The organism is Rhizobium esperanzae, from assembly GCF_002204185.1.
Lineage (GTDB): Bacteria > Pseudomonadota > Alphaproteobacteria > Rhizobiales > Rhizobiaceae > Rhizobium > Rhizobium esperanzae.
Genome location: NZ_MXPU01000010.1, coordinates 1 through 111155 on the forward strand (window position 1 = coordinate 1; position 111155 = coordinate 111155).

Below are 111155 nucleotides of genomic sequence, written 5' to 3' on the forward strand. Positions count from 1 at the left end.
GTGCGCGAGGAACTGCTGACCTCAGTGCCGGGTGTCGGGCCGACAACGGCGCGCACGCTACTGGCCGAACTGCCCGAACTCGGCAGCCTCGATCGGCGCCAGATTGCTTCGCTGGCAGGGCTTGCCCCCTGGACGCGGCAATCGGGCAAATGGAAGGGCAAGAGCTTCATCGGCGGCGGCCGCGGCAAGGTGCGGGCCGTGCTGTTCATGGCCGCCCTCGTCGCCAGCCGCTACAATCCCGACCTCAAGGCCTTCCGCGACCGCCTGGTCGCGCAAGGCAAGCCCAAGATCGTCGCAATCGTCGCCACCATGCGCAAGCTGCTCACCATCCTCAATGCCATCATCAGGGACGGACGACCATGGCAAAACGCTTGACAAACAAGACAGTCGCTCTCCCCGCGCGCGGGGAGAAGGTGCCGGCAGGCGGATGAGGGGCTGGCCAGGCGGATACGCGAGAAATGATGTCGGATAAGAAAACTGGTGCTGCCGAGTGGGATTGAACCACCGACCTCACCCTTACCAAGGGTGTGCTCTACCACTGAGCTACGGCAGCAGGACCAGATCCGCGTGGAGCCGGGCGGCTCAATTGCGGGAACGGGGCGGCTATTGCCACAGCTTGACGACAAGCGCAAGCCGCAAAATCCAACTTCGCGTGGATAGAGGTGCAAGGGACTTTTGGATCGGCGCGAATTCGGCTAATTCTATATGCATGAACGACAAGACCGAAACCGGCCAGAAGAGCCGTAAAGAGGCGATCGAGGCACAGGCGAAACTGCGCCGCGAGCGCGCCGCCGAAAAGCTCAGGGAAAATCTCTCGAGACGCAAACAGCAGGTGCGCGCCCGCCGTTCCGGCCAGGCCGACGAAACAAACGGGCTGCCCGCCGCAAAAATGGACGAATCGTAATGTTCCGTCCCGGACGAATTGAAGCCTCTTCGTAAATCCCCTAAAGACCTCACTCCCTTTCAAGGCAGAACTTTCAGGAAGTAAGCGCACATGGATCGTATCAGAATTGTCGGCGGTAATGAGCTGAATGGCATCATTCCGATTTCCGGCGCCAAGAATGCCGCACTGCCGCTGATGATCGCCTCGCTTCTGACCAGCGATACGCTGACGCTGGAAAACGTGCCGCATCTGGCCGATGTCGAGCTTCTGATGCGCATTCTCGGCAATCATGGCGTCGATGTCGCCGTCAACGGCCGCCGCGAGCGCCAGGAGGATTCCTACGCCCGCACGATCCATTTCACCTGCCGCACCATCGTCGATACCACCGCTTCTTATGAACTGGTCTCGAAGATGCGCGCCTCCTTCTGGGTCATTGGACCGCTCTTGGCGCGCGAAGGCCATTGCCGCGTGTCACTGCCGGGCGGCTGCGCCATCGGCACGCGCCCGGTCGATCTCTTCATCGATGGCCTGACGGCGCTTGGCGCGACCATGGAGATCGACGCAGGCTACATCAACGCCAGGGCGCCCGACGGCGGTCTGATCGGCGCGCGCTACACCTTCCCGAAGGTTTCGGTCGGCGCCACCCATGTGTTGATGATGGCGGCAACGCTTGCCCGCGGCACGACGGTTATCGGCAATGCCGCCCGCGAACCCGAAGTCGTCGATCTCGCCAACTGCCTGAACGCCATGGGCGCAAAGATATCAGGCGCCGGCACCTCGACCATCACCATCGAAGGCGTCACCTCGCTCTCGGGCGCCCGTCATCGCGTCCTGCCGGACCGCATCGAGACCGGTACCTACGCCATGGCCGTCGCCATGGCCGGCGGTGACGTCGTGCTCGAAAATACCGATGTGGCGCTGCTCGAGACCGCGCTGGAAACCCTGCGCCGGGCCGGCGCCGACATCTCCGCGACCAATAACGGCATGCGCGTCAGGCGCAACGGCGCCGGCATCAAGCCGGTCGATATCGTCACCGATCCCTTCCCGGGTTTCCCCACCGATCTGCAGGCGCAGTTCATGGCGCTGATGACCCGCTCCTCCGGCATCTCGCATGTCACCGAGACCATCTTCGAAAACCGCTTCATGCACGTGCAGGAGCTTGCCCGGCTCGGCGCCAGGATCACGCTCTCCGGCCAGACCGCGAAGATCGAAGGTGTCCAGCGCCTGCGCGGCGCGCCCGTCATGGCGACCGATTTGCGCGCCTCCGTCTCGCTCGTCATCGCCGGTCTCGCCGCCGAGGGTGAAACTACGGTCTCCCGCGTCTACCACCTCGACCGCGGCTTCGAGCGGCTCGAAGCGAAGCTGACCCGCTGCGGCGCCGTCGTCGAGCGCATCAGCGAGTAAGAGACACCTTCATTCCAGTTGCGTAATCGGTCGCAGCATCTTATTTCCCTTGTCTGACGCATCGCCATTCCGGCGATGCCTGTTAAATAGCAAGAGCATGATGTCGTCCGAAAACAGCTCGCGCTTTCGGCATCCTGCTCTAGGGATTGAGCCTGAATGACCGACCTGAAGCTTGTTGCGCTCGATGACGAAGACCTCGCGATCATTTCTGCGCATATGCAGGATAGCGTCTTCAAGGTCGGCGATATCGACTGGTCGCCGCGCGGCGCCCAGTTCGCGCTTGCCGCCAATCGCTTCGTCTGGGAGAGTGCCGCGCGCAAGCGCAGAGGTTTCGAGCGCCGCCGCGCCGCTCTGGTGTTCAAGCGCGTGCTCGCCGTCCGTTCGCTCGGCATCGATCGCGGCAAACGCGATGAGGTTCTGTCGCTGCTGGCACTGCGTTTCGAGAAAAAGGGCGACGGGCCGGACGGCACAATCGAGCTGGCGCTGTCGGGCACGGCCTCGATTGCGCTCGACGTCGAATGCATCGAGGTCCAGATGGCCGATATCGGTGGCGCATGGCAGGCGGCTTCCAAACCCCGCCACCCCTGAAGTTTGAACATCGCGGTTCGAGTTGAGAAGGAATATAGCTCTTGGCAATCTGGCTGGATCAGGCATCGGAAGGTTTCGAGCAGCATTTTGCCGCTTTTCTGACGACAAAGCGCGAAGTGTCCGAGGATGTGAACGCCGTCGCCCGCGCCATCATCGATGATGTCAGGGCGCGCGGCGACGTGGCGCTGGCCGAATATTCGCTGAAATTCGACGGCATCGATTTTGCTACCGTGCCGATGCGCGTGACGCCTGAGGAGATCGACGCCGCGATCGAGGCGGTGCCCGCCGAGGTGCTGGGGGCGCTGAAGCTCGCGGCATTGCGCATCGAGAGCCATCATCGCCGCCAGCTGCCGAAGGATGATATCTACGAGGACGACATGGGCGTCGGTCTCGGCTCGCGCTGGACGGCGATCGAGGCGGTCGGGCTCTATGTTCCGGGCGGCACCGCGAGTTATCCGAGCTCTGTTCTGATGAATGCCGTGCCGGCCAAGGTCGCCGGCGTCGACCGTATCGTCATCGCCGTTCCCGCGACCGGCGGCGCCGTCAATCCGGCGGTGCTCGCCGCCGCCAGGCTTGCCGGTGTGAGCGAGATCTACCGCGTCGGCGGCGCCCAGGCGATCGCCGCTCTCGCCTATGGCACCGAGACCATCGCCCCGGTCGCCAAGATCACCGGTCCCGGCAACGCCTATGTCGCCGCCGCCAAGCGCCATGTCTTCGGCACCGTCGGCATCGATATGATCGCCGGCCCCTCCGAAGTGCTGGTGATTGCCGATAAGGACAACAATCCTGATTGGATCGCCGCCGACCTTTTGGCGCAGGCCGAGCACGATGCCAGCGCCCAGGCGATCCTGATCACCGATAATGTCGAATTCGGCAAAGCGGTGGAGCAGGCGGTCGAACGCCAGCTGAAGACGCTGAACCGCGCCGAGACGGCAGCGGCAAGCTGGCGCGATTTCGGCGCCGTCATCCTCGTTGCCGATCTGAAGCAGGCCATTCCGCTCGCCAACCGCATCGCAGCCGAGCATGTCGAGCTCGCCCTCGCCGATCCCGACCGGCTGCTCGACGGCATCCGCAATGCCGGCGCGATCTTCATCGGCGCTCATACGCCCGAGGTCATCGGCGATTATGTCGGCGGTTCGAACCATGTGCTGCCGACGGCGCGTTCGGCGCGCTTCTCCTCCGGCCTGTCGGTGCTCGATTTCGTCAAGCGCACCTCGATCCTGCGCCTGGGGCCGGCTGAGTTGCGCACCCTCGGCCCGGCGGCGATCGCGCTGGCGGTCTCCGAAGGCCTCGATGGCCATGCGCGATCGGTCGCGATCCGCCTCAACCTCGAAAGCTGAGGGCATGGCGGCGGGCGATTTCCGGCTTTGCGACGTCGTCCTCGACGATACGATCGGCCGTTCGACACCCGATGTCGAGCATGAACGCGCCGTCGCCATCTTCGATCTCATTGAGGAGAACAGGTTCGAGCCGCTCGGCCATTCCGGTGGTCCTTACCGGCTGAACATCTCGCTGATGGATTCGAAGCTGGTGTTCGCCATCAAGACGGAAGAAGGCGGCGATGTCGCCACCCATATCCTGTCGCTCACCCCATTCCGACGAATCGTCAAGGATTACTTCATGATTTGCGAAAGCTATTACGAAGCGATCCGATCGGCCACGCCAAGCCGTATCGAGGCGATCGATATGGGCCGGCGCGGCATCCACAATGAAGGCTCGCAGACGCTGAAAGACAGGCTGGCCGGCAAGATCGAAGTGGATTTCGACACCGCCCGGCGCCTTTTCACGCTGGTCTGCGTGCTCTACTGGCGCGGATGACGGCGATGGAGCTCGCCGCCGACGTCGGGGACGCAAAAAGGCCAGGCGCCATCCTCTTCATGTGCGGCCTGAACGCCATCCGCTCGCCGATGGCCGAAGCGATCGCCCGTAGCATTCTGCCTGCCAATACCTATATAAGGTCCGCCGGCGTTCGCGCCGGCGAGCGCGATCCGTTCGTCGATGTCGTGCTCGACGAAATCGGGCTTTCTCTCGGGCGCCGCCAGCCGCAGACGCTTGATGAACTCGAAGACGATTATTTCGATCTGATCATCACGTTGTCGCCGCAGGCCCATCACGCCGCACTCGAGCTGACGCGGTCGAACGCGATCGACGTCGTCTACTGGCCGACCATGGATCCGACTGTTGTCAGCGGCACGCGCGAGCAGATACTGGACAGCTATCGCGAGGTGCGCGATCACCTGGCCGGCCTCATCGAGAGCCGGCTGCTCAAACGAAATGGCATTGCCGCGCAATCGGCATGAAAACAAATAAAGGAAAGCCTGATCAACAAGGTTCACAAACCTGCGTTGATTGTGTAGTTTCCGCCCAAATTTTAAAGGCGCGCGTTGCGCTGCCTCTGCAACCCACAGGAAGAAAACCACTATATGCCGAAAGAAGAAGTCCTCGAATTCCCGGGAATCGTCACCGAACTTCTGCCGAATGCGACGTTTCGCGTGAAGCTTGAAAACGAACACGAGATCATCGCCCATACCGCCGGCCGCATGCGCAAGAACCGCATCCGCGTTCTCGCGGGCGACAAGGTGCTTGTGGAAATGACGCCCTACGATCTGACCAAGGGCCGCATCACCTATCGTTTCAAGTAAGTCTGCCCGCTCCCGTCTGCCGATGGTCGAGGTTTCATGGCGCTGAAATACAAGCTCATTCTGGCCTCGGGCTCGCCCCGCCGCGTCGACCTGCTCAACCAGGCCGGCATCGAGCCTTCGCGCCTGATGCCGATGGATATCGACGAGACGCCGAAGAAGTCGGAGCATCCGCGTTCGCTCGCCCGAAGGCTGTCGGCCGAGAAGGCCGAGGCAGCGCTTGCCGCCATCAAGGGCGATATCACCTGGAAGGGGAGCTATATCCTCTCCGCCGATACGGTGGTCGCCGTCGGTCGGCGCATTCTCGGCAAGGCTGAATTCGCCGACGAGGCGCTGAGTTCGCTGCATCTCCTGTCGGGACGCAACCATCTCGTCTATACCGGCATCTGCCTGGTGACGCCGGACCGCAAGATCCGCCAGAAGATCGTCGAGACCAAGGTACGCTTCAAGCGCCTCTCCGGCTTCGAGATCGAGAACTATCTGGCGTCGGGCCAGTGGCGCGGCAAGGCGGGCGCCTACGGCATCCAGGGCCTCGCCGGCACCTTCGTGCAGAAGATGGTGGGCTCCTACACCAATGTCGTCGGCCTGCCGCTTTATGAAACCATTTTGCTTCTGACCGGCGAAGGCTTCGATGTGCATAGCCGGTGGCCAGAGGGCTGAGCCCGACGGTCGACGCCATAGGACGAACCGATCATGCCCGAAGACAAGAAAGCCGCCGCCAAGGTCGAACCGCTGCGCAAGACGCGTCCTTGCCCGGAATGCGGCAAGCCGTCGAATCGCGAACATTATCCCTTCTGCTCCAACCGCTGCCGCGAGGTCGACCTCTCGCGCTGGCTGACCGGCTCCTATGCCATTCCGGTGGCCGATGACGAGACAAAGGCCGATTATCCCGACGAGGAAAATTAATCCTTCGCCGCGATTTCCTGGCTGCCGCGCGCGAGAATTCGACCCGCGAAGCTCTTATTTTTCCTCATGAATCGGCAAAATCGAGAAGACCGTCAAAAAAGAGTCATTTGACGCTTGCCATGGGCGAACAAGATGCTATAACCCCGCTCGCTTCCGGGGCGAACCAAGGCCCCGCGGTTCTTTTCATCAAGAACACCGTAGAGAAGCGGGTTGGCCCAGGTAGCTCAGTTGGTAGAGCAGCGGATTGAAAATCCGCGTGTCGGTGGTTCGATTCCGCCCCTGGGCACCATCACGATAATCAGCATTGATATTGTTTGATTTTTCTAGCCTAAGTGTCCTGATATTATGCATGAACGAAAATCTCCGGACACATTTGTTCACGCGGCATGCCGAATTTAGCTCTCGCCTTCGCCCTTCGAAACCAGCTCGATCGCACTTTCGCAAGCGGCCTCTGATTGGCGGCTTTCGGCTCTGGAGATTGCATTGCCGCGCGGGCCGCAGACCCTTCGGGCTGGACGCCAAGACCTACTGCGACAAGACCGCTCCAATCTATTGGTGTGCATAAGGGAATGAATTGCGCCCCGAGGGATGCGCCGATCAGGACGCTGCTTGCTGGCCCTGACCAGCCCCTCAATTGTGAAATGCGAGCGGGGCTTCCGGCAATCCCTCCACGAACATGTTTCCACAAACGACAAACGTCCGCCCGCAGGCGTTTGTCGAGGTTATCGGATGTCCGCTGCTCATCACGCGACCTCCATCGCTCTCTGGAATATGACCGGCTGCTGGTCGCGCGGAATGCGGTGTTGGCCGCGCGCCATCGGGTGTTTGGGGAAGCCGTCTTTTGTCAGGCCAAGGCAGACGATGTCGACGAGCTGCTGGCGGGCGCGGTGCTTGAACCACGTGTCACGGCTGAGGTAATCGCCACCATTGCCCCATGCTGCCAGCACCGGCGTGTTCTGGTGACGGGCAATGATAAGGGCGCGATCGATGAAGTTGTCGCAGCGCGGACCGATCGAGTCCTTAGCCTTCATCATTTCCTTCGGGGATGGCGAGCGCCAGGCGTGAAGGTTGACGATTAGGATGCCGCCATAGCCCCAGAGCTTGGCAAACCAGATGAGCACGAGCACCGTCCGGTCATTGCGTCGGTGATCGGCGTCGGAGGGGTTGAGCATGCAGACGACGAGGATGGGCTTGCCCGCATCCCAAACGCGGCGCAGCTCGTCACGGTAGAAGGTGCAGTCGGAGATGGCAGCGCTCATCCGCATCTCGGTTTTGAAGAGATCGAGGCTCATCGGCGCTGCTTCCCGGTGATGACGAAGACGGCGCCGCTCTGTATGTTCGGCTGGACCGGATCGCCGCGCCCGATGCGGGTGAAGATCGCCTCGAGCTCGCCCTCGGCGGTATCCGCAGCTGAGCGATACTGAAGCACCGACTTGTACAACGCGCTTAGTATCTATCTGACAGCGATCGCCCCGTAACTACGCCGCGGGGCAATCGGTTGAATAGTCTCAGGAGCGGCTTTTCGACCTTCTCGTGAATGCGCCAGCAGAACAGCAGGGAGACCGCGACACCGATCGCGATGATGATATCGGGCGGCAAGGGATAGAATATCCACAGCGTCAGCAGTGCCGAAATCGGGACGGTGTGAAAGAGATAGAGCGTGTAGGAGGCCTCTCCGAGGTAAGCCCAGACGCTCTTTCCGGCATTGATCTGCATCGTGCCGAAAACGATCAATCCGGCAGGAATGCCATAAACTGCCACGCGCTGCAAAGCATCCTGACCGATCAGGAAGTCCAGCGTATCGCCGTGGGGTGCCATGCCGAGCGAGCCGGCGGCGAGAATTGCGATTGCGCCAACCGGTATGCCCCATCTCGCGCCTTTGACTGCCGGCGCGTACACCAAGGCGACACCTATCATGAATTCGAGGATGATGGGGTTGCCGAGGAACTGGAAAACCGGCGCTGTCGATCGGAACGTCAGCGACGCCGCGAAGATCCCGAGGATCGCCGGCAAGTAACGCCGGTCGAGGAGGACAAGCGTCGCCGCCCCATAGAAGAGCATTTCGAAACAGAGCGTCCATGCGGCAGGCAGGACGGGCGCTGTCATCTGATCGAACGCTGGCCACAGGGTAAGCGTCGCGATTGTCTCCCGCCAGCCGAAGCCGGATTTTGCGGCGATGAATGCTGCCGGGATAGATGCGAGATAGTACATCGGGAGGATGCGACGAATTCGTTTCCACGCGAATTGCTGCCATGTCAGTCCGCGCGCTGTCCGGGTGATGATGACCCCGGAAATGACGAAGAAAATATCGACGCCGGCGGTGCCCGCAACCTGGATCATCGGCGGGAAAATCCCGCTTGATCCGGTGGCTTGGTAGGCCGTCAGCGCCGCATGCAGGTAGACGACCATCAATGCGGCGATGAAACGCAGTACCTGTAGCGACCAGATCATGATTGTCCGTCAACCCCTCGATCACCAAGCCTAGCGAGAACAGAGCATTCACAAGCCGTCACGCAGTGGTCGTGGCGCGTTTGCCACGCATGGGCAGAAACGGAACCACCCGGGGGACGCGCTCGGCATATGATCGGTAGTCTGGAAATGCCGCCCGGAGAACCGTCTCTTCGTTCATCATCCGGCGAAGTTGCAGGCACCAATGCACGATTCCGAGAAATACCGTCCACGGAGAAAAGCTGAACAGGATCATCCCGATAACGAATATCTCCTCGGTCAGGTAGAGCGGGTGGCGGACAATGGAATATGGCCCCGTTGTGACCAGAGCTCTAGCACCCGGTGCTATGCTGAAACTGCGGCCGAGGATCGCAAGCATATATGCCGATGAAAGGCAGCCAATGATCATCAAAACCGTTGCGGTAAGACGCACAGTATCTGGCAATACCATTGGCGGCGGCAGGAAGGCGATTAGCAGGAAGAGGAAGGTGCCTGCCATCGCCGTCAGGTATGGTTCAACGCCGCGCGCAGACCGCACTTGGGGCATTCTCGTTAGGGTCACGACACACATCATGCCGATAAATAAGATCGCAGCGATCTCAGCTATTAGGAATACGACGCCCCTGGACGGATAGTCGCCGGTCGTCATCATCCGTGCGATCTTCGTCCACACACCTAGTATTGAGTAGGAGCAGATTCCAATACGGCCGATAATGTCTGCAATAATCAAGTGTCGATTGCTCATTGGTACCCCCGGCGTTGTTTGAACGCATCTTCGCACGGTTGCGAGAAATGGCAATCGCAACTGATTAAATCGGTAAATACCAACTATTGGGGATGTGACTTACACCGGCGTCCGTCAATGCAAGAACACGCGATGCTCCAGCAGCCGATCAATGCAGGCCCGGATCCGGATGCCTCGGATGATTTCGGCGTGAGTAGAAAGGCACGCGAGGGCGGCCAGGATGATCAACGCGGTTCCGAGGAGCGCGGTAGGCAACGGCAGTGACCAGTCGACATAACCGGGGAGTGACGTCCCACTGCGACCTGCTTCAGCTGTGCTTGCAGCCGCATTGGCAAGCACCAACCCGATCAGCGCAATATGAGCATGAACGAAGCGTGCCCTAAGAAACCGTTTCGGATGAAAAGAAAGATAGACGCCGAAAATCGCCATCGATGCAAACGCCCCGAGAAGCTCCCACGCCCCCATTCCCGCCACGCTAAGTAACATAAGGGGTAGGCGCAACACCGGCAGCAAAGTCAGGTAAAGCGCCCAAGCAAACGGGCGTGATGGATACGTCGCCAGCAGTAGCATGCTGGCGGCAAATACTGCGCCGATGGCATAGACCAAAGCAGGTCCGAGACGAACAACAGTCAGAACCAAGACACGCATTCGCTTTTCTCCTTCGGCAGGCATCGTGGTTCTGGGCAGAATATTCGCAGTTGCTTGAGCAGGGCTTACCGCTCGATCGGCGCCCGCATGAATGACTCCGGCTGCGGAGATTTGCAATCTTCTACAAAAGTTATCCACCTTAACGAGGCGATTTCATGAACATCGACGACACGCCGCTGCGGCTGTTGCCGTCCGCCGCGTTAGGAACCTCATCGCGGCTTAACCTCAGCCACGCGGGCACCCTAGCATTTCACATAAAGCGTGTAGGTCCGGACAGGGCGGCCGAGGCTATCTGTGCCGTTCTTGAAAAACATTCGCCGGCGCGCTCACGGGCACGCATCTACTCGATACTCGCCAAAACCTCGGAGATAACCGAGAACTTCGTGGCCTGCCAGCGTCTGTAGTCGAGCACGAGCTTCGCCGAAATCCAGCAATCCCCACTCATTTGGGTAGCCTCCCATCCCAGCAGTCCTTGATTTTGCGCGGCCGCCAGCAATCTGCTGGCATGACTGCGGGAAATGACATATTCGGCCGCGGTCAATCGTGCCGAGACATCGCCCACCCAGGTGCGTTCACCTACGACCGGTGCCAGTGGCACACGCGACATGAGGTCGTGCAATATATTGCTTCCGGATTCGGACCTTACGAACAGCGTAATGCTTTCGGGCGGGTTATACCAATCCGGATGGTTAAACAGCCGACGTGCAATACGCGGCTGAGCGCGATACAGAATTGTCTCATCCGCCTCCGACCACCGACAGCGATCTCCCGCGTCCATGCCGTCGAGCGAACGAAGGTGCCCTTCGAACCATTGCCGGATCAAGGTTTCAGCATAGGCGCTCGCCTGTAACGGCTTGGCGCGCCGATCCGTCGTCTCCACCGGCTCGAATAATTTGTAATACGCCATCTCCTTCATATGTGCGACGACGGTGTTGTGGCTGGCGATGTGGTTCTCGACCAGAAATTTTGCGAGGTTGGAAGCGGTCACCGGTGGACAGGACGGGTTGAGTTTCCGCTCAAAATGCAATGCCAACGCCGCCTGGCTGAGCAGCCACTTCTGCAGATCGGCAACATAACGCACTATTCTCGGCGCTCTGCGATGGATTGCCAGTAGCTCGGAGGCGGATTCACGCAGAGCTGCGGCAAAAGCGGCGTCCGTCATGAGATCTTCAACACTGTAGCTACGGCATCTATTCTGCAGTGAGGCTGAACGTAAAGGTATCGACATTTAAAACCGAAGTGTAAGCGATGCTGGTTCGGGATAATAAAAATAGCGAATAGACAAATGTCACTGCTAGGCCAGCGACTGGCCGACTTTATCGAAAATTTGCGTACAATTCGAGCAGGCTTTTGTTGCAGATGCTTGCTCCAAAAGCTTTGACTGGAGGTCTCTTTCGGCCGAAACAAAGGGCGCTGTCGGCCGGGTTCTTCATGGAGAACTGCAGCCCCGCTCTCTCAGGATCGGCGATTGAATGTTGCGAGCATCGCCGCGCCGACCAGACCGGACAGCAGAGACCCAAGCAGGATGCCCATCTTCACATGGTCCTGGACGTCGGGATCGTTGAATGCAAGCAGCCCGATGAAAAGGCTCATCGTGAAGCCAATGCCGCAGAGGGCGGCCACACCGGTCATCTGCCCCCAGCTCGCCTTGGCTGGAAGGTCGGCGAGACCGATTTTGACGAGCAGGAAGACCGTGCTGAGAACGCCGACCAGTTTTCCAAGCAAAAGTCCTGCCGCCACGCCGAGGGTCAATGGCTCGGTCAGCGTGGCAGCCGAGACGCCGGAGAAGGAGACGCCGGCATTGGCAAAGCCGAAGATCGGAACGACGATGAATGCGACGGGCTTCTGTAGGATGTGCTCGAGATGGTGCAACGGCGACTGCTCGTGGCTTGCCTCGCGCGTTCCCGGCGTTGCCTTCAACGGAATCGTCAGTGCGAGAAGAACGCCGGCCAATGTCGCGTGGATTCCGGATGCGAAGACGAGCACCCAGAGCACGGCGCCGAGCAGCAGATACGGCCACAGCTTCAGAATCCTGGCCCGGTTCATGCCATAGAGCGCGGCGAGCACCGCCGCAGCCGCTGCGAGCGCCAGCACGTTGAGATCGCTCGTGTAGAACAGCGCAATGATCACGACGGCCCCCAGGTCATCGATGATCGCCAGTGCCGCCAGGAAGATCTTCAACGAGGCAGGCACGCGCGGGCCGAACAGGGAGATGACGCCCAGGGCGAATGCGATGTCCGTCGCCGTCGGGATCGCCCAGCCACGCAGGGCGGCCGGGTTTTCCCGGTTGAACAGGATGTAGAAGAGGGCGGGGAAGAGCATGCCTCCCAGTGCCGCCGCACCCGGCAGAATGCGGCGACTCCAGCTGGAGAGCTGGCCGTCCAGCATTTCGCGCTTGATCTCGAGCCCGACGAGAAGAAAGAACAGCGCCATCAGCGCGTCATTGATCCAGTGCAGCAGGCTGAGCGGCCCTAGATAGATATGAAGAGCGTGGAAGTAACCCTCTGCAAGCGGTGAGTTCGCCGTCACGATTGCCGCCAAGGCGACTGCCATCAGCACCAGACCGCCTGACGCTTCGCTATCGAGGAACTGGCGAAGGGTGGATCGGATGAGACCTGGAGAGATAGGCTGCGACACCGGTCAGCGCTCCCTGTGTTTTGGAAGGTTGATCTTCAGTCTCCGTCGATTTCGGGAAAGCCCGTGGCGCACGCAGCACACGCCATCCCTGCAAGATAAAGGGGTCGCATCGCCATTTCCAGCGAAATCGGCAAAGAGGCGCAGGTCCGTTGGACCTGCCGCTCGCTTCGCTTCTCACTGGAACGCGTAGTCGGCGGGCACCATCTGGGTTTCGATGGCGAAGGTGACCTCATCCCCGAGCTCGGGAATTGCGAAGTCCAGCCCCCATTCGCTCCGCTTGATGCTGCCCCTCGCCGAGAAGCCGATTTTCGGGACGCCCATCATCGGGTGCTTGGCCATCGAGCCGTTGAAGGTGACATCGAGCGTTGCCGGATGCGTCTCGCCGCGAAAGGTCAGCAAGCCTTCGACGGTGCCGGTTTTCTCGCCCGTGATCTGGATGGCCCTGGAGACGAAGGTGATCGGCTTGGCGGCGAGGAACGTCTTGTCGCCGCCGATCTCGGCATCGAAGTCGACCTTCTCAGGCCAGGGATAGTCGGTGCGGACCGAAAGCGGATCGATCGTGACCGACAGGGCGGAGGTCTCCGGCCGTTCCGGCTTCCAGTCGAGCCGTGCGTCGACCCTGGTGAAGCGCGCGGTGTAATGCGACAGGCCGGAGTGGTTGAAGGACCAGTTGAAGCTCGAATGCGAGGGGTCGGTCTTGTAGGCCCCGCCGGGCGCCGGGTCGTCGGCAGCGGCGAGGGCGGTGGCCGCGCTCAGGGCAAGAGCGAGCAGAAATGCAGGGATGCGCAGCATGGATATGTCCTTGAGTCTGGAATGATGAGGCCGGCTCAGGCCGCCTTGTCGCGGGTGAGGGACTGGAGGCGCTTCCAGACTTTTGCCGGCTGAGGAATGTCGAGGTCGAACACGGTTTCGAACGTGTCGGCGAGATGATCCGCGCTGGTGATGCGCTGCTCGCTGAGGCTGTTTGCGGTTACGCGGCGCAGGCAGTCGTTCTGCAGCGCGACATAGCCGTCTGCCGTGTGTCGCAGGACGATGAGCGCATTGGTGAAGGGGGAGGCGGGATCCTGCATCAGCCAGCCATGGGTTGCGACCATGGCGGCCTCGTCGCTGTGGTCGGGCTTGAAATCGAAGCTCTTGGCAATGCCATGCATGTGATTGTTGAAACGCATCCAGCCGCCATCCGCCGGCATGATCGAGAAGTCGAAGCCGCGCTGGCTGATCGGCCCGACGGCAAGCGGCACCGGCTCGATGATGGCATCCGCCACGCCGACTTCGGCAAGATAGGAACGGTCGAGATCGACGCGCAGGGTGAGGTGATTGCCAATGGCGATGTCGCCGAGCTTTTCCCGCTGGACGCCGCCGCAAAGGCGGGTCACGCGAAAGCCGAGCGCCGTAAGCGCGGCGCCGAAGAGGCCGTTCATCTCGTAGCACCAGCCACCGCGCCGTCCCTCGACCATCTTGACGAAGGCCGCGGCCGGCGTGATCGCGGAGGGCCATCCCATGAAGGCATCGAGCGCTTCAAAGGTGAAGGTCATGAGATGGGCGCGGTGAAGCTGGGACAGGGTGTCGATACTGACACGCAGCGGCTGCTCGAGCCCGATCCGGGCCAGATAGGCATCGAGCTGCGTTGTTGTCAGGGTCATTGCGTTTTCGTTCGAAGGCACGTGTGTCATCCTTCGGTCTCCTTTCGATGGACCGTTGTCCGGGTTTCGGTTGTCTGTTTGGGTGGTTCAGGCGACTTTGCGGTCGCCCTCGGGCAGGAAGGTCAGGCCGAAGCCCCTGGCGACCGAGGCGATCTGCTCGGGCGTTTCGGGCCTGGAGAGCTCGACGATCGGAAAGAAGCTTTCGAATCCGCCCGGTGTCACGACGACCATGAGGTGGCCCTCCGTCTTTCCGACATTGCGGAAGCGGTGCGGCACGCCGCGCGGCAGCGCGATGCAGCCGCCTTCGGTCAGTTCGATATAGTCGCCGGCGCACCAGAAGCCGAAGCGGCCGGCAAGGACGCGGAAGAACTCGTCCTCGCGCTCGTGCACATGCAGAGGCGGTCCTTCGCCGGCCGGCACGAAGGCCTCGAACATGCCGAGAGAACCGCCGGTACTGGCGGCCATCATGCGAATGACATGCGTGCCGAATGCCATTGCCAGCGTCCCACACCCGGACGGCGAGACCGCAGCTTGGGTGAATGTCGTCATGTCGGGTCTCCTTTGCTTGAGTACACCCCACCGATTACTTTGCGCCCTCTCCCATGATAAGAGGGATAAACCGACATCATTGTATGGATAATTGCACTCATGAAAACGCTTGATCCGCTTGACGGGATTGCCGCATTTCTAACGGTTTCCACGCATCTGAGCTTCACGAAGGCGGCCGAGGAACTGAGCATGGCGCGGGCGACGGTCGGCGCCCAAGTCAGGCAACTCGAGGATCGCCTCGGCATCCGCCTCTTTCAAAGATCGACGCGCAAGGTCGCCCTGACGGAGGCCGGGGCCGCTTACAGGCAGGCGCTTTCGGGAATCCTGCCGCAGATAAGAGAGGCCGAACGGGCCGCAATCTCGTTTCAGAAGGAAGCTGTCGGGCGATTGCGGGTGTCGGCGCCCCCCGACCTCGGGCACTTCGTGATCGTGCCGGCAGTTTCGGAGTTCCTCAAACTCAACCCGGCTGTGTCAGTCGAACTCGACCTGTCACATCGGCCGGTGAACTTGGTCGAGGATGGCTTCGACCTTGCAATTCGAGGCCGCCTTGAGGTCGATATCAATCTCATCACCCGACAACTGGCGACATCGTCAATCGTGATTTCCGCTTCACCGGCCTATATTGCCGAACACGGGGTGCCAATGACGCCGCATGACCTCGTTCACCACGCCTGCCTCCACTTCGCCGAACTAAGATGGGGGCGGATTTGGCCGTTCAGCAGGGACGGTGAGGAGTTTCGCATTCCCATCGTGCCCCGCCTGGAGCTTAATCATAGTCTTGGTCTTCGCGACGCCGCCGTGCTGGGACTCGGCATAGTCCTTCTGCCCGACTTTGTCGTCGGGGAAGACCTCAGGCAGGGCCGGTTGGTCCGTCTTCTCCCCGATTGGGATATCAGCACGATACAGTTACAGGCAGTCTATCCGGCCAATCGCCATATCGCGGTAAAGGTCCGACGCTTCGTCTCGTTCCTGGCAGGCAAACTGCGACCATAGACGAAGTCCCAAATCGGATCGGAAAACGCGGGCGGCGAAGGTTTGATCGGGGCTGCGGCAGCAGGTGGACAGACGATCAAGGTCAGTCATGAGCCTTGTGCGCCGATTGGGCGCTGGAGGCGGAAGGGCCGCTGGTCCTTGAAGCCGTCGCAGGTGAATACCCATAAGCTGAGTGCGGCGAAATCCTCCAGTGGCGCCTGCGCCAACGAGCACCGCCACTCTCCTATGAACAAAACCGTACCGTCGTGCGAAGGCCGATCACCAATTCGTGTTCGCCATGCCTGTAACAAGCGGCATCGTCGGCTCGAAAGAGGGATTACGCGGCCGATGACCGGTACGCGGATCTTTGCAAGAGGAGACCATCCATGAACCGTTCCACTCTCACCCTCGCCCTCGCAGGCTCGCTCGCCACTGCGATTTCATCCGCTGCCTTCGCCGCGCCTCTGCCGGCGGAGAAAATGGTGGGCAACGAGAAATGCTATGGCATCGCCCTCAAGGGCCATAATGATTGTGCCGCCGGTGCCGGCACGACCTGCGCGGGGACATCGACGATGGATTATCAGGGGAACGCCTGGAAGGCCGTCCCCGCTGGCACCTGCACCAGCATGAATGTCAACGGGCACATGGGTAAGCTCGAGCCGACCAAAGGCTGACAACGAAAGCGGAGGTCCGATGCCCGGGCCTCCGTGCTTTTCTGCTAAACCGGGAGAACCGCGATGACCGCTTCAGCAACCCGACCCGTCTCCCTGCCTGCGCGGGCCGGCCTGGGCCTTAAAGCCGAGCACTACCAGACTATTCTGGCCGATCTGCCGGATGTCGGCTTCTTTGAGATCCATGCCGAGAACTACATGGGCGCAGGTGGGCCGCCGCATCGCTATCTCCAAGCCATCACGGAGCACTATCCGCTTTCGCTGCACGGCGTCGGTCTATCGATCGGCGCGGCGCGCGGGCTCGACAAGGCGCATCTGACGCGGCTTCGCAGCTTGCTCGACCGCTATCGGCCGCAGAGTTTTTCCGAACATCTGGCCTGGTCGACCCATGACACGGGATTTCTCAACGATTTGTTGCCGCTACCCTACACGGAAGAAACGCTGGCACGCGTCGTCGACCATGTCGATGAAACGCAACAGGCGCTCGGGCGGCAACTGCTGCTGGAAAACCCTTCCACCTATATGCTGTTCGCCGAGAGTACGATCGATGAAGTGGATTTTCTGGCGCTGATCGCGCAGCGGGCCGGCTGTGGCCTTCTGCTCGACGTCAACAATGTGATGGTCTCGGCGGTGAACCACCGGCTCGATGCCGCCACTTATATAGATCGTTTTCCGGTCGAGTTCGTCGGCGAGATTCACCTTGCGGGTTACGACGAAACCGTCGACCCCGCCGGCGATCGGCTGCTGATTGACGCGCATGCGACGGCCGTGAAGAGCGACGTGTTGGCGCTCTACAAACATACCCTCGCGCGCACCGGCTCACTTCCGACGCTGATCGAATGGGACAATAATGTTCCGGATTTCGCCACATTGTATTCAGAGGCCAAACGCGCGGATGCAATGCTCGCCGCCGAAACCTTTCGCCGCGGCGGGCGCCGGATCCGGGCGGCGTGACGATGGATTTCGCAGCCCGCCAAGCCGCCTTCGCCGATGCCTTGCTGCAGGCCGACCGGCCGGTTCCGGATGGCGTCATCAACGCACGCGGCAAGCCCGACGCGGCACGGTTTGCCGTATACCGCAACAACGTGTTCGTCGGGCTAACAAAGGCGCTGGCGCAACGCTTTCCGGTGACTGAGAGGCTCGTCGGCTCGGAGTTCTTTGCAGCCATGGCGCGGGCCTACGTCCAGGATCACAAGCCGGCCTCGCCGCTGATCATGGAATATGGCGACGATTTCCCCGACTTCGTCGCAGCTTTTGAGCCTGCAGGCACGCTTGTCTATCTGCCCGATGTCGCCCGGCTCGAGGCCGCCTGGACGGAGGCTTACCACGCCACCGACAGCGCGCCTCTCGATCTTGCGGCACTCGGAGCCGTAGCGCCCGAGATGCTTTCGGACTTGCGGCTCCTCCCACACCCCTCGGCACGCCTGATCCAGTCGAGTTTTCCGGTTGGTTCGATCTGGAGCGCACATCAAGAGGCGGTGGTTTCGCCGGTCTCCGACTGGGGTGGGCAAGCGGTCCTGGTCGTACGGCCGGAGATGTCGGTCAATGTTCATGTCCTGCCGCCGCGGGACGCCGTTTTTGCCGCCGCCTTGTTCAACGCCGCCACTCTCGGCGAGGCGGCAGAGGCGGCATTTGCGGCTGCCCCCGGATTCGATTTCGGAACGGCGCTGGTCGGCCTCGCCGGTCTCGGCGCGTTTAGAGCCTTTCAACAGTATAAAGGAAACTCCACATGAAAACCGAAGTGGCCCCTTCGCACGGCTTTGGCGCTGCCGCTGCCTCCCTCGTCACACGCGCGGAAGGCCTGCTCGCCTCCGTTCCCAGGTCGCTGCCGCTGCTGGCATTGCGTTTTGCGCTGGCTATTCCCTTCTTCAAGTCGGGGCTGACGAAATGGGACGGCTTCCTGACGCTTTCATCGGGCGCAAGATATCTTTTCGAGCAGGAGTTCAAGTTTCATATCTTCGGCAGCGCAGTCGCCTACCCCTTTCCTCTGACGATGGCGACGGCCGCCGGAATTGGAGAACTGGTTCTGCCAATTCTGCTGATCCTCGGCCTGGCCACACGCTTCGCTGCTCTCGGTCTGCTCCTGATGACGGCGATCATCCAGCTCACCATCCCGGAGGGCTGGGCCAATTTTCACCTGCCCTGGGCGGCAATGGCGCTGGCGTTGGTCGTGTTCGGCGGGGGCAAGATCGCGGTTGATCCGTTTGTTTTGCAGCGCCGCAAATGACGCGGCGGCGCTCGGCTGGCATGGGGGCCTGCGCCGGACGGGAAAGACGCTGGCGTAGAACCGTCCGTTGTCATGGCGTCAGCGGCGACCACCCGGAATGGGAACGGTCATGAGATGCTCCTGCACGAAAGTGCCGGCAGCCTGGTGCACGTCACCCGGAAGGGCTTTAGCCGGCCTCGTCGAGGGACCTTGCCGCTTCAAGCAGAAGCTGCTTCATTTTCTCGCGAACCGCCTGAGCGCTGATCGCGACGTCCGCATCTTGCAGGTCGCTGACAATCTTTCTGAAGACGTTCTCATCTCCTGACTCCAGCAACTCGGCGGAAATGACTTCGTCGAAATAGACGTCGAAGTCGGTTCGTCCGATGAGCTCGGCCGCCCAGCGTGCCAGCAGTCGGTCGCGCCTCGCCTTGATATGGAACGAACGCTCGAGCTTCACGATGTACTCTTTCTCGAGTGCTTCTTCACGCTCGTCGATGATGCCCATCATCGATCCTCCCGCTGAATGGCCGTCAGTTGTTTGAATGCGTCGCATTCGCTGCGCAAGCAATCATTCTTGCTTTGCAATCTGCCTGCACGAAGGCCTCTCGCACTATTTCACCACATAATTGGGTAAAGCAAAAAAGTTAGAGCGGTTCTGCGCTTCCACTCAAAACAGGAGGAGCGACCCCAGAGATAAAGCGAGTGCTGGGAACATGACGACGGTTCCGAGTTTTAGAAACGTCCAGGCGCCGATATGCAGGCCTTCGCGGCGCAGGGCAGACAGCCACAAGATCGTCGCCAGCGACCCCGTCACCGACAGATTGGGTCCGAGATCGACGCCGATCAGCACGGCGCCGGCGATCTTGTCGGAGACACCTGCGGCCTGCACCACGCTGCCGGCAAGCAGGCCGGCAGGAAGATTGTTCACGAGGTTGCAGATCACCCCGACGAGCAGGCCCGCCACGCCGATCGCCTGCGATTGCGAGGACGAGGCAAGGGCAGCCAGTTGATCGGAGAGAAGGTTCGTCAGCCCGGTATGATCGAGCGATTCCACGATGACGAACAGGCCGGCGACCAGCGGCAGAACGCTCCAGCTGATGCCCTTCATCGTCTCGGCCGGGCTTTGCCGCGTCAGCATCAGAACGATCGCGGTGGTGATCGTGCCGGCAACAAAGGTCGGCACGCCGAGATCGACATGCATGGCCGATGTCGCGATAAGAACAATGGCCGTCAGCAGGATTCCCCATCCCGCGAGGCGGGCGCTGCGGGAGAGGGGCGGTTGCTGCGTGTCGGCGGCAAGAGTGTCTTCTGCAAGGGCGCGGCGTTGCGTCCAGTAGAGGCAGAGGAACGTGGCGACGATCGAAATGATCGACGGCAGCATGAATGTCGATAGCCAGCGGGAGAGCGGCGGCATGTCTCCGCCGGCAAAGATCACCAGATTGGCCGGGTTGGAAATCGGCAGAACGAAGCTCGCAGCATTGGCGATGAAGGCGCAGATCAGCAGATAAGGCATCGGGTCTTTGACACGCGCCGTCCGACAGGCCGCATAGACGGCCGGCGTCAGCACCACGGCCGTCGCATCGTTGGAAAGAAAGACGGTGACAACCACGCCTACAAGATAGACCAGCACGAAAAGACGCCGCGGTGATCCTTTGGCCCAGGCTGTCGCTATGGCGGCGATCCAGTCGAACAGGCCTTCGCGCCGAGCAAGTTCGGAGAGCAGCATCATGCCGATCAGAAAGAGATAAACATCGCCGCCCTTGGCAACGCCCGCCAGGGCATCATGGGGTCCGACGAGGCGAAAGGCGAGCAGGAGCAGAGCGCCGAATATGGCCCAGATCGCTTCCGGCCACCGAAAGGGACGGACGACGACGCCCATCGCAGTGAGGCCGGCGATCCCCCAGGTCATGGCATGTTCGGTCATTCGGAATCGCGTTCGGTTGGTGCGCGGCAGAACAGCCGCTTTGGTTGTTGCGAGAGTGTTTTGCCGGTCAAATACATGTTTGCTCAGGCACTGACAAATCCGTTTAGCTTGGAAAACTGCAATTGCCGGAAACCAAGCTCGAAATCAGCCGATCGGCTGCACATCCGTAACGGAACAATCACAGCTGGATCTGGTTTAACTCACACCCGTATCCCCGGCGGAGGCGACGATGTGGGCAGTTCTGATTGGTGCCGCGCTCATAATCGGCGGCCTTCTTTTTCTCCTTCGGCCGGCGCTTCGTCGAAAGCCGAGTGATCCCCACCTGATGCCGCAGGGCGGCGCCACGCTCGAACCGCGGCGCCAAGGCCTGAGGTTCCTCAGCTTGGCGCGGAACTGGCCGGCGATGGTTGTCATCGCGGTCGGCGCAATTCTTCTGGTTTTCGGGAGCTATTGGTGACAGACGACGGTGTGAGCCAATCCGCACTGCATCTCCCCCAACAAGATTCCAGTTTGCCGCCAGTATATCGGAAGCTCACGCGGACGTCTTGAGAAGGCCGGCAGCCAAGGCGTCGAAGGCCTCGACAGCTCTTGGCAACACATCCTGCGGCCGGTCACTCGCCGCGATCCAGAGGGCGGCATTGAGCGCAGCGCCGTTGAGCAGCCGGGCGGCTGCTTCCGCGTCGACCGGCTTGAGGGCGCCCTGGACGATAAGGCGCTCGATTGTCTGCCTGGTTGCCTGAAGACAACTGCTCTGGCTCGGCCATTGTGAAGGATCACCCAGCACGGCAGGCCCATCGAGCAGGACGATGCGCTGGACCTCCGGATCGAGCGCCATTTCGATATAAGCCGCGCCCTCGGCGAGAAGGCCCTGCCAATCATCACCCGCGCGGGCGCCGATCTCCTTTGCACGCGACGCCATTTCCGTGTCGATCTGATCGACAACGGCCGCAAGCAGCCCGCGCTTGTCTCCGAAGTTGTGATAGAGCGCTCCCCGCGTCAGGCCGACTTCGGCAGTCAGTTCGTCCATCGAAGCGGCGGCATATCCTTTCTCGGCAAAGGCCTTTCGGGCAGCCGCGATTAGCTTCACACGATTTTCCTCCATCGTCTCGCTGCGCCTTCTTACCATCTCACCTCCAATTTCGCATACGGGCCGTATATGAGACTTGACATCCGGCCCGTGACGTAGTTCATATACGCGACGTATATCAAACGGCAGGGTGACCTGTGAAGCCCCTCCATCGCCTGCTGCTCATCCAATCACGATAGGAAGCGAGATCGACAATGACCCGACGCGAAGCAATCTTTCCGGCGAACAGACACGCCCTTTACGAGGACCATGGTTATTCGGCCGCCGTCCGAACCGGTGATCTTCTGTTCGTCTCCGGCCAGGTCGGCAGCCGTTCCGATGGAACACCTGAACCGGACTTCCAGCGCCAGGTCAGGCTGGCTTTCGAAAACCTCAAGGCGACGCTGGAGGCTGCAGGCTGTACCTTTGACGACATAGTGGATGTGACGACATTCCATACCGATCCGGAGAACCAGTTTGAAACGATCATGGCCGTCAAGCAGGAGATTTTCAACGAGCCGCCCTATCCGAATTGGACCGCGATCGGTGTGAACTGGCTGGCAGGCTTCGATTTCGAGATCAAGGTCATCGCCCGCATTCCGGCATGATCCCGCAGGGCTCCCGTTCGGTCTGCGTCTTGTCACCTACTGAGCGAAGAGCTCCGGGATGATCATGCGCGCGCGATCGCGCAGACTTGCCGCTTCTTGCTCGTCGATAAAGTGGTAAGGCCATCTCAGCCTGGTGGTGACCGGGCCCCAGTTGCCGATCGCGGCAAGCAGTTTGTCGAGCGCTGCATTTGAATAGCCGCGGTCACGGCGAAACGGGACGATGTGATCGTCCATGAAGGCGCAGATGCGGCTTTCGATATCAAGCGCTGCGTCCAGATCCCGATGCATCAGCTCTGTCCAGGCCTGGGCGCCGCGGGGATGAAGACAGGCAACATTCGAAAACGCCCCGGCAGCAACGCCCTGCTTTATGCCGGTTGCGAGATGGTGGCCGGGAATGAACAGCGAAAATTCGGAAAGATGCGCTCGTGCCTGCGCATACCAGGCGTCGTCGCCATCGGCGATCTTCATCCCGACCACTGACGGACAGGGGCCGCAAACCTCACGGAGCTCGGCTGGCGACAGGACACGTTTCGCATGCGGCGGATTATAAAGGATGAGCGGGGTTCCTTCCGCCGCCTCCGACGCGCGCTTCAGGAAGTCGGTGGCTTCGAGGTTGGTGAGCGGCCACCAGTCGGGGAAGATCACCTGGATCGCCAATGGCTTGTGAAAGGTTGCGCGGCGCAGCCGATCGAGCATGAGGATCGGATCGGGCTGGCAGGCGCCGATGACGAACGGCATTCTGGCCGCGCGGCAACGCGACGCCAGCACGTCCTGAATTCGCTCGTATTCCGCTTGCCGCTGATTGTGGAATTCTCCCGCGGTGCCATTCGAATAGATGCCGTCGACCTTGGCGGCGATCAGAATGTCGATTTCCTCGGCGAGATTTTGGAAATCGATGCTGTCGTCTTCGGCAATGGGGAGCAGCAGGCTAGCCCAGTTGCCCGCGATCGGGTGGCGGCGGGTGGTGGTCATCGCACGTCCCTCAGTTCAGGTCATCTCGGATACAGGCTTTGAAATGCCCAGGCTTCATTTCGCGCAGTTCCGGCACGGTCTCGCCGCAGGCGGGCAAGGCGTTCGGACAGCGCGTGCGAAAGACGCAACCGCACGGCGGATTGGCGGGGCTCGGAATATCGCCCTTGAGGATCTGGCGGTGGCGCGGCGCATCGGGATCGGGCGAAGGGATCGCCGAGAGCAGCGCCCGGGTGTAGGGATGCAGCGGCCAGGCATAAAGTGCAGCGCTTGGCGCGATTTCCATGATCCGGCCGAGATAGAGTACGATCACCCGGTCGCAGATATATTCGACCACGGCGAGATCGTGACTGATGAACAGCATGGTCAGCCCAAGACCCTGCTGCAGGTCACGCAGAAGATTGATCACCTGCGCCTGGATCGAGACATCGAGCGCGGAGACCGGCTCGTCGGCGACGATGAATTCCGGCGCGAGCGTCAGCGCCCGGGCGATGCCGATCCGCTGCCGCTGGCCGCCCGAGAACTCGTGGGCATAACGGTTAACGGCGTCCGTGGGAAGATCGACCTGCTCGAGCGCGGCGCGGGCGCGGTCCAATCGCTCTCTTGCCGTGCCGACGCTTTGAATCTTCAGTCCCTCGGTCAGAATTTCGCCGATTGTCATGCGGGGCGACAGGCTCGCGAACGGGTCCTGAAAAATATATTGCATCCGAGGCCGCAGGCGACGCATTGCCGATGAGGACAGGCTCGTGAGTTCGGTGCCGTCGAAGCGGACGCTTCCGGCGGAGGGTTCGACAAGCCGCAGCACTGATCGCCCGATCGTGGTCTTGCCGCTGCCGGATTCGCCGACCAGCCCGACCACCTCGCCCCTGCCGATATCGAAGGATATGGCCCGCAGGATGGTCAGCTTGGTTCCGCGGGACGTATAATCTTTCCCAAGGTCGCGGACGGAGAGAAGGGGCTCGCTCATCGGATCTCCTGCCAGCGAATGCAGCGGCTCTTGTGCCGCGAATTGACGTCGGCCAGCGGCGGCACAGCCACACGGCAGTCGTCAATGGCGAATTTGCAGCGGGGCTGGAAAGCGCAACCGGCGGGCATATTCATCAGGCTCGGTACGACGCCTGGAATGGCCGCCAGCCTTTCACCGGCCTGCTTCATCCGGCTTGCATCCCCGAGTTTGGGCATCGAGGCCAGCAGGCCGATCGTGTAGGGATGCCGCGGATTGCGGAAAACCTCGGCCACCGGCCCCGTCTCGACGATCCGTCCGGCATACATCACCGCTACCCGATGGGCGATTTCGGCGACGACGCCGAGATTATGGGTGACGAAGAGCATGGCCATGCCGCGCTCGCGCTGCAGCCTCTGCAGGAGGGCGAGGATTTGCGCCTGGATAGTGACGTCGAGCGCCGTCGTCGGCTCGTCGGCTATCAGCAGCGTCGGGTCGCAGGCAAGGGCCATGGCAATTGTGGCGCGCTGGCGCATGCCGCCGGAGAGCTCGTGCGGATATTGACCTGCACGGCGCCTGGCATCGGGAATGCCGACGCTGTCGAGAAGCGAGACGGCCGCATCCATGGCGGCTTTCCGGTTCGCCCCGCGATGAATGCGGATCGGCTCCGAGATCTGGTCGCCGATGGTGTAGACCGGGTTGAGGCTCGACATCGGTTCCTGGAAGACCATGCCGATATCATTGCCGCGAACAGCGCGCATGTCCTTTTCGGCGAGGTCGACGAGATTGCTGACGGTGCCATTCTTGCGCTTCAGATCAATACGGCCGGCGGCGATCGCACCGATATTGCGGGTCAGGAGCCGCATGACCGAAAGGCTGGTCACCGATTTGCCCGAGCCGGACTCGCCGACGAGCGCCAGCGTCTCGCCCGCCGCCACGCTGAGATCGATGCCGTCGACCGCCGTCACCTCACCCGAGCGGATGCGGAAGGCGGTCCGCAGCCCCTTGATATCGAGAATGGTGTCGGCGGTCTGTGGCATGGTGTCCATCAGGCAAGCAACCCGGTGGCGCGCAGGATTTCGTCGATCCTCGCCGTTTCGGCCTCGTTGAGAGCAGCGCGCGGGCGCGGCATCAGCGCCGTATCGATGATGCCGAGGCTCTTCATCGCCGCCTTGAAGGCGCCGATGCCGGCAGCGCCGCCGCTGACGCGGCCCGCCCCGACCCAGACGATTTCAAAGAGCCGGCAGAGCCGCTCCTGCTCCTTGCGGGCCGCGACCCAGTCGCCGCGCTGGGCGGCATTCCAGAGCCTGACGTAGCCATGCGGATCGACATTGGCGATGCCGGGCACCACGCCGTGGGCGCCCATCTGCAGCGCCGTGTCGACGACGATCTCTGAGCCGGTCATCAGGAAGACATCCTTGTTGCCGGCGAGATCGAGCAGCACATAGCGGAAATTGCCGTCATCGCCGCTCGAATCCTTGATGCCGATGATGGTTCCCTCCTTCGCCAGCGTCACGCTGGTCTGGCGCTGCAGTTTCACATGCACGCAGACGGGAATGTCATAGGCGATCAGCGGCACGTCGACCGCATCGCGGATATAGCGGAAGTGATCGATGGTCTCGGCCTGGCTGGTGACCGTGTAGAACGGCGCCGTCACGACAACCGCGTCGGCGCCGACCGATTTGGCGATCCTGGCATGGTTGATGACCCGGTCGGTGGTGGGATCGATGACCCCGACGATCAGCGGTACCCGGCCGTTGATGACCTTGGCCGAGTGCTCGATGATCTCTCGGCGGGTCTTTTCATCGTGGAAGATCACCTCGCTGGTCGAGCCGAGCACGAACAGGCCATGGCAGCCGGCCTCGATCAGGTTTTCCAGCACCCGCGTATAGGACGGGTAGTCGACGGTGTAATCCTTGTTCAACGGGGTTACGACGGGAGGAACGACACCCTTGAATCTGCTCATTTTCGCTTTCTTTCGATCGTCAGTTTAATTCGGCGCGAGGGTCGAAGGCATCGCGAAGACCATCGCCAATGAAGTTGATTGCCAGCACGGCAAGCACCAGAAAGCCGCCGGGAAACAGCCACTGCCAGGGATATTGTTCGAGCACGGCGGTGGAGCGGGCGGCATTCAGCATGTTGCCCCAGCTTGCCGCCGGCGGCGCAATGCCGAGTCCGAGGAAGGAAAGGCCGGCCTCGAGCAGGATGGCATTGGCGATCTGTAGCGTCGCGAAGACGACCAGGATGTCGATCGAGTTCGGCAGGCCATGGCGAAAGAGCAGGTGCGGCAGGCCCGCCCCCATGCCTCTAGCCGCCATCACAAAATCACGCTCGCGGAGTTCCAGCAGCCGCGAGCGCACCATGCGCGCCAGCAGCGGCCAGGAGAGCAGCGAGATGACAAAGACCGTCGGCCAGATGCCGGTGCCGGCGATCGAGGCGAGCACCAACAGGAAGATGACCGGCGGCAGCGTCATGACAAGATCGACGAAACGCATGGTGACCGCATCCGCAAAGCGGCCGGCAAGCGCCGAGACCGCCCCGACCAGGAAACCGATGATGGCGGAGATGACGGTCGAGGTAAGGGCCACCAAAAGCGAGATCCGTCCGCCGTCCATCACCCGGGCAAAGATGTCGCGGCCGACGCCGTCGGTGCCGAACCAGTGTGCGGATCCGGGCCGCGCATTCATCGCCAGAAGATCGATGTCGTTGGGTTTGAAGCTCCACCACAGCGGATAGGAAAGGATTGCCGCGATCACCAGCGCGATCATGCACAGGCCGGCAAAGGCGGCCCGGTTGAGCAGGAAGCGATGCAGGGAGCGCGCGATCGGGCCCGGACTGCGGGCGGGGCTTCGTGCCAGCATCACTCAGCCCACCTTGATCCGCGGATCGACCACCGCATAGGCGAGGTCGGTCAGGAGGTTGACGGCGATGACGCAGGCGCCGATCACCAGCGTCGAACCCATGATGAGAGGATAGTCGCGGCCTTCCACCGCATCGACCATCAGCAGGCCCATGCCGGGCCAGTTGAAGACGCTTTCAATGAAGATCGCCCCGCCGATTGCAAGGCCGATGGTCGAGCCGATCAGCGTGATGACGGGCAGCAGCGCATTGCGCAGGGCATGCTTGGTGATGACCCAGAATTCGAAGACGCCCTTGGCGCGCGCGGTGCGCACATAGTCCTGGTTCAGCACCTCGAGCATGGACGCGCGCATATAGCGCATGATCAGCGCCGTCTGCGCCACGGCCAGCAGGGTCGCCGGGAGGATGAGGTGGTGGAGGAGGTCGGCGACGGAAAACTCCCGGCCGGGCGTCAGCATGCCGCCGGAGGGCATCCAGCGGAAATAGACCGAAAACAGATAGAGGCCGACCAGCGCGCTTAAGAAGGGCGGGCTGGAAATGCCGGTGACCGCCAAGACCGACAAGGACAGGTCGGCGAGGGAGTTGCGGCGAACCGCGCTGACGATGCCGGTCGCGATGCCGGCGATGATCGCGATCGCGATCGCCGACCCCATCAGCAGAACCGTCGGGCCGACCCGTGACAGCACGAGGCCGAGCACCGGCTGGTCGGGCCGCTTGATCGAATAGCCGAGATTTCCCGTCAGCGCCTGCTGCAGCCAGGCGACATATTGCACCGGCAGCGGCTGGTCGAGGCCGAGCGTGACCCGCAGTTCCGCAAGATCCGACGCTGACATCGGCACGTTCGGGTCGATATAGGCGTCGATCGGATCGCCGGGGGTAAGGCGCAGCATGACGAAGATCAGCATGCTCAAGGCAAAGAGCATGGCCACTCCGATCAGCAGCCGCCGGAGACTGTATTGCAGCATGGAAAATCCGTTCCTGTGCGGGCGGACAGGTTCGTCGACCTGGCCGCGCCTGGCTCTATCAGGATGCGTGGCGCCCTATTCGGCGATCGCCCATTTTTCCGGATGCGCCTGGTAAGGGCCGCCGCCGGGAGCAGGCGTCCAGATGAAGTCCTTGAGCTTGGCGGAGGCGACGCCATAACGTTTCGCCACCCACAGCGGACCCCAGGGCAATTCCTTGTTCATCACCTTGCAGACCTCCTGGTAGCGGGCGGAGCGCTTGGCGGCATCCGTCTCGCTCAGCGCCGCGTCGAGCGCGGAGGTCAGCACCGGCATGCGCACGCGGGCGACGTTGGGGCCGGCCGGCGGGATCTGCTTCTCGTTGAGGCCGACATTGATGCTGCCCGGATCCGGGCCGTTCTGCAGGCCGGCGTAGACCATCTCAAACTGCGCGATGTCTGGCGTCGGGTTGAGCACGATGCTGTTATAGGTCGGCGTGTCGACGGCGCGCGGCGTGACGTTGATGCCGACCTGAGCCAGCATCGCCTGGACCGCGGCCATGACATTGGCGGCAAGCGGCGTCGTGTAATAGGTCAGAAGGGTGATCGGCTTGTCGCCATTGATCTGATCCCAGCCGGCTTCCTTCAGCAGCTGCCTGGCCTTTTCCGGATCATAGGCATAGGTCTCGATGCCCGCCGGCACCACCTGGTCGGCGATATAGGCGCAGTTTGCCGGTTTGGCGGCGCCGCCGTAAAGGCTCTGGATGATCGCGTCGCGATTGATCGCGTACATCACCGCCTGACGGACCCGGATATCCTTCCAGATCGGCGAGTCGTGGTTGAAGCCGAGATAGTTGACGACGAAGGAGTTGCCCTCGATGACGTGGAAATCCTTATTGTCGTTGAAGGCCTTAAGATCGTTGGAATCGACATAGGTGAACTGGATTTCGCCGGCGCGCAGTGCGGCGATCGCCGCCGCCGGATTGGCGAAATAGCGGTTGATGATCTTTTCCAAGGCCGGTTTGCCGCCCCGGTAGTCGGTATTGGCGGCAAGTTCGACATATTGATCGGTGACATATTTGCTGAACTTGAACGGTCCGGTGCCGATCGGCGCGGTCGACCACCAGCTGTTCTTGGCGAGCTGGTCTGCGGGGATCTGCGAAAGCGCGTGCTCCGGCAGCATCATCACCTTCGTCAGCGCGTCCATCAGGCTGGCCGACGGGGCCGACAGCTTGATGACCAGCGTCTTGTCGTCCTTGGCTTCGGCCGAGGAAACCGCGTTCAGGCGCGCCGCGAGAACCGAGCCGGTCTTGGCGTTCTTGGCAAGCTCGATGGTGAACGTCGCGTCCTTTGCGGTGAAGGGCTTGCCGTCATGCCATTTCGCGTCGGCGAGCTTGAACGTGTAGGTCGTCTGGTCGGGGCTGACCTCATAGGACGAGGCGAGTTGGCCGACGACCTTCTCGAGCTTCTCGTCATAGGTCACCAGCGGCTCGAAGTAGACGCTGAGCCAGGTGAAGCCGCCCGTCGCGGCGAGCGGGTTGAAATTGCCCTGGAAACCGCCGGGCCCGACATCGAAGCCGCCCGACAGCGTCGCTGCCCGCGCCGGGGCAGTGAAGGCAGGGATGGCGGTCGTCGCCATCATCGCAGCAAGCGCGATGGCGGATGATAATCTCAACAGTCCTTTCATTGTGCTCCTCCCACATTGGCACTTTTCTTATTGGCGGCGATCACCCGGGAAATGCCGTGGTAATGGCGGTCCAGGCGCTTCTGTGCTTCCGCGACGTCCCTTGCCTCGATGGCATCGACGATCGCCGCGTGATCCCTCCAGGTCGCGACGGGGTCGACATTGTCGAGGTTGACGAAATCGGACGCCTTGTAGAAGGCGAGCCAGAACACATCGATCAGCCGGGCAAGGGTCTCGTTGTTCTGGCAGCGGAACAGCAGGGTGTGAAAAAGCTGGTCTTCGTCAGCGAAGGATTGACCACGCTCGGCATGGACCCGCATGCGGTCCACGGTGGCGCGCAGCTCGGCGATATCGTCGCCGCCGATCATCTCGACCGTCTTGCCGATCAGGCCGACCTCCAGGGTCCGGCGGATCTCGATCACTTCCTCGATCTGGCGCAGGGCGCCGCCAAGGCCATAGGCGAGATTGTCGAGCAGCGGTTCGAATGAGAAAGCCTTGACGAAGATGCCGATGCCGCGGCGCGATTCCAGCACCCCCACGGATTCCAATGCCTTGATGCCTTCGCGCAGCGAATTGCGGCTGACGCCGAGCTGGTTCGCCAGGTCGGATTCGGCCGGAAGCGGCGTGCCGGGCTTTAATCCATTGTCGCTGATATAGGCGCGCAGGCTTTCCTGCACGGACACGTGGAGAAGAGGCGCGCGGGCGAGGGGCTTCATGGATTTCAGCGACATGCCATTCCCATTGGTCTGCAACGATGAGGATGGCTTAGACATATCCACTTGTAGGATATCCGTCAAATGGATTTCTTTGGGCACGCATATAGGACGCCTGGCTGGCATCGCGGCAGAAAAGGTGGATGCGTTTCGGCCAAGGCGCAGCCCGCGCTTCGGTCTGGACCGTGCGAGCGAAATCTAGGAATGGTGAAAGCCGAAGAAGCGCCCGGCGGCCGATCTGGTCAGTCGGGTTGCGGGGAAGAGGTCGTTTCCCCTTCCGAAAGTTCGCAGTCGAGCAGGATGGGATGGCCGACGCCGGGCGTCGGTTGCTTGTTCAACAGAACTGCGACGGCCGCTGCGGCAATCCTCTGAATCGGCTGCTTGACGGTGGTCAACCGCGGCGTCGTCATGCTCGACAGCGGAATGCCGTCGAAGCCGACGATGGAAAGGGCTGCGGGGATCGGGATTCCCAGATCGTGGGCCGCTCTCATGCAGCCGATCGCCTGCTGGTCCGAGCTTGCAAAGATGGCGGTCGGGCGTTCGCTGCGCGCCCGCGCCAGCAGATAGTTTCCGGCTGATCGGCCGCTTTCATAATCGAAAGCCGCCTCGGCGATCAGTTGCGAGGCCTGAATTTGCCCGTCGTCGTCGGATTGGCCCATCGCATCAAGGTAGCCCTTGAGGCGATCATTGGCCGGCACGGAATGCCTGGGGCCTGAAATGAAACCGATGCGGCGATGGCCGAGCTTAAGAAGATGTTCGACCCCGAGGCGCACGCCGCTGCGGTGATCGGAGGCGATGCCGGAATATCCCGGCATCAGGCGGTCGACGACGACGATCGGCAGGGCCTTCGGCAGCTTGAGCGTATGGAAATCATTGCTGGGCACGAGAATGATGCCGTCCACCTTCCGGCTTGTCAGTTGTCCGATGCGGTCGGCCTCCTTGGCCGCATCGTCAAACGACGTCATGACGATGATGTTGTAGCCATGACTTGCCGCCGCCTGTTCGGCGGACTGCACGAGTTCGGAGAAGAACGGATTGGTCAGATCCGGAATGACGATGCCGATCAGGCGGCTGACCTTGCTGCGCATGCTTCGCGCCGACGGGTCGGGCATATAGCCGAGGTCGTCGATGATGCGTCTGACGCGTGCCCTCAGCTCATCCGTCACCGAAGGGTGGTCGTTCAAGACCCGTGAGACAGTCCCGGTGGAAACGCCGGCAAGCTTGGCAACGTCTCGAATTCCGACCTTTGGCATAATGGAAGAACATGTCCCTTCATCTTCAGTTCGGGACCTCCGAGGGCACCCGATCGAGCCTTCAGCTAATGGTCTCCATCGCCTTCGTCAAACATGATGACATCTCCCATAGCATGGAGATGGGCCGCATTCAATGGAAACGGTTCATCGTCACAATCTGCAGAGAGCAGGGATTAATCACATTTTCCCCACTTACCTCCGGTTTCCAGCGCCTTGACAATCCATCGACGCGTTGTTACCCAAGTCTCGTTGGAAACGGTTCATCTACGAAGGCACTCAGGTGAGGATAGGCCCGGAACCGTTCGGAGGAGAGAAATGTCCCATTCTACTAAGCGTGATTCAGTCCTGATGAATGCGCCGCGCCGTGCGGCACTGAAGCTTGGCCTTGCCGGCACCCTGGTGCTCGCCTTGTCTTGCGGCGTGTCGCCCGCTTTTGCGGCCGGCAAGCCCAAGGTCGGCCTGATCATGAAGTCTCTGTCCAATGAGTTCTTCAAGCAGATGAAGGCCGGTGCCGATAAGTATGCGGCTGAGAACAAGGACAAGTTCGAGTTCAAGGCGGTCGGCATGAAGGACGAGCGCGATTTTGCCGCTCAGGTCGATGCCGTCGAGAACTTCGTGACGCAGAAATACGACATCATCGTCGTTGCCCCGGCCGATTCGAAGGCGATGGCAACGCCGCTTGCAAAGGCGGTCAAGGCGGGCGTCAAGGTCATCAACATCGATGTGCCGCTCGATGCCGATGCCAAGAAGGCCGCCGGTATCGACCTGGCATTCTTCGGCCCGGACAATCGCGAAGGCGCCAAGCTCGCCGGCGATGCGCTGGCCAAGGATCTGGGCCCTGGTGCGAAGGTTGTCATCCTCGAGGGCAATCCCGAGGCCGACAATGCCAAGGAACGCAAGGAAGGCTTCATGGACTCCGTCAAGTCGGGCAAGCTCGAGCTGCTCGACAGCAAGACCGCCCATTGGGAGACGGAAGAAGCCAACACCGTCATGACCAATTTCCTGACGAAGTATAAGGATATTCAGGGCGTGATGGCCGCCAACGACTCGATGGCGCTGGGCGTCGTCAAGGCGCTCGATGCAACCGGCAAGGCCGGCAAGATCAAGGTCGTCGGCTTCGACAACATCCCGCCGGTGCAGCCGCTGATCAAGGATGGTAAGATGCTTGCCACCGTCGAACAGTATGGCGCGCAGATGGCGGTCATGGGCATCGACTACGGTATGCGCGAACTTGCCGGCGAGAAATTCACCGGCTGGGTCAAGACCGACATCAAGCTCGTCACCGCCGGCGACCTCAAATAATCGGGTTGCCGATTTAAGGCCACAGGAAGCGCCGGCTGCCAAGCCGGCGCTGACCGCTGCCAGCCGATTTGCGTCTTGTGCGGAGGGTGGCCATCTCGAATTTCAACGGATCATGCACGAGGTGGACGTGTCAGACGCAGCAGACGACTACATCTTGAAGCTGGAGGGGATCGGCAAGCGTTTCCCGGGCGTCGTGGCGCTCAGAAATGTTTCCATGCGGATCGGCCGTGGCAAGGGCCACGTTCTCCTCGGCGAGAATGGCGCAGGCAAGTCGACCTTGATCAACCTGCTGGGCGGCGTCTTCAAGCCGGATGACGGGCAGATTTCTTTTGACGGCAAGCCTTATCATCCGGGCTCGCCGCTGGAAGCCTTCCAGGCGGGCATTCGCGTCATCCACCAGGAACTCCATCCCCTTTCCAATCTCACCGTCGCCGAAAACCTGCTTTTCGAGCATCTTCCGCGCCGATACGGCCTGGTGGACTACCGGAAAATGAACAGCCGCGCGGCTGAACTGCTGGCAGAAGTCGGCCTCGACGTGGCCCCGACGACGCTTGCCAGCCGCCTCAGCGTCGCGCAGCTGCAGCTGCTCGAAATCGCCAAGGCGCTCTGCTACGAAAGCAAGCTGCTCGTCCTCGATGAGCCGACGGCAACCCTGACCTCCAAGGAGGTCGACCGGCTGTTCGAGATCCTGAAGCGGCTGAAGGCGCGCGGCGTCACGACGCTTTATATCTCCCATCGGCTCGAGGAGATCTTCGAAGTCGGGGATGATGTCACGGTGCTGCGCGACGGCCAGCATGTCATCACGCGTCCGCTGGCCGGATTGGCCATCCCTGACATCGTCGAGCTGATGGTCGGGCGAACGCTCTCGGATCACGGCGTCTTTCGCAGTGACACCGCCGTGTTCGGCGAAGCGCTTGGCGTCTCCGGCCTGAAGGTGACACGCAACAGCCCGGAACTGTCCTTTTCCGTCGCCAAGGGCGAAATCGTCGGCATTGCCGGCCTTGTCGGCAGCGGCCGGACGGAAGCGGTGCGCGCCATATTCGGCGCCGACGCCAAAGCCAGCGGCGAAATCCGCGTCGACGGAAAGCCGGTTGCGATCAATTCGCCCAAAGACGCGGTTGCCGCCGGCCTGTGCCTGGCGACGGAAGACCGCAAGCTGCAGGGCCTGATGCTCGACATGAGCTGCGCGGAAAACGCCACGGTGACGGATCTCGGCAAGATCTCCCGCAAGGGGCTGATCAGCCGAAAGGCGGAGAACGGCCACGCCCAGCGTCTCGTGCGCGAGCTGCGCATCAAAACCCCGTCGATCCATCAGATGGTCAGGACGTTTTCGGGCGGCAACCAGCAAAAGGTCGTCATCGCCAAATGGCTGTTCCGCGGTCCCAAGGTGCTGATATTCGATGAGCCGACCCGCGGGATCGACGTCGGCGCCAAGGCGGAAATCTACGAGCTTCTGTGGAAATTTGCCGCCGAAGGAAAGGGCGTTCTGGTCGTATCCTCGGATCTGCCGGAGCTCATCGGCATCTGCCATCGCATCATCGTCCTGTCGGACGGCAAGATCGCCGGCGAAATAGCGCGGGATCAATTCGAAGAGAGCAGGATCCTCTCACTCGCTTACAAGGAGTACAGTCGTGTCCGGCAACATTGAAACCAAGATCGAAGCGAAAGAGACAGGCTTCTGGGACAAGCTCATCCGGATCTCGATGAAGGAGGCAGGCGTTGCCATCGCCCTCGTCCTGATCCTGATATTCTTCTCGGCAGCGGCGCCCTATTTCGCGACGCCGGAGAATTTCCTGAAGATCTTCGTGCAGATCGCCATCAACACGGTCCTCGCCTCGGGCATGACCTTCGTCATCCTGGTTGGCGGCATCGATCTCTCGGTCGGCTCGCTGCTGGCTCTTTGCACGGTCATCGGCGCGACGATCATGATCGACCCCAGGCTCTCGCCCTGGCAGGCGATCGTGCTCGCTTCGCTCGCCTCGATGGGCACCGGCGCGATCCTTGGCGCCATCAACGGCTGGGTCTGCGAAAAGTGGAAGCTGCCGTCCTTCATCGTCACGCTCGGAATGCTGAATGTCGCCAGCGGTCTCGCCCGCGTCGTCAGTGACAACTCCACCATCACCGGCCTGCCGCAGCCCTTTGTCGATTTCGGAAATCTGATCTTCTGGGGCATCTTCCCATCAATCTTTCTGATTGCGATCGTCGTCGTCCTCGTCGGCTGGTTTGTGCTGCGTTATACCGTGTTCGGGCGTTTTGTCTTCGCGATCGGCACCAATGAAGAGGCTGTGCGGCTGTCGGGACATGAGCCGAAACGCTACAAGATCGCGGTGTTCACCATCTCCGGCCTGACTGCCGGCATCGCGGCCATGGTCTATCTGCTCCGCCTCAATGTCGGCAGTCCGGTTGCGGGCATCGGCTATGAGTTGAATGCGATCGCCGCGGTCATCATCGGCGGAACCAGCCTCTCGGGCGGCAAGGGCTCGATCGTCGGAACGCTGGTCGGCGCCTGCATTCTGCAGGTGCTGTCGACGGGATTGCAGCTGCTGGGGGCCGACGACAACATCAAGCCGATCGTCATCGGCGCCGTCATCGTGCTTGCCGTTATCCTAGACAGCTATCGCGGCCGGTTGATGCGGATACTCGAAACGCGGTGACCGATCGCCAAGCGTGGGACTCTGAGGTCGCATGGCGGCGTGCAAAGTCGAGGCAGGCCGTCAAACTCCTGCCACATGCCCTGCATTAATTCGACGCGACTGCATATGTCTTATGATCGGAATTGATTTAAGGATAATGCTGCAGCAGCTCAAAGCCTAGCCGCACCCTTGGCGCATCTGAGAAGATGCGCGGCGCTGCGGTAACCGCGTCGATGGAGATCCGATGCCCGCAATCCTGCGAAAAAAAGTTCACGGCGCGTCCACCCGGGCTGAGGTCATCGACGGGGCAGAGGATATCGGCGTCGCCTATCAGGTGTTTTCCGATACGGTGGTCGAAGACGTCATCGTCAAGAACTCGCCTCGTGGCTTCAAGTTTCACAACGGCAACAACCTCGTCGTCAGGCGCTGCGAAACGGAGAATGTCAAGGGCGACGGCATCTACCTAACGAAAACGAAGAACGTTCTTCTGGAAAACAACCGTATGGGGGCGGCTCCGGGCGAGGGCGCGGACTGCTGCCAGTTCGCCTATCAGAACAGCGACGACAATATCAGTTCGGACGTCGTGATCCGCGGCAACCTCTTCCTGCAGTCGCCGACGAGCACCTCGAACAAGGGCGCCCTGGTCTGCGATAAAACCCGGAACTATCTCGTCGAGTACAATTTCATCGGCGGCAAGAATTTCTCCTTTTCATCGGTCGGCGACGATGCCGTGGTGCGCAGCAACATCATGCGCGACGGCAGGATGAACGACTATTCCTTCGGCTACGGCATCGGCGACAAGGCAGACCGTACCGGCCATCACGTCTATGACAATTGGATCGAGAACAACAATCGCGGCATCAGCCTGAGCGGCTTTTCCGACCAGGAGCGGGCCTTTCGCAAAGATATCGACATCCACGACAACGTCATCAACGGATGCGACATCGCCTTCTTCGCCAATCGGCCATGGTCGGGGAGCTTCCGGCGCAACATATTCATGCGATGCGGCCAGGACATGGTTCTGTCGGGAAAGGGCAAGGCCACCGCCGGCGAGATCGACGGCAATTACCACAATGACGGCAGCTTCTTGAACCTTGTGGCGCCGCCGCTCCGCTTCAATCCCGACGGCAAGGCCTCCGTCGCCTCGGGTGAATGGACATCCGAGCCCGATGAGATCGTCATCCAGTGGCGCGACAAGGGATTGGATATTCCTGACGCCAACCGCCCTTCCATTGCCGTCGAGCCCGGGATGGAACTGTCCTGTGTGCTGTTGGCCCGAAAGGGCCGCAATTGGATGCTGGCGATCGCCGAGACCGCTTATGACGAGTTCATGCCGCGCGCATGGCAGGAAAAGATGCTGCCGTGGCAGAAGCGGTATCTCTCGATCTGAATCAAGTACTGCCGGTATGCCAGGCCCGGAACCAAAGGCCGGTTTTGCCGTTGATCGCCATATCCACCGTGTCGGGAGGGAAGGGCCGCCATGGCACGCCAGACATTCTGGAAAGGCTATCTCAAGCTCTCGCTCGTCACCGCCTCCGTCTCGCTGACGCCGGCGACGACTGAAAGCAACAAGGTGCGATTCCACGTCCTCAATCGCCAGACGAAAAATCGCGTCGAAAGCCGCTATGTCGACAGCGTTACCCATAAACCGGTGGCTGACCGGGACCAGGTGAAGGGTTATCCGCGCGGCGAGGACGATTATGTTCTTCTCGAAGACGAGGAGATCGAGGAAGTCGGGCTCGAAAGCACCCGCACCATCGATATCGACAGCTTCGTCCCACGCGGCTCGATCGATTGGATCTGGTACGACAAGCCGCATTTCCTGGCGCCGGAGGACAAGGTCGGCGTGGAAGCCTTCTGCGTCATCCGCGAAGCGATGAAGGCAAACGACGTCGTCGGCATTGCCCGCCTGGTTCTCTATCGCCGCGAGCGCGCCGTGCTCCTGGAGCCGCAAGGCAAAGGCATCGTGCTCTGGACCCTGCGCTATGGCGACGAGGTGCGCGAACCCTCGGCCGAAATCGACGACAAGGCGGAGATCGACAGCAAGCTCCTGACGCTGATGAAGCGGCTGGTGAAGGAAGAGACGAAGGATTGGAGCCCGACCATGGTGCAGGATCCGATCCAGAAGCGCCTGAAATCGATGATCCGCGGCAAACAGAAGAGCCTGAAGAAGGCGGCGCCCGCCAAAAAACCCGCACCGGTAAAATCGACCGGCAACGTCATCAACATCATGGATGCGCTGAAGATGAGCCTGGCTTCGGGAAGCGGGCGGAAGTCGCGTTAGAGCAATTCCAGGAAGAATGCGAAGCGGTTTTCCCGGCAAAGCGAAGCGCTTTGCCGGGAATTGCGTAAATCCCAAAGGTCAGCGCGGGATGATTTTACGCTCTAACGCTTCTTCTTTTCCAACGGTTTGGCTGCAGCGAAAAATCCGTCCCAGGGATCTCGCGGCAGCGCGTCGAGCCGGGTCGGCGTATTGTCCACGGTGAAATAGGTCGGTCCGACGTCGACGGTGAGCTCGCTCCATTCCAGCGGCATCGAGACCGCCGCACCTGGCCGCGCCCGTGCCGAATAGGGCGCGACCGCCGTATTGCCGCGGCCGTTGCGGAGATAGTCGATGAAGATCCTCCCCGTGCGCTTGGCCTTCGTCGCCGTCGCCAGATAGCGGTCTGGACGGTCGGCGGACATGCTGTCGGCAAGCCATTTGGCGAAACCCTTCACCTCGGCCCAACCGGCCTTCGGCGTGAGCGGCGTCACCACATGCAGCCCCTTGCCGCCTGAGGTCTTGACGAAGGCGGCGAGGCCTTCGGCCTCCAGCCGCTCCTTCAATTCGTAAGCGGCGGCGATCACATCTGCCCACGCCACCTCATCGTCCGGATCGAGGTCCATGGTGATCATATCGGGCTTTTCCCAATTGTCGGTCGAAGCGCCCCAGGGATGGATTTCAAGCACGGCCGATTGCACCAGCGCCACGATACCGTCGAAATCGGTAATTCTGAGCAGCTTTTCCCCCTGCTTGTCCTTGGGATCGGTAATCTCCTCGATATGCGGATTCATGCCCTTCCAGGCATGTTTCTGGAAAAACCGCTGCCGGCCGTTGATCCCGTCCGGCAGGCGCAGGAGCGCCAGCGGCCGGTTGACGACATAAGGCGCCATGAAGCGCCAGACGTGGGCGTAATAATTGGCCAGCCCCTCCTTGGTAACGCCCTCGTCCGGCCAGTAGATGCGGTCCGGGTGGGTCAGCGTCACCGCTGATTTCGGCAGGGGAGGGGCCATGGTCTTTTCCGTCTCGCGCGTCACATCTTTCGCAGGCTTGTCTTCTCGCAGGCTGCGGAAGGCTGCATGGCGCAGATTGCCGTCAGCCGACCAGGCGCGGAACTCGACTTCGCCGACCAGCTGCGGCTTGACATAGATCAGCCCGCGCCGTTCCTCTGACGTCAGCTTGTCATCGAACGAGTTTTCGTTCTGCGTCAGACGCGACAATTTCTCGTAAAGCAGTTGAGCGGTTGCTGCCGTATATCCAGTGCCGACGCGCCCGACATGCTTGAGTTCGCCGCCTTGGTAATAGCCCATCGCCAGTGAGCCGATCGCATTCTTCATCGATGTCGACGGCACGTAGCCGCCGATGACGAATTCCTGCCGGTGCGAGCATTTCGATTTGGTCCAATCGCCTTTGCGTCCCGATCTGTATTTGCTGTCGCGCAGTTTGGAAATCACCCCTTCGAGGCTGAGCCGGCAGGCATGGTCGAGCACGAGTCCGCCGCTTTCGTTGAAATGCGCGCTGTAACGCAGCTTGTCGTTATCGTCCGGCAGCAGGCTTTCGAGCAGCTGCTTGCGATCGATGAGCGCCACATCGACGAGGTTGTAGCCGTCGAGGTGGAGAAGATCGAAGGCATAGAAGACGAAGCGATCGTTGCGGCCCTCGCTCAGATCGTGCTGAAGTGCCGAGAAGTCCGAGGCGCCGGTATCGCGCTCGACGACGATTTCGCCGTCGATCACCGCCGATTGCACCGGCAGGGCGGCAAAGGCCTCGACCACATCGCTGCCGAATTTCTCCGTCCAGTCGAGGCCGCTGCGGGTCAACATTCTCACCTTGCCGTTCTCGACTCTGACCTGCAGCCGGTAGCCGTCGAACTTGATTTCGTGGATCCAGCGGTCACCCGCCGGCGGCTTCGGTTTCAGCTTGGCAAGCACCGGTTCGATGAAGTCGGGCATTGCGCCCTTGCGCGCGCCTTTAGGCCATTGGCGTTCGCCGGATCCCGACGGCTTCGCCTTTTGTGCCGGCGTCTTGGCGGCAACCGCCTTGCCGTTTCCGGATCTGGACTTCCAGGTCGCATCGGGATTTTCCACCACCTCTTCAAGCTGCCGGCCTGTCTTGGCCGATTCCGGCCGTTCCTCGAGAATGTCGCCGTCATGGCGCGCCTCGGCATCGTCCCCCTTGATCAGCAGCCAGTTCTCGCGCGCCTCGCCGGGCCGGCCGTGCATGCGCACGAGGTGCCAGCGTCCCTTCAGCTTCTCGCCGTCGAGCTCGAATTCCAGATGACCTTTCCGATAGGCCTTGTGAGCGTCGCCGACCGGCGTCCAAGTGCCGCGGTCCCAGACGATGACGGTGCCGCCGCCATACTGCCCTTTCGGGATGATGCCTTCGAAATCGCCATAGGACAGCGGGTGGTCTTCGACATGAACGGCCAGGCGCTTGTCCTCCGGGTTGAGGCTCGGCCCTTTGGTCACCGCCCAGCTCTTCAGCACCCCATCCATTTCGAGCCGAAAATCATAATGCAGCCTTGTCGCATCATGCTTCTGGATGACGAAGCTGTTGCCGGTGCTGCGGCCCTTCTGCCCTCGCGGCTCCGGTGTGAGTTTGAAATTGCGCTTCGCCTGATAGGTCTCGAGAGCCATCTCAGCCTGCCTTCTTCCTTTGGCTGTCGCTGCGCGCCGGCGCCTTCTCCTTTGCCGGTGGCTTCGTCGCCGCCTTGCCGCTCATCTTGGCGCTTTGGCGCAGCGCTTCCATCAGATCGACCACCTTGCGCTCCGGCGCCGGTTTCTTCTTCGGCGGCGCCCGGCCCTCGATCTTTGCCTTCACCAATTCGACGACGGCGGCTTCGTAACGGTCCTCGTAGGCGCTCGGATCGAAGCTGCCGTGCTTGGTCTCGATGATATGCCCGGCGAGCTCGAGCATTTCCTTGTCGAATTTGATATCGAGAATCTCTTTGAAGACGGTGTCGGCCGAGCGCACCTCATAATCGAAGTTCAGCAGGGTCGCGATGATGTGAGTGTCATGCGGCCGGATCAGTAGCGTTCGGTTGCGCCGGAAAAGCACAGCTTCGGCCAGCGCCGCCACCTTGGCGTCGCGCATGCCCCGGACGATCAGAGACAGCGCTTCTTCATCATGCTCATCGACGGGTGCGAGATAATAGGGACGGTCGAAATAGAGCTTGTCGATATCGTCATAGGCAATGAAAGACTTGACGTTGAGCACCTTGTCGCTTTCCGGCATGATCTCGGCGATCTCGTCGCCTTCGATGACGATGTAATCGCCGTTATCCATCTGATAGCCCTTGACCTGGTCGTCGCGCTCCACCGGCTTGCCGGTCTCGCTGTCGACGAATTGCCGTTCGACGCGATGGCCGGTTTTGCGGTTGATGATGTTGAAGGAAACGCGGTCGGAGGAGGAAATGGCGGTGTAGAGCCCGACGGCGCAAGCAAGGTCGCCTACCTTCAGATGACCTTTCCAGCTTGCCCGCGCGGCCATGCCATCCTCCGTTGCAAATCAGAGCCGACTGCTGCTCTTGTCGGTTTCGAGCTCCTGGAACGCCCAGCCGCCGTCGGGTGCAGGATAGGCGAGCAACGCGTCGCCGTCGCCGATTTTCTGACGTGACGCAGCATCCTTGGCGTGGACAATCGCTTCCTCAGCCGTCGCATAGGTCTCCGACAGCGTATCGCCGAGCTTGTAAGCCCAACCATTGTCATGCGGCACGACCTGATAGGTGATATCGGCCATTTCGGATCTCCTCTTTTCACTTCGGCGGCGGAGCCGAAAACCGCGCACAGTTTTCGGTATCAAGCCCTAGTTCCGATTTGGTTTGCGCCTTTCATCGAGCGCGATGATCTTTTCCAGGGAGGCGATATCCTCGCTGGTGACGACGGGAACCGGATCGGCCGCGATCGCCTCCAGCACCTCCTGCGAGATGGCGCCGTTGCGGATCGCCCATTCCAGCGTCTCGCGCGTTTCCCGCTCGGCCTTGAGCTGTGCATAGAGAGCGACGATCAGCCGGTCGCGGGCGTCCATCCGCCGGCCCCGACGATCCATGCTGCGGACATGCGGCATCGCTCTGCACCTTTGTCACTGATTTCGTTCAGGTGTAGTCAACTGATGACGGATGGAAAGGTTCCGTTACCAGTCACTACAACGCCGTTGCGGGCCGCGGCGCAACTCGCTATCTCTGCGAAGGCTATTGTTAGAGGATTTTTCATGGCCGATCACAAGGCACGCCCCCGTCCGACCGGCGCTATCGCCACCCTCGGCCGCACCGGCTTTCCGCATGTCACGTCCACGACCAAGGGTGAGATCGATATCGTCACTGCGCCGTCGCAGCCGGGCTTCAGCCCGCTCGATCTGCTCTACGCCTCGCTTTCGGCCTGTCTCGTGCTCAGCGCCCGCATTGCAGCCAGTCAGATGGGCGTTCTCGACAGGATCAGCGAGATCACTGCCGACGTCACCGGCGAGAAGGCGGCGGAAGGGCTCTCACGTGTTGCGAAATTCAATATCGTCTTCTCGATCAAGGGCGATGTCGACGAAGAGACTCGCCGCAAGATCGTCGACGCCGCCGAAGACGAGATCTGCACGGTCAGCAACACCATCCGCGGCACTCCCGAATTCTCGACCGTAATATCGAAACAAGACTGATCTTCATAATTATTATAGACAATTATGGCCGGAGGATTGCACGAGTCATGTCCGGCTTCTATGCTCGGGCATCGAAGCAACGGTGTCGGCCATCATGCAGCCCAAGCCTCTGTCGATGTCCGACCAGCCCGTCGTCGCCATCATCGGCGGTGGCCTCTCCGGCGCGGGCGTCGCCTATCATCTCGCCCGTGCAGACGGTGGCGAGCGTCCCGTCAGCGTGGTCTTCGAGCCGCGGGCGGAACTCGGCCGTGGTCTTGCCTATGACACGGACGACCCGGCCCATCGCATCAATGTTCCCGCCGCCAAGATGAGCCTGCAGCCCGACGACCAAGGCCAATTCCAGGCCTGGATCGAGGCCCGCGATGCCCTCGCTTGCGACCCGCAGGCAAGACGGCCCGATGGCCTGCTCTTTCCCCGGCGCCGGCTGTTCGGCGATTATGTCGCCTCTCTTCTGAAGCCGCTGCTGGCAGACGGCAGCGTGCGTCATTGCCGCGCCGCCGTGACCCATGTCGAGCGCCGGGCCGGCCGCTGGTTGATCCGCGACGATAAAGGCGGCGTGTTGCTGGCCGATATCGTTGCGATCGCCACCAGCCATCCGCCGCCGGCGGCCCCCGGCCGGCTTGCGGCCCGGCTTGCCGCCCATCCCCGTTTCGTCGCGGACAGCACGAAACCAGCTGCGCTTGAGGTGATCCGTCCCCAGGACCGGGTGCTCGTCATCGGCAATGGCTTGACTGCCGCCGATGTCATTGCCTCGCTCGCTGAACGCGGGCATCGCGGTCCGGTGACGGCAATCTCGCGCCGCGGTCTGCGCTCGCGCGGGCATGCGCCGGTGCCGCAGCCGCTGTTCGGCGATTTCCTCGCCGATGCGGCCCATTCCGCCGTTTCGCTGCTGGCGGCAATCCGCGCCGCCATCAGCGCCGCGGAAGCGCAAGGCATAAGCTGGCATGGGGTGATTGATCAGGTGCGGGCGCAGGGACGCGATCTCTGGCAGGCGCTGCCGGTCGCCGAACGGCGCCGTCTCGTCCGCCATCTGCGTCCCTATTGGGATGTGCATCGTTTCCGCATCGCGCCGCAGGTGGAAGCCGCGCTCGACGCGGCGATTGCCGCCGGTCGCCTGGAAATCCTCGCCGGGTCGGTCGCCGATGCGCGCATTGAAGGCGAGCTTGTTCTTTGCTCCCTGCAGCCACGCCATCGGCGCCAGTCGCTGGAGCGGAGCTACGACGCTGTCGTCGTCACCACTGGGCCGGCGCATGGCGGTATTCTCGAAACTCAGCCCTGGCTCGCGGCGCTTGCTGCAAGCGACCACCTGTCGCTTGATCCGACAGGGCTCGGCCTCGCCTGCACCGAGCAGTCGGAGGCGATCGGCCCGTCGGGAAAGGCGGAGCCTTCGCTGTTGATCTCCGGTCCGCTGGCGCGCGGCACTTTCGGCGAACTGATGGGGTTGCCGCAGGTGACTGAGCATGCCTTCTTCGTTGCAGGCGAAATCGCCGCAAAGCTGCGATTGATCATGGAGAGCAGGCATCCGGTCTGAATTTTTGTCCCGATGTCGCTCTTCGACTGTCGCCGGCGGACGACTTCTGCTACGCACGCGCCAATCAACGGCCCGCCGCCAATGTTCGGGCAATCAAAAATATCGAGCCCATGTCGCAGACCGCTTCCACCCTCTCCGATGCCTCGCCTTCCAATCGTCTGGCCCTTGCGGCGCTCATTCTCGGCGGGGCGGCGATCGGCGGTTCGCCAATCTTCGTCCGGCTGTCCGAGACCGGGCCGATGGCCACCGCCTTCTGGCGTGTGGCGCTGGCGCTGATCCCGATCTTCATCGTCTCGCTCGTGAAGAAGGATTCGGGGCCGAAGCCGCAAAGCCTTTCCGATTATGGCTTGCTGGCTCTTCCGGGCCTCATGCTGGCGCTCGACCTCGGCGCCTGGCATCTTTCGCTCACCATGACCTCGGTGGCCAACGCGACGCTGCTTGCAAACCTCGCGCCTGTTTTCGTCACACTGATCGCCGTCCTGTTTTTTAAGGCGAGAACCAGCGGCGTTTTCCTGCTGGGGCTGGTCCTGGCACTCGCCGGTGTCGTTACCCTGAAAGGCGGACCGGCAGGGCTCGGCAATGGCGGCTTGAGCGGCGACGGCACCGCGATGATCGCCGCCTTCTTCTATGCCTGCTATATCCTTGCGATCGGCAGGTTGCGCAGCCGGTTCGATACGATCCGCATCATGCTGTGGAGCACGGCAGCGGCTGCCGCCTGCATCTTCCCGATCGCCTTTTTCTTCGAAGGGCAGATGCTGCCGGCGACCCTCTATGGCTGGTCGATCCTCTTCGGCCTCGCCTTTGTCAGCCATGCCGGCGGGCAGGTGGCGATCACCTATGCGCTGGCCTATCTGCCGCCCGCCTTTTCATCGCTGACGCTGCTGTTGCAGCCGGTCGTCGCCGCGATCCTCGCGTGGGCGCTGCTCGATGAGGCGATCGGGACGATGCAGGCGGTGGGCGCCAGCGTGGTGCTCGCCGGCATCATGGTTGCCCGAACGGCTCGCTCGTCGGCTTGACCGCTTGCTGCTCCAGCGGCGGTGGATCATCCCCCATTCTCTGGAGCAGCCACTTCTGGATGATCGGCACATCGGCGTCGCCGAGATCGTGGCCGCCGGGGATGACGTCGGAATCGACGGTGGCGCCCGAACTCTTCAGCCTGTCCTCCAGCTCGCTCGCATATTTGCCGTAGGCATCGGTCTTGCCGCTGATAACCAGCAGATCCGTGCCCTTCAGATCGGCATGCGGATAGTCGCTGAGCACAGGCATGGAGCGCAGCAGCACCGCCTTGTGAACGAGGTTCGGGTGCAGGTACAGCAGCGAGTTCAACAAGTTGGCCCCGTTGGAATAGCCGACATAGACGATCTTCTTGGGATCGAGGCCGTAGGATTTGACGGCGCCTTCGATGAAGGCCGCAAAGGCTTCGGCCTCCGTTTTGATGTCGTTCTGGTCGAAGGAGAAGGGGGTGATGCGCTTATACCAGCGCGGAAAACCCTCTTCCGTTGCACGGCCACGGACGCCGAGCAGGGTCGCGCGCGGCGCCGCCTTGTTGAGGAGCGGCATCAGCGTCGTCTCATTGCCGCCCGAGCCGTGCAGCAGCACGAAGACACTGCCGTCGGGATTGGGCGGCGTATAGAAGCGATGGACGAACGGCAGCTCACGGTAATTGATGCGCGGCTGGCCGGGCATTGAAAATTGCGGCAGAACCACCTTGAGGTCGTCGAGACTGGTGATCGCTCCCGGCGGCGCGAAGAGTTTGGTGCCGAGGGCCGCGTGCTCTTCGTCGACAGTCATGCCGGGCTTGTCGGTTGCAAGCTCCACCAGCGTTCCGCCGGGCTCGCGGGCATAGAGCGAGCGGAAATACTTGCGGTCGTGCATGTTGGTCGGCGATGCATCGGTCTTCTCCAGCGCCTCGGAAACTGAACGCAGCGCCTCCTCATCGGCGGCCCGGAATGCGACATGATCGACGGTGCCGGTTCCCGGCGCACCGGACCAGAAGCCGCGCGCATCGCGCACGTCGATGACATCGCCTGATTGCGAAACCAGCCTGTCGATCGTGCCGCGGTTGGCCTGGAAGCGGTAGCCGAAATGGCGCTCGAGGAAGCTGCGGCTCTCGGCCGGCTTTTCCGTCAGCATGGTTGCGCCGCGCACCCGCCGGACGGCATGCTCGACCGGGATCGAGGCGCCGTCCCAGATAGCGGGCGATGTGAGGTCCTTTGCGCCCGCGAGCTTGAGGATGATATTGTCGGGGTCTTTCAGCCTGAGGACAGGCTCGCCGAATTCATCCGCGGGTCCCTCCGAACGCAGGCCGAAGCTCATGGCGCGTGTCAGCCAATAGCCGATGCTCGCCGGATCGATCGCCAGCGAAATTTCGCTGATCTGGCTGTAGCCCGCCCGGCCGGACGCGCCATCTTCCCAGACGAGGAAGCTGACGAGCGAACCCGGCGTGCCTGCCGAATCGCCGTAGAAGAGATGGAGTTGAGTCGTATCCTCGTAGCCGGCCGTCTGCTTGACGAGGCGCATGCCGAGAAAGCCGGCGTAAAAATCCACGTTCGCCTGCACCTTTCGGGTGATGGCCGTAACGTGATGTATGCCTGATACCATCGAGAGCAGTCCTGATTGAAGCGTCGTCAGGAGCGCGAGTATGAGAGCTGCGAAAGTCATACCGTTGCCAATGACCACCGCTTAGTTTTGTTCCGCACAAAGCGCAAGCGAATCGCCGCGCTGCAGCAGTTCCAAATGATCGACATCTTCGAGCGCCTCTTCCAGTTGCTGTAGGGTCGGCGGCTTGACCATATAGGCGCGCGCGCCGAGATTTCTGGCTCGCTGCATGTCGGTCTCATCGCTTGAGGTGCTGAGAATGCAGACGGGAATCCGTTTCAGACGGGCATCGGCCGACAGCGCGTTCAGCACCTCGAAACCGTCCATGATCGGCATGTTGATGTCGAGCAGCATCAGGTCGATCTGCGGCACGTCGGCGATGCCGGCGCGCTCTTCGAGCAGCCGCATCGCCTCGCGCCCGTTGGTGGCGACATGCAGGTTGAAGGTCACCTTCTCCCGCCGCATCAGCTTGATCTTCAGAATCTGGATGTCGGCGGGGCTGTCTTCAACCAGCAGCACTTCGGCAAGCCTGCCGGGACCTTCGGCCGGCTGCTCTGCCGGCTTCAGGCTGGGCGGAACGGCTGATGCGGCGGGCGGCGCGGGCCGTGCCTCGGCGAGCGGCATCTCGATGATGAAGGTGGCGCCGGGCCCCTTCTCCGGTTCGCACCAGATCGAGCCGCCATGCAACTGCGCGATGCGGCGGCAGATCGCAAGGCCAAGCCCGGTGCCCTCGATGCCGCGGCCGACGAGCCGTTTGAACGGCTGGAAGATCAGCTCGCGGTGCTGGGGATCGATGCCCGGTCCGTTGTCACGTACCGTCAGGCGGCAGCTATCCCCTCGCGCTTCGCCCGAGATCTGCACCTCCGGAACCTTTTGATCGCAATAGCGGATGGCATTCGACACCAGGTTCTGCAGAAGCTGGGCGAGCAACGTCGCATCGCCCATCACCTCCGGCAGCGGCCCGCGGATGATGACGGCCCCGCGGCTCTCCATCTGCTGGCGCAGATTGTCTTCCACCTGGTTGAGCACATCGGACAGCGAGACCGGCGTCAGCTGCGGCCCGCCATAGGCTTCGAGCTTGGTGAAGTTCGAGACCTTGACGATCAGGTCTTCCATATGGTCGGCGGCGCTCAAGACATAATCGAGCAGCTCGCGGTCTTCGGCCGGAAGCACTGCAGAGCCGTGCAGGATACGGCTGAAAGACTTGATCGTCCTCAGCGGCTCCTTCAGATCATGCGCCATGGCGCGTGTGAAGATCTCAAGCGATTGCCGCTTCTGCTCCAGCTGGCCTTCCAGCATGCCATGCATGATAGCGTTCTGGATGCAGCGATGCAGCGTTTCGGGTGAAAGCGAATCCTTGGTGAGATAGTCGCGCGCGCCGCTCTTCATCACCTCGACGGCGACGGTTTCGCTGCCCTGGCCCGTTAGCATGATGACATTGGCGGCGGGATCGTCCTCCAATATATCGGCAAGAACGCCGAGCCCGTCGCGCCCCGGTAGCGAATAGTCGAGCAGGATGCAGTTCGGCCGTTTCCGGCTGTTCAGTGCAAGGCCCTCTTCACCCGTCTCGGCCTCGAGGACGGTATAGGCCGTGCTGGAGACGCGGCCCAGGATGCGGCGATAGACCTCGCGGTCGTCGATGTTGTCGTCGATGATGAGAATGCAGCAGTCTTCCGCCAAACCGTCAGTCCTCGAGCGGCAGGATCGCGATTTCGAACCAGTATTCCTTCAGCCGCTGGATCGCGGCGAAGAGCCCGTCGAGATCGACCGGCTTCTGCACATAGGTGTTGGCGCCGAGCGCGTAGCAGCCTTCGATGTCGCGTTCGTCGTCTGAGGTCGTCAGGATCACCACCGGGATCTTCCGCCAGCCGTCGTTCGACTTGATCGCCTCCAGGGTCTTGCGGCCGTCGAGGCCAGGCATGTTGAGATCGAGCAGGATCAGCCCCGGTTTCGGCACCATTACGCCGAGCATGTCGAGCGCTTCCTGGCCCGAGGCCGCCCATCGGATCGAGTTGCGCAGATTGGTGCGCTTGAAGGCGCGCATCGTCGCTTCGAAATCGTCTTCACTGTCTTCGACGATCAAAATCGGTTGCGTGTCACGCTGCTGCATTCTGCCCCTCGCGCTTTCTTCCCAGGGTGAAATAGAACGTGGTGCCGACGCCGACTTCGGACTCCAGCCAGATATCGCCGTTGTGCCGCGCGATGATCTTGCGGACGAAGGTCAGGCCTGCTCCCGTCCCGTCGTCGGAATCCTGCGACTTTTCGAGCCGTTTGAAAATGCGGAAAATATCCTCATGGAATTCCTGGGGTATCCCCTTGCCGTTATCCCTAACGAAAAACACGTTGCGGGCAACCGTGCCGTCCTTGCCGACGAACCGTTCGAGATAGCCGACGGAAATCAGCGGCGTCGGCTTGTCGTTGTATTTGATCGCATTGGTGATGAGATTGCGGAACACCTCGGTCAGCCGCGGCGCGTCGCAGACCACCTCCGGCAGCCTGCCGTCGGTGACGACCCTGGCATGCCGCTCTTCAAGAAGCAGCTCCATCGTCGCGACGACATCTTTGACGATCAGACCGATATCGGTGCGTTTGACTGCCAGCTGCTGCCGCCCGAGCCGGGAGAAGTAAAGCAGGTCGTTGACGAGCTTCTCCATCCGCTGGCTGAGACGCACGAGCCGGTTCAGCCGGCGCACGCCGTCCACGTCGAGCTTGTCCTCATAATCCTCGAGGAGGAAACGCGAGTGGTTGTGCAGGCCGCGCAGCGGCTCCTTCAGATCATGCGAGGCAATATAGGCGAATTCGTCTAGGTCATGGTTGCTGCGCTCGAGCTCCGCCGTATAGGCCTCGAGCTGGGCAAGCGTCGTTTTCATCCGTTCTTCCTGCCGCACGCGCTCGCTGATATCGCGTACGATGCCGACGAAGGTCTTGGTCTCGCCGCTGACAACAACGCTGATGGACACTTCGATCGGGAAGACGATGCCGTTCTTGCGCCGGCCGGAGACCATCCGCGTCGTGCCGATGATACGCTCCTCGCCGGTCTGCCGGTAGTGGGAGAGATAGCCGTCATGCTCGGAATGATAAGGCTCGGGCATCAGCATCTTGATGTTCCGGCCGATCGTTTCCTGCGGAGCGTAGCCGAACATGCTCTCGGCCGCCGGATTGAAACTCTTGATCGTTCCGCGCCCGTCGATGACGATGACGGCGTCGGGCGTGCTGCGCACCAGCGCGCCGAAACGGATGCGTTCGGCTTCCAGATTGTGGTTGTTGCGCAGGAAATAGTAAACCAGGATCGCGATGAGCCAGAGCGTGGCGGCGGTGATCGTGCGGTTGGCGATCTCCTGCCAGAACGACGCCTCGTCGTGCCTGACGGCGAAGAAGCCGAGCATCAGCAGCACGGTGCAGGTAAAGGCGAAGAACAGCGGCGCATTCCTGTTGCCGAACCAGAGGGCCGTCAGCACCAGCGGCACGTAGAGAATGCCGTTGGCAAGGCCGAGCGGCGTATAGAGATCGACGAGAAGGGCGGTAAAGCAGACCGCCGCCGGGATCCAGAGCGGGATCTGTGCACGGTTTGCCGGCTGCATCCACCAGGAGCGGGCAACAAGGCCGCAGCCGAAGACCACCATGCCGATCGCCGTATGCAGCGCCATCGCCGCATAAGGTCCCCAGCGATAGCCCTGTTCGGCATCGGTGACATAGCCGGCGAGCGCGATCATGCCGAGCGTGATGACGACGTAGCTCGTCAGCTCCTGCACCACCTGGCTCTTCGACGTTTCCAGGTGGAGGGAGAGCAGCAGCGAAAGGTTGGCGATCAGGAAGATCAGCGCCGTGTTGGGGCCCATGCCGCCGCCGATCTCAGCGATAAAGTCGGGCCGAACGAGCAGCTGCGAGATCAGCAGGTCGATATTGTGGAAATGCCGCCCGAACGTGGCGATTTCCACGAGCCGGGCGGCCGCGATCGCCGCCGCCAGCCCCGCCATGACCGTCGCCGCTATGCGAGAGCGGCGGCCGGCCAGCATTGAGGAGGCAAGCCCTACGCCGGAAAGCACGAAGCCAAGCGCGGTGTTGAAGGCCATCGACGGAAAGCCGGGGATCAGCGAAATAACGATCGCGATCTGCAACAGCCAGCCGGCCAAGGTGCTGACACCGAGAAGCAACAGCAGGCAGCCGACCGCAATCGCGAAGGCACGGTAGCGCCATCGCCTCCGCTGGTCCTGCAGGTCCACGTTGCCCTTATCCTGCACCCGTGTATCCTCTCCCGGTTCGCGCGGCCATTTTTTCCGAAATCGAGGAATACTCAATAGCCAGCGAACGCCGCCACCGCGCTTTTTCCGAAATGATTTTTCGATCGAACAGATCGAATTTTGATGAAATCGCGATATCGTGACGTTGAAGGACAACGAGGTTCATTCGAACAATATCCAAATCACGGTGCCGGATGCCTACGATAGTTTACGTCGACGACAGCAGGGATGATCTCTTTTATCTCGACTATATCCGCAAGAAGCAGCAGATAGAGGTCGATCTATTCTGTTTTTCGACGGCCGAGACGGCGCTGGAGGCGCTGAAGCAGCGCGTGGCGGAAGGCTGGGCTCCGCCGGAGCTGCTGGTCGCCGATCTCTACATGCCCCTCGACAGCGGCGTTGGCCTGGTAAGCAGCCTGCGCGGGGATGATCGTTTCAGAACCATGCGTCTCGCCATCTGCAGCGGATCGGATGCCGACGAGGATCGCGCGCGGGCGTTCGAAGCCGGTGCCGATCTTTACCTCGAGAAGCCGCTTGACCTCGCCGCGATCCTGCTCAATCTTGAAGTGTAGGAAACGGCGGAAACCGAATGGTGCGTTTCCAGGCGTTCGTCCGGGCGAAGTGACAAACCGCAATTGACAAGGCCGGGTGTGCATTTCAAGATGCAACCGAAGCGAAAAGAACGGAACGAATAATAAGCGCTGAGAGAACCGATTGACCCGTGTTCGCCGCCACGAACTTCCAGCCAACCCCTTAGCTGAATGGGCCTATCGGCTCTCTCGCGCTTACGTCTGGCACTGCCTTCTCGCATTCATGGATGTTGAACGCGCGAAGATTTACGATACCCAGGTAAGAACTACTGCCCCTCAGTATATCTGCCCGTGCATCACCTGTAGTTGAGGCATTTGATGATATCCGCCTTGTATACCGAAAGTCCCCGTTTCGATATCTCTCATCAACTGTCTCGCAATTTTTGTAGCTGTTCGCGTTTAAGACGTATATCCCAAGATTTGGGGATCGGGGCCATGGCGGGAGGAGAGGAAGAGTGGGAATGAACAATGCCGCGGCAACTCCTTTTCATGCCGGACCGGAGCTGAGCCGGGCGATCAACCGCACCGATTTTTTCCGTCTGCTGAAAGCGGCGGCGCAGCATTACCACTTCGATAATTTCGCGCTTGCCCGCATTTCCGAGGCTTCGACTCCGTTCGGCGAGCGCGATATCGTCATCACCAATGTCGCCGAGCGACGGATCGGCCTTTTCATTGCGACGTTGAGGGAGGCGCTCGGGACCGTTCGGGCAAAGAGCGCCCAGTTTTTGGCGACGCCCGTCCATGGCAGGAGCGCGCAGCCGGATACCTATCCCTCCGATCGGCATTTCAACGAGTTCCGCAGCGGCGTCTTCCTCTTCATTCCGCTGTTCACACCCGAAGGGCGGCGATATTGCCTCGTGCTGAGCGGTGAGCGTGAAGAGCCGGATCAGGGTGAGATCGCCGACATGCTTCTGGATGCCATGCGCATTTTCGACAAGCTCTACGAGGAAATCCTGACGCCTGAGATGTCCGGGCGGTTGACCCAGCGCGAATCGGAAATCGTCAAATGGACCAGCGAAGGCAAGACCTCGGCCGAAATCGCCATCATTCTCGGTCTATCGGAACATACGGTCAATTCGCATATCACCGCGGCCGCGCGTAAGCTCGACGCCGTGAACCGCGTCCACATGGTGGCAATCGCCCTGAGGAATGGTTTGGTTTCGTGAAAATTGGCTTCGGGACTGGGGAAAATGAAATGATCACCAAAACGGTCCGACAGAATGCCGTCAAGGTTCTCTTCGTCGACGACGAGTTCATCGAATTCCGCGCGCTCAAAAAGAAGATCGCCGATCTTTCCGAGCCGGCGGTCGAAGTCGAATATTCACCGTCGATCGGAGATGCATTGGAAAAAATCCGCGCAGCGCACTTCGATCTCATCCTGCTCGACAATCGCCTTCTGCCCAATGCCGATTTCCGCGAGACGGTGCCGGAGTTGCGCGGTATCGGCTATACCGGCCCGATCGGCGTCGTCTCGGCCGACATATCGGGCGGCTATTTCCAGGAGTTCCCGGATTACGGTGTCGACTTCCGCATCGGCAAGGACGAAATCGACGTCCAGACGCTGCAGCACATCATCCGCGAATATGTGACCTACGATGTGCCGGATTTCTGGAAGGACGATTACAGCATTTGAGCAGCGCAAAAACGGGCGCGGTTGGCGATAGCGGCATGCGCAAACAAGGACTTGAAGCACGTCCACTGGATCTGAGATCGCGATGCGCTTCAACGACGGCAAACGAAGCTGAGCGATTGCAATACGTTGCTTAGCCCGCGGGCAGGCGGATGGTGAAGCGGCTGCCGGTTTCGTCCGAATGCTCGAGACTGATATCGCCGCCAAGTGCCTTCAGAAGTTCCTGCGCCGTCGTCAGGCCGAGACCGGCGCCAGGGGTTGCCCCCGCCTTCGGCAATTTCCAGAACGGCTCGAAGATCCGCTCTCGATAGGCGGGATCGATGCCGGTCCCGTTATCGGAAATCCGGATGAACCAGTTCGCCCCCTCTTGCTCAGCCGCGATCGCCACATGCAGCGGCGATGCGCTGCGATAGGTGAGGGCGTTGGAAATGATCTGCCTCAGCACCAGGCCGAACAGCGCGGGATCGGTGCGGATGGAGGGGAGGCTCTGACTGGCGAGCGTCGCGTCGCGCGCCCCCGTCTCCTCGATGAGGTCGCTCCAGATTCTTTCGGCCAGGGCCTTCAGCTCGACCTTTTCCAGCGTTACCTGCGGCGCCCCGCCGGCAAGGCTCATCAGTGCCTTGGTGAGGCGTTGTGCGGCTTGCGCTTTTTCCAGGATCATCCTGAGGCTCTGAAGCTGTTCGCCGTCGAGTGTCTCCTCGAGATCGTCGAGCAGCAGCTCGGCATACATGGCGATATGGCGCAGCGGCGATTGCAGGTCGTGCGAGGCGGTTGCGAGAAAGCGCTTGATGCGCTCCTCGTTATCGCCGGCAATATTGCTCTCAAGTGGTTTCGTCGGGTTGGATGACATCTGGCGGTTTCCCCGATCTCTGCTGCGGCTCGCGCTCTTTTTCAGCCACGCGACGGACGCTGTAATATCTTGAATTGCTGCATAATTTTATCCTGGCAATAGGCAACAATAAAAAGAGGGCGCCGGCTCTGCAACCGGCGCCCTCTTCAAGGATGCGTTAACGACCCGTTTTCAGCTCGCCGACTTGCGCGAGCGGCCCTCTTCCGGCGGGATGATTTCGGCTGCCGCATCGGTTGCCAGTGCCGCCTTGGCATGGCGGCGGCGCCAGTCGCCGAGGAACAGCAGGATCGGTGCGGCGATGAAGATCGACGAGGCGCCGGCCACCAAAATGCCGAAGACCATCGGGATCGCAAAGCTCGAAACGGCGCTGCCGCCCCAGATCGCCATGGGCACCAGGGCGAGGAAGGCCGTCGCATTTGTGTAAAGGCTTCGCGCCAGGGTCTCATTGATCGACTTGTCGATGATCTCGCGCAGCGGCATCGACTTGTAGAGCCGCATGTTTTCGCGCATGCGGTCGTAGACGACGACCTTGTCGTTCACCGAATAGCCGACGAGCGTCAGGATGGCGGCGATGGCCGTGAGGTTGAAGTCGAGCCCGGTGATGGCGAAGAAGCCGATCGCCTTGGTGACGTCGAGCACCAGCGTGACGATGGCGCCGACGGCAAACGGCCATTCGAACCGAACCCAGATATAGATGAGCATAGCCAAGCTGGCGATTACGACCGACAGGATGCCGGCCGAGGCAAGCTCGCCGCTGACCTTCGGACCGATGACGTCGGTGCCTTCGACAGTGGCGCTCGGATCGATCTTGGCGACTTCTGCCTTCAGCTTGGTCACCGCAGCCGTCTGCGCCTCTTCGCCGCCTTCCTGCCGCTGCGCCCGAACGAGAATGCTGTTGTTGTCGCCGAAGGTCTGCAGCGTGATTTCGCCGAGGCCGAGACTATCGAGACCCTCGCGGAACTTCGCAAGATCGGCCGCTTCTTTCGTCTTGACCGACATCTGGATGCCGCCGCGGAAATCGACGCCGTAGTTGAGGCCGGGATGGATGAAGAGCACGACGGAGGCGATCGAAAGCAGCGCCGAAACGGTGACGCCGAAGAAGCGCGCCTTCATGAACTGGATGTGCTTGTCGTAAGGGCTGAAGGGGATCAACGGCCGGATGTTCAGCACCTTGAACCTGCGGCGGCGGGTAATCTCGATCATCGCGACGCGAACGAAGGCGACCGAGGTGAACATCGAGATGATCAGGCCGAGCGCCATGGTCACGGCAAAGCCGCGAACCGGCCCGGAACCGAACCAGAACAGGATGGCCGCAGCGATCAGAGCCGTCATGTTGCCGTCGATAATGGTCGAATAGGCACGATTGAAGCCCGTATCGATTGCGGCAAAGGCGCCCTTGCCCTTGCGGGTCTCTTCACGAATACGTTCATTGATCAGGACGTTCGCATCGACCGCGAGGCCGATGCCGAGCACGACGCCGGCAATACCCGGCAGCGTCAGCGTTGCGCCGACCAGCGTCAGCGCGGAGAAGGTCAGGATCGTGTGGATCAGCAGCGCCACATTCGCCAGGATGCCCCAGGTGCCGTAGAGCACGAAGATGAAGGCCGCGACGAGGATGAAGCCGACGATACCGGAATAGATGCCCATCTTGATCGCGTCGGCGCCGAGGTCGGCGCCGACGGTGCGCTCCTCGATGACGGTCAGCTTGGCGGGCAGGGCGCCGGCGCGCAGCATGGCGGCAAGCGTGGTGGCGCTGTCGGCCGAGAAGTTACCGGAGATCTGGCCGGAACCGCCGGTGATTGGCTCGCGGATGACGGGAGCGCTCAGCACCTTGTCGTCGAGGACGATGGCGAAGGGATTGCCAACATTCTGGCGGGTGATCTCGGCAAAGCGGGTGGCGCCGGCGCTGTCGAAGCGGAAGCTGACGATCGGCTCGTGCGTGTTGGGGTCGAAGCCGACGCGCGCATCCGAAAGGCGGTCGCCGGAGATTTCGACGCGGTCGAGCACCGGATAGGAGCGGCCTTCGTCATCCTGCATCATGGTGACGCCAGGGCCGGGCTGGTTGTTCGGCGCCAGCATGTGGAACGACATCTTGGCCGTGGAACCCAGAAGTTCGCGCAGGTGCGACGGATCCTGCGCGCCGGGAAGCTGGACGAGCACGCGATTGGCGCCGATACGTTGAATGGTCGGCTCGGAGACGCCGACCTGGTCGACGCGCTGGCGGATGACTTCAAGGCTCTGCTGGACGGCGTTGTCGACATTGGCGGAGATGCCGGCCGGCGAGAAGGCCACGGTGATGGTCGCTCCATTCGCGGTGACCGTCAGGTCGGCCTGGCCAGCGCTGAGGCCGGTGCCGATCGGGTTGGCGAGCGTCTTGAGGTCGGTAACGGCCGCATCGCTCTGCGAGGCGTCTGCAAGCGTCACGACGATCTGGTTTTGATTGCGCACGACGGCCTTCGGCTGGATGCCCTTTTCACGCAGTACGCGGCGGGCGTCCTGAAGCAGGGACTGCAGCCGCTCCTTGGTCAGATCCGCCTCGTCGACTTCAAGAACGAGATGCGAGCCGCCGCGAAGGTCAAGGCCGAGCGACACCTGCTCATGCGGCAGCCATGAAGGGATGCGCTGGAGGACGGATTGCGACAGGACGTTCGGCAGGGCGATCAAGATGCCCACTACGATGATCACCGTATAGGTGAGCACCAGCCATGGTGAAGTACGCATGATGTATTCCTTGATAATGGAGAGCCGGCGCTTGGACGCTGGCGGTGTATTCGTCAATTTATCATGCGCCGCTCGGCGCAGGCCTTAGGCGACCGTCGGCGGCGCGCGCGGCTGATAAATCCTGAAAACGGCGGCAGGAAGCGGCGCTTCGAGTGCCGGAACAGGGGTGGCCATGTTCCGGCCGGCGAAATCGACGACTGGCGGAGCGGCAAGGGCAGGCGATCCGGCATCATGCATTGCCTGCTTGGTCGCAAGCTTGCGGTCGGCGGCAAGCACGCCGCGCACCGCATCGCGCGCGGTCAGTTGCTGCGGCTGTGGGTCGCGGCCGGAAGAGGAAAGGGTATTGTTGAGAGCCGCCGCTGGCGAAATGACCAGATTGCCGCCGAAAAGCAGGCCGATATAGGCGAGGATGGCGAAGAGAAGGGAAGCGGCGATACGGCTCGTCAGACGGTGCTGATCCAGCCCCATCTCCTCCATCCCGGCGATGTCACTCCCGTATCGGCTCAAAAGCGCGCCAATCTCTCATTCTCGCTCCGGCGGAGCAGTGCCCGTCGGGATAATTGTAGCAGGCTCCTGCCTGTCTTCATAGGAAACACTCTCATGATGCACTTGAGCCAGCCGGTCAACCATGCCAAGCGCGATTTCGCGTTCGCCCATGATGACGGTGTCGGCGCCGTATTGTTTCAGCTCGTCGACCTCGGCGTCGGAATGGGCGCGGGCGACGATGAGGATCGAGGGATTGACGCTGCGCGCCTGCTCGGCGATGCGGCAGGCCTCGAAGGCGTTGGGGATGGCGATGGCAAGGCTGCGCGCAGCTGAAAGATTGGCCAGATCGAGCGTCTCCCGCGCCACCGCATTGCCCATGAAGGCTTCGATCCCTTGCGCTTTCAATTCGCCGATGCGCTTGTCGGAATCCTCAATGACGAGGAAGGGCGTGCCTGACGATTTGAGATTCTGCCCGACGATCCTGCCGACCCGGCCGTAGCCGATGAGGATGGCGTGACCGTTAAGTGGGCTCGGATGCACCTCGTCGTCCCCAGGCGGCACCTGCTCCTGCGCGGCTCCCTCATCCGCGGCCGAAGACGGATCGGCTGCCGTTTCCTCGCGCCTTGCGCTTTCGAGAACAGGCCGCATGCGGTCGCAGAGGAAGAACAGCAGCGGATTGAGAATGATCGAGATGATGGCGCCGGCAAGGATCAGGTCGCGGCCCTCCTCCGGCAACAGCCCTAGTTCGACGCCGAGAGCGGCGAGGATGAAGGAGAATTCACCGATCTGACCGAGGCTTGCCGAAATCGTCAGCGCCGTACCGGGCGGCTTCTTGAAGGCGAGCACGATCAGAAAGGCGGCCACCGATTTGCCGATGACGATGATGAAGACGGTGGCGAGAATAGGCAGCGGCCTGTCGATCAGAATGTTCGGGTCGAACAGCATGCCGACCGAGACGAAGAAGAGCACGGCAAAGGCGTCGCGCAGCGGCAGGCTTTCCTGGGCGGCGCGATGGCTGAGCTCACTTTCGGCCAGCACCATGCCGGCGAAGAAGGCGCCGAGCGCCAGCGACACGCCGAACAGCTTCGCCGCGCCGAAGGCGACGCCAAGCGCGATGGCGAGCACACCGAGTCGGAAGAGCTCGCGCGAGCCGGTATGGGCGATGCGGTGCATGGTCCAGGGAATGAGCTTGCGGCCGAAGACCAGCATCAGCGCCACGAACAGCGCCACCTTGACGAGCGTCATGGCGATCATGCCGCCGATGCCGAGATCGAGGCCGAGCAGGCTGTTCAGACCCGCCGACAGCGGCTCGACAGGGCCATGGCCGCCGCCGATGCTGGCTGCCGCCGGGATCAGCACCAGCGCCAGCACCATGGCGAGGTCTTCGACGATCAGCCAGCCAACGGCAATCCGGCCGCGCTCCGTCTCCACCAGCCGGCGCTCCTGTAGCGCCTTCAGCAGCACGACGGTAGAGGCGACCGAAAGCGCCAGCCCAAAGACCAGGCTGCCGCCGGTCGGCCAGCCCATGAAGGCGCCGAGGCCCCAGCCGAGCAAAGTCGCAAAACCGATCTGCACGATCGCGCCGGGCAGCGCGATGCCGCGGACCGATAGCAGGTCTTTGAGCGAGAAATGCAGCCCAACGCCGAACATCAGCAGGATGACGCCTATTTCGGCCAACTCCGGTGCGAGGCTCTGATCGGCCACGTAACCGGGCGTATGCGGCCCGACCAGCACCCCGGCGATCAGGTAGCCGACGAGCGGCGGCATGCGCATTCGATGAGCAAGCGCGCCGAAGATGAAAGCCAGCACGAGGCCGCCGACGATCGTCGAAATCAAGGGCGTATCGTGCGGCATCGCTGTCTCCCGATCTGGAAATCCCATGTATAATATGACATATATGGTCTATCTCGACCAATATGGGCAGCCGGAAATCATGGGTCAAGGCGCAAGGGAAACAATTCTCACCCCGGCTCTCTGCCGCGCGGCGCGCGGCCTGCTGGATTGGACTCAGGCCGATCTGGCCGAAAGAGCCGCCGTTTCGCGCAGCACCATCCGCGATTACGAGGGACGCCGCCACGACATCCACCGCGCGACGGAGGCGCAGCTGCGTCTCGCATTCGAAAAGGGAGGTGTCAGGTTCGTCGAGATCGAAGGGGCAGGCACCGGCCTCTGCCTGCCCAATTGAACAGGCCGAAGCCGTCTCAGGGCGCCAGGCAGCCGGCGGAGACTTTGTAGATGTAAAGCGCCTTGCCCTTGTAATAGCCTGCGGTCGGCTGCCAGTTCTTCAGGACCTCCGGCGTTTCGGCGGCACAGGTGAGGGGGGCGTCCGTCAGGAAAAGCACCTTGCCGGTGACGTCGGTGGGCAGCGCGAACTCCTGCTCGTAATAGCTCTCCGGAAGTCCTGCGGGCGCCCGGGCATAGATCCGGTAGGGTGCGCCGCGCAGCGTATAGAAGAGATCGGCGACCATGTCGCGGTTGTTGGTGACGATGATGTCGGTGCCTGCCTGAGCTGCAAGGGCTCCCGCCTCGCGGCTGACCTCGGCGCGGCCGAGATAGCGCTTCATCAATTCGTCGCCGTTCGGCAACAGCAATTGCTGCGGAAAGATGGTCGCCAGCGGAAAGAGCAGGCTTGCGATGCCGTTGATGGTGAGCGACAGCCTAAGCCCCTTCGGCCACATCCGATAAAGCAGCCAGACTGCAAGGATGGTTCCGGCGACATAGGCGGTTACGGCCCAGTTGGCATAGGCTTTCGCGACCGTCGCCTGCAGCGTGATCAGCACCACCACCGGCATCGACAGCCAGATCAGCATCTTTTCGCCGTCGTCGCTCCGGCCCTTGATCATGCGATAGACCGCCCAGAGCATTGCGAAGAAAATGATCGGTCCGACGACGCCGAATTGGGCGGAGAAGAATTCGAGCCCGCGCCGCAGATTGATGCCGAGGTTGCTCCAATGGGCGATATCCTGCGTGTGGCGCACCGTCGTATTGTCGTGTTGCAGGTTCCACCAGAGGTTCGGCAAGGCGACGACAGCCGCAACCGCGACAGCGATGATGAAGTCCCGAACCGCGATGCGCGCCGACGGAATGAGCAGGAGGGCGATTGCGCCGCCCGGTACGACGAACAGCACGGCATATTTCGTCAGGAAGGCGAGGCCGACGCCGAGGCCCATGACGAGCGCCAGTCCGACGGAGCGCCGCTGCGTCAGGCCGAAATAGGCGAGCAAGGCGATGGCGATGAAGAACAGCAGGATGACGTCGGTCGAGAAGAACACCGAAGAAAGTGCTACGCCGGGAAGCGTAATGTAGGTGGCGCCCGTCCAGCCTTCTATCTCAGGCCCGACGAAACGCTTTGCCACCTTCATCAGCACCAGTGCCGCCGCCATGTGGATCAGCGGTCCGAGCAGCCTGATGAAATAGATGGCGTTGGAGCCGGAAAGCTCCGTCATCGCCCGGATCACCCAGGCGATCATCGGCGGTTTCGAATAGTAGCCGAGATCGAGATTCTGCGACCAGAACCAGTACTGTGCCTCGTCGACAAACAGGTCTGTGGCATCGAAATGCAGCGTGACGACACGCCAGAGCGTGAAGCCTAAAACGATGAGGAGACCAGATCTGGGGGACATGAACCGAGTGTTCCGCTGACATGAAAGGCGCGAGTGCGATTACACCAAAGGCGCCGGACTGCCAACGGGGAATGGAATGGATCGGCTTGGAGCCAGAGGAGCTTCAGAACACCCGAAGCATGCGGATGTCGCGGTTTGCGGCGAGGAAATCGAGGCGGGCGATGGCGGCAAGCACGCCCATTGCGATCAAGCAGGAACCCAATCCGAGAACAATCATTGCTCTGTCCTTGTCGACGTCATGTCTTGGTTGTCGACCGGCCTATAGCACGGAGCTTGCGTGTGCCTTGTAGCAGGCGTGCAACTCCATGGAAGTATTTCCTGTGAACTGCCTTGAATTGCTCCAAAAGCCTGCTCCTGGAAAGGCGTATTAACCTTCGGGCAAGGAATTAACCATAAACATTGGGTTACACGTCGGAATGGGAAGATGTGCTCGTTCCCAGCAGGCATGACGCCGTACCGCCGTACCGGGTCGATCCGGTATCCATCTCTTCAGACAGCTTCGAAACATAGCTGATCAAGGGCTTTTACCTGCCGGTCGTCGCCGGTGGTGAAGACCGGCTCCGCGCTTGCGTTCATCGAATGCTGCAAAAGTTTTTTGCCGGGCATTCGCCTGGAAAGTGGGTCGGGGACAGGCGTTGAGGCAGGACATGCCATCAGATCAGGCTCGTGGAGCGCAGGCAGGCAGCTTGCGCGACCGCCTGCGTTTTGCCGGTCTCGATGCCGATCAGTGCGAACTGGTGCGCCGTAACCGGCCCGCCCTCGAAGCGCATCTGAAAGCCGGTCTGCGCGATCTCTTCCACAGGTTCCAGTCCTATCCCGACGCTGCGCGCAATTTCGAGAGCGAACGCCAGGTCGATCGTCTGCATGATCTGCAGTCCTCGCATTGGGACGTGCTGACGGATGCGCGCTTCGACAGCCTCTATGCCGAGCGCGTCAAGGTTCTCGCCGACACCGAGAGCAAGATGGGCCTCGACCCGCGCTGGCACGTGGCCGGCCACGGCGTCATGCTGGAGCATGTCCTTTCCGGGCTCGTCGAGGAGATCGCCGGTCGGCCCCTGCTGCCCTCGGCCAGGCGCCGCGCCCGCGAAATGTCCGATCTGATGACAGCGATCATCCGCATCGTCATGGTCGACGTGGAAATCGCCGTTTCGCTTCGCTTCAATGCGCTGCGCGCCGCCCAGAGCCGTGCGCTCGCCGATCAGCGCGCCGGAAGTGAAGCGGAAATCGCCCGGATCTTCGGTGAGGTCATCGAGGGCCTCGCCGCCCGCGACCTGACGCGGCGCGCGCCTGTCGACGCCGACGGCGCCTATGCCGGGATCGCCGCCGCCCTGAACGGCGCCTTGGACGGCCTCCAGGCAGAATTCGCCGCCGTGACCGAACGCACAGATAAGGCGGAAACGGCGACCACTTTGCTGGCCGGCCAGTCGCGGCAGTTCGCCGGTACAGCGTCCGGCCAGGCCGACCGGCTGCAGCTTTCCGCCGCTGCCCTTGCCGGCATTGCCGGAAGCGTGCGCGACGGCGCCGCCGACAGCCGCGCCGCCGAACAGGCGGCCGCCTCGACCCGCGCTGCGGTCGAGCAAAGCGGCGAAGTCGTCGGCCGCGCGATCAGCGCCATGGCTGACATCGAGCAGTCGGCTGAGAAGATCGGCCAGATCATCGGCGCGATTGACGAGATCGCCTTCCAGACCAATCTTCTGGCGCTGAATGCCGGCATCGAGGCGGCTCGCGCCGGCGATTCCGGCCGCGGCTTTGCCGTCGTCGCCCAGGAAGTTCGTGCGCTTGCCCAGCGCTCGGCCGATGCCGCCCGCGAGATCAAGACGCTGGTGACGACGACCAAGGCGCAGGTCGACGCCGGCGTGCAGATGGTCGCACGTACACAGGATTCGATCGGCAGCATCGTGCGGCAGGTCACCGACATCAACGCCGCCATATCAGGCATCGCCACCAGGACCGGCGAGCATGCCGCAAGCCTCGACGGCCTGGCGGCCGACGTCAAGGGTCTCGGCGCAGAGGTGGCGGACAGTGCCGGTTTGGCCGAACGCTCCGCCGAAGGCGCCGACCACCTGCATACCGTCATTCTCGAGCTCGGCCAGACGATTCGCGAATTCCGCATCGCCAGGGAAAATGCGCATTCCGGGCGGCTGGGCTCGGTTCGCGCAACGCCGTCCCGCGCGATCGAAGCGGTTGCCCGTCCTGCGGTCGAAGACGAATACGAAAATGATGATTTTGACCTTCCGCAGTCGCTCGCAAGCGTCGGAGGTGGGCGGAATGTTTACTAACCTATCGGATGATCGCCGCAGCTCATCTTTTCGGGCCGGGGACAAGGGGACAAGGACAAGCTGATGGTGGCAAAGAAGAGTGGCAAGACGCTGAATTTGACAGCGGTGCTCGATCTCAACGAGGCTTCCGCCTTGCGTGAAAAACTTATCTCTCTGAGAGGCAGCGGTCTTTCGATCGACGCATCGGGCGTCGAGCGGATCGGGGCTCTTTGCGCTCAGGTCCTGATGTCCGCCGAGAAGACCTGGGAGCAGGACAAGCAGCCGTTCACCTTCTCTAAGGTGTCCGACGCATTTCACAAAACCATGCAGCTGGTTGGCGTCAATATTGACCACCTGCTTGCCAAGGAGATCCGGCAATGAAGAAAAAAGTGCTTACCGTGGATGATTCCCGCACCATCCGAAACATGCTGCTCGTGACGCTGAATAATGCCGGTTTCGACACGATCCAGGCGGAAGACGGCGTCGAAGGCCTCGAGGTTCTCGAGGAATCCAATCCTGACGTGATCGTGACCGACATCAACATGCCGCGCCTCGACGGGTTCGGCTTCATCGAAGGTGTGCGCCGCAATGAGAAGTATCGGGCGATCCCGATCCTGGTCCTGACGACGGAGAGCGACGCGGAAAAGAAGAACCGTGCCCGCCAGGCCGGCGCCACGGGATGGATCGTCAAGCCTTTCGACCCGGCCAAGCTGATCGATGCAATTGAGCGCGTAACCGCTTAAACCCAGGATTTGCTCCTATGGATATGAACGAAATCAAAGAGATCTTTTTCCAGGAGTGCGAGGAACAGCTCGCCGAGCTGGAATCCGGTCTTCTGAAAATGAACGATGGCGATCGCGATCCGGAAACCGTCAATGCCGTGTTCCGTGCCGTGCATTCGATCAAGGGGGGCGCCGGCGCCTTCGGCCTTGATGATCTCGTAGCCTTCGCCCATGTTTTCGAGACCACTCTCGATTGCGTTCGCTCCAACAAGCTTGAGCCGACCCAGGATGTCCTGAAGGTGATGCTGAAGTCGGCCGACGTGCTCGCCGACCTGACCAATGCCGCGCGCGACGGCGGCAGTGTCGATGAAAGCCGCAGCCGCGGTCTCGTCAAGGAGCTCGAGGCGCTGGCCAATGGTGAGCTGCCGTCTCCTTCGGCCGAAGCGCCTGCGCCCAAAGCCGCCGCAAAGGCGGCTCCGGCCACTCCGGCGTCGGCCCCCAAGCCGACCGACGACAGCGGCTTCCAGCCAATCCCCTTTTCCTTCGACGATTTCGGTGATGAGGGCGGCGCAGAGACCGGCCTGCCGGCCTACGAGATCACCTTCAAGCCGCGCCACGAACTCTATTCGAAGGGTAATGACGCCACCCTGCTGCTGCGCGACCTTTCGCGCCTCGGTGAAATGACCATTTATTGTAATACGGATGAGCTGCCGGGTCTTGACGAGCTCGATCCGGAGGCTGCCTATTTCTTCTGGAACGTCACGCTCAAGACCGACAAGGGCGAGGATGCCATCCGTGCCGTCTTCGAATTCGCTGAATGGGATTGCGAACTGACGGTGAAGCCGGTCGAGGAGACCGGTGGCGACGTTTCGAGCAACGAGGAACTGCCGATGGTGCCGGTTCCCTTCGACCTATCGATCCTGGACGAGACCGACGCAACGGAAAGCGTTTCCGCTGCACGGTCCGAAGACACGGCCGCTGCCGTTGCCGCCGCCGAAACTGCTTCCAACGTCACGCAGATGGCGGCCGCCGCCTCCCGCGTCGAGAAGAAGGAATCGGCCGCCGCCGCAGCCGCCGCGGCCAATGCCGCCGCCCAGAACAACGCCGCCGGCGCCGGCCAGACGATCCGCGTCGATCTCGATCGCGTCGACCGTCTCATCAATCTCGTTGGCGAATTGGTCATCAACCAGGCGATGCTGTCGCAGAGCGTCATCGAGAACGACACGACGGGCACGTCTTCGATCAACATGGGTCTCGAGGAGCTGCAGCAGCTCACCCGCGAGATCCAGGACTCGGTCATGGCAATCCGCGCGCAGCCGGTCAAGCCGGTCTTCCAGCGCATGTCGCGCATCGTCCGCGAAATCGCCGACATGACCGGCAAGTCGATCCGCCTCATTACCGAAGGTGAAAATACCGAAGTCGACAAAACAGTTATCGACAAGCTGGCCGAGCCGCTGACCCACATGATCCGCAATGCCGTCGACCACGGCATCGAAACGCCGGAAAAGCGCGCCGCCGCCGGCAAGAACACCGAAGGCACGGTTCGCCTCACCGCCAAGCACCGTTCGGGCCGCATCCTGATCGAGCTTGCCGACGACGGCGCCGGCATCAACCGCGAGAAGGTCCGCCAGAAGGCGATCGACAACGATCTCATCCCGGCCGACGCCAACCTGTCGGATGAGGAAATCGACAACCTGATCTTCCTTCCGGGCTTCTCGACGGCCGACAAGATCTCCGACATATCGGGCCGCGGCGTCGGCATGGACGTCGTCAAGCGCTCGATCCAGGCGCTCGGCGGCCGCATCAACATCACCTCCAAGCCGGGCCACGGCTCGGTCTTCACCATGAGCCTGCCGCTGACGCTCGCCGTTCTCGACGGCATGGTGGTCACCGTCGCCGGCCAGACGCTGGTCGTGCCGCTGACCGCGATCGTCGAAACCCTGCAGCCGGAAGCTGCCGCGATCCACTCCTTCGGCGCGAACCACCGGCTGATCTCGATCCGCAACTCGTTCTGCCCATTGGTCGATGTCGGCCGCATCCTGAACTTCCGCGCCACCCAGGCCAACCCCGTCGAAGGCGTGGCGCTCCTGGTGGAATCCGAAGGCGGCGGCCAGCGCGCCCTGATGGTCGATGCCATCCAGGGGCAGCGTCAGGTGGTCATCAAGAGCCTGGAAGCCAACTACACCCACGTACCGGGCATTGCCGCCGCCACCATCCTCGGCGACGGCCGCGTGGCTCTGATCCTCGATGTCGACGCGGTGGTCGGCGCTTCGCGCGGCCACTCGCTCAAAGCGGAAATGTCGTTAGCAGCGGTAGGGTAAGGAATGTCGTACGCCGTAAAAAGTCTGAACCAGGGGGACCGCGAGCTGATCGCGTTCCGCATCGGAGATCAGGAATTCTGCGTGAACATCATGTCGGTTCGCGAAATCCGCGGCTGGACCCCGGCGACCACGATGCCGCACTCGCCTGCCTATATGCTGGGGGTCATCAACCTGCGCGGCGCGGTGCTGCCGATCATCGATCTTGCCGCTCGGCTCAGCATGAAGCCCGCCGATCCCACAGCCCGTCATGTCATCATCGTCGCCCAGGTCCGCCGCAAGGTTGTCGGCCTCTTGGTCGACGCCGTCTCCGACATTCTGACGGTGACCGACGAGATCATTCAGCCGACGCCGGAAATCTCCTCCGACCTCGAGCGCCAATTTGCCCGAGGCATTCTCGCCATCGACAGGCGCATGATCTGCCTGATCGAACTTGAAGCCCTCTTTTCCGAGACCGAAAGCGAAGCCGCATGAGTGCAATGGGTGCAAAAGATCAGAGGCAGGGAGCCGATGAGGTACTGGCGAGCGGAGAATATCCGCTGACGCGCCGCGATCTTACGGAAATCGCCGCCATGATCTACTCGGATGCCGGCATCTTCCTCAACGAGACGAAGGCCTCGCTCGTCTATTCGCGTCTGTCCAAGCATATCCGCAATCTTGGTCTGTCGGGTTTCCGCGAATATTGCGAACTCGTCGCCTCACCGGCGGGTGCCGCGGCGCGCCGCGAAATGCTCTCGCATCTGACCACCAATTTCACCCGATTCTTCCGCGAAAACCATCATTTCGAGCATCTGCGCGACCATGTGCTGCCGGAGCTTCTGCAGCGGGCGAGATCGGGCGGCAGGGTGCGCATCTGGTCGGCCGCTTCCTCCGACGGGCAGGAGCCCTACTCGATCGCGCTCACCGTGCTGTCGCTGATGCCGAATGTCACCGATTACGACTTCAAGATCCTGGCGACCGACATCGACCCGAAAATCCTGGCGATCGCCCGGGCCGGTGCTTACGACGAGAGCGCGCTCGAAACCGTCTCGCCCGCCATGCGCAAGCAATGGTTCAGCGAAGTCGAGGTGCAGGGCCGGCGCAAGTTCCAGGTCGACGACCGCGTCAAGCGGCTGATCACCTACAACGAGCTGAATCTGATGGCGCAATGGCCGTTCAAGGGCAAGTTCGACGTCATCTTTTGCCGCAACGTCGTCATCTATTTCGACGAGCCGACGCAGATGAAGATCTGGCAGCGTTTCGCCGGCCTGCTGCCGGAAGGCGGCCATCTCTATATCGGCCATTCCGAGCGCGTGTCCGGTGAGGCGAAGCACGTCTTCGACAATATCGGCATCACGACCTATCGCTACGCGGCCAAGGGTCTCGGGAGGAAGGCATGAGCGCGCCGGCAAGGGTTCTCGTTGTTGACGACTCGCCGACGATGCGCGGTCTGATCACCGCCGTCCTAAGCTCCGATCCGGAGGTCAACGTCATCGGCCAGGCCGGCGATGCACTGGAAGCGCGCGAGGCGATCAAGCGGCTGAATCCCGACGTCGTGACACTCGACATCGAGATGCCGAATATGAACGGCCTCGATTTCCTTGAAAAGATCATGACGCTGCGGCCGATGCCGGTGATCATGGTCTCGACGATGACGCACCGCGGCGCCGAAGCGACGCTTGCGGCGCTTGAGATCGGCGCCTTCGATTGCGTCGGCAAGCCCGGTCCCGGCGAACCCAGGCCGTTCGGCGATCTCGCCGAGAAGGTCAAGGCGGCCGCGCGTACGCAGCGTCAGTTCTCCCAACCGGCCGCCGCTGTCACGCCGCCGCCCTCCGTCGCCGATTTCCGCGTCGGCCGCAAGATCGTCGCGATCGGCTCGTCGACCGGCGGCGTCGAAGCGCTGATCGCCGTGCTGCAGAAATTCCCGGCAAATTGCCCGCCAACCGTCATCACTCAGCATATGCCGCCGACCTTCACCAAGAGTTTCGCCGAACGGCTGAACCGTCTCTGCGCGCCGGTGGTGCAGGAAGCGACCGATGGCGCCCGTCTCGAGATCGGCAAGATCTACCTGGCGCCGGGCGGCGAACGTCATCTCCAGGTCAGCGGCGGCTCCGCGCCGTGCTGCCGTCTCGTCGACCGGGCGCCCGTCAACGGTCACCGCCCGTCCGTGGACGTGCTCTTTGATTCGGTCGCGGAACTCGCAGGCCGCAACGCCGTCGGCGTGATTCTGACCGGAATGGGCCGCGATGGCGCCGCCGGATTGTTGAAAATGCGCCACGCGGGCGCCAGAACGCTCGGCCAGAACGAAAAAACCTGCGTCGTTTACGGAATGCCAAGGGTTGCTCACGAACTTGGCGCCGTTGAGCAGCAGCTGCCACTGACTGCCATCGGTGAAGAAATATTGAAATTGACAGCCGCCCGAAAGGAAGGGACCGAATAAATGTCGATCGCGGAGAAAATCAAAGTTCTGATCGTCGATGATCAGGTAACGAGCCGGTTGCTGCTCAGCGACGCGCTGACCCAGCTCGGTTTCAAGCAGATCACATCCGCAGGCGACGGCGAGCAGGGCATGAAGATCATGACCGAGCAGCCGCACCACCTGGTGATCTCCGATTTCAACATGCCGAAGATGGATGGCATCGGCTTCCTTCAGGCCGTGCGCACCAATCCGAACACCAAGAAGGCGGCCTTCATTATCCTCACCGCCCAGGGCGATCGCGCGCTGGTGCAGAAGGCGGCTCAGCTCGGCGCCAACAACGTGCTCGCCAAGCCATTTACGATCGAGAAGATGAAAGCGGCCATTGAAGCCGTGTTTGGAGCTTTGAAATGATCACTGAGGGGGCAGCCCGCCGCGTGCACATCATTCAAGGCGAGTACAAGGTTCTGAGCGATCCGAATGCGGTCCTCTCGACCATTCTCGGCTCGTGCGTGGCTGCATGCCTCAGAGATCCCGTCGCCGGTGTCGGCGGCATGAACCACTTTCTGCTGCCCGGTTCGGCGACGTCGCCGACATCAGGCGGCGATGCCACACGCTACGGCGTGCATCTGATGGAACTGCTGATCAACGGTCTCCTGAAACAGGGCGCCCGGCGCGACCGGCTGGAGGCAAAGATCTTCGGCGGCGCAAAGACGATCTCGACTTTCTCCAATGTCGGTGAGCAGAATGCGACCTTCGCCATGCAGTTCCTGAGGGATGAAGGCATTCCGGTGGTCGGCTCCTCCACAGGCGGAGAGCATGGGCGCAAGCTCGAATATTGGCCGGTTTCCGGTCGGGCCCGGCAGTACCCCTTGACCGGCGCCGAAACGCAGAGAACCGTCGCTCTCGAGCAGCAGCGTCCCGCCGCTCCGCAGAAGCCCGCCGAAACCAGTATCGAATTTTTTTGATGGCGAGGATTTTCATATGACATTTACTCCGGTGATGGAGCCGCCCGCGCCTGTCGAAGCGCTGAGCGACATCCTGATGCGCATCGTTTCGGAACTCCACGATGTGGCCTACCTGATCGAGCGCATCGAACCGCAGCTTCTCGACCTCGGCGGCGCTGAAATTCTGAATTCGCCTGACGCCATGAAGGTCATGCAGGGCATCGATCTGGCCGTGCAGAAGTCACGCGGCCTTGCCGAATTCATCGACACCATCACCGGCGAAATCCCGCTCGGCTGGACGGTCGACGTCGCGACCGCCCTCAGCCTCGTCAAGCTGGCGGAGATGCAGAAGGCGCTGGGCGGCTCGACGCGCCACGGTCATTCGCAGCCGCTGAGCAAGGCCGCCGGCGACTTCGACTTCTTCTGAAGCGGGCAGTTTTTCAACGCCGCTTCTCGCGCCTCAGGTCCCTTTCACGCACGTCGTTCTCGCAAAATCGCTGCGCGACATGCTTCAGCCTTTCGCTCTCGCGCGCTCCTCACGAAACGCTCGCACAAGTTTCGCCGATTATTCGTCGGATGAGGCAATAAGCCTCCTTTGTCTTTGACGGATCGTGCGAGAACAGAATGAATCTGTTAAATCAATTAGTTCAGATTTTTAAGAACTTTGGCTCCCTGGGCCGGACACGCCTGATGATTCTCGGAGGCGTCGGCGCCGTTTCCATCGCAATCATCCTTGCTGCTGCCCTTTTCGTCAACAAACCGGCCCAAGAAACGCTCTATGTCGGTCTCGACGCTCCCGATCTCAACCAGATCAGCATGGCGCTTGCCGAAGCCAACATCAATTTCCAGGTCGGCACGGACGGCGCCAGCATCACGGTTCCGGCCGGCATGACCGGCAAGGCCCGCCTGATGCTTGCCGAGCGCGGCCTGCCGAACAGCGCCAACGCCGGCTATGAACTCTTCGACAATGTCGGCTCCCTCGGCCTGACCTCCTTCATGCAGGAAGTGACGCGGGTTCGAGCGCTGGAAGGCGAAATCGCACGCACCATCCAGTCGATCTCGGGCATAACGGCCGCGCGCGTCCATATCGTCATGCCCGAGGTCGGAAACTTCCGGAAGGCGGAGCAGAAACCGACCGCCTCCGTGATGATTCGCGCCAGCGCCGCCACCGGGCGCGGCGCGGCGACCTCGATCCGTCACCTCGTCGCCTCGGCCGTGCCGGGGCTTGATGTCGATGACGTCACGATTCTTGATTCTGCCGGCCAGTTGCTCGCGTCCGGCGACGAAGCGAGCAACAGCTCGCTGAACCGTTCGCTCGACATCGTCCAGAATGTTCAGCAGGAAGTCGAATCCAACATCGACAAGGCCTTAGCGCCCTTCCTCGGCATGGATAACTTCCGCTCCAGCGTCACCGCCGACCTCAACACCGATGCTCAACAGATCCAGGAGACGGTTTACGATCCCGAATCCAAGGTCGAACGTTCGGTTCGTTCGACGAAGGAAGCCCAGCAGTCGCAGCAGAGGCAGTCCGACAACGCGACGACTGTCGAACAGAACATTCCCCAGGCGGCCCCTGATGCCGGCGGCTCCGGCGGCCCGGAATCACAGGACAAGTCGGATAAGCGCGAAGAGCAGACCAACTACGAAATCAACAGCAAGACGACGGCGACGACCCGCAACAGCTATCAGGTCGAGAAGCTTTCGATCGCCGTCGTGGTCAACAAGGGCCGCATCGCTAAGATGGTCGGCGAGCCCGCCGACCAGGCCAAGATCGACGCTTATCTCGCCGAAATGCAGAAGATCGTCGCATCGGCGGCCGGCATCGACGCCAAGCGCGGCGACGTCGTCACCGTCACGGCGATGGACTTCCTCGAGAACCAGCTGCTGGAAGACGCCACCGGCGGTGTCCGCGTTATGGATATGCTGAGCCGCAACCTTGCCGGCATCATCAACTCCCTCGCCTTCGTCGCGGTCGCCTTCGTGGTGGTCTGGATGGGGCTGCGACCGCTGGTACGCAGCGTCAGCGGCAACGGCGCGGTTCTCGGCGACGCCACGCCGGAAGCGGCCGGTCTCGAACTTCCGGACTTCGCACCTGCGGCAGGAGCGCCCGGAGGCGCTCTCATGGACGGCTTCGGATCCGACTTCGGCTTCGACAGCACCGAGGATCTGCTCAGTCTCGGCGACGACGACGGCAACTTCAACCGCCGCGTCAAGGAGGGCCCGGAACGCAAGCTTGCCCGCATGGTCGAGATCAACGAGGAGCGCGCCGCCAAAATCCTCAGGAAATGGGCGATCGACGACGCAGCATGAGAAAGGGCCGGGAAACCGGCCCTTTTCGTGTCGGCGCGAGGCTTTGTCGGGCAACGGAACAGTGTCGATCCCGGCAAGGCGCCGGCTGGGCCTCAAGGGTCACGGCGGGCTTCAGCAGAGGCGAATTGAACCGTGCGGTTCACTCGCGTAAAACGCGAATAACGTTGCGGCACAGCCAGAATCACCTTAGCCTCGCCTATATATGTCGAGGGGCACAATCGGCATTCGAATCAGGGCATGGACGGCGGCGAAAGTAAATCCCTAGAAGTCGGAGATGGTACTTTACATCGGCTGGCTTACCCTTAGGTGATTCGAAATGGGATTCGAGCGGGACTGAATTGAATCCTTTGCAGAAAAAGTGCAGTTGCACCGAGTGTGATCGCTTCTCAGCCGCAGGACGTTGCCGATGGATATGAACATAGCTCTGGCGAGCAAAGGCGAGAGGCAGATGATGAGTTTCGCAAGCGCAGTGGCGCCGGCTCTGTTGCCGCGTGACGAGCTGATCCAGCGCCTGCACGGGGTCGCCAGCACTGGCAGGTTGCAGTCCGGCCTGCGTGCACTGACGGAATATGTCGGTGCCTCGCACTATCTTCTAGCGCGTTGTGATCTCATCCAGGAAAGCGGCCTGGATTTCATCGTTTCCTCCGACTGGCCCTTCGATCTGGTCAAGGAAGTCGCCAATGATCTCGTCAGCACCTATGCCCGTTCGACCGAGCTGGAAAAATGCATGCAGGTTTTCCAGCCGAATTTCGCGCTTCTGCCCGAAGGCGCAGATGTGCCGGAGGGTGCCAGCCGCCAATATTGCTCATTGACCTTCAATGTCGGCCGCTCGCGGCTCGCCCTGATGTTCCTGTTCGGCGAAGGCTTCATCCTGTCGCCGGAGCGCCTGCGGGATGTGGGACTGCTTGCCGGCTACGTCGCGAGCTTCCTTCGCTGCGGGGGCGCAAAGGTCGACCGCGATTTCGAACTGACTGACCGCGAGCTGGAATGCCTGTTCTGGATCGCCGAGGGCAAGACCAGCGATGAGATCGCGATGATTCTCGGAATATCCCGCAATACCATCAACAATTACATCACCAGCGTGATGCGCAAGACGGCGACCAAGACCCGGTCGGAGGCCATTGCCTTCGCGGTCCGCAACAATCTCGTATAGGGGAATCCATGGCACATCCATCAAGCAGGGCGATGAACGGCGCCGATCCGCTGCGCATGGTGCGGGTGAACAGGATTTCCAGCCGTTCGGATCTTTATCCTCGGCTGATCGCGATGCAGAAGCTCGCCGACGGTCAAGGCTTCGCGATCTACCGTGTCAGCGGCTCGGGACTGCCGGCAAAGCAGCGCCTCGTCTGTGAGCTCGAGAACTGGGGACCTTCGAATGCCGGTTTTGCCAAGGCCTTCACGGATGCCTATGGCGATATTCTTCTCGACCATATCGAAAAGTCGCTGCTGCCGGTTTCATGGGCCGGCGCTCACGACCGGGCGGCCCCCGGTCCGGCGGATTTCTCGCCGTTCATGACGCGCCTGAAGGATGGAATTCTGCCTTTCTCCGGCCTTGCCTTCCCGGTGCGGCTCGGCGCACTCGGCAATGGCTTCATCCTTTTCACCGGTGATGATATCGATCCTTCAAGCGATACGATCGTCGAGCTGCATGGTCGCTGCTGCCAGGTGATGATGGATCTGCTCTCGCTCGACGAACGCCGCTCGGCCGCCGCCGAAGCGCTGAGTGAACGCGAAATCGCCTGTCTCCAGCTCGCCGGCGATGGCCGCATCAGCGAAGAGATCGCCGAAAAACTCGGCCTGTCCGTGCACACGGTCAATGCCTATCTCGGCTCGGCGACCATCAAGCTCGATTCCGTCAATCGCATCCAGGCGATCGCCAAGGCGATCCGGCTCGGCTACATTAGCTGAACCGGCGCCTTGCCCTCTTTTTGTAAGACGGCGAAATTGCCCTGAGGCAAATCAGCTGGCGAGCGCATGCGGCGGTTTCACGCTGTAGCGGGATCGCCGAAGGCTCTTTTCCAGAAAGGCCGTGTTCTCGTCGGGATCGGAGGAGGGGTCCTCGAAGGCGATGTGGTTGATTTCGATGCCGGCATGATTGTCGGCAAGAGTGAGCTGGGCATAGACGGTGACGCCGCGCGGCTTGATTTCCAGGTCGAGAACGACTTCGGGCTCGCCGCCCCATTCCAGCGTATAATTTCCGCCCAGGCCGAAATTGACCGTGCCCGGATGAAAGAAAAGCTCCGCCGCCGAAGCGACGAGATCGGCCAGATTGCCGTAATACTCGAAGCGCAGCAGTGAAATGAGGTCAGAGGCATCCAGAAGGCGCAGTTCGGTGGCGACCGGGCTGATCGCGTCTGCGAGGATCTTTTCACGCTGGGCAGAGTGAGGGCATTTTTTCATTCGGCTTATCTTACCCGTTTGTTCTTGGCGTCTGCGGCGTAAACCCTGTGTATGAGCTCCGCAACGGCCTTATAGAAGACTGACGGTATGACACTATCGACCGAGACTTGCGCAAACATGGAGCGCGCGAGCGGCGGGTCCTCGAACACCGGGATGCCGTTCTGCTCGGCGATCTCCCTGATTTTGAGCGCAATCAGGTCCTGGCCCTTGGCCAGAACCACCGGCGCGTCGTTCTCTTCACGCGCATAGCGCAACGCCACGGCGTAGTGCGTCGGGTTGGCGATGACAAGCGTGGCGCGGTGCACGTTGGCGATCATGCGCCGGCGGGCGCGGTCGCGCATCAGCGAGCGCTGCCGGCTTTTGACGAAGGGGTCGCCCTGCGCCTGCTTGTTTTCTTCCTTCACCTCGTGGCGCGTCATCTTGAGTTCGGTGAACCAGTGATGGCGCGTCCAGAAAAAATCGGCGATTGCCACGATCGCGGTGGCGATCAGCATGACGATAATGATCTTGCGCATCGCCGTCATCATCCGCACGAGAATGGTCTGCGGATCGGAGAACATGGCGTCGATCGAGCCGAAATATTCGCTCCTGAGCACGAAGAACAGGACGACCCCGACGACGACGACCTTGAACAGCGACTTTCCGAACTCGACGAGGCCGGGCAGGCTGAAGAGCCGTGACCAGCCCTTGATCGGAGAGATGCGAGACGCCTGCGGCCTGATCCGTTCGAGCACAGGCGTCGGCAGGTTCTGGAATATCGAGGAGGCGATGCCGAAGACCATGAACAGGATGAAGGCGGGTGCCAGCAGCGCCGCGCTCGCCCAGCCGAGCCGGACGAAGAGCGCCAGAATGTCCGGGCCCGTCTCGATTTTCCATTGGTCGGGCTGCTCGAAAATGTCGCGCAGCGTTTCGCCCATCCGGCCGACGCTATCGGGAAGGAAGAACACCAGATAGATGAAAGTGGCGAGGATGGTCGCGAAGATCGACAGCTCGCGCGAAAACGGCACATTGCCTTTTTCCGCGGCATCCGTTTGCTTTTTCGCGGTCGGGGCTTCTGTTTTGCTGTCCTTGTCATCATCTGCCAAGTCGCGGCCCTCCGTCAAAAAACAGGCCGCAACTCATGCATGCCACCCCGAACCGGGCAGCGTTTTTGGGATGACGAGATGCGTCAAAACAAAAACCTAAGGCGCGCCGCAGAAACCGAGTGTTCTGCGATACGCCATAGAGCGCGGCCTATCGATGAAGGGTAGTCGCCTGTGGCGCGGCGATCAACAGCGGGCTGTTTGCCGGCCGGATTTATCAACAGTCTCAGAAGGTCAGGCGGCGGCCGAAGCTTCGCCTTCTTTCTCCTTGAGCTCGATCTGGCCTGAGTTGGCCAGGCGAATCGCTTCCTGCGCCACGGCACGGCGCGCAATCGCGATCTCACGCGGATTGACGCCGCCCATGCCGCTCTGCAGATCCGATTCGATCATGCGGCGCTGGCGCGGACTGATGGCGGACAGAACCGATTCGCGGATATCGGCCGGCGAGCCGCGCAACGATACGGTGAGCACGTCGGTCGAAATGTCGTTGAGCAGCAGGACGCGGCTGCGCTGCGGCATATACATAAGGTCTTCGAAGAGGAAGATCTTCGGCCGAACCTTGTTGACCGATTCGCGGCTGATCGATTCGAGCGAGGTGAGCAGCGTGTCGACCTGCGGCTTGTCGAGCTCGTTCATGAGATCGGCGACCTTCGTCGAGCCGGCAGCGTTGCGCTCTGCCTCGATTTCGGCAAGCAGCGTCATCACCTGGTTCTCGATGATCTGCGCCGCCTTTGGGCTGACGGCCTTCATATTGACCGTCCGGTTCATGATGTCGGCGCGGCGGTTGTCGGGAAGCTGCAGCAGCACCTTGGCGCCGAAGGAGGAGGGCATCATCGAAAGAATATAGGCGACGGTCTGCGGATGTTCGCGCAGCAGGAACTGTGCGACGAATGCCGGCTCGGCTTCGCTGAGGCGATCCCAGATCGAGGTCTCGTAGGCCTGGAAGGCCGTGCGGCGGCCGAGCAGGCTGTCCACCTCGTCGGGGGTCAGGCCTTCTTCCAGAATGGCCTCGATCGCTTTGGCATTGTCCATCAGTCCGGCGCCCTCGGTAAAGAGGTCCTCGAACTCGGAGACGAGCGACAGGAGCTCGTCCGGCGGAATGGCGCGCAGCGACTGGGCAGATGCGATAATAGTCTGCAGCTCGGCCTGGGTGAAATATTTCAACAGCCGGCCGGCGACACCCTTTCCCATGGCGAGAAGGACCGCCGCCGCCTTTTCAGCCTGGGTCAACGGTTTCCCGGCTAGCGCGCCGCCGAAATCGTCAAAGTCCATCATGGTCTAACCTCTCCGTCCCCACAGGGATCAGGCTTTTTTCGTACTCAAAACTTCTATCAGCTTCACGCCGAACCGGGTGTCGTCGTTATCAAGAACCGTAATCTCGCCGCGTGCAATCCTGCGGCCGTTCACCATGATCTCGACAGGTTCGCCGATTCTCTTGTCGAGAGCGATCGTTGCTCCTTCGTTGAGGTTCATCAGGCTGGAGACCTGCATCCGGCTGGTGCCGAGCATGATCTGGACATCGATCGGAATGTCCATGATCAGCTCGAAGTTCGAGGTCAGCGCGCTGCCGAGCGGCGCCGATGACGCCTCGAACGAAGAGCTGCCGCCGAAATCCATGCCTGCGGCCGGGCTGGCATTGCCGGCGCCGAAATCGCCGCCGAAATCATCGCCGCCGAAGGGGGAATCCGAAATCTCGCCACCGAAGGCGGCCAGATCCGTTCCTGCCGCGAAGCCGTCATTCTCCAGCTCGCCGCCAAACTGCGACAGGTCGCTATCGGCATCCTTCTTCAGCACGCCGCGCAGATCGTCGATCGCCTGGTCGAGATCGGCTTCGCTGCCCGGCATATCCAGGGAGAGATCACTGTTCTGCTGTGTTTTCTTCGTTGCCATGAAATCACTATTCCAGTTGAAACTTGCCTCAAACTGCCTTTGCAGCCCAGAAGCCAGAGAACCGATCAATTCATTAAATGACGGATGAGTTCGTCATCCGAGTTCATCGTATCCTTGACGCGAACCATGTAGTTTTCGCCAGAGCGCCCGAACTCGCATATATAGAGTTCCTTGCTGTTGGCGCTGACCTCGACGCGTACGTCGCCGCTGTCGCGAAACGGGATGACGTCGCCGGCCATCAGCTTCGATATGGTGCGCAGCGTCAGGTCCTGCAGTCTGATCCTGGCTTCGAGCGTGACATGCGAGCGGCGGACCTGGTCGCCGAGCTGCTCGGTCCATTCCGGCGAATTGCCGCCGGTCTGGCGCTTCGGCTTCGGCGGCGTCACCTTGGTTTTGAGCAGCGCCGTCTGTGGAATGATCAGTGAGAATTCCGAAACAATGCCGGCGAGCGTGATCGACATGTTGATGGCGGCAGCAAATTCATCCGGCTTGTCCTCCACCGGCCGGGGGCGGGCGTCATGGGCGTGCGGGGCCGAAAGACTGGGCTCGAAACCACCCGGTGCATTCACCGCCGAGCGCAGCACCTTGGCGATCTTGTCGAAGACCATGACCGCCAGATCGAGTTCGATGACCGATAGCAGCCGCTCGGCCGGCTCCTCGATCGTATCGGCGGTGGCACCGAGCAGGTGTTCCATCAGCGTAATGATGAAACCGTTGCCGCAGGCAAGCGCGACATTCTGAGACCAGTTGCGCAGCGTCGCGTCGACGAGCGTGACGTTGTGGCTGAGGTCGTCCACCAGGTGGTTCTTGTAGCCGATCTCGCAGCCGAGATAGCTGACGGTCACGTCGAGGCCGGTCTCGCTTTTGATGACGTCGGGAAAGAACTCGCTGTAGACATCCCCGAAGGCGCTGCAGATCTTGGCGACCCTGCCTCTGTCTCCGAGCCCGCCGGTCAGTTTGGCGAGAAGGGCGGGATCCATTGCCGGTTTGTCATGCGAAGCATCGCTCATGGTCATTTAAGCCGCCTTGTTTTCGCCGCCTGGGTTCATCATTTCCTGTTCGACTGCATCGATGGAAGGACGTTCATAGGCCGAGATGGTCTTGCGGCCGTATTCGAGAGCGACCTGGGGCACCGAGCCGTTCATATAGGCAAGCAGCGTCTGCTTGACGATGACGTAGAGGCGATGCTGCTTGTTGCGGACGACCTTGATCTGAGAGACCAGCGGCGAGCAGACGCAGTAGGACAGGAGAATGCCGAGGAAGGTGCCGACGAGCGCCGAACCGATCAAATGGCCGAGCACCTCGGGCGAATCGTTGATGTGGGCCATCGCCTTGATGACGCCGAGAACGGCCGCGACGATACCGATCGCCGGGAAGGAATCGCCCATGATCTGGATCGCGTGATAGGGCTTCATCTTGTCGTGCATGATGGTGTTGAGCTCTTCGTCCATCAGCGCCTCGATCTCGTGGCTACGGGCGTTGCCGATAATGATCAGCCGCACGTAATCGCAGATGAAGGCCGTCAGCTCCTTGTTCTTCAGAACCGTCGGTGCCTGCTGGAAGATTGTCGATTCGGCAGGATTGTCGATATGGGCTTCGATTTCGTTTCGCGACTTGGTGCGCAGGTCGCGCATCAGCGAGTAGAGTACGCCGAGCGTATCGAGATAATTGCGCTCCTTCGGCACGGCGTGCTTGAAGGCCTCTGCAAGCGCCTTGCCGGAATCCTTCACGACCTTCATCGGGTTCGCCATGATGAAGCTGCCGAGGCCGGCGCCGCCGATGATGAGAAATTCGAAGGGCTGGAACAGCGCATCCACTTCGCCGCCCATCGCCATGAAGCTGCCGACGATGCAGCCGCAGACAACAATAAATCCGATAATGATGTTCATCGTCAGCCCAATCTGAACGTTGCTTTTCTTCGAGACGGATAGGGTTTCTGCCTTGCGTGAGGCTGATGAAAGGGTCGGTCCTTCCACGTGCCAGCTTCGCGCAAGCATCTGCCGCCAATCTAAAGGAGACGAATGGGCGCTCGCGCCCGTTTCTGAGATGCCGCCTCAGCGAAACTCCGGCCGAACCAGATCAGACGACGCCCGGCTTTTCGTACCGTTCATCGCCAATGCTTGGAGCTTACAGACATGCAATCCGGTCTTTACGTTTCTCTGTCGTCGCAGATGGCGCTTGAAAAGCGCCTGAACACCATCGCCGACAACATGGCGAACGTGAACACCACCGGTTTTCGCGCCACCGAGGTGAAGTTCGACGAGATGGTGGCGGCCACCAAGAACAAGCTGAACACCAAGGTCGCCTTCGTTTCCCAGGGCAATGACTATCTGAACGAGGAGAACGGCGAGCTGCAGCACACCGGCAACATGCTCGATTTCGCCATCAAGGGCGATGCCTGGTTTGCGCTCGATACGCCAGCCGGCCGTGTGCTTACGAGGGATGGCCGTTTCACGATCAAGGAAACCGGCGAACTGGTCTCGATCCGGGGATATCCCGTTCTCGATGCCGGCGGCGGACCCATTCAGCTGGATACGAAGGCGGGCGAGCCGGCTGTCGGCAGCGATGGCATCATCTACCAGGGCGGCCGCCAAGTCGGCTCGCTTGGCCTGTTCGAGGCCGATATCAGCAAGGGTTACCTGCGCTACGAAAACAGCGGCATCATGACCACCGACCAGCCGCGCGCCGTCGTCGACCGTTTCAATGTCGGCGTCGAACAGGGTTATCTCGAAAATTCCAACGTCAACGCAATGCGCGAGATCACCCAGCTGATCGAAGTCAACCGCGCCTTCGAAAGCATCTCCTCGCTGATGCGCGACAGCGAGGATTCGTTCAAGGCAGCCGTCCAGACGCTTGGGGGCAGCCGCTAAGCAATGAGCACCACGCTGCTGTCCGAAGATGGCCTTTCCCCCAAGCTGGCGCATCTGGCAGGTCTCGTCGACCAATATGCATCGCCGGAACTCGCCGTTGCCCATGGCGGTCGCGTCGAGACCATTGCCGCCGGCCACTATACGGTCCGCGGTCTTTCCCGCCATGTTCGTCTCGGCGAGTTCGTGGCGCATAAATCCGCTTCTGGCGTCCATCTCGGCGAGGTGGTTCGTGTCGAGCCGGAGCTGATCTATGTCTGCCCGATCGAGCCCGGCGAGCCGATTGGCATCCATGACATCGTCATCCGCAAGGGCGCCTTCCGCATTTCACCGTCCGACAGCTGGTGCGGGCGCACCGTCAATTCGCTCTGCGAGCCGATCGACGGGCAGGGCCCGATCACCGAAGGCCTCGACCGCCGCTCGATCTCCAATACTGCGCCGCCGTCGATGACCCGACAGCGGGTCGGGACCGGCTTCAAAACCGGCGTGCGCGCGATCGACATCTTTTCGCCGCTCTGCCTCGGCCAGCGTCTCGGCATCTTTGCCGGCTCCGGCGTCGGCAAGTCGACGCTTCTGTCCATGCTTGCCCGCGCCGACGCCTTCGACAAGGTGGTCATCGCGCTCGTCGGCGAACGCGGCCGCGAGGTGCGCGAATTCATCGAGGATACCCTCGGCAGCAATATGAAGAAGGCGATTGCCGTCGTCGCGACCAGCGACGAAAGCCCGATGCTGCGCAAGATGGCGCCGCTGACGGCGGTCACCATCGCCGAGCATTTCCGCGACAAGGGCGAGAACGTGCTCTTCATCGTCGACAGCGTCACCCGCTTCGCCCATGCGATCCGCGAGGTGGCGACCGCCTCCGGCGAACCGCCGATCGCCCGCGGTTATCCCGCCTCTGTTTTCACCGAGCTGCCGCGCCTGCTCGAACGCGCCGGTCCTGGCCCCGAGGGCGCCGGCACGATCACCGCCATCATCTCGATCCTCGTCGATGGCGACAACCACAACGACCCGATCGCCGATTCGACGCGCGGCATTCTCGACGGCCATATCGTCCTGCAGCGCAGTCTCGCCGAAGAAGGGCGCTATCCTCCGATCGATCCGCTCGCCTCGATCTCGCGTCTTGCCCGCAAGGCCTGGACGCCGGATCAGGAAAAGCTGGTGTCGCGCTTGAAGGTATTGATCCATCGCTTTGAGGAAACGAGGGACCTGCGGCTGATCGGCGGTTATCGCCAGGGCGCCGATCCCGATCTCGACATGGCGGTCAAGCAGGTCCCCATCATTTACGACGTCCTGAAACAGTCTCCAGGCGATCGCGACTCGGTCGACGCTTTTGCCGATCTCGCCGGCGCGCTCAAGGCTGCTGCCGGCATGAGCAATCAGGGCGCACCCATGCAGAGGAGATAGTCGTGGCTGATTTCGACGATGAACGCATCGCTTCCCTGACGCAGCGCAAGAAGACCGCCACTCTGGATCGGTTTCTCACCTTCGCCGGCCTGGCGCTTGCCGGCGCCTCCGCCTTTTTCCCCTGGTACGTCTTCTTCAATGCGGACAAGTTCGGCATCAACGTCGCCAGCAGCAGCAATTCACGCGAACTGCCGGATTGGCCCGCCCGCAACGTCTTCAGCGTCTCGCCGCTGGCCATGGTCAACAAGAACGAGGCGACCAAGAAGGCTCCGCCGGTCGATCCGCTGACGACGGCGACGGTCTCCGATCTCGGCAAGCAGCGTGACGGCGGCGCGATGCTGGAAGACCAGCCTTTCCCGGGCAAGTCTTCCTTCCGCCTTCTGCACGTGTCCAACGGCCGGGCGCTGATCGAGGATCCCTCGGGCATGTATGTGGTGCGCATCGGCTCGGTCCTGCCCGACGAAAGCCGCCTGGCGATGATCGAGCAGCGCGAGGGCAAATGGGTGATCATCACCTCCAAGGGCGATATCTACAAGAACGATTGAACCTCTTCGCAAAGGCCGAAGACAAGAGGGGCTCCGCCGGAAACCGGCAGGAGCCCTTTTCTATGGCGGCCTTCGGCGAAGCGCCTCGAAGCCCGGATTCCCGTAAGTCCCACGCAAGATTACCGCTCTAGGTTCCGGGATAGTAAAAACGGAGAGTTCTCATGCAACCGATCCAACTTTTCGACTTGGCTTCGCGACAGGCGGAATGGCTGACGATCCGTCAGCAGGTTGTTGCCGGCAACATCGCGAATGCCAATACGCCGAAATTCCACGCCAAGGACGTCACGCCCTTCGATGCCGTGCTGGACAGATCCGACATCACCATGGCGCGCACCAATCCGGCGCACTTCAGCGGCAACGATTTCAGCGACAGCGGCGATATCGACGTCAAGGAAGCGGCCCTCGACCAGGAGATCGGCATCCAGGAATCCGGCAACACCGTCGGTTTGGCCGAGGAGCTTTCCAAGTCGGGTGACATCAAGCGCCAGTACGATCTGAACACTTCGCTGGTCAGCTCCTTCAACCGCATGATGTTAATGACGGTCAGGAAGTAATTGTCATGGATCCGCTTTCCGCAGCTATGAAAATCGCCGGTTCGGGGCTCGAGGCGCAATCGACGCGCCTGCGCATCGTCTCGGAAAACATCGCCAACGCCCGCTCGACCGGTGACACGCCCGGCGCCGACCCCTATCGCCGCAAGACGATCACTTTCGGCCAGCAGATGGACCGCACCAGCGGTGTTGAGACCGTCAACGTCAAGAAGGTCGGCGTCGACGAAGGCGACTTCAGCACCGAGTTCGACCCCAGCAATCCGGCGGCGGACGCCAAGGGCGTCGTCAAATTGCCGAACGTCAACATCCTGGTCGAGATGGCCGACATGCGTGAAGCCAATCGCTCCTATGATGCCAATCTGCAGACCATCAAGCAGACCCGCGACCTCATCTCGTCCACGATCGATCTTCTGAAGAGCCAATAATCAATGATCAGCAGCGTCCAGAATGTCAGCAATCTTTCGATGACCCGCGCACTCGGCGCCGTCGACACCGAAAATTCCGCCTCGTCCGCCGCAACGACCATGCCGGGCACCGCAGGTGCTGCCAATGGCCTGAGCTTCGCCTCGGTCCTGGGCGGCATGGCGTCCGATGCGGTCAGCAGCCTGAAGGGTGCCGAAAGCATGTCCTTCGCCGGCATCAAGGGCACGGCGACGACGCGTGAAGTCGTCGATTCCATGCTCCAGGCCGAGCAGACGCTGCAGACGGCGATTGCCATCCGCGACAAGGTCGTTTCGGCCTTTCTCGAAGTCACCAAGATGCAGATGTAACTGATTTGAGGACGAACACATGAGAGCGCTCGCCATCGCAGCAACGGGCATGGATGCCCAGCAGACCAATCTGGAAGTCATCGCCAACAATATTGCGAACATCAACACGACGGGCTTCAAGCGGGCCCGCGCCGAGTTCACCGACCTTCTCTACCAGACCGAACGCGCCAAGGGCGTCGCCAACCGGGCCAATCAGGCCGTCGTTCCTGAAGGCGCCAATATCGGCCTCGGCGTCCAGACCTCGGCCGTTCGCAACCTGCATCTCCAGGGCGAACTGACGCAGACCGGCAACGACCTCGACGTGGCGCTGATCGGCAAGGGCTTCTTTCAGATCCAGTCGACGGATGGCACGACGCTCTATACCCGGGCCGGCGCTTTCAACAAGAACGACCAGGGCCAGCTCGTCACCATCGACGGCTATGAGGTCCTGCCTGGGATCACCATCCCTCAGGGATCGACCGAACTGACCATCAGCCGCTCCGGCGAGGTCTCGGCCAAGCTGCCGGGCCAGACCGATCCGACCGTTCTTGGACAGCTGACGCTTGCCGATTTTGTCAACGAAGCGGGTCTTCAGCCGATCGGCGACAATCTCTTCCAGGAAACGCCGGCCTCGGGCGAGGCAGTCGTCGGCAACCCCGACGAGGAAGGCTTTGCCTATATGAAGCAGGGTTATCTGGAATCCTCGAACGTCGACCCGGTGAAGGAAATCACCGAGCTGATATCGGCTCAGCGTGCTTACGAAATGAATTCAAAGGTGATCACGACAGCTGATGAAATGGCCTCCATCGTCAGCAAGAACCTGAAGTAAAGGGAAGGGCCGAAACATGATGTTTTGCCGGGCAGGACACATCTCAGGATGGGTGGCGGCAGCCACGATCGCACTCGCGGGCATCATCTTGCCCGTGAACGCGGATGCCGGCATGGGTTATGCCGTCGTCCCGACGACGATCATCTACCCCGGCGACACATTGTCGGGCAGCCAGCTTCAGGAGGTCGAGGTCACCAACCCCAACCTCGCCGGTGATTATGCCAAATCGATTTCGCAGGTCGAAGGTCTGGTTTCCAAACGCACGCTGTTGCCGGGCCGCACGATCTCGGTTTCAGCTCTGCGCGAGCCCTATACGGTGACGCGCGGCTCTTCGATCCGCCTGGTCTTCTCTCTCGGCGCAATGACGATCTCCGCCGCCGGCACGCCGCTCGAAGACGGTGCGACGGGGCAGGTGGTCCGTGCACGTAATATGGATTCCGGCGTCATCGTCAGCGGCACGGTGCTTGCGGACGGCACGATCCATGTGAGGGCGAAATGAAATTGTTCTTCCGTATCGTCACCTTTGTTGCGGTTGTCGCCATGAGTTTGGCCGAGGTGGCGCCCGCCTGGGCGCTGACGTCCCGCATCAAGGATATCGCTTCGCTTCAGGCCGGCCGCGATAACCAGCTGATCGGGTACGGCCTCATCGTCGGCCTGCAGGGAACCGGCGACGGCTTCCGTTCCTCGCCCTTCACCGAGCAGTCGATGCGGGCAATGCTCCAGAATCTCGGCATTTCGACACAGGGCGGCCAGTCAAACGCGAAGAACACCGCGGCCGTGATGGTCACCGCCAACCTGCCGCCCTTTGCAAGCCCCGGCAGCCGTCTCGATGTTACGGTGAGTTCGCTCGGCGATGCGACCTCGCTGCGCGGCGGCACGCTCGTCATGACCTCTCTTTCCGGCGCCGACGGCCAGATCTACGCTGTCGCCCAGGGCTCCGTTATCGTCTCCGGCTTTCAGGCGCAGGGCCAGGCGGCGACGGTGACCGAAGGCGTCACCACCGCCGGCCGCGTGCCCGGCGGCGCGATCATCGAACGCGAACTGCCATCCCACTTCAAGGATTCGGTCAATCTCGTCCTGCAGCTGCGCAATCCCGACTTCTCGACGGCGATCCGCATTGCCGACATCGTCAACGGCTATGCCTCCGCGCGCTTCGGCGGCCCGGTCGCCGAAGCCAAGGATTCGCAGGAAGTGGTGATCCAGAAACCGCGCACGGCCGATCTCACCCGGCTGATGGCCGACGTCGAAAACCTCATCGTCGAAACCGATACGCCGGCCAAGGTGGTTATCAACGAGCGCACCGGAACGATCGTCATCGGCTCCGACGTCCGCGTCTCGCCGGTCGCCGTCAGCTACGGCACTCTGACGGTTCAGGTCACCGAGACGCCGCAGATCATCCAGCCCGAACCCTTCTCGCGCGGGCGGACCGCCGTCCAGCCGCAGACCGATATCGCGGCCGAGCAGACCGGCGGGCGCGTTGCCATCATCGACGGTCCCGATCTCAGGACCCTTGTTGCCGGCCTCAACAATATCGGCGTGAAACCGGATGGGATCATCGCCATTCTCCAGGGCATCAAATCGGCAGGCGCCCTGCAGGCGGAGCTTGTGCTGCAATGATGACGATCTTGAATCCTGAAATGACCGTGCTGCAGCTGCTGCGCCGCCTGGCGCTGCCGGCAGCCGGCCTCGTCCTTCTGTCGATCCCGGGCGCCTTCGCACAGGAGCATCCGGAGGGAGACATCACGTCTCAGGACGAGATCAAGCAATTCTGCACCAACATCGCCGATCCCGCCCGCGACCAGCGCTACCTGCTGCAAAAACAGGAGCTGGAAAGGCTCCGCGCCGACATCGACGCTCGCATGGAAGAGATGGACAAGCGCAAGGCCGAATATCAGGACTGGCTGAAGCGGCGCGACGATTTCCTGAAGCAGGCGGAAGCCGGCCTCACCGATATCTACAAGAAGATGAAGCCGGATGCGGCGGCACTGCAGCTGCAGGATATGAACATCGAAGTGGCGTCGGCCGTGATCATGCGGCTCGGCCCGCGCCAGTCGAGCCTCATCCTCAACGAGATGGACTCGAAGAAGGCCGCGGCCATCGCCAGCGTCATCGCCAGTGCGTCCGATCCCAATACGTCGAAGGATCCTTCATGAATATGCGTTTCCCGGCCGCGATCGCCGCCCTCGCACTCCTTGCGGGCTGCCAGTCCCCGACGGCCGTCAGCGAGATCGGCCGTGCGCCCGCCATGAGCCCGATCGGCAGCGGCCTCGCCTACGGCCAGACCCCGCAGATGGCGCTCTATCCGAAGCAGCCGCGCGCCGTGGCGCAGGGCTATTCGCTCTGGAGCGATTCGCAGGCCGCCCTCTTCAAGGATGCACGTGCGTTGAACGTCGGCGACATCCTGACCGTCGACATCCAGATCAACGACAAAGCCTCCTTCGACAACGAGACCAACCGCAGCCGCAAAAATTCGAGCGGCATGAACTGGGACGTCAATGCCCAGATCTTCGGCTGGACGCCCGAATCCAAGACCGATCTGACCTACGGCTCGGATACCAGCACCGACGGCAAGGGCAAGATCGAGCGCACCGACAAGCTGACCCTTCTTGTTGCGGCCGTCGTCACCGGCATTCTCGAAAACGGCAACCTCGTCATTTCGGGTTCCCAGGAAGTCCGTCTGAACCAGGAGCTGCGCATCCTGAACGTCGCCGGTATCGTACGTCCGCAGGACGTCAATGCGGAAAACCAGATCTCCTACGACAAGATCGCCGAAGCCCGCATCTCTTATGGCGGCCGCGGTCGCTTGATGGAAGTGCAGCAGCCTCCGCGCGGCCAGCAGGCCGTCGATCTTTTCTCGCCGCTTTGAGGCCGAACGACGATGGCAGACGAAGATGTAAGCGCAGGTCAATCGAAGAAGAAATCCGGCCCGCTGATGACGATCATCGGCATCGCCGTCCTGACGCTCCTCGGCGCCGGCGGCGGCTGGGCGGTCGGCACGATTGTCGCGCCCGAAATCAAGGGCGCCAAGGAGGTAGAGCAGGCCAAGGAAGCCGATGCCAAGAAGAAGGCCGAGGAAGGTCTGGCGCGCATCTCGACCGAGGCCAACAACGTCGTCCAGCTCGAGCCGATTACATCGAACCTCGCCTACCCTTCGGAAAACTGGGTCCGACTCGAAGTCGCGCTGCTGTTCAACGGGCCGCCCGACGTCAAGGTCGCCGAGGACATTCACCAGGATATCCTCGCCTATATCAGGACGGTTTCCCTGCAGCAGATCGAGGGGCCGCGGGGCTTTCAATATCTCAAGGATGACATCCAGGAACGTGTTGACCTTCGCTCGCAAGGGCGGGTATCGAAGGTCATGTTCAGGACCTTTGTCATCGAATGATTCGTTTCATAGTTTTCCTTGCCGCCATGATGGCGGTACCGGAACTGGCGGTGGCACAGCAGCTGCCGACCGATTTATTGAATGTGCCGGTCGATGGCTCCGTCGCCGCCTGGATCATCCGCACCTTCGGCCTGCTGACCGTTCTTTCGGTCGCGCCGGGCATCCTGATCATGGTGACGAGCTTCCCGCGCTTCGTCATCGCCTTCTCGATCCTGCGCTCAGGGATGGGCCTCTCCTCGACGCCTTCCAACATGATCCTCCTGTCGCTGTCGCTGTTCATGACCTTCTACGTCATGTCGCCGACCTTCGATCAGGCCTGGCAGAACGGCGTGCAGCCGCTGCTTGCCAACCAGATCAACGAGACTGAGGCGGTCCAGCGCATCGCCGAACCCTTCCGCACCTTCATGGCGGCCAATACCCGCGACAAGGATCTGGCGCTCTTCGTCGATCTGGCGCGTGAACGCGGCCAGAATATCCAGACATCAGATCCGATCGACTACCGCGTGCTGATCCCGGCCTTCATGATTTCCGAGATCCGCCGCGGTTTCGAGATCGGCTTTCTCGTCGTGCTGCCGTTCCTCGTCATCGACCTCATCGTCGCAACCATCACCATGGCGATGGGCATGATGATGCTGCCGCCGACTTCGATCTCTCTGCCTTTCAAGATTCTCTTCTTCGTACTGATCGACGGCTGGAACCTGCTCGTCGGCAGCCTGGTACGCTCGTTCAGCTGATCGGCTGCGGCGATGAGGAACTTCGGTTCCCCGATCGAGCGGTGCCTGCTACGCGCGGCTCACGAAATCCATCAGCAATGCCAGACCTTCCGGCCAGTCACCCAGATCGCTTTGGCCATTGATGTGGCCGGCCGCGCCGATGATTTTCAACTGGCTACCCCATTGCTTTGCTCGCGTTTCGGCGTAGGGCAGCGAACCATAGGGATCGCTGGTGCTTGCGACGATCAGCGATGGAAAGCCGAACTGCGCCGGCGGCACATCTGCAAAGCCTGCAGCGTCCGCAGGAAAGCTCGGGGAAAGAGGGTCTGGCACGGCGGCGAGGAACGCTCCCTTGATCGGCAAAAGGGTCCGCTGATGCCAATGTGCTACAAGCAGGCAGGAGAGGCTATGCGCCACGAGAACAGGTGGCGTTTTCGCTCTGCGCACCGCTTGCTCCAAGGCTTCGATCCAGTCGGAAAGATCCGGCTGATCCCAGCTCGTCGGTGCAAAACGGCGTATGGCTGGATTGGCATTCTCCCAAAGGCTCTGCCAGTGAGTGTTTCCGGAATTGCCGATGCCCGGCAAATGAATGAATTCGGTCATATCTCGCCTCTTCTTCGCTTCAGCGGAAGTATGGCGGTTTACACCTGCGAACCAAATCGGCATCTATCGGAAAAGCACCGCATAATCCGATAGATTGAAGCTTGATGGCAAAGCGCACCGATAGTAGTCCAGATCTTGATCCAACCGACATCGCCATCATCGAAGTCTTGCAGGATGATGGACGCATCAGCGTCTCCCAGCTCGGAAGGAAAGCCGGTCTTTCCCAGCCGGCCACGTCGGAGCGTCTCAAACGGCTTGAAGAACGCGGTATCATCGAGGCGTACAGAGCCGTCATCGACCCCGCCGCAGTTGGGCTTGGCATGATGGCCGTCATTCGCCTGCGCACCACGCACGAGCATATCAAGACATGCTTGAAGCAATTTTCCGAGATGCCGCAGATCATTGAGGTTCTAAGGCTGACAGGAGAGGATTGTTTTCACCTGAAAGTCATTGTTCCCACGCCGGGCAACCTTGAAAGCATCGTCGATGCCATTGCGCGCTATGGCTCGGTCACGACGGCCATCGTTCTGCGCAGAGAGCCGCCGAAACGCATCGGGCGTGAACTGATCGCAAAGAGGTAAATACCCACTGAGGCGAATAGGATCGCTTCAGCGGGTATTCCGTCTCGGAAAACATCACTCGGCCGCGAACGGTGCCGTGCGCGGCGGCAGCGCCGCAATATCCATGTGGTCGGGTGCGAGACCCTGCTTGGCGCGCTCTGCCATGATTTCATAGGCCTTTTCGAGGTGATGGCAGAAGCGTTCGGCGTCGAAGAGCGGCGCGATATAGCGCCTCTCCTTGAGGTGTGCCTTGTATTCGGCGATCCGTCCCGGGTTCTGCGCCAGTTCGACGGCAAGGTCCTCATAAGCCTGGAGGTCGGCGGCGACGAGATCAGGCAGATCGATCGCCCTGAGCAGGCTTTCGCTGACGCGCGAGGCGAAGTTGGTGCCCTTGACGGTCAAAACCGGCAGGCCGCCCCAGAGCTGCTCCGAAGTGGTGGTGTGGCCGTTGACCGGGAAGGTGTCGATGCCGAGATCGGCCGCTTGCTGGCGGCTGATGTGGTCTTCGTAGGGCGCGCGCGGGCAGAAGATGATGCGCTTGGGCGAAATGCCGGCGGTCTGAAAATGTTTCAGCAGGTTCGCCTGGTTGCGCGGCGAATTGGCCATCAGCCATAGCACGCTGTTCGGCGCCCGTTTGAGGATCCGGCACCAGCTGTTGACCACATCAGGCGTGATCTTGCGGTTGCCGTTGAAGGAGGCGAAGATGAAGGCCTCTTCCGGCAGGCCGAGCTCCTCGCGGGTGACCGGACGCGGTTTCGGACGATGCATCGGATCGTTCGGCTGGTAACTTTCCGGCAGCCGGCAGAATTTCTCGTGGTAGAACGGCTTGGCGATATCCGGGAGCACGCAGTGGTCGCCGATGACATAGTCGAGATCGATGTTGACGGTGCTTCCGGGAAAACCGAGCCATCCGACATGCACCGGTGCAAGCGGCAGGTTGAAAGCCGTCGCGCGGCTGCCTGACGTATGACCCTTCAGATCGACCATGATATCGATATTATGCTCTCGCACCGCTTCCAGCATCGCCTGGTCGGAGAAGCCGTGAACGTCGACGATCCTGCCCCAGCGGCTGCGGTCGGTGTCGTTGTGCTTCAGGTATTCGGGGCCTGTGTGGCAGAAGAGCGCCACCTCGAACCTGTCCTTGTCGTGCAGTTCCAGGATGCGCTGCAACAGCTTCATTGTCGCATGTCGGTCCCAGAAGTCCGAGGACATGTAGCCGATTCGGATCTTGTCAGACCACGTGTGCGGCTGGTTGCGGCGGAAGGCCACCCGTTCGGGATTGAGCGGTGTGGTGCCTATCGTGGCATACCGATTGAAATTCTCATTGCCGCACCAGTGTAGGTGATAGAACGGGTTGTCCTTGCGCAGGATTTCGATGTCGCCCTTTGCGAGGCCATCATCGATCACTGCCTGATGTTTGGCGGCCTCTTCGAAATCATTGAATTCGCGGGCGAAGACGAGATAGAGGAAACGGATTGCCAGATTTCCGGGAAAACGCTTGAAGAGGTTGCGCGACAGGTTCTGGTTGGTTGCGTCGTTCAGGTCGTCGCTCAGGAGCATGGCCGCCAAGCGCAAGTGATCCGGATTGGAGCTCTGCGAGAGCACTGTCTTGAACGGGCGTATAATATCCCGCTGCTGCCGTTTCAGGTAGATCGCGGTGATGATGAAGGCAAGCTCGGCGTCTTCCTGTGCCTTGGTCAGATTTCGCATCGCGATCAGCAGCGCCTCGTCCTCGTTGCCGGTCTCGTAATGCAGCTTGGCCGCTTGCTTGGCGTATTCGTAGGAATTCGGTCCCTCACAGCCAGCAGCAAGCCCATATGCTTTCGCGGCATCGGCCTTAAACCCGAGCTGCACGAGGTTCTTGGCCAGCAGAGCATAGGTCTTGCCGTCCTGCTGGAAATCCATGAGCTGGTTGAGCGTTGCCAGGGACTGTGTGTAGCGGCCCATCTGGTAATCCCTGGACGCCGCAGAGAACGAAACTTTGCTGTTCAAAACCCAACTCCGTGAGGAAATGTTCTGGCATGACTGTCGGTCGCCGACACGCGCACGGACAGTCCTCCCCGAACGGAGAATCGATCCGATGATGCGATCCCGGCATCTGCCAGACTGGCATTCGAAGCTTGCTTGAAACCGGTGGGTTAATGAAGGTCCGTCCCGGGGAAGTTCGCTTTTCGGAGAGAACCCTTGCCGCCCGCGGCGAATCTGAATGGTGTATTCAACAGGCATTAACTACGACGCGTGAGAGGGCATTAACTATGCGGTTCGAGGAGCAGGCGCGGGACCACCATCTTTAAGAAGTTGGCAAGCATTGGCTGCGAGATTGCCCTGGACATGACGGGTTTGGGCCAAACAAGCAGGCGCCGAGTAGCATGAAGCTGGTCCGTCATCGCCGGTATTGCAGTCCGGTATGTCCTCCTTTTTGTATCTAGTTTCCAGGGGACAGATTTATGACAAGCATTAACACGAATTCTTCCGCACAGGCCGCTCTTCAGACGCTGCGCAGCGTGAACAAGGGCCTCAACCAGACGCAGAACCACGTTTCGTCCGGTTACCGCGTTGAAAAGGCCTCCGACAACGCTGCTTACTGGTCGATCGCAACGACCATGCGTTCGGACAACAAGGCTCTCTCCGCCGTTTCCGACGCACTCGGCATGGGTGCTGCCAAGGTCGACACCGCTTACACCGCAATGGACAGCGCCATCGACGTCGTCGGCGACATCAAGGCCAAGCTGGTCGCCGCGACTGAAAACGGCGTCGACAAAGCCAAGGTCCAGGAAGAAATCGGTCAGCTGCAGCAGCAGCTCCTGAGCATCGCTCAGTCGGCTTCCTTCAACGGCGAAAACTGGGTTGCCGGGGCTACGGGTACCGTGAGCGTCGTTTCGTCCTTCGTCCGTGACGGCTCCAACGCTGTTTCGGTTACCACGACCGACTACGCTCTGGATAGCAGCACCACAGGCAACGTCCTGTTCGGCATGAGCGGCGGCATCGTCGAAACCTCCACGGGCATCCTCGGTACTTCGACCGGTACGGTCGGCTCGATCTACTCGATGGACATCACCAACTTCACCTCCGGCCAGATCCAGACGGCTCTGACCAACGTTGAATCGGCTCTGAAGGCCATGACCAGCGCCGGCGCTGCTCTCGGCTCGCTCTCCAAGCGCATCGACAACCAGGATGACTTCGTCAACGCGCTCAGCGACTCGATCGACTCCGGTGTCGGCCGTCTCGTCGACGCCGACATGGAAGAAGAATCCTCCAAGCTCAGCGCCTTGCAGACCCAGCAGCAGCTGGCGATCCAGTCGCTGTCGATCGCGAACTCCTCTTCGCAGAACATCCTGTCGCTGTTCCGCTAAGACCGGTCATCACAGGCTTCCAAGTTTCGCGGCCGGGTCATCCCCGGCCGCGAAATGTTTTAATATAAGGTTAATGAAAATCTTCCTAAGTCTCAGATATTTTTACGTTATTTTCAATTTCAATTCAGCTTTCCTTAACCATCTTGCTGTTTTCTAGGCCCATCGAAACGGCGAGTTAACCCTAACAGAGATGGTTAACAGGCATGATGCTGATCGCTGTGGGCCGGTCGAAAATCCGGAATGTCCCTTCTTAAAATCTGCCAACAAGGGGCAAGCAAACTATGACGAGCATCAACACCAATAACGCTGCAATGGCAGCTCTCCAGACTCTCCGCGGCATCAATCAGGGTCTCCAGACAACGCAGTCCCACGTGTCGTCCGGTTATCGCGTCGGCAAGGCTGCCGACAACGCTGCCTACTGGTCGATCGCTACCACGATGCGTTCGGACAACAAGGCTCTGTCCGCTGTTTCCGACGCCCTCGGCCTCGGCGCCGCCAAGGTCGACACCGCTTATTCCGCCATGGACAGCGCCATCGACGTGGTCGGCGACATCAAGGCCAAGCTCGTTGCCGCGACTGAAAACGGCGTCGACAAGTCAAAGGTCCAGGAAGAAATCGGTCAGCTGCAGCAGCAGTTGCTGAGCATTGCTCAGTCGGCTTCCTTCTCCGGTGAAAACTGGGTTGCCGGCGCCGACGGCACCAAGAACGTCGTAGCCTCCTTCGTCCGCGACGGCTCCAACGCTGTTTCGGTGGTGATGACCGACTACGTTCTCTCGAGCGGTTCGCTGGGCAACGTTCTGTTCGGCATGAGCAACGGCGCGGTTGAAACCTCCACGGGTATCCTCGGCACTTCGAACGGTACGGTCGGTTCCGTTTACGCGATGGACATCACCAACTTCACCCTCGGTGATATCCAGAACGCCCTGACCAACGTCGAATCGGCTCTGAAGGCCATGACCAGCGCCGGCGCCGCGCTCGGCTCGATCTCCAAGCGCATCGAACTGCAGGAAAACTTCGTCTCCGCGCTCAGCGACTCGATCGACTCCGGTGTTGGTCGTCTCGTCGACGCCGATATGGAAGAAGAATCCTCCAAGCTCAGCGCCTTGCAGACCCAGCAGCAGCTGGCCGTCCAGTCGCTGTCGATCGCGAACTCCTCTTCGCAGACCATTCTCACCCTGTTCCGCGGCTAATAGTCAGCCGAAAACATCGGCCCGCCGGCCTCCGGCGGGCATCTCGGAATCGAGCCGCGCTTCGATGGGAGCGCGGCTTTTTTGTTTTCGTTAACTGTTGATTAACCATAATGCTGTCTTCTCAGGCCAACGAGACGGCGAGTTAACCAAATTGAAGAAGCGGTTAACAGGCATGAGGCTGATCCCCGTTCCCGGTAACATTCCGGAATGTCCCTTTTTCCCATTTGCCAACGAGGGGCAATCATTTCATGACCAGCATTTTGACGAACGTTGCGGCCATGGCCGCTCTTCAGACTCTGCGCGGAATCAACGATAGTCTCGAAGGCACGCAGAACCGCGTATCATCGGGTTACCGCGTCGAAAAGGCGTCCGACAACGCCGCTTACTGGTCGATCGCAACCACCATGCGCTCGGATAACAAGGCTCTCTCCGCCGTTTCCGACGCTCTCGGGCTCGGCGCCGCAAAGGTCGATACGGCTTACTCCGCCATGGACAGCGCCATCGACGTGATCAGCGAGATCAAGGCGAAGATCGTCGCCGCGACGGAAAAGGGTGTGGACAAGACCAAGGTCCAGGAGGAAATCGGCCAACTGCAGCAGCAGCTCCTGAGCATTGCGCAATCGGCGTCTTTCTCCGGCGAAAACTGGGTGGCCGGCGCTGATGGCACCAAGAGCGTCGTTTCCACTTTCGTCCGCGATGGCAATGGCAATGTTTCGGTCAAGACGACGGACTACGTCCTGGACACGACATCTGTGGGCAACGTTCTCTTTGGCATGAACTCGGTTGGTTCGATCGAGACGACCTCCGGCATCATCGGCACGTCCTACGGCACGATCGGTTCGATCTACTCTATGGACATCAGCACCTTCGGTTCGGCGGAGATCTCCATGGCGCTGACGTCAATTGAGGCCGGCCTTGAAGCAATGACCAAGGCTGCCTCGCAGCTCGGTTCGATTTCCACCCGTATCGAATTGCAGGAAAACTTCGTCGGAGCCCTCAGCGATTCGATCGACTCGGGCGTCGGCCGCCTCGTCGATGCCGACATGGAAGAGGAATCGAGCAAGCTGACGGCGTTGCAAACCCAGCAGCAGCTGGCGATCCAGTCGCTGTCGATCGCCAACTCCAGCGCGCAGAACATCCTGACGCTGTTCCGCAGCTAAATCAGCCGCTGAAGCTGGACCGAATCTTGCGCCGCCGTTCGGCCGCAAGCAGGAAACTTCCGAACCGCGCCCGAAACGGCGCGGTTCTTTGTTTGATATTAATAGCTTGACTTGCGAGTCAATCCGCGTGTCGCACTCGCGCCGCCGCTCTTGCCCAACAAGTTGATATCGAGTTAACGTCGTCGTGAGTTGATTTGCTTTTGCGACGCGCCGGTGAATATCACCGGAGGCATGAGGCCACTTCTGTCGCCGCCGGCAATCCGGCCTGCCCTTTCATCTTATTCCGAGACCTGTCGATGACCGTTAAGATTACCAGCGCGGCCGCGGTGAATGCACTTGCGGTGCTGCGCAGCATCAACAAAGAAGCCAGTCAGACCCAGCAGCAAGTTTCTTCGGGCTATCGGATCGAGACGGCCGCAGACGATGCCTCCTACTGGTCGGTCGCCACCGTCATGCGCTCGGACAGCACCAATCTCGGCACGATCGGCGATGCGCTCGGTCTCGGCGCTGCCAAGGTGGATGCGACCTACACGGCGATGAATTCGGCGATCGATCTCGTCAGCCAGATCCGAGCCAAGCTGGTTGCGGCAAGAGAGCCCGGCACCGACAAGGACAAGATCAATGCCGAGATCAGTGAATATAAGGAGCAGCTGAAGAGCGTCGTCGAATCGACGTCGTTTGCAGGCGAGAACTGGTTGCTCAACAGTGACAAGGCCGCGCCGCCGACATGGTCGGTCATTTCGGGCTTCGTGCGCGCCTCGACGGGCGAATACCAGGCCCAGACGATCGACTTCCCTTCGTCGCAGACCATCCTCATCGACAAGAACAATGCGAGCGGTGGCCTGTTCACCAAGGCGATTGATGCCCAGGCGATCAACAACAGCGGCACCGGACCGCGGAACTATTATCTGCTGGACGCCGGTTCGACCACGCCGGCGACGGGCAGCGAGATCGCGATCGACAAGAACACCACCGACGCCCAGCTCGTCGACATGCTCGATGTGACCGACGCGCTGTTCTCCTCGCTGACGACGACGGCAGCCTCCATCGGTGTGATGAAGACGCGTATCGACGATCAGATCGACTACGCGGCCGATCTGTCGGATTCGATCGACAAGAGCGTCGGCGCGCTCGTCGATACCGATATGGATGAGGCTTCGATCCGCCAGAAGGCGATTGAAACCCAAAAGCAGATGGCCGTCGAAGCGATCTCGATCCTCAACACGGCTGCAAGCAAGATCCTCATTCTGCTGGAGTAGAGCTGAGCGCGATCACCAATGGCGGCGGCGCCATTCATCCTCGCGCAAGTTTGACTTCCTAGTTTCCGGCATGAAGGCATCGTCCGAAAATCGTGCCGGCGTAAGGTCAAGCCCTTGTTCGCTGCGAAGGACATGTCGCTTGCAAGGTCATTTTGAACGGGGGCGGGCATGCCGCACGTCTCCCGGACGCTGGATGGTTTCTATGAGCATTTCGCTTTCTCGGTATTTGAAGGACTTCGGCGAACCGAAGCCGTCAGCGCCGATCATCGATATCGACGATTTGGCCGGAGATGTTTTTCCGGAGACACCGAGCGAACCACCGGTCGACATCGAGGCGGAGCGGCGCGAGGCCTATGCGCAAGGCCATGCCGCGGCGACCGCTGATTTGACCGAGAAATACGAAAGTGAGGCGCGCGCTCTGGCCGAGGCCCATGCGCGCGCGCTCGAGGAACTGAAGATTCGCTACGAAGTGGAGGCGGCCGCGGTCATTGCATCCCGCGTCCTCGATATCGCCGAAGAAGTCGCTCAGCTGGTCAGCGCCCGCGCAGCCACGGCCATTGCGCCCGTCATGACGGAAGCACTTGCGGCCAAGGCTGCCGAAAGTCTCGCCGCTTTGCTGCGTGAAGCGATTCTCGAAGGCGCGGCCGGACCGATCGTCGTCAAGGGGCCGACCAGCCTCTTCGACATATTGAAAGCCGAACTCGGCGAACATGCCGCGGCGGTTCGGCACATCGAGGCCGACGATGTCGATCTAGCCGTCGAAATCGGTGACTCCGTCATCGTCACCCGTATGTCCGCCTGGGCGGCCAGCTTGAAGAAAGTTCTCGAATGAGCGACGGCGAAAACCATCACCACGGCAGAAACGAGATCATTATCGTCAAGCGGCATGGCGGCGGTGATCACGATGGTGCCCATGGCGGTGCGTGGAAAATTGCCTATGCCGACTTCATGACGGCGATGATGGCATTCTTCCTGGTCATGTGGCTGGTCAACGCCGCCAACGAGGAGACCAAGGCCGCGGTCGCGACCTATTTCAATCCGATCAAGCTTGCCGACGAAAAGCCGACCGAGAAAGGCCTGAAGAAGCCTGTCGACCATGCCGAGGGCGAGGAGAAGAAAGAAAAGTCGAAACAGAAGGAAGATAATCCGACCGAGGGCAAGTCGGCGGCCGATGGTGACGACCAGACATCGACCTCAGGCGACCAGACCAATTATTCCGAGGCCGATTTCTTCGAGAATCCCTATTCGGTTCTCGCCGAGATCGCCCAGGAGGTCGGCCAGCAGGCCAATGTCAGCGCCAAGGGCGATGGCGGCGCCGCCGATTCCGGCCCTGCCACCGGCGCCGATGGCGGGCAAGCCTATCGTGATCCCTTCGATCCGGATTTCTGGACAAAGCAGGTCGAGGTGACAACGGCGGGAAAACCCTTGCCGCCGGGCAAGAGCGAGCAGCAGGCGACCGAGAGCGAGACGACGGAGATTGCCAAGGCGGAGGATATGAAGCCGATGCCTTTGGCGACCGATCAGAAGCCCGCTAAGGAAGCCCCCGCCAAAGAAGCCAAGGAGACCAGGGAAACGACCGGCGCCGCCGAGGCCAAGGACGGCAAGGCGACGAATGGCAAAGCGCCTGAGGAGAAGAAGGCGGAAGCGCGGAAGGATGCCGAGCATCAGAAGGAAGCCGACAAGAGCACGGCTGGGGCCGAGCAGCAGCAGAAGGAAGCCGAACAGCTTCAGGCGCAGATCGCGCAACAGATCGGCGGTGTTGCCGGCAAGCTCGCCGAAGGCCTGACAGTGACGGCAGCCGAAGGTGGCCTGCTGGTCAGCATCTCCGACCAGAACGACGATTCGATGTTCAATATCGGTTCGGCTGTTCCGCGCCAGGAGATGGTGCTCGCCATGGAAAAGATCGGGACGATCCTGAAGGAGAGGGGTGGCGCGGTCGCCATCCGCGGCCACACGGACGGGCGCCAATACAAGGGTGGGCAGAACGAGAACTGGCGGCTTTCGATGGATCGCGCCCAGAGCGCCTATTACATGCTCGTGCGCGGCGGGTTGGACGAGACGCGCGTCTCCCAGGTCTCCGGTTTCGCCGATCGTCGGCTGAAGCTCCCCGCCGACCCGTTCAACGCGGCCAACCGCCGGATCGAGATCCTGGTGCAGGCGGAATAGGGATAGTCGGATGGCGCGTCGGCAGCATCGCTACGTCGGATTTATGGCCCTCGGCCTGGCGATGCTTTCGCCTGCCGCGGGCAAAGCGCAGGATCCGGGCGATCTTGCGCCGTACAAGATGCTGCGGTCATTGCAGTTCGTGCAGGATTCCGTCGTCGCCGGCGATCATTCGGCCGGCGAAATGCAGCGCTTCATGCTGGGCACCATCGACGAGCGGCTGCGGACGGCCGACACAAAGATCTTCGATGACGACCGCAATGTCGATGCGGCGTTGGTCTATACGATGAGCGGCGGCAATCCCCAGACGCTCGAATATCTGATCGCCCATGACGTCAACGGCTATTTCGACAACCGCGTCACCGATGTGCTGCGCAAATATCTGACCGGCAAGGGGCTGCTCGTCGCCAAGACACTAGAGGAAACCGCCAGGGAATATCGCGACAAGAAGATCGGTCCATACCTGGCGCTGATCGGCGGCAACGTGATGATCGCCACGAAACCGACAGATGCGCTTGACCTATACGACCAGGCACGTCTTGCCGCGCCGGGCACGATCGTCGAGGAGGCGGCCTTGCGCCGCTCCCTCGCCATCTGCGTCGACAAGGGAATGCTCGACAAGGGACTCGCCTATTCGCAGCGTTATGTCAGACGCTTCCTGCATTCGCCCTATGCCAGCCAGTTCGCCGATCTTTTCGTCAAGCTTGTCGTCGCCCATGATCACGACGTGAAACCGCAGGATGTCGTCGATATCCTCTCCTTCATGGATGCCCCGCGTCAGCGCGAGGTCTATCTGCGCATCGCCCGCGCCGCCGCGATAGCAGGCAAGCCGGAGCTGGCGCGCATGGCGGTCGAACATGTGCAGTTGCTTGGCGCGGGCACCGACAATGCCTTCGGCCCGCTCGCGGATTTTTATGGCGGCATGGCCGGCCTTCCCACGGACGATATCGACCATGCGGCGAAGAATGTCAGCGGCATCGACGGCGAAACGCTTTCGCCGCGGGATCAGGCGCTGCAGGCCGCGGCGCGGTCCGTTGCCGAGCAGATCCTGCGTGCGCCGGATCCGGCAAGCTTGACGCAAGCATCGAATCCTAACACTTCTCATCAAGAAATCACTTCTGAAAAGGCTGCGGCGATAGCCATGCAACCGGGGACGCCAGGCGCGCCTCCCGAGCCTGTTCCGGGAGGTGTGGCATCGACTGGCCAGAGCCAGGATACCGACTCCTCATTCAACGCATTTGTGACGACCAGCCGATCCAAGCTCGACGAGATCGATGGTCTTCTGGCGCAGGAAGGCAACGAACAATGATGGATCTGAGCGTCTCGGGCGGAGCCTCTGGTGCGGAGGCGGCTGCGGCCGCGAAATCCGCCAAGGCTGGAAAGGGCGATCCCGCCGGTCAGAATGGCGACTTCTCCAATGTGCTTGCCAAGGCGAGCGGCAGCGCCGCCAATGACGTGCCCGACGATGCACAGCCGGATCAGGGCGTGGTTGCCGATAGCGACGCGGCGAAGGCGGCGCGGACGATCCGCAACCGCGCCAAACCGTTGATCGATCTTAGTGACGCCGCACTGAAGGCGCAGACTGAGGTGCAGCCGGAAACGATCGCCAATGGCGAAAAGACTGCCGCAAAGCCCGCAAAGGATCAGCGCAAATTGCCGGACGATCTCGGCAAGCTCGATGGCAAGGATCCGTCCGCCGACGAGGCCGGGCAGGTGGCCAAGGGCGTCAAGCACGTCAAGAGCGACCTCTCGAAAACGGATGCGGATGCGGACAGCGAGGAGGATGACGGCGGCATTTCCGATGTACTCGGCCTGCTGAAGCAGGAGCCCGCCGGCGCGGCGGTCGTCTTGCCGGCCGCCGCGGCGGCGCATCTCGCTGCCGCCACGCCCGGGGAGCCTGTCGACAAGAAGACCGCGTCTGACGCCAAAACGAGCGGCCACGCAACCGATGCCCTGGCGGCCGTCAGCGGCAATGTCGAAGACGTTAAGGTGGACGAGATCGGGGTTCCAGGTGCGGAGAACGCCGACGCCGCTGACGGCAGAACCTTCCGGCTCAGCCGCGCCGACGGCCGCGGCGTATCGATGGATGTTCACCTCGGTGCGGACCAGGCCGGGCCGAAGGACGGCTCAAAGAAGGCCGACGTCGAAAACGTCTCGGTCCTCGAATCGCGCCGCTATATCGGCCTGGCGCAGAATACGAATTCGGCAGCGGTCACCGCCGCTCTCTCCGGCGATTCCGAATGGGCGCGCGCCATGCAGCCGAGTTCGGCGCTCTCCAACGCGGCGGAATGGACAAGCACCGGCAAGGTGGTCAATACGCTGAAGATCCAGATGAACCCGATCGATCTCGGCCTGGTGACGGCGACCATGCGCCTGACCGGCGACGCTCTGAACGTCGACCTCAAGGTCGAAACCGGCGCCGCCTACCGGCAGCTGAAGGAAGATCACGGCAAGATTCTCGAAGCGCTGCGCAGCCAGGGCTATGCGGTCGACAACGTCACCATCAGCATGGCCCCCGTCGAGCGAGCCGACGCCGGCAACCAGGCCGGCAGCCAGGGGCAGGCCTCCCAGCAGCAGTCGCTCGCTCAGCAAGGGCAGGGCGGCGAGGCGCGCGAGCGCCACAATCAGATGGCGCAGCGGATGGATGGAGGCTTCAATGGCGCAGGCGAGACCGGTATCGAAGACGTCTCTGCTGGCGGTGCTCGCAGCAGCGGCGCTGGCGGCGTTTACCTCTGAGGGGGCCGCTTCCACCGGTGCCTGCGAACGCGAAATCCAGTCGGCTGCGGTCAAATACGGTATCCCGGAAGGCATCCTTTATTCGGTCGGTCTGACGGAGACCGGTCGCAAGGGCTCACTCTATCCGTTTGCCATGAACGTCGAAGGCAGGGCGATTTTTCCGCCTTCGGAAGAGGATGCGATGAGGCAGTTCGATGTCGCCCGCAGAAGGGGGGCGAAGCTCATCGACATCGGCTGCATGCAGATCAATCATTATTATCACGGCGAGAATTTCGCCTCCGCCGAAGATATGTTCGATCCGCATCGCAACGTCGAATATGCGGCGAAGTTTCTTCGCAACCTGCATGACCGTCATGAGACGTGGACGATGGCGGTAGCGAGATACCATGCAGGGCCGAACAACAACCCGGCGCAGAAGCAATATGTCTGCCGCGTCATCGCCAATTTGGTGGCCACGGGCTATGGCAAGTGGACTCCCAATGCGAGTAACTTCTGCCAAAATTAATTCAACCAAAGAGGGAAATGCCGAATTATGACAAAACTGTGTCGTAATGTGGCAGGAATCCGGCGCCAAATCGGTGTGCAAGTCACATTTAACTGCTCGTTAACTTTTCCACGAAACTTTTGTGTGGATATCCAAGCGCAGCCACTACATGTAGATCAAATCGCCACACAGGTCTTAATCAATTATTAATTTCCGCCATTCACTTTAACGAGTTGTCGCCGATTCGTGCGATTCGTACCCATAGATCATCGAAGTGCCACACTGATTCGGAGGCGGACGAATGATCGTAGTGGTTGATGAGCGTGAGCTCGTAAAAGACGGATACACATCCCTGTTTGGCCGGGAGGGCATTCCCTCCACCGGCTTTGATCCATCGGAATTCGGCGAGTGGGTGCAGACCGCCGCGGATTCGGATATTGCGGCGGTCGAGGCCTTCCTGATCGGGCAGGGCCAGCGCAGCTTCGAACTGCCCCGGGCGATCCGGGACCGCTCGATGGCGCCGGTGATCGCGGTCAGCGACCAGCCCTCGCTCGAAAACACCCTTGCGCTTTTCGATTGCGGCGTCGACGACGTGGTGCGCAAGCCGGTCCATCCGCGGGAAATTCTCGCGAGAGCGGCCGCGATCCGGCGCCGGCTGAAGGCGATCGCCAACTACACCGATATCGGTGGCATCCGCGTTTTCTCGGATGGTCGTGACCCCGAGATCAACGGCGAGGTCTTTGCGCTCCCCCGGCGCGAGCGCCGCATCCTCGAATATTTGATCGCCAACCGCGGTCGCAGGGTCACTAAGACCCAGATCTTCAACGCCATCTACGGCATCTTCGATGAAGAGGTCGAGGAGAACGTCGTCGAAAGCCACATCTCGAAGCTGCGCAAGAAGCTGCGCAAGAAGCTCGGCGTCGATCCGGTCGATTCCAAGCGCTTCCTCGGCTACTGCATCGACTGGGCCTGATTTTTCCGGCCGGGTGACGACGCCCGGCTGAACCTCGATATTGGCCTCGCTGCTCGCCATGTCAGACAGCTTCACGCAAGGCCCGACAAATACTCTCGAGTTTAACAGGTAAAACGAGGTTTTCAGATGAGCATTTTCGGCAGCATGAAGACGGCAGTGTCGGGCATGAACGCGCAGGCAAACCGCCTCAGCACCGTCTCCGACAACATCGCCAACGTGAACACGACCGGTTACAAGGCCGTATCGACGAGCTTCTCCTCGTTGGTTCTTCCCTCCTCGGGCGGCAACTACAATTCCGGCGGCGTTCAGACCTCCGTGCGCCAGGCCGTCTCCGACCAAGGTGATATTTCTTACACGACCTCCACCACCGATCTTGCGATTTCGGGCGACGGCTTCTTCATTGTCCAAGGACCCGACGGCACGCCGGTTCTGACGCGCGCCGGCGATTTCCAGAAGGACGACGAAGGCAATCTCGTCAATGCCGCCGGATTCCAGCTGATGGGCTATTCCTACGACTCCGGCGCTCCCGCCGTCGTCGTCAATGGTTTCGATGGTCTCGTTCCCGTTAACGTCAACCAGGAAGGGCTGACCGCCATCGCCTCGACATCGGGTGTCTTCAAGGGCAATCTCGATTCCGGCGCCAATATCGCTCCGGTCGCCCCCGCCACGCTGCCGAGCGCCAACGCAGCCACCACGACGGCCGACACCAAGAAGTTCTCGATGGTCGCCTACGACCATCTCGGCAACAAGGTGATGTACGACTTCTACTTCACGAAGACCTCGGTCGTGACGCCGCCGCCGGCAACCGGTACGGCGAGCACTTGGGAAGTTGCGGTCTTCCGCAACGCCGATGCGGCGACGGGCGGCACAACCTCCTTCCCATACACTGGTGGTGCCGGCGCCGTTGTCGCCTCCGGAAACCTTACGTTCGACCGCAACGGCAAGATGCTGACGGGCGGCGCCCTCCCGATTGCCGATACGAAGAACGCTTTGTCGATCAACATGGATCTGTCGGGCTTCACGCAGCTTGGCGCCGCCTTTGCCGGCACCGGCACGCCGAACGGTCAGGCGGCGAGCCCGGTCAAGGACGTCACGATCGATGGCGACGGCATCGTCTACGCCAAATACGAAGACGGCAGCACCAAGCCGCTCTATCGCATTCCGCTCGCCAATGTCGCAAGCCCGGATAAGCTGACGCTGATGAGCGGCAACGTCTACAGCGCCAACGGCCAGTCCGGTGTCACCGTCACCGGTTTCCCCCAGACCAACGGCCTCGGCACGATCAAGTCGGGCGCTCTCGAAGGTTCGAACGTCGATCTTGCCGGCGAACTGACCGAGATGATCGAAGCACAGCGCAGCTACACCGCCAATTCGAAAGTGTTTCAGACGGGGTCCGACATCATGGACGTCCTCGTCAACCTCAAGAGATAAGTAAGGTAACGGGTAAGCCATGTCGCTCACGTCCGCACTTAACACCGCGCAGAACATATTCAACAATACCGGCACGCAGAGCAGTGTCGTATCGAACAATATCTCGAATGCGGGCAACAAGGACTACGTGCGTCGGCAGGCGATGCTCACCACGTCACTGAACGGCGCGCAGGTGGTCAAGATAGACCGGGCCCAGGAAGATGCCCTGCTGCGCCAATATCTGAAGTCATCCTCTCAGGACAGCGCTCAGCAGACCCTGCTGAGCGGTCTGGAGGATCTCAAGTCGATTATGGGCGGCAACGACTATGAAACGTCGCCCTCCACCTATCTCGGCGTTTTCCAGCAGAAACTGCAGGCTTTCAGAACCTCGCCGGGCAGCACGGTAGCCGCCCAGGGTGCCGTCACAGCCGCCCAGGACGTCGCCAACTCCTTGAACAATGCCTCGCAATCCGTTCAGGATGTCCGCGCCAACGCCGACAAGGAAATAGCCACCGCGGTCGATACGCTGAACACGCTTCTCAGCGAGTTCGAGAAGGCCAATAACGCGGTCAAGACCGCGACGGCCACAGGTGCGGATACATCCGGCGCTCTCGATGAACGCGAGAAAGTCCTGAAGCAGATTTCGCAGATCGTCGGCGTCAGCGCGACGACGCGCGACAACAACGACATGGTGCTGAGCACGCCGGACGGAACGATCCTCTTCGAGACGATCCCGCGCAGGGTGACGTTCAAGTCCCAGGATATCTATACAGCCAGCACCGTCGGCAATTCCGTCTATATCGACGGTGTTGCGCTGCCGCTCGGTAAGGGTTCGACGACGACGGGGCAGGGAAGCCTCCAGTCACTCCTGCAGATCCGTGATGAGATCGCCCCCAATTTTCAGAAGCAGCTCGACGAAACCGCCCGTGGCCTCGTCTCGCTCTTCAAGGAGCAGAACACGGCAGGACCCCCGGCCTATGTGCCCGGCCTCTTCACCTGGAGCGGCGGCACGGTCGATACCGGCGCCACCGCGGTCGCCGGCATGGCTTCGACCATCTCAGTCAGCACCCGCGTGATCACCTCGCAGGGCGGTGACCCGATGCGCCTGCGCGATGGCGGCGTCAACGCCGCCGGCGTCGTCTTGAACACGTCGGGCGTCAGCGGTTATACGGCTGAACTCGACCGTCTTTATACGGCGATGACATCCGACATGGATTTCGACCCGGCAGCTGGAGCGCCGGTCGGCTTCGACGCCACGACGGGCATCGATTCCAACGTCAGCATCATGGAATATGCCACCAATTCCCTCGGCTGGCTCGAGCAGTACCGCAGCAACGCAACGACGGCGGCCGAAAACACCGCAGCGGCACTGTCACGCTCCGACGAAGCCTATTCCAATGAGACCGGCGTCAACCTCGACGAGGAGCTGACGCTGCTCCTCGATATCGAGCAGTCCTACAAGGCGGCGACCAAGATCCTGAACGCCGTAGACGAAATGTTGAAGTCATTGCTGGATATTGCGAGTTAAGCCATGAAGAGCTCATTTATTTCAAGTTCGGCCATTCAGAATGCGATGCGGTTGACGATCCGTCAGGCGCAGAACCAGATGACGAAGGCGACGATGGAAGCGACGACCGGAGTCTACGCGGATATCGGTGTTTCGCTGGGAGGCAATGCCGCCAGAAGCGTGGATTTCACCCGCGAGACCGACCGAATAGACTCGATCAAATCAAGCAATTCGCTCGTCACCGCGCGCATGGAATCCTCGCAGCTCGGCCTTTCCAAGATGAAGGACGTCGGCGACGGCCTCGTGTCGAAGCTGACGGCGCTCCAGGGAAGCCACGACCCGGGCAGCATCATCGTCGCCATTCAGTCGGCGACCAGCGCACTTTCGACCATGATGGATACGGCCAACACAATGGTGAACGGGGAATATCTGTTCTCCGGCATCAACACCGACGTGCAGCCGCTGACCGACAAGACGACCGCCACGAGTACGGCAATCGTTACCGCTTTGAACACTTATGCAGCCGGTCTTGTCCCGCCGAAAGCGGTCAGCGACCTCACCGGCGATGAGATGGAGACTTTCATCACGACCACGGTCGAGCCGATGTTCAGCGAAGCGAACTGGACCAACACGACGACCGGCTGGTCGCAGGCATCGAGCCAGAACATGACGAGCCGCATCAGCAACTCGGAAGTGATCGAATCCTCGACCAATGCCAATTCCGAAGGCATGCGTTATATGGCGCTTGCCTCGGTCATGACCACCGCGCTGCTCGGGCAGGACCTCAGCACCGATGCAATGACGACGGTGTCCAAGCAGGCCATCAGCTACACGGCCAAGGCCACAAGCGGTCTGGTGACCCAGGCAAGCCAGCTCGGCCTCTCCCAGGAGCGCGTCAAGAAGTCCAACGACGCTCTCGATGCCCAGTCGAACATTATCAAGAATAAGCTGGTCGATCTTCAGGGCGTCGACCCGTACGAAGCCTCGACTCTCGTCAAGACTTTGGAAACGCAGCTTGAAACCGCTTACACGATCGTCTCGAAGATCCAGCAGTTGAGTCTCGTGAACTACCTTTGATGAGCAAAGGCGCGCAATATAAAGAAGGATGCATGAATGTATCAGTTCTCGTATGCCGAAGTCATGCAGGACTCGGTGGCCGACGCGAAAGAGCGGGAATGGCAGGTTCTTGACCGGTCCATAGAACTGCTGGCGTTGGCGCGCGACAAGGAAAAATACGGTCGGGAAGCCATCGAAGCCCTGTTTTATACGCGCCGGGTGTGGATCAGCTTTATCGAGGATCTGAAACATCCGGAAAACCAGCTGGACATCCAGCTCAGGGCCAACCTCATCTCGATTGCGATCTGGATATTGAAGGAATGCGACAGGATCAGAAAACGTCTGTCTAATAACTACCAGGGCATCATCGACGTTACCACCATCATCAGGGATGGACTTAAATGAAAAGTACACTTCGAATTTCTCTGAAAGCCGGAGAAAGAATCTTCATCAACGGCGCCGTCCTGCGTGTCGACCGCAAGGTCGCGCTGGAATTCCTGAACGATGTGACGTTCCTTCTCGAGAATCACGTCCTCCAGCCGGAAGGCGCAACGACACCCCTGCGCCAACTCTATTTCATCGCGCAGATGATCCTCATCAATCCCGAAGGCAAGGACCACTCGACGGCGATGTTCCGCAAGTCGATCACCATGCTGCTCACCTGCTTCAAGAATGAAGAGATCCTCGCTGAGCTGAAGCGGATCGACGCGCTTGTGTCGACCGGCCGCGCCTTCGATGCCTTGAAGGCGATCCGCGGTCTCTACGCGATCGAAGACAATATCCTCAACAATCACGAACTGCCGCCGACGATGGTCGAGCAGATTCGCAGGGAGATCGCACCATGGCGGTAGACGCAACGTCAAGCGTGACGAGTTCGACCTCGACGAGCTCGAGCTCGTCTCAGAGCAAGGCGACGCTGAACTACGACAATTTCCTTCAGCTGCTCATCGCGCAGATGAAGAACCAGGATCCGACCGATCCGATGGATGCAAGCGAGCAGGTCGCTCAGCTTGCCACCTTCTCGCAGGTCGAGCAGACGATCCAGACCAACACCAAGCTGGATACGCTTCTGGCAAGCTCGAGCCTGACCCAGGCCAGCAGCTATGTCGGCAAATATATGGAAAGCGCCGACGGCACCGTCAAAGGCATCATCGATTCCGTCAAAGTTTATTCCGACGGCATCATTGCGACGACCACGGATGGCGATAAGATACTCGTGCAGGCGGGAATCACTGTTGCCGACGAGGCGCCGAGCAGCAGCTCCTGACGCAAGGGCCGCCAGCGCGCCGGACAAACCAGATCAATCGCAGCCCTGTTATAGCGGGGCTGCTTCGAGGCGATATGAGGTTGCCTTCAGATGAATGAAGCTGACGCATTGGATCTGTTCCAAGCCGCAATCTGGACGGTCCTGATTGCCTCCGGTCCGGCGGTTCTCGCCGCGATGGTGGTGGGTCTCGTCATTGCCTTGATCCAGGCGCTGACCCAGGTGCAGGAAGCGACACTGACCTTCGTGCCGAAGATTGTCGCGGTGCTGGTTGTGGTCGGCATCACCGCCCCCTTCGTCGGCTCGCAGATTTCCATTTTCACCAATCTCGTCTTTTCGCGCATCCAGTCCGGCTTCTAAGCAATTCGAGCAAAACTGCGCAGCGGTTCTACGCCTCCATGAAAAGCTGAACCGCTTCTCAGCCACCTTCGCGCAAGCTTCGCCATTTAATTCTCGATCCGAATTGGGCGGACCCATGTCCGCCTCCTCTCATGAAGAGACGGAATCGTCATGGCGCAACCACCTGCACTCCCCCTCCCGAAAGTCGCCCCGAGCCTGCGCGATATCGGTTTCGCCCTCGGCATCATCGGCATCATCTGCATTCTCTTCCTGCCGATCCCGCCGTTCCTGATCGATATGGGGCTGGCCTTCTCGATCGCCTTCTCGGTGCTGATCCTGATGGTCGCGCTATGGATCCAGAAGCCGCTCGATTTCTCGTCCTTTCCGACCATTCTGCTGATCGCGACGATGACACGGTTGGCGCTCAACATCGCGACGACTCGTGTCATCCTGTCCCACGGCAATGAAGGCCACGATGCGGCCGGCGGCGTCATTGCCGGTTTCGCCAGTCTCGTCATGTCCGGCGACTTCGTCATCGGGCTGATCGTCTTCCTGATCCTCATCACCATCAACTTCATCGTCATTACCAAGGGTGCCACGCGTATCGCCGAAGTCGGCGCGCGTTTCACCCTGGACGCCATCCCCGGCAAGCAGATGTCGATCGATGCCGATCTCTCGGCCGGCATTATCGACGAAAAGGAAGCCCAGCGCCGGCGCAAGGAGCTCGAGGAGGAAAGTTCCTTCTTCGGCGCGATGGACGGTGCGTCGAAATTCGTGCGCGGCGATGCCGTCGCCGGTCTCATCATCACCGCGATCAACGTCTTCGGCGGCATCATCATCGGCTATTTCCGCCACGGCATGCCGATCGGCGAAGCGGCCGACGTCTTCGTCAAGCTCTCCGTCGGCGACGGCCTCGTCTCGCAGATGCCGGCCCTCATCGTTTCGCTCGCGGCCGGCCTTCTCGTGTCACGCGGCGGTACGACCGGCTCCACCGACCAGGCTGTCGTCAACCAGCTGAGCGGCTATCCCCGCGCGCTCTCCGTCTCGGCCGTCTTGATGTTCGTTCTCGGCCTGATGCCGGGCCTGCCGACCATTCCCTTCACCGTCCTCGGCGGTCTTCTCGCCTTCGGCGCCTGGTTCATTCCGCGGCAGGTCGAGGCCGAAAACAAGCTGCGCCGCGAACAGGAGGAAAAGAAGGTCGTCCAGAGCAAGGAGCTGGAGAAGGATTCGGTCAAGTCGGTGCTCCGCACCTCCGAAATCGAGCTCGCGCTCGGCAAGATGGTCTCGACGCGCCTGCTCGGCGCTCACCAGGAACTGGCGTTCCGCGTCGGCAAGATGCGCAAGAAGTTCGCCACTCAATACGGTTTCGTCGTGCCGGAAATCAAGGTCACGGACGACATCGCCATCGCCGAGAAATCCTATCAGATCCGCATTCATGGCACGACGGTCGCATCCAATCTACTGCGTGTCGGGGAAGTCCTGGTCGTCACCGGCGCCGGTCGCAAGCCCAGCATTCCGGGTGATGAAATCCGCGAACCCGCTTTCGGCATGCCGGCCGTCTCGATCCTCGAAAACTTCGCCGACGATTTGAAACGCGAAGGTTTCCAGCCGATCGACAACGTTTCCGTTGTGCTCACGCACATGAGCGAGGTCATTCGCAACAACCTGCCGCAGCTTCTGTCCTACAAGGACGTCAAGGTGCTGATCGACCGCCTCGACCCGGAATACAAGAAGCTCGCCGATGAGATCTGCTCGTCGCACATGTCCTATTCCGGCCTGCAGGCGGTGCTCAAGCTCCTGCTTGCCGAGCGGGTGTCGATCCGCAATCTGCATCTCATCCTCGAAGCGGTGGCCGAGCTCGCCCCGCATGTCAGGAAGACCGAGCAGATCGTCGAGCATGTCCGCATCCGCATGGCCCAGCAGCTCTGTGGCGATCTCGCCGACAATGGCGTCCTGCGTGTGCTCAGGCTCGGCAGCAAGTGGGATCTCGCCTTCCACCAGGCGCTGAAGCGCGATGCCAAGGGCGAGGTGATCGAATTCGACATCGATCCCAGAAGCCTTGAGGAGTTCAGCGAGCAGGCCAGCAAAGTTATCCGTGAGTTCATGGACCGCGGCCTGCCATTCGCCCTTGTCACGTCGCCGGAAACACGCTCCTATGTGCGCATGATCATCGAACGGCTGTTCGCCACGCTCCCGGTCCTGTCGCATGTCGAATTGGCCAAGGGCATCGAGATAAAGATTTTGGGCTCGATTTCATGATAACAGACCCGCAAGGGACGGTTCTTGCGCTGTTTCTGGTTTTCTGCCGGATCGGCGGCTGTGTGCTGGTTCTTCCGGGTTTTTCCTCGGCGCGCGTGCCCGAGCAGCTGCGCGTCTTCATTGCTCTCGCGCTGTCGATCGCCGTCATGCCGCTGCTCTGGGACACTGTTTATCCCGCCGTCCACACGGGATCAGGAACCTATATCGGCCTGATCTTCAGCGAATCACTGATCGGCGTGATGTACGGCATGCTGGCCAGGCTCTATACGCTCGGCATGCAATTCGCCGCGACGATCCTCGCCATGATGGTCGGTTATACCCAACCGGGTTCGGCCGATGTCATCGAAGACACCCCCGAGACCAGCCTTTCCGCCTTCATCACCTTTGCCGGCATCATGATTCTCTTCATCATGGATTTCCATCATATCGTCTTCCGCGCCCTCATCGATTCTTACACGACCATGCCT

At 61.1% G+C, this 111155-nt stretch carries 118 protein-coding genes, 2 tRNA genes and 1 pseudogene (1 of these 121 running past the window's edge); 76 read left to right on the forward strand and 45 right to left on the reverse strand.

What is annotated here, in order from left to right:
* Window positions 1–375: transposase (locus B5E41_RS15935; protein WP_141098775.1), on the forward strand; the 375-nt coding region annotated here is incomplete at its 5' end.
* Window positions 376–478: 103 nt separating this feature from the next.
* On the opposite strand, the gene B5E41_RS15940 is transcribed toward B5E41_RS15935, so the two are convergent.
* Window positions 479–553 (reverse strand) — tRNA-Thr (locus B5E41_RS15940).
* A gap of 156 nt (window positions 554–709) precedes the next feature.
* Between B5E41_RS15940 and B5E41_RS15945 the strand changes: the two genes are divergently transcribed.
* The 10 genes from B5E41_RS15945 (at window position 710) to B5E41_RS15990 (ending at window position 6709) form a co-directional block, all read left to right on the forward strand.
* On the forward strand, window positions 710–904 hold the full coding sequence (locus B5E41_RS15945; protein WP_011423945.1) for a hypothetical protein: 195 nt from the start codon (window positions 710–712) through the stop codon (window positions 902–904).
* Between the two features lie 90 nt (window positions 905–994).
* A complete protein-coding gene (gene murA / locus B5E41_RS15950) occupies window positions 995–2287 on the forward strand; it encodes a UDP-N-acetylglucosamine 1-carboxyvinyltransferase (protein WP_088395123.1) in 1293 nt (430 codons plus the stop codon).
* A gap of 156 nt (window positions 2288–2443) precedes the next feature.
* On the forward strand, window positions 2444–2875 hold the full coding sequence (locus tag B5E41_RS15955) for a DUF2948 family protein (RefSeq protein WP_011423947.1): 432 nt from the start codon (window positions 2444–2446) through the stop codon (window positions 2873–2875).
* Between the two features lie 41 nt (window positions 2876–2916).
* Complete coding sequence (gene hisD, locus B5E41_RS15960; RefSeq protein WP_088395125.1) at window positions 2917–4215, forward strand: histidinol dehydrogenase; 1299 nt, start codon at window positions 2917–2919, stop codon at window positions 4213–4215.
* A 4-nt stretch (window positions 4216–4219) separates the two neighbouring features.
* Window positions 4220–4693, forward strand: a complete 474-nt coding sequence (locus B5E41_RS15965) for a UPF0262 family protein (RefSeq protein ID WP_011423949.1) — start codon at window positions 4220–4222, stop codon at window positions 4691–4693.
* On the forward strand, window positions 4690–5175 hold the full coding sequence (locus B5E41_RS15970; RefSeq protein WP_176439407.1) for an arsenate-mycothiol transferase ArsC: 486 nt from the start codon (window positions 4690–4692) through the stop codon (window positions 5173–5175). Before B5E41_RS15965 ends, B5E41_RS15970 begins: the two co-directional genes overlap by 4 nt.
* Window positions 5176–5298: 123 nt before the next feature.
* A complete protein-coding gene (gene infA / locus B5E41_RS15975) occupies window positions 5299–5517 on the forward strand; it encodes a translation initiation factor IF-1 (RefSeq protein WP_003545338.1) in 219 nt (72 codons plus the stop codon).
* A gap of 36 nt (window positions 5518–5553) precedes the next feature.
* Window positions 5554–6174, forward strand: a complete 621-nt coding sequence (locus tag B5E41_RS15980) for a Maf-like protein (RefSeq protein ID WP_011423951.1) — start codon at window positions 5554–5556, stop codon at window positions 6172–6174.
* 33 nt (window positions 6175–6207) lie between these two features.
* The gene (yacG, locus tag B5E41_RS15985) at window positions 6208–6420 is read left to right on the forward strand and encodes a DNA gyrase inhibitor YacG (protein ID WP_064800614.1); all 213 of its coding nucleotides are present in this window, start codon (window positions 6208–6210) and stop codon (window positions 6418–6420) included.
* Window positions 6421–6633: 213 nt separating this feature from the next.
* A tRNA-Phe gene (locus B5E41_RS15990) sits at window positions 6634–6709 on the forward strand.
* Window positions 6710–7163: 454 nt separating this feature from the next.
* Here B5E41_RS15990 and B5E41_RS16000 read toward each other — a convergent pair.
* The 10 genes from B5E41_RS16000 to B5E41_RS16040 all read right to left on the reverse strand — a co-directional run bounded on the left by B5E41_RS16000 (window position 7164) and on the right by B5E41_RS16040 (window position 15090).
* Window positions 7164–7712: a DUF1643 domain-containing protein gene (locus B5E41_RS16000; RefSeq protein WP_088395131.1), complete on the reverse strand. Its 549-nt coding sequence runs from the start codon at window positions 7710–7712 to the stop codon at window positions 7164–7166.
* The gene (locus tag B5E41_RS31730) at window positions 7709–7861 is read right to left on the reverse strand and encodes a hypothetical protein (protein WP_176439408.1); all 153 of its coding nucleotides are present in this window, start codon (window positions 7859–7861) and stop codon (window positions 7709–7711) included. Before B5E41_RS31730 ends, B5E41_RS16000 begins: the two co-directional genes overlap by 4 nt.
* A gap of 5 nt (window positions 7862–7866) precedes the next feature.
* Window positions 7867–8871, reverse strand: a complete 1005-nt coding sequence (locus B5E41_RS16005; RefSeq protein ID WP_088395133.1) for an acyltransferase family protein — start codon at window positions 8869–8871, stop codon at window positions 7867–7869.
* A 58-nt stretch (window positions 8872–8929) separates the two neighbouring features.
* The gene (locus B5E41_RS16010; RefSeq protein WP_176439410.1) at window positions 8930–9613 is read right to left on the reverse strand and encodes a methyltransferase family protein; all 684 of its coding nucleotides are present in this window, start codon (window positions 9611–9613) and stop codon (window positions 8930–8932) included.
* A gap of 114 nt (window positions 9614–9727) precedes the next feature.
* The gene (locus B5E41_RS16015; protein ID WP_088395135.1) at window positions 9728–10261 is read right to left on the reverse strand and encodes a hypothetical protein; all 534 of its coding nucleotides are present in this window, start codon (window positions 10259–10261) and stop codon (window positions 9728–9730) included.
* A 340-nt stretch (window positions 10262–10601) separates the two neighbouring features.
* A complete protein-coding gene (locus tag B5E41_RS16020; RefSeq protein WP_088395137.1) occupies window positions 10602–11423 on the reverse strand; it encodes a hypothetical protein in 822 nt (273 codons plus the stop codon).
* Window positions 11424–11716: 293 nt separating this feature from the next.
* Window positions 11717–12898 (reverse strand): Na+/H+ antiporter NhaA, encoded by a 1182-nt coding sequence (nhaA, locus tag B5E41_RS16025; RefSeq protein WP_088395139.1) that lies wholly within the window; start codon window positions 12896–12898, stop codon window positions 11717–11719.
* 174 nt (window positions 12899–13072) lie between these two features.
* Window positions 13073–13690 carry a YceI family protein gene (locus B5E41_RS16030; RefSeq protein WP_088395141.1) on the reverse strand — a complete coding sequence of 206 codons (618 nt, stop codon included), beginning with the start codon at window positions 13688–13690 and terminating at the stop codon, window positions 13073–13075.
* Between the two features lie 35 nt (window positions 13691–13725).
* Window positions 13726–14541 (reverse strand): arylamine N-acetyltransferase family protein, encoded by an 816-nt coding sequence (locus B5E41_RS16035; protein ID WP_245303099.1) that lies wholly within the window; start codon window positions 14539–14541, stop codon window positions 13726–13728.
* Window positions 14542–14628: 87 nt separating this feature from the next.
* Window positions 14629–15090: a cupin domain-containing protein gene (locus tag B5E41_RS16040; RefSeq protein ID WP_088395145.1), complete on the reverse strand. Its 462-nt coding sequence runs from the start codon at window positions 15088–15090 to the stop codon at window positions 14629–14631.
* Window positions 15091–15189: 99 nt separating this feature from the next.
* On the opposite strand from B5E41_RS16040, the gene B5E41_RS16045 reads away from it, so the two are divergent.
* From B5E41_RS16045 to B5E41_RS16065, 5 genes are all read left to right on the forward strand, one after another.
* Window positions 15190–16083, forward strand: a complete 894-nt coding sequence (locus B5E41_RS16045) for a LysR family transcriptional regulator (RefSeq protein ID WP_088395147.1) — start codon at window positions 15190–15192, stop codon at window positions 16081–16083.
* A gap of 365 nt (window positions 16084–16448) precedes the next feature.
* Complete coding sequence (locus B5E41_RS16050) at window positions 16449–16736, forward strand: BufA1 family periplasmic bufferin-type metallophore (protein ID WP_011423959.1); 288 nt, start codon at window positions 16449–16451, stop codon at window positions 16734–16736.
* 63 nt (window positions 16737–16799) lie between these two features.
* Window positions 16800–17687 carry an MNIO family bufferin maturase gene (gene bufB, locus B5E41_RS16055; RefSeq protein ID WP_088395149.1) on the forward strand — a complete coding sequence of 296 codons (888 nt, stop codon included), beginning with the start codon at window positions 16800–16802 and terminating at the stop codon, window positions 17685–17687.
* Between the two features lie 2 nt (window positions 17688–17689).
* Window positions 17690–18466: an HvfC/BufC N-terminal domain-containing protein gene (locus tag B5E41_RS16060; RefSeq protein ID WP_088395151.1), complete on the forward strand. Its 777-nt coding sequence runs from the start codon at window positions 17690–17692 to the stop codon at window positions 18464–18466.
* A complete protein-coding gene (locus B5E41_RS16065) occupies window positions 18463–18960 on the forward strand; it encodes a DoxX family protein (RefSeq protein ID WP_088395153.1) in 498 nt (165 codons plus the stop codon). Before B5E41_RS16060 ends, B5E41_RS16065 begins: the two co-directional genes overlap by 4 nt.
* A gap of 166 nt (window positions 18961–19126) precedes the next feature.
* On the opposite strand, the gene B5E41_RS16070 is transcribed toward B5E41_RS16065, so the two are convergent.
* On the reverse strand, window positions 19127–19447 hold the full coding sequence (locus tag B5E41_RS16070; protein WP_176439412.1) for an ATPase inhibitor subunit zeta: 321 nt from the start codon (window positions 19445–19447) through the stop codon (window positions 19127–19129).
* 159 nt (window positions 19448–19606) lie between these two features.
* A complete protein-coding gene (locus B5E41_RS16075) occupies window positions 19607–20863 on the reverse strand; it encodes an arsenic transporter (RefSeq protein WP_088395157.1) in 1257 nt (418 codons plus the stop codon).
* Window positions 20864–21092: 229 nt separating this feature from the next.
* Between B5E41_RS16075 and B5E41_RS32260 the strand changes: the two genes are divergently transcribed.
* Window positions 21093–21320, forward strand: coding sequence for a hypothetical protein (locus B5E41_RS32260; RefSeq protein ID WP_064800627.1), 228 nt, complete (start codon window positions 21093–21095; stop codon window positions 21318–21320).
* A gap of 75 nt (window positions 21321–21395) precedes the next feature.
* Here the strand turns inward: B5E41_RS32260 and B5E41_RS16085 are convergent, their stop codons facing one another.
* Complete coding sequence (locus tag B5E41_RS16085; protein WP_088395159.1) at window positions 21396–21989, reverse strand: TetR/AcrR family transcriptional regulator; 594 nt, start codon at window positions 21987–21989, stop codon at window positions 21396–21398.
* 155 nt (window positions 21990–22144) lie between these two features.
* Here B5E41_RS16085 and B5E41_RS16090 point away from each other — a divergent pair, with 155 nt between their 5' ends.
* Window positions 22145–22537, forward strand: a complete 393-nt coding sequence (locus B5E41_RS16090) for a RidA family protein (protein ID WP_088395161.1) — start codon at window positions 22145–22147, stop codon at window positions 22535–22537.
* Between the two features lie 36 nt (window positions 22538–22573).
* Here the strand turns inward: B5E41_RS16090 and B5E41_RS16095 are convergent, their stop codons facing one another.
* The 9 genes from B5E41_RS16095 to B5E41_RS16135 all read right to left on the reverse strand — a co-directional run bounded on the left by B5E41_RS16095 (window position 22574) and on the right by B5E41_RS16135 (window position 31898).
* Window positions 22574–23509 (reverse strand): dihydrodipicolinate synthase family protein, encoded by a 936-nt coding sequence (locus B5E41_RS16095; RefSeq protein ID WP_088395163.1) that lies wholly within the window; start codon window positions 23507–23509, stop codon window positions 22574–22576.
* A gap of 10 nt (window positions 23510–23519) precedes the next feature.
* Window positions 23520–24473, reverse strand: coding sequence for an ABC transporter ATP-binding protein (locus tag B5E41_RS16100; RefSeq protein WP_088395165.1), 954 nt, complete (start codon window positions 24471–24473; stop codon window positions 23520–23522).
* Window positions 24470–25489, reverse strand: a complete 1020-nt coding sequence (locus tag B5E41_RS16105) for an ABC transporter ATP-binding protein (protein ID WP_088395321.1) — start codon at window positions 25487–25489, stop codon at window positions 24470–24472. The genes B5E41_RS16100 and B5E41_RS16105 overlap by 4 nt, the downstream gene beginning before the upstream one ends.
* 8 nt (window positions 25490–25497) lie before the next feature.
* Window positions 25498–26415: a dihydrodipicolinate synthase family protein gene (locus B5E41_RS16110; protein WP_088395167.1), complete on the reverse strand. Its 918-nt coding sequence runs from the start codon at window positions 26413–26415 to the stop codon at window positions 25498–25500.
* 19 nt (window positions 26416–26434) lie between these two features.
* Window positions 26435–27310 carry an ABC transporter permease gene (locus B5E41_RS16115; RefSeq protein WP_088395169.1) on the reverse strand — a complete coding sequence of 292 codons (876 nt, stop codon included), beginning with the start codon at window positions 27308–27310 and terminating at the stop codon, window positions 26435–26437.
* A gap of 3 nt (window positions 27311–27313) precedes the next feature.
* On the reverse strand, window positions 27314–28273 hold the full coding sequence (locus B5E41_RS16120) for an ABC transporter permease (RefSeq protein ID WP_088395171.1): 960 nt from the start codon (window positions 28271–28273) through the stop codon (window positions 27314–27316).
* Between the two features lie 75 nt (window positions 28274–28348).
* Window positions 28349–29935: an ABC transporter substrate-binding protein gene (locus B5E41_RS16125; RefSeq protein ID WP_088395173.1), complete on the reverse strand. Its 1587-nt coding sequence runs from the start codon at window positions 29933–29935 to the stop codon at window positions 28349–28351.
* Window positions 29932–30663, reverse strand: coding sequence for a FadR/GntR family transcriptional regulator (locus B5E41_RS16130; RefSeq protein WP_064821331.1), 732 nt, complete (start codon window positions 30661–30663; stop codon window positions 29932–29934). The genes B5E41_RS16125 and B5E41_RS16130 overlap by 4 nt, the downstream gene beginning before the upstream one ends.
* A 224-nt stretch (window positions 30664–30887) precedes the next feature.
* Entirely contained in the window at window positions 30888–31898 is a 1011-nt protein-coding gene (locus tag B5E41_RS16135) for a LacI family DNA-binding transcriptional regulator (protein WP_064826926.1), read from the reverse strand.
* A gap of 315 nt (window positions 31899–32213) precedes the next feature.
* Here B5E41_RS16135 and B5E41_RS16145 point away from each other — a divergent pair, with 315 nt between their 5' ends.
* The 5 genes from B5E41_RS16145 to ku (B5E41_RS16165) all read left to right on the forward strand — a co-directional run bounded on the left by B5E41_RS16145 (window position 32214) and on the right by ku (B5E41_RS16165) (window position 38117).
* Window positions 32214–33200 (forward strand): sugar ABC transporter substrate-binding protein, encoded by a 987-nt coding sequence (locus B5E41_RS16145; protein ID WP_088395177.1) that lies wholly within the window; start codon window positions 32214–32216, stop codon window positions 33198–33200.
* Between the two features lie 112 nt (window positions 33201–33312).
* On the forward strand, window positions 33313–34848 hold the full coding sequence (locus B5E41_RS16150) for a sugar ABC transporter ATP-binding protein (protein ID WP_088395179.1): 1536 nt from the start codon (window positions 33313–33315) through the stop codon (window positions 34846–34848).
* The gene (locus tag B5E41_RS16155; protein ID WP_088395181.1) at window positions 34832–35854 is read left to right on the forward strand and encodes an ABC transporter permease; all 1023 of its coding nucleotides are present in this window, start codon (window positions 34832–34834) and stop codon (window positions 35852–35854) included. The genes B5E41_RS16150 and B5E41_RS16155 overlap by 17 nt, the downstream gene beginning before the upstream one ends.
* 223 nt (window positions 35855–36077) lie before the next feature.
* Complete coding sequence (locus tag B5E41_RS16160) at window positions 36078–37223, forward strand: right-handed parallel beta-helix repeat-containing protein (RefSeq protein ID WP_088395183.1); 1146 nt, start codon at window positions 36078–36080, stop codon at window positions 37221–37223.
* A gap of 90 nt (window positions 37224–37313) precedes the next feature.
* Window positions 37314–38117, forward strand: a complete 804-nt coding sequence (ku, locus tag B5E41_RS16165; RefSeq protein WP_088395185.1) for a non-homologous end joining protein Ku — start codon at window positions 37314–37316, stop codon at window positions 38115–38117.
* Between the two features lie 101 nt (window positions 38118–38218).
* Here the strand turns inward: ku (B5E41_RS16165) and ligD are convergent, their stop codons facing one another.
* From ligD to B5E41_RS16185, 4 genes are all read right to left on the reverse strand, one after another.
* Window positions 38219–40729, reverse strand: coding sequence for a DNA ligase D (gene ligD / locus B5E41_RS16170; RefSeq protein ID WP_088395187.1), 2511 nt, complete (start codon window positions 40727–40729; stop codon window positions 38219–38221).
* Window position 40730: 1 nt separating this feature from the next.
* On the reverse strand, window positions 40731–41582 hold the full coding sequence (gene ku, locus B5E41_RS16175; RefSeq protein ID WP_088395189.1) for a non-homologous end joining protein Ku: 852 nt from the start codon (window positions 41580–41582) through the stop codon (window positions 40731–40733).
* A gap of 18 nt (window positions 41583–41600) precedes the next feature.
* Entirely contained in the window at window positions 41601–41831 is a 231-nt protein-coding gene (locus B5E41_RS16180) for a DUF2188 domain-containing protein (RefSeq protein ID WP_064800643.1), read from the reverse strand.
* A gap of 66 nt (window positions 41832–41897) precedes the next feature.
* Entirely contained in the window at window positions 41898–42158 is a 261-nt protein-coding gene (locus tag B5E41_RS16185) for a hypothetical protein (protein ID WP_011423984.1), read from the reverse strand.
* A gap of 144 nt (window positions 42159–42302) precedes the next feature.
* Between B5E41_RS16185 and B5E41_RS16190 the strand changes: the two genes are divergently transcribed.
* The 3 genes and pseudogenes from B5E41_RS16190 to B5E41_RS16200 all read left to right on the forward strand — a co-directional run bounded on the left by B5E41_RS16190 (window position 42303) and on the right by B5E41_RS16200 (window position 45284).
* Complete coding sequence (locus tag B5E41_RS16190; protein ID WP_088395191.1) at window positions 42303–42737, forward strand: OsmC family protein; 435 nt, start codon at window positions 42303–42305, stop codon at window positions 42735–42737.
* 47 nt (window positions 42738–42784) lie between these two features.
* Window positions 42785–44268 (forward strand): annotated as a pseudogene (locus B5E41_RS16195) (FAD/NAD(P)-binding protein).
* Between the two features lie 110 nt (window positions 44269–44378).
* The gene (locus B5E41_RS16200) at window positions 44379–45284 is read left to right on the forward strand and encodes a DMT family transporter (protein WP_088395193.1); all 906 of its coding nucleotides are present in this window, start codon (window positions 44379–44381) and stop codon (window positions 45282–45284) included.
* On the opposite strand, the gene B5E41_RS16205 is transcribed toward B5E41_RS16200, so the two are convergent.
* Genes B5E41_RS16205 through B5E41_RS31735 form a run of 5 tightly spaced genes read right to left on the reverse strand, consistent with a single transcriptional unit; the run spans window position 45250 to window position 51273 of the window.
* Window positions 45250–46929, reverse strand: a complete 1680-nt coding sequence (locus B5E41_RS16205) for a VOC family protein (RefSeq protein ID WP_245303100.1) — start codon at window positions 46927–46929, stop codon at window positions 45250–45252. The two genes, B5E41_RS16200 and B5E41_RS16205, sit on opposite strands and share 35 nt — an antisense overlap.
* Before the next feature lie 21 nt (window positions 46930–46950).
* Complete coding sequence (locus B5E41_RS16210) at window positions 46951–48546, reverse strand: response regulator (RefSeq protein ID WP_088395195.1); 1596 nt, start codon at window positions 48544–48546, stop codon at window positions 46951–46953.
* Window positions 48547–48550: 4 nt separating this feature from the next.
* A complete protein-coding gene (locus tag B5E41_RS16215) occupies window positions 48551–48976 on the reverse strand; it encodes a response regulator (RefSeq protein ID WP_064800648.1) in 426 nt (141 codons plus the stop codon).
* Window positions 48963–51107, reverse strand: a complete 2145-nt coding sequence (locus B5E41_RS16220; protein ID WP_088395197.1) for a sensor histidine kinase — start codon at window positions 51105–51107, stop codon at window positions 48963–48965. Before B5E41_RS16220 ends, B5E41_RS16215 begins: the two co-directional genes overlap by 14 nt.
* Window positions 51097–51273 (reverse strand): hypothetical protein, encoded by a 177-nt coding sequence (locus B5E41_RS31735; protein ID WP_176439413.1) that lies wholly within the window; start codon window positions 51271–51273, stop codon window positions 51097–51099. The genes B5E41_RS16220 and B5E41_RS31735 overlap by 11 nt, the downstream gene beginning before the upstream one ends.
* Window positions 51274–51301: 28 nt before the next feature.
* On the opposite strand from B5E41_RS31735, the gene B5E41_RS16225 reads away from it, so the two are divergent.
* From B5E41_RS16225 to B5E41_RS16235, 3 genes are all read left to right on the forward strand, one after another.
* Window positions 51302–51679 carry a response regulator gene (locus B5E41_RS16225; RefSeq protein WP_088395199.1) on the forward strand — a complete coding sequence of 126 codons (378 nt, stop codon included), beginning with the start codon at window positions 51302–51304 and terminating at the stop codon, window positions 51677–51679.
* A gap of 479 nt (window positions 51680–52158) precedes the next feature.
* Window positions 52159–52863 carry a helix-turn-helix transcriptional regulator gene (locus B5E41_RS16230; RefSeq protein ID WP_088395200.1) on the forward strand — a complete coding sequence of 235 codons (705 nt, stop codon included), beginning with the start codon at window positions 52159–52161 and terminating at the stop codon, window positions 52861–52863.
* A gap of 29 nt (window positions 52864–52892) precedes the next feature.
* Window positions 52893–53330: a response regulator gene (locus B5E41_RS16235; protein WP_088395201.1), complete on the forward strand. Its 438-nt coding sequence runs from the start codon at window positions 52893–52895 to the stop codon at window positions 53328–53330.
* Window positions 53331–53460: 130 nt separating this feature from the next.
* On the opposite strand, the gene B5E41_RS16240 is transcribed toward B5E41_RS16235, so the two are convergent.
* The 4 genes from B5E41_RS16240 to ybaL all read right to left on the reverse strand — a co-directional run bounded on the left by B5E41_RS16240 (window position 53461) and on the right by ybaL (window position 59238).
* Entirely contained in the window at window positions 53461–54177 is a 717-nt protein-coding gene (locus B5E41_RS16240; protein ID WP_088395202.1) for a sensor histidine kinase, read from the reverse strand.
* Window positions 54178–54348: 171 nt separating this feature from the next.
* Window positions 54349–56898 (reverse strand): protein translocase subunit SecD, encoded by a 2550-nt coding sequence (gene secD / locus B5E41_RS16245; RefSeq protein WP_088395203.1) that lies wholly within the window; start codon window positions 56896–56898, stop codon window positions 54349–54351.
* Between the two features lie 84 nt (window positions 56899–56982).
* Window positions 56983–57366 (reverse strand): hypothetical protein, encoded by a 384-nt coding sequence (locus B5E41_RS16250; protein ID WP_088395204.1) that lies wholly within the window; start codon window positions 57364–57366, stop codon window positions 56983–56985.
* A gap of 54 nt (window positions 57367–57420) precedes the next feature.
* Window positions 57421–59238, reverse strand: a complete 1818-nt coding sequence (gene ybaL / locus B5E41_RS16255) for a YbaL family putative K(+) efflux transporter (RefSeq protein ID WP_088395205.1) — start codon at window positions 59236–59238, stop codon at window positions 57421–57423.
* Between the two features lie 34 nt (window positions 59239–59272).
* Between ybaL and B5E41_RS16260 the strand changes: the two genes are divergently transcribed.
* Window positions 59273–59569: a helix-turn-helix domain-containing protein gene (locus B5E41_RS16260; protein ID WP_088395324.1), complete on the forward strand. Its 297-nt coding sequence runs from the start codon at window positions 59273–59275 to the stop codon at window positions 59567–59569.
* Window positions 59570–59585: 16 nt separating this feature from the next.
* On the opposite strand, the gene B5E41_RS16265 is transcribed toward B5E41_RS16260, so the two are convergent.
* Window positions 59586–61007, reverse strand: a complete 1422-nt coding sequence (locus B5E41_RS16265) for an ArnT family glycosyltransferase (RefSeq protein WP_088395206.1) — start codon at window positions 61005–61007, stop codon at window positions 59586–59588.
* 647 nt (window positions 61008–61654) lie between these two features.
* On the opposite strand from B5E41_RS16265, the gene B5E41_RS16270 reads away from it, so the two are divergent.
* From B5E41_RS16270 to visR, 13 genes are all read left to right on the forward strand, one after another.
* Window positions 61655–63286, forward strand: a complete 1632-nt coding sequence (locus tag B5E41_RS16270) for a globin-coupled sensor protein (protein WP_088395207.1) — start codon at window positions 61655–61657, stop codon at window positions 63284–63286.
* 63 nt (window positions 63287–63349) lie between these two features.
* Window positions 63350–63646, forward strand: coding sequence for an STAS domain-containing protein (locus B5E41_RS16275; protein WP_064809596.1), 297 nt, complete (start codon window positions 63350–63352; stop codon window positions 63644–63646).
* Complete coding sequence (cheY1, locus tag B5E41_RS16280; RefSeq protein ID WP_011424003.1) at window positions 63643–64008, forward strand: chemotaxis response regulator CheY1; 366 nt, start codon at window positions 63643–63645, stop codon at window positions 64006–64008. Before B5E41_RS16275 ends, cheY1 begins: the two co-directional genes overlap by 4 nt.
* 17 nt (window positions 64009–64025) lie before the next feature.
* Window positions 64026–66308, forward strand: coding sequence for a chemotaxis protein CheA (locus B5E41_RS16285; protein ID WP_088395208.1), 2283 nt, complete (start codon window positions 64026–64028; stop codon window positions 66306–66308).
* 3 nt (window positions 66309–66311) lie between these two features.
* Window positions 66312–66779: a chemotaxis protein CheW gene (locus tag B5E41_RS16290; RefSeq protein ID WP_088395209.1), complete on the forward strand. Its 468-nt coding sequence runs from the start codon at window positions 66312–66314 to the stop codon at window positions 66777–66779.
* Window positions 66776–67684: a protein-glutamate O-methyltransferase CheR gene (cheR, locus tag B5E41_RS16295; RefSeq protein ID WP_088395210.1), complete on the forward strand. Its 909-nt coding sequence runs from the start codon at window positions 66776–66778 to the stop codon at window positions 67682–67684. Before B5E41_RS16290 ends, cheR begins: the two co-directional genes overlap by 4 nt.
* Window positions 67681–68724 carry a protein-glutamate O-methylesterase CheB gene (gene cheB, locus B5E41_RS16300; RefSeq protein WP_088395211.1) on the forward strand — a complete coding sequence of 348 codons (1044 nt, stop codon included), beginning with the start codon at window positions 67681–67683 and terminating at the stop codon, window positions 68722–68724. The genes cheR and cheB overlap by 4 nt, the downstream gene beginning before the upstream one ends.
* Window positions 68725–69114, forward strand: a complete 390-nt coding sequence (locus B5E41_RS16305; RefSeq protein ID WP_004672258.1) for a response regulator — start codon at window positions 68725–68727, stop codon at window positions 69112–69114. It begins immediately after the preceding gene.
* Complete coding sequence (gene cheD / locus B5E41_RS16310; RefSeq protein WP_088395212.1) at window positions 69111–69668, forward strand: chemoreceptor glutamine deamidase CheD; 558 nt, start codon at window positions 69111–69113, stop codon at window positions 69666–69668. The genes B5E41_RS16305 and cheD overlap by 4 nt, the downstream gene beginning before the upstream one ends.
* Before the next feature lie 16 nt (window positions 69669–69684).
* Window positions 69685–70074, forward strand: coding sequence for a chemotaxis protein CheT (gene cheT / locus B5E41_RS16315; RefSeq protein WP_088395213.1), 390 nt, complete (start codon window positions 69685–69687; stop codon window positions 70072–70074).
* A gap of 197 nt (window positions 70075–70271) precedes the next feature.
* The gene (fliF, locus tag B5E41_RS16320; protein ID WP_088395214.1) at window positions 70272–71957 is read left to right on the forward strand and encodes a flagellar basal-body MS-ring/collar protein FliF; all 1686 of its coding nucleotides are present in this window, start codon (window positions 70272–70274) and stop codon (window positions 71955–71957) included.
* A 406-nt stretch (window positions 71958–72363) separates the two neighbouring features.
* Window positions 72364–73110, forward strand: a complete 747-nt coding sequence (visN, locus tag B5E41_RS16325; protein ID WP_064800667.1) for a transcriptional regulator VisN — start codon at window positions 72364–72366, stop codon at window positions 73108–73110.
* Between the two features lie 8 nt (window positions 73111–73118).
* Window positions 73119–73865, forward strand: a complete 747-nt coding sequence (gene visR, locus B5E41_RS16330; RefSeq protein ID WP_088395215.1) for a transcriptional regulator VisR — start codon at window positions 73119–73121, stop codon at window positions 73863–73865.
* Between the two features lie 51 nt (window positions 73866–73916).
* Here the strand turns inward: visR and B5E41_RS16335 are convergent, their stop codons facing one another.
* The 6 genes from B5E41_RS16335 to motA form a co-directional block, all read right to left on the reverse strand.
* Entirely contained in the window at window positions 73917–74357 is a 441-nt protein-coding gene (locus tag B5E41_RS16335) for a hypothetical protein (protein WP_088395216.1), read from the reverse strand.
* 5 nt (window positions 74358–74362) lie between these two features.
* On the reverse strand, window positions 74363–75442 hold the full coding sequence (gene flhB / locus B5E41_RS16340) for a flagellar biosynthesis protein FlhB (protein ID WP_088395217.1): 1080 nt from the start codon (window positions 75440–75442) through the stop codon (window positions 74363–74365).
* A 231-nt stretch (window positions 75443–75673) separates the two neighbouring features.
* On the reverse strand, window positions 75674–76714 hold the full coding sequence (gene fliG / locus B5E41_RS16345) for a flagellar motor switch protein FliG (RefSeq protein ID WP_088395218.1): 1041 nt from the start codon (window positions 76712–76714) through the stop codon (window positions 75674–75676).
* A 27-nt stretch (window positions 76715–76741) separates the two neighbouring features.
* A complete protein-coding gene (fliN, locus tag B5E41_RS16350) occupies window positions 76742–77329 on the reverse strand; it encodes a flagellar motor switch protein FliN (protein ID WP_085858082.1) in 588 nt (195 codons plus the stop codon).
* Between the two features lie 65 nt (window positions 77330–77394).
* Window positions 77395–78345 carry a FliM/FliN family flagellar motor switch protein gene (locus B5E41_RS16355; RefSeq protein WP_088395219.1) on the reverse strand — a complete coding sequence of 317 codons (951 nt, stop codon included), beginning with the start codon at window positions 78343–78345 and terminating at the stop codon, window positions 77395–77397.
* Complete coding sequence (gene motA, locus B5E41_RS16360; protein WP_020920386.1) at window positions 78346–79218, reverse strand: flagellar motor stator protein MotA; 873 nt, start codon at window positions 79216–79218, stop codon at window positions 78346–78348.
* A gap of 246 nt (window positions 79219–79464) precedes the next feature.
* On the opposite strand from motA, the gene flgF reads away from it, so the two are divergent.
* The 13 genes from flgF to fliP all read left to right on the forward strand — a co-directional run bounded on the left by flgF (window position 79465) and on the right by fliP (window position 88393).
* Window positions 79465–80199: a flagellar basal-body rod protein FlgF gene (gene flgF, locus B5E41_RS16365; RefSeq protein ID WP_088395220.1), complete on the forward strand. Its 735-nt coding sequence runs from the start codon at window positions 79465–79467 to the stop codon at window positions 80197–80199.
* 3 nt (window positions 80200–80202) lie between these two features.
* Window positions 80203–81600: a flagellar protein export ATPase FliI gene (gene fliI, locus B5E41_RS16370; RefSeq protein WP_088395221.1), complete on the forward strand. Its 1398-nt coding sequence runs from the start codon at window positions 80203–80205 to the stop codon at window positions 81598–81600.
* Window positions 81601–81602: 2 nt separating this feature from the next.
* Window positions 81603–82145 carry a flagellar protein gene (locus tag B5E41_RS16375; protein WP_088395222.1) on the forward strand — a complete coding sequence of 181 codons (543 nt, stop codon included), beginning with the start codon at window positions 81603–81605 and terminating at the stop codon, window positions 82143–82145.
* A gap of 161 nt (window positions 82146–82306) precedes the next feature.
* Entirely contained in the window at window positions 82307–82699 is a 393-nt protein-coding gene (gene flgB / locus B5E41_RS16380; RefSeq protein WP_088395223.1) for a flagellar basal body rod protein FlgB, read from the forward strand.
* A gap of 5 nt (window positions 82700–82704) precedes the next feature.
* Window positions 82705–83121, forward strand: coding sequence for a flagellar basal body rod protein FlgC (gene flgC, locus B5E41_RS16385; RefSeq protein ID WP_064693821.1), 417 nt, complete (start codon window positions 82705–82707; stop codon window positions 83119–83121).
* 3 nt (window positions 83122–83124) lie between these two features.
* Window positions 83125–83466 carry a flagellar hook-basal body complex protein FliE gene (gene fliE / locus B5E41_RS16390; RefSeq protein ID WP_064800677.1) on the forward strand — a complete coding sequence of 114 codons (342 nt, stop codon included), beginning with the start codon at window positions 83125–83127 and terminating at the stop codon, window positions 83464–83466.
* A 19-nt stretch (window positions 83467–83485) separates the two neighbouring features.
* Window positions 83486–84274, forward strand: a complete 789-nt coding sequence (gene flgG, locus B5E41_RS16395; RefSeq protein WP_011424026.1) for a flagellar basal-body rod protein FlgG — start codon at window positions 83486–83488, stop codon at window positions 84272–84274.
* A gap of 16 nt (window positions 84275–84290) precedes the next feature.
* Window positions 84291–84773 carry a flagellar basal body P-ring formation chaperone FlgA gene (gene flgA, locus B5E41_RS16400; RefSeq protein WP_064800678.1) on the forward strand — a complete coding sequence of 161 codons (483 nt, stop codon included), beginning with the start codon at window positions 84291–84293 and terminating at the stop codon, window positions 84771–84773.
* Window positions 84770–85891, forward strand: a complete 1122-nt coding sequence (locus B5E41_RS16405) for a flagellar basal body P-ring protein FlgI (protein WP_064800679.1) — start codon at window positions 84770–84772, stop codon at window positions 85889–85891. The genes flgA and B5E41_RS16405 overlap by 4 nt, the downstream gene beginning before the upstream one ends.
* Window positions 85888–86427 (forward strand): MotE family protein, encoded by a 540-nt coding sequence (locus B5E41_RS16410; RefSeq protein ID WP_088395224.1) that lies wholly within the window; start codon window positions 85888–85890, stop codon window positions 86425–86427. Before B5E41_RS16405 ends, B5E41_RS16410 begins: the two co-directional genes overlap by 4 nt.
* Window positions 86424–87140 carry a flagellar basal body L-ring protein FlgH gene (gene flgH / locus B5E41_RS16415; protein ID WP_011424030.1) on the forward strand — a complete coding sequence of 239 codons (717 nt, stop codon included), beginning with the start codon at window positions 86424–86426 and terminating at the stop codon, window positions 87138–87140. Before B5E41_RS16410 ends, flgH begins: the two co-directional genes overlap by 4 nt.
* Window positions 87141–87152: 12 nt before the next feature.
* Window positions 87153–87659 carry a flagellar basal body-associated FliL family protein gene (locus B5E41_RS16420; protein ID WP_088395225.1) on the forward strand — a complete coding sequence of 169 codons (507 nt, stop codon included), beginning with the start codon at window positions 87153–87155 and terminating at the stop codon, window positions 87657–87659.
* Window positions 87656–88393 (forward strand): flagellar type III secretion system pore protein FliP, encoded by a 738-nt coding sequence (gene fliP, locus B5E41_RS16425; RefSeq protein ID WP_064800683.1) that lies wholly within the window; start codon window positions 87656–87658, stop codon window positions 88391–88393. The genes B5E41_RS16420 and fliP overlap by 4 nt, the downstream gene beginning before the upstream one ends.
* A gap of 48 nt (window positions 88394–88441) precedes the next feature.
* Here the strand turns inward: fliP and B5E41_RS16430 are convergent, their stop codons facing one another.
* On the reverse strand, window positions 88442–88975 hold the full coding sequence (locus B5E41_RS16430; RefSeq protein WP_088395226.1) for an RBBP9/YdeN family alpha/beta hydrolase: 534 nt from the start codon (window positions 88973–88975) through the stop codon (window positions 88442–88444).
* 104 nt (window positions 88976–89079) lie between these two features.
* Between B5E41_RS16430 and B5E41_RS16435 the strand changes: the two genes are divergently transcribed.
* Complete coding sequence (locus B5E41_RS16435; protein WP_088395227.1) at window positions 89080–89556, forward strand: Lrp/AsnC family transcriptional regulator; 477 nt, start codon at window positions 89080–89082, stop codon at window positions 89554–89556.
* A gap of 54 nt (window positions 89557–89610) precedes the next feature.
* Here B5E41_RS16435 and B5E41_RS16440 read toward each other — a convergent pair whose 3' ends face one another.
* A complete protein-coding gene (locus tag B5E41_RS16440; protein ID WP_088395228.1) occupies window positions 89611–91527 on the reverse strand; it encodes an O-linked N-acetylglucosamine transferase, SPINDLY family protein in 1917 nt (638 codons plus the stop codon).
* A gap of 455 nt (window positions 91528–91982) precedes the next feature.
* Between B5E41_RS16440 and B5E41_RS16445 the strand changes: the two genes are divergently transcribed.
* The 19 genes from B5E41_RS16445 to fliR form a co-directional block, all read left to right on the forward strand.
* Complete coding sequence (locus B5E41_RS16445) at window positions 91983–92888, forward strand: flagellin N-terminal helical domain-containing protein (protein ID WP_088395229.1); 906 nt, start codon at window positions 91983–91985, stop codon at window positions 92886–92888.
* A 281-nt stretch (window positions 92889–93169) separates the two neighbouring features.
* Window positions 93170–94078, forward strand: a complete 909-nt coding sequence (locus tag B5E41_RS16450) for a flagellin N-terminal helical domain-containing protein (protein WP_064800688.1) — start codon at window positions 93170–93172, stop codon at window positions 94076–94078.
* Window positions 94079–94326: 248 nt separating this feature from the next.
* Window positions 94327–95238, forward strand: a complete 912-nt coding sequence (locus B5E41_RS16455; RefSeq protein WP_064800689.1) for a flagellin N-terminal helical domain-containing protein — start codon at window positions 94327–94329, stop codon at window positions 95236–95238.
* Between the two features lie 296 nt (window positions 95239–95534).
* The gene (locus B5E41_RS16460) at window positions 95535–96497 is read left to right on the forward strand and encodes a flagellin N-terminal helical domain-containing protein (RefSeq protein ID WP_088395230.1); all 963 of its coding nucleotides are present in this window, start codon (window positions 95535–95537) and stop codon (window positions 96495–96497) included.
* Between the two features lie 202 nt (window positions 96498–96699).
* Window positions 96700–97329 carry a FliH/SctL family protein gene (locus tag B5E41_RS16465; protein ID WP_088395231.1) on the forward strand — a complete coding sequence of 210 codons (630 nt, stop codon included), beginning with the start codon at window positions 96700–96702 and terminating at the stop codon, window positions 97327–97329.
* A complete protein-coding gene (locus tag B5E41_RS16470) occupies window positions 97326–98663 on the forward strand; it encodes a MotB family protein (RefSeq protein WP_088395232.1) in 1338 nt (445 codons plus the stop codon). The genes B5E41_RS16465 and B5E41_RS16470 overlap by 4 nt, the downstream gene beginning before the upstream one ends.
* 10 nt (window positions 98664–98673) lie before the next feature.
* Window positions 98674–99969, forward strand: coding sequence for a chemotaxis protein MotC (gene motC / locus B5E41_RS16475; RefSeq protein WP_088395233.1), 1296 nt, complete (start codon window positions 98674–98676; stop codon window positions 99967–99969).
* The gene (fliK, locus tag B5E41_RS16480) at window positions 99966–101396 is read left to right on the forward strand and encodes a flagellar hook-length control protein FliK (protein WP_088395234.1); all 1431 of its coding nucleotides are present in this window, start codon (window positions 99966–99968) and stop codon (window positions 101394–101396) included. Before motC ends, fliK begins: the two co-directional genes overlap by 4 nt.
* The gene (locus B5E41_RS16485; protein WP_088395235.1) at window positions 101317–101901 is read left to right on the forward strand and encodes a lytic transglycosylase domain-containing protein; all 585 of its coding nucleotides are present in this window, start codon (window positions 101317–101319) and stop codon (window positions 101899–101901) included. Before fliK ends, B5E41_RS16485 begins: the two co-directional genes overlap by 80 nt.
* 280 nt (window positions 101902–102181) lie before the next feature.
* A complete protein-coding gene (rem, locus tag B5E41_RS16490) occupies window positions 102182–102853 on the forward strand; it encodes a transcriptional activator Rem (protein ID WP_064709879.1) in 672 nt (223 codons plus the stop codon).
* A gap of 126 nt (window positions 102854–102979) precedes the next feature.
* Window positions 102980–104284 (forward strand): flagellar hook protein FlgE, encoded by a 1305-nt coding sequence (locus B5E41_RS16495; RefSeq protein WP_011424044.1) that lies wholly within the window; start codon window positions 102980–102982, stop codon window positions 104282–104284.
* A 19-nt stretch (window positions 104285–104303) separates the two neighbouring features.
* Window positions 104304–105791: a flagellar hook-associated protein FlgK gene (flgK, locus tag B5E41_RS16500; RefSeq protein ID WP_088395236.1), complete on the forward strand. Its 1488-nt coding sequence runs from the start codon at window positions 104304–104306 to the stop codon at window positions 105789–105791.
* A 3-nt stretch (window positions 105792–105794) separates the two neighbouring features.
* Window positions 105795–106847 (forward strand): flagellar hook-associated family protein, encoded by a 1053-nt coding sequence (locus B5E41_RS16505; protein WP_088395237.1) that lies wholly within the window; start codon window positions 105795–105797, stop codon window positions 106845–106847.
* Between the two features lie 36 nt (window positions 106848–106883).
* Complete coding sequence (gene flaF, locus B5E41_RS16510; RefSeq protein WP_064800698.1) at window positions 106884–107231, forward strand: flagellar biosynthesis regulator FlaF; 348 nt, start codon at window positions 106884–106886, stop codon at window positions 107229–107231.
* A complete protein-coding gene (flbT, locus tag B5E41_RS16515; RefSeq protein WP_012482697.1) occupies window positions 107228–107677 on the forward strand; it encodes a flagellar biosynthesis repressor FlbT in 450 nt (149 codons plus the stop codon). Before flaF ends, flbT begins: the two co-directional genes overlap by 4 nt.
* Window positions 107668–108093 (forward strand): flagellar hook assembly protein FlgD, encoded by a 426-nt coding sequence (flgD, locus tag B5E41_RS16520; RefSeq protein WP_088395238.1) that lies wholly within the window; start codon window positions 107668–107670, stop codon window positions 108091–108093. Before flbT ends, flgD begins: the two co-directional genes overlap by 10 nt.
* A 90-nt stretch (window positions 108094–108183) precedes the next feature.
* On the forward strand, window positions 108184–108450 hold the full coding sequence (fliQ, locus tag B5E41_RS16525) for a flagellar biosynthesis protein FliQ (RefSeq protein ID WP_011424049.1): 267 nt from the start codon (window positions 108184–108186) through the stop codon (window positions 108448–108450).
* A 150-nt stretch (window positions 108451–108600) separates the two neighbouring features.
* Window positions 108601–110688 (forward strand): flagellar biosynthesis protein FlhA, encoded by a 2088-nt coding sequence (gene flhA / locus B5E41_RS16530; RefSeq protein ID WP_064809603.1) that lies wholly within the window; start codon window positions 108601–108603, stop codon window positions 110686–110688.
* Window positions 110685–111155: the 5' portion of a flagellar biosynthetic protein FliR gene (gene fliR / locus B5E41_RS16535; protein ID WP_088395239.1), read on the forward strand. Its footprint extends 282 nt past the window's final position; 471 of the gene's 753 nt are visible here — the first part of the coding sequence; its start codon is at window positions 110685–110687; its stop codon lies beyond the right edge, outside the window. Before flhA ends, fliR begins: the two co-directional genes overlap by 4 nt.

Excerpts from the sequence above, each read along its gene's own strand:
- B5E41_RS16000 (WP_088395131.1), bottom strand. The coding sequence starts at position 7,712 with ATGAGCCTCGATCTCTTCAAAACCGAGATGCGGATGAGCGCTGCCATC.
- ku (WP_088395189.1), bottom strand. The coding sequence starts at position 41,582 with ATGGCCGCGCGGGCAAGCTGGAAAGGTCATCTGAAGGTAGGCGACCTT.
- B5E41_RS16040 (WP_088395145.1), bottom strand. The coding sequence starts at position 15,090 with ATGACGACATTCACCCAAGCTGCGGTCTCGCCGTCCGGGTGTGGGACG.
- B5E41_RS16450 (WP_064800688.1), top strand. The coding sequence starts at position 93,170 with ATGACGAGCATCAACACCAATAACGCTGCAATGGCAGCTCTCCAGACT.
- B5E41_RS16405 (WP_064800679.1), top strand. The coding sequence starts at position 84,770 with ATGAAATTGTTCTTCCGTATCGTCACCTTTGTTGCGGTTGTCGCCATG.
- B5E41_RS16335 (WP_088395216.1), bottom strand. The coding sequence starts at position 74,357 with ATGAAAAAATGCCCTCACTCTGCCCAGCGTGAAAAGATCCTCGCAGAC.
- ligD (WP_088395187.1), bottom strand. The coding sequence starts at position 40,729 with ATGGCTCTCGAGACCTATCAGGCGAAGCGCAATTTCAAACTCACACCG.
- B5E41_RS15965 (WP_011423949.1), top strand. The coding sequence starts at position 4,220 with ATGGCGGCGGGCGATTTCCGGCTTTGCGACGTCGTCCTCGACGATACG.
- flgF (WP_088395220.1), top strand. The coding sequence starts at position 79,465 with ATGCAATCCGGTCTTTACGTTTCTCTGTCGTCGCAGATGGCGCTTGAA.
- B5E41_RS16275 (WP_064809596.1), top strand. The coding sequence starts at position 63,350 with ATGGTGGCAAAGAAGAGTGGCAAGACGCTGAATTTGACAGCGGTGCTC.
- B5E41_RS16455 (WP_064800689.1), top strand. The coding sequence starts at position 94,327 with ATGACCAGCATTTTGACGAACGTTGCGGCCATGGCCGCTCTTCAGACT.
- B5E41_RS15970 (WP_176439407.1), top strand. The coding sequence starts at position 4,690 with ATGACGGCGATGGAGCTCGCCGCCGACGTCGGGGACGCAAAAAGGCCA.
- B5E41_RS16030 (WP_088395141.1), bottom strand. The coding sequence starts at position 13,690 with ATGCTGCGCATCCCTGCATTTCTGCTCGCTCTTGCCCTGAGCGCGGCC.
- B5E41_RS15945 (WP_011423945.1), top strand. The coding sequence starts at position 710 with ATGAACGACAAGACCGAAACCGGCCAGAAGAGCCGTAAAGAGGCGATC.
- flgK (WP_088395236.1), top strand. The coding sequence starts at position 104,304 with ATGTCGCTCACGTCCGCACTTAACACCGCGCAGAACATATTCAACAAT.
- B5E41_RS16075 (WP_088395157.1), bottom strand. The coding sequence starts at position 20,863 with ATGACCGAACATGCCATGACCTGGGGGATCGCCGGCCTCACTGCGATG.
- B5E41_RS16460 (WP_088395230.1), top strand. The coding sequence starts at position 95,535 with ATGACCGTTAAGATTACCAGCGCGGCCGCGGTGAATGCACTTGCGGTG.
- bufB (WP_088395149.1), top strand. The coding sequence starts at position 16,800 with ATGACCGCTTCAGCAACCCGACCCGTCTCCCTGCCTGCGCGGGCCGGC.
- cheY1 (WP_011424003.1), top strand. The coding sequence starts at position 63,643 with ATGAAGAAAAAAGTGCTTACCGTGGATGATTCCCGCACCATCCGAAAC.
- B5E41_RS16240 (WP_088395202.1), bottom strand. The coding sequence starts at position 54,177 with ATGTCATCCAACCCGACGAAACCACTTGAGAGCAATATTGCCGGCGAT.
- fliG (WP_088395218.1), bottom strand. The coding sequence starts at position 76,714 with ATGATGGACTTTGACGATTTCGGCGGCGCGCTAGCCGGGAAACCGTTG.
- flaF (WP_064800698.1), top strand. The coding sequence starts at position 106,884 with ATGTATCAGTTCTCGTATGCCGAAGTCATGCAGGACTCGGTGGCCGAC.
- flhA (WP_064809603.1), top strand. The coding sequence starts at position 108,601 with ATGGCGCAACCACCTGCACTCCCCCTCCCGAAAGTCGCCCCGAGCCTG.
- B5E41_RS16265 (WP_088395206.1), bottom strand. The coding sequence starts at position 61,007 with ATGTCCCCCAGATCTGGTCTCCTCATCGTTTTAGGCTTCACGCTCTGG.
- cheR (WP_088395210.1), top strand. The coding sequence starts at position 66,776 with ATGAGTGCAATGGGTGCAAAAGATCAGAGGCAGGGAGCCGATGAGGTA.
- B5E41_RS16090 (WP_088395161.1), top strand. The coding sequence starts at position 22,145 with ATGACCCGACGCGAAGCAATCTTTCCGGCGAACAGACACGCCCTTTAC.
- B5E41_RS16495 (WP_011424044.1), top strand. The coding sequence starts at position 102,980 with ATGAGCATTTTCGGCAGCATGAAGACGGCAGTGTCGGGCATGAACGCG.
- ku (WP_088395185.1), top strand. The coding sequence starts at position 37,314 with ATGGCACGCCAGACATTCTGGAAAGGCTATCTCAAGCTCTCGCTCGTC.
- B5E41_RS32260 (WP_064800627.1), top strand. The coding sequence starts at position 21,093 with ATGTGGGCAGTTCTGATTGGTGCCGCGCTCATAATCGGCGGCCTTCTT.
- B5E41_RS16100 (WP_088395165.1), bottom strand. The coding sequence starts at position 24,473 with ATGAGCGAGCCCCTTCTCTCCGTCCGCGACCTTGGGAAAGATTATACG.
- visN (WP_064800667.1), top strand. The coding sequence starts at position 72,364 with ATGGATATGAACATAGCTCTGGCGAGCAAAGGCGAGAGGCAGATGATG.
- flgH (WP_011424030.1), top strand. The coding sequence starts at position 86,424 with ATGAATATGCGTTTCCCGGCCGCGATCGCCGCCCTCGCACTCCTTGCG.
- B5E41_RS16045 (WP_088395147.1), top strand. The coding sequence starts at position 15,190 with ATGAAAACGCTTGATCCGCTTGACGGGATTGCCGCATTTCTAACGGTT.
- B5E41_RS16260 (WP_088395324.1), top strand. The coding sequence starts at position 59,273 with ATGACATATATGGTCTATCTCGACCAATATGGGCAGCCGGAAATCATG.
- B5E41_RS16230 (WP_088395200.1), top strand. The coding sequence starts at position 52,159 with ATGAACAATGCCGCGGCAACTCCTTTTCATGCCGGACCGGAGCTGAGC.
- fliK (WP_088395234.1), top strand. The coding sequence starts at position 99,966 with ATGATGGATCTGAGCGTCTCGGGCGGAGCCTCTGGTGCGGAGGCGGCT.
- B5E41_RS16135 (WP_064826926.1), bottom strand. The coding sequence starts at position 31,898 with ATGCCAAAGGTCGGAATTCGAGACGTTGCCAAGCTTGCCGGCGTTTCC.
- ybaL (WP_088395205.1), bottom strand. The coding sequence starts at position 59,238 with ATGCCGCACGATACGCCCTTGATTTCGACGATCGTCGGCGGCCTCGTG.
- rem (WP_064709879.1), top strand. The coding sequence starts at position 102,182 with ATGATCGTAGTGGTTGATGAGCGTGAGCTCGTAAAAGACGGATACACA.
- B5E41_RS16250 (WP_088395204.1), bottom strand. The coding sequence starts at position 57,366 with ATGGGGCTGGATCAGCACCGTCTGACGAGCCGTATCGCCGCTTCCCTT.
- B5E41_RS31735 (WP_176439413.1), bottom strand. The coding sequence starts at position 51,273 with ATGAACCTCGTTGTCCTTCAACGTCACGATATCGCGATTTCATCAAAA.
- B5E41_RS16145 (WP_088395177.1), top strand. The coding sequence starts at position 32,214 with ATGTCCCATTCTACTAAGCGTGATTCAGTCCTGATGAATGCGCCGCGC.
- B5E41_RS16185 (WP_011423984.1), bottom strand. The coding sequence starts at position 42,158 with ATGCCGCATGTCCGCAGCATGGATCGTCGGGGCCGGCGGATGGACGCC.
- B5E41_RS16060 (WP_088395151.1), top strand. The coding sequence starts at position 17,690 with ATGGATTTCGCAGCCCGCCAAGCCGCCTTCGCCGATGCCTTGCTGCAG.
- flgB (WP_088395223.1), top strand. The coding sequence starts at position 82,307 with ATGCAACCGATCCAACTTTTCGACTTGGCTTCGCGACAGGCGGAATGG.
- B5E41_RS16435 (WP_088395227.1), top strand. The coding sequence starts at position 89,080 with ATGGCAAAGCGCACCGATAGTAGTCCAGATCTTGATCCAACCGACATC.
- flgG (WP_011424026.1), top strand. The coding sequence starts at position 83,486 with ATGAGAGCGCTCGCCATCGCAGCAACGGGCATGGATGCCCAGCAGACC.
- infA (WP_003545338.1), top strand. The coding sequence starts at position 5,299 with ATGCCGAAAGAAGAAGTCCTCGAATTCCCGGGAATCGTCACCGAACTT.
- B5E41_RS16120 (WP_088395171.1), bottom strand. The coding sequence starts at position 28,273 with ATGCTGCAATACAGTCTCCGGCGGCTGCTGATCGGAGTGGCCATGCTC.
- cheB (WP_088395211.1), top strand. The coding sequence starts at position 67,681 with ATGAGCGCGCCGGCAAGGGTTCTCGTTGTTGACGACTCGCCGACGATG.
- B5E41_RS16420 (WP_088395225.1), top strand. The coding sequence starts at position 87,153 with ATGGCAGACGAAGATGTAAGCGCAGGTCAATCGAAGAAGAAATCCGGC.
- B5E41_RS16065 (WP_088395153.1), top strand. The coding sequence starts at position 18,463 with ATGAAAACCGAAGTGGCCCCTTCGCACGGCTTTGGCGCTGCCGCTGCC.
- B5E41_RS16020 (WP_088395137.1), bottom strand. The coding sequence starts at position 11,423 with ATGACGGACGCCGCTTTTGCCGCAGCTCTGCGTGAATCCGCCTCCGAG.
- cheT (WP_088395213.1), top strand. The coding sequence starts at position 69,685 with ATGACATTTACTCCGGTGATGGAGCCGCCCGCGCCTGTCGAAGCGCTG.
- B5E41_RS16430 (WP_088395226.1), bottom strand. The coding sequence starts at position 88,975 with ATGACCGAATTCATTCATTTGCCGGGCATCGGCAATTCCGGAAACACT.
- visR (WP_088395215.1), top strand. The coding sequence starts at position 73,119 with ATGGCACATCCATCAAGCAGGGCGATGAACGGCGCCGATCCGCTGCGC.
- flgC (WP_064693821.1), top strand. The coding sequence starts at position 82,705 with ATGGATCCGCTTTCCGCAGCTATGAAAATCGCCGGTTCGGGGCTCGAG.
- fliP (WP_064800683.1), top strand. The coding sequence starts at position 87,656 with ATGATTCGTTTCATAGTTTTCCTTGCCGCCATGATGGCGGTACCGGAA.
- B5E41_RS16235 (WP_088395201.1), top strand. The coding sequence starts at position 52,893 with ATGATCACCAAAACGGTCCGACAGAATGCCGTCAAGGTTCTCTTCGTC.
- B5E41_RS16050 (WP_011423959.1), top strand. The coding sequence starts at position 16,449 with ATGAACCGTTCCACTCTCACCCTCGCCCTCGCAGGCTCGCTCGCCACT.
- flgA (WP_064800678.1), top strand. The coding sequence starts at position 84,291 with ATGATGTTTTGCCGGGCAGGACACATCTCAGGATGGGTGGCGGCAGCC.
- secD (WP_088395203.1), bottom strand. The coding sequence starts at position 56,898 with ATGCGTACTTCACCATGGCTGGTGCTCACCTATACGGTGATCATCGTA.
- flbT (WP_012482697.1), top strand. The coding sequence starts at position 107,228 with ATGAAAAGTACACTTCGAATTTCTCTGAAAGCCGGAGAAAGAATCTTC.
- B5E41_RS16105 (WP_088395321.1), bottom strand. The coding sequence starts at position 25,489 with ATGCCACAGACCGCCGACACCATTCTCGATATCAAGGGGCTGCGGACC.
- B5E41_RS16270 (WP_088395207.1), top strand. The coding sequence starts at position 61,655 with ATGCCATCAGATCAGGCTCGTGGAGCGCAGGCAGGCAGCTTGCGCGAC.
- fliQ (WP_011424049.1), top strand. The coding sequence starts at position 108,184 with ATGAATGAAGCTGACGCATTGGATCTGTTCCAAGCCGCAATCTGGACG.
- B5E41_RS15955 (WP_011423947.1), top strand. The coding sequence starts at position 2,444 with ATGACCGACCTGAAGCTTGTTGCGCTCGATGACGAAGACCTCGCGATC.
- B5E41_RS16110 (WP_088395167.1), bottom strand. The coding sequence starts at position 26,415 with ATGAGCAGATTCAAGGGTGTCGTTCCTCCCGTCGTAACCCCGTTGAAC.
- fliN (WP_085858082.1), bottom strand. The coding sequence starts at position 77,329 with ATGGCAACGAAGAAAACACAGCAGAACAGTGATCTCTCCCTGGATATG.
- B5E41_RS16130 (WP_064821331.1), bottom strand. The coding sequence starts at position 30,663 with ATGTCGCTGAAATCCATGAAGCCCCTCGCCCGCGCGCCTCTTCTCCAC.
- B5E41_RS16160 (WP_088395183.1), top strand. The coding sequence starts at position 36,078 with ATGCCCGCAATCCTGCGAAAAAAAGTTCACGGCGCGTCCACCCGGGCT.
- B5E41_RS16015 (WP_088395135.1), bottom strand. The coding sequence starts at position 10,261 with ATGCGTGTCTTGGTTCTGACTGTTGTTCGTCTCGGACCTGCTTTGGTC.
- B5E41_RS16505 (WP_088395237.1), top strand. The coding sequence starts at position 105,795 with ATGAAGAGCTCATTTATTTCAAGTTCGGCCATTCAGAATGCGATGCGG.
- B5E41_RS16035 (WP_245303099.1), bottom strand. The coding sequence starts at position 14,541 with ATGACCCTGACAACAACGCAGCTCGATGCCTATCTGGCCCGGATCGGG.
- B5E41_RS16445 (WP_088395229.1), top strand. The coding sequence starts at position 91,983 with ATGACAAGCATTAACACGAATTCTTCCGCACAGGCCGCTCTTCAGACG.
- B5E41_RS15980 (WP_011423951.1), top strand. The coding sequence starts at position 5,554 with ATGGCGCTGAAATACAAGCTCATTCTGGCCTCGGGCTCGCCCCGCCGC.
- motA (WP_020920386.1), bottom strand. The coding sequence starts at position 79,218 with ATGAACATCATTATCGGATTTATTGTTGTCTGCGGCTGCATCGTCGGC.
- B5E41_RS16085 (WP_088395159.1), bottom strand. The coding sequence starts at position 21,989 with ATGGTAAGAAGGCGCAGCGAGACGATGGAGGAAAATCGTGTGAAGCTA.
- B5E41_RS16115 (WP_088395169.1), bottom strand. The coding sequence starts at position 27,310 with ATGCTGGCACGAAGCCCCGCCCGCAGTCCGGGCCCGATCGCGCGCTCC.
- B5E41_RS16205 (WP_245303100.1), bottom strand. The coding sequence starts at position 46,929 with ATGACTTTCGCAGCTCTCATACTCGCGCTCCTGACGACGCTTCAATCA.
- yacG (WP_064800614.1), top strand. The coding sequence starts at position 6,208 with ATGCCCGAAGACAAGAAAGCCGCCGCCAAGGTCGAACCGCTGCGCAAG.
- B5E41_RS16285 (WP_088395208.1), top strand. The coding sequence starts at position 64,026 with ATGGATATGAACGAAATCAAAGAGATCTTTTTCCAGGAGTGCGAGGAA.
- B5E41_RS16225 (WP_088395199.1), top strand. The coding sequence starts at position 51,302 with ATGCCTACGATAGTTTACGTCGACGACAGCAGGGATGATCTCTTTTAT.
- B5E41_RS16410 (WP_088395224.1), top strand. The coding sequence starts at position 85,888 with ATGATGACGATCTTGAATCCTGAAATGACCGTGCTGCAGCTGCTGCGC.
- B5E41_RS16005 (WP_088395133.1), bottom strand. The coding sequence starts at position 8,871 with ATGATCTGGTCGCTACAGGTACTGCGTTTCATCGCCGCATTGATGGTC.
- B5E41_RS16485 (WP_088395235.1), top strand. The coding sequence starts at position 101,317 with ATGGCGCAGGCGAGACCGGTATCGAAGACGTCTCTGCTGGCGGTGCTC.
- fliI (WP_088395221.1), top strand. The coding sequence starts at position 80,203 with ATGAGCACCACGCTGCTGTCCGAAGATGGCCTTTCCCCCAAGCTGGCG.
- B5E41_RS16465 (WP_088395231.1), top strand. The coding sequence starts at position 96,700 with ATGAGCATTTCGCTTTCTCGGTATTTGAAGGACTTCGGCGAACCGAAG.
- B5E41_RS16190 (WP_088395191.1), top strand. The coding sequence starts at position 42,303 with ATGGCCGATCACAAGGCACGCCCCCGTCCGACCGGCGCTATCGCCACC.
- motC (WP_088395233.1), top strand. The coding sequence starts at position 98,674 with ATGGCGCGTCGGCAGCATCGCTACGTCGGATTTATGGCCCTCGGCCTG.
- B5E41_RS16200 (WP_088395193.1), top strand. The coding sequence starts at position 44,379 with ATGTCGCAGACCGCTTCCACCCTCTCCGATGCCTCGCCTTCCAATCGT.
- fliE (WP_064800677.1), top strand. The coding sequence starts at position 83,125 with ATGATCAGCAGCGTCCAGAATGTCAGCAATCTTTCGATGACCCGCGCA.
- B5E41_RS16010 (WP_176439410.1), bottom strand. The coding sequence starts at position 9,613 with ATGAGCAATCGACACTTGATTATTGCAGACATTATCGGCCGTATTGGA.
- flgD (WP_088395238.1), top strand. The coding sequence starts at position 107,668 with ATGGCGGTAGACGCAACGTCAAGCGTGACGAGTTCGACCTCGACGAGC.
- B5E41_RS16215 (WP_064800648.1), bottom strand. The coding sequence starts at position 48,976 with ATGCAGCAGCGTGACACGCAACCGATTTTGATCGTCGAAGACAGTGAA.
- fliF (WP_088395214.1), top strand. The coding sequence starts at position 70,272 with ATGAATCTGTTAAATCAATTAGTTCAGATTTTTAAGAACTTTGGCTCC.
- B5E41_RS16305 (WP_004672258.1), top strand. The coding sequence starts at position 68,725 with ATGTCGATCGCGGAGAAAATCAAAGTTCTGATCGTCGATGATCAGGTA.
- B5E41_RS16290 (WP_088395209.1), top strand. The coding sequence starts at position 66,312 with ATGTCGTACGCCGTAAAAAGTCTGAACCAGGGGGACCGCGAGCTGATC.
- B5E41_RS16355 (WP_088395219.1), bottom strand. The coding sequence starts at position 78,345 with ATGACCATGAGCGATGCTTCGCATGACAAACCGGCAATGGATCCCGCC.
- B5E41_RS16125 (WP_088395173.1), bottom strand. The coding sequence starts at position 29,935 with ATGAAAGGACTGTTGAGATTATCATCCGCCATCGCGCTTGCTGCGATG.
- B5E41_RS16150 (WP_088395179.1), top strand. The coding sequence starts at position 33,313 with ATGCACGAGGTGGACGTGTCAGACGCAGCAGACGACTACATCTTGAAG.
- B5E41_RS16070 (WP_176439412.1), bottom strand. The coding sequence starts at position 19,447 with ATGATGGGCATCATCGACGAGCGTGAAGAAGCACTCGAGAAAGAGTAC.
- B5E41_RS16470 (WP_088395232.1), top strand. The coding sequence starts at position 97,326 with ATGAGCGACGGCGAAAACCATCACCACGGCAGAAACGAGATCATTATC.
- murA (WP_088395123.1), top strand. The coding sequence starts at position 995 with ATGGATCGTATCAGAATTGTCGGCGGTAATGAGCTGAATGGCATCATT.
- B5E41_RS16180 (WP_064800643.1), bottom strand. The coding sequence starts at position 41,831 with ATGGCCGATATCACCTATCAGGTCGTGCCGCATGACAATGGTTGGGCT.
- cheD (WP_088395212.1), top strand. The coding sequence starts at position 69,111 with ATGATCACTGAGGGGGCAGCCCGCCGCGTGCACATCATTCAAGGCGAG.
- B5E41_RS16095 (WP_088395163.1), bottom strand. The coding sequence starts at position 23,509 with ATGACCACCACCCGCCGCCACCCGATCGCGGGCAACTGGGCTAGCCTG.